At 68.2% G+C, this 108,931-nt stretch carries 117 protein-coding genes, 3 tRNA genes and 1 pseudogene (2 of these 121 cut by a window edge); 73 read left to right on the top strand and 48 right to left on the bottom strand.

The features are described 5' to 3' along the window. Both FY251_RS02830 and FY251_RS02825 read left to right on the top strand, forming a co-directional pair. On the top strand, positions 1-169 hold the 3' portion of the coding sequence (locus FY251_RS02830) for a YhbY family RNA-binding protein (protein WP_042666663.1). 80 nt of this gene lie to the left of the window's left edge; 169 of the gene's 249 nt are visible here — the last part of the coding sequence; its start codon lies off the left edge, out of view; it ends in the stop codon at positions 167-169. Beyond that, positions 166-1,074, top strand: a complete 909-nt coding sequence (locus FY251_RS02825; RefSeq protein ID WP_148413356.1) for a mechanosensitive ion channel family protein — start codon at positions 166-168, stop codon at positions 1,072-1,074. The genes FY251_RS02830 and FY251_RS02825 overlap by 4 nt, the downstream gene beginning before the upstream one ends. A gap of 91 nt (positions 1,075-1,165) precedes the next feature. Here FY251_RS02825 and FY251_RS02820 read toward each other — a convergent pair whose 3' ends face one another. Both FY251_RS02820 and FY251_RS02815 read right to left on the bottom strand, forming a co-directional pair. Next, positions 1,166-1,978 carry an HD domain-containing protein gene (locus FY251_RS02820; RefSeq protein ID WP_148413355.1) on the bottom strand — a complete coding sequence of 271 codons (813 nt, stop codon included), beginning with the start codon at positions 1,976-1,978 and terminating at the stop codon, positions 1,166-1,168. A gap of 70 nt (positions 1,979-2,048) precedes the next feature. Beyond that, positions 2,049-2,549, bottom strand: a complete 501-nt coding sequence (locus FY251_RS02815) for a redoxin domain-containing protein (protein ID WP_148413354.1) — start codon at positions 2,547-2,549, stop codon at positions 2,049-2,051. Between the two features lie 260 nt (positions 2,550-2,809). On the opposite strand from FY251_RS02815, the gene tatAt reads away from it, so the two are divergent. The 9 genes from tatAt to FY251_RS02770 all read left to right on the top strand — a co-directional run bounded on the left by tatAt (position 2,810) and on the right by FY251_RS02770 (position 12,390). Then, positions 2,810-3,085, top strand: coding sequence for a Sec-independent protein translocase protein TatAt (gene tatAt, locus FY251_RS02810; RefSeq protein ID WP_089778378.1), 276 nt, complete (start codon positions 2,810-2,812; stop codon positions 3,083-3,085). A gap of 78 nt (positions 3,086-3,163) precedes the next feature. Then, positions 3,164-3,236: transfer RNA gene (locus FY251_RS02805), tRNA-Arg, on the top strand. A 456-nt stretch (positions 3,237-3,692) separates the two neighbouring features. Further along, positions 3,693-6,947, top strand: coding sequence for a type II/IV secretion system ATPase subunit (locus FY251_RS02800; protein ID WP_148413353.1), 3,255 nt, complete (start codon positions 3,693-3,695; stop codon positions 6,945-6,947). Then, positions 6,948-8,990, top strand: a complete 2,043-nt coding sequence (locus tag FY251_RS02795; RefSeq protein ID WP_148413352.1) for a type II secretion system F family protein — start codon at positions 6,948-6,950, stop codon at positions 8,988-8,990. Continuing rightward, positions 8,987-9,481 carry a hypothetical protein gene (locus tag FY251_RS02790; RefSeq protein ID WP_148413351.1) on the top strand — a complete coding sequence of 165 codons (495 nt, stop codon included), beginning with the start codon at positions 8,987-8,989 and terminating at the stop codon, positions 9,479-9,481. Before FY251_RS02795 ends, FY251_RS02790 begins: the two co-directional genes overlap by 4 nt. Then, positions 9,475-10,110 carry a hypothetical protein gene (locus FY251_RS02785; protein ID WP_148413350.1) on the top strand — a complete coding sequence of 212 codons (636 nt, stop codon included), beginning with the start codon at positions 9,475-9,477 and terminating at the stop codon, positions 10,108-10,110. Before FY251_RS02790 ends, FY251_RS02785 begins: the two co-directional genes overlap by 7 nt. Continuing rightward, complete coding sequence (locus tag FY251_RS02780; protein ID WP_148413349.1) at positions 10,098-11,114, top strand: hypothetical protein; 1,017 nt, start codon at positions 10,098-10,100, stop codon at positions 11,112-11,114. Before FY251_RS02785 ends, FY251_RS02780 begins: the two co-directional genes overlap by 13 nt. Continuing rightward, positions 11,111-11,623: a hypothetical protein gene (locus FY251_RS02775; RefSeq protein ID WP_148413348.1), complete on the top strand. Its 513-nt coding sequence runs from the start codon at positions 11,111-11,113 to the stop codon at positions 11,621-11,623. Before FY251_RS02780 ends, FY251_RS02775 begins: the two co-directional genes overlap by 4 nt. After that, positions 11,620-12,390 carry a hypothetical protein gene (locus FY251_RS02770; RefSeq protein ID WP_148413347.1) on the top strand — a complete coding sequence of 257 codons (771 nt, stop codon included), beginning with the start codon at positions 11,620-11,622 and terminating at the stop codon, positions 12,388-12,390. Before FY251_RS02775 ends, FY251_RS02770 begins: the two co-directional genes overlap by 4 nt. A 56-nt stretch (positions 12,391-12,446) precedes the next feature. Here FY251_RS02770 and FY251_RS02765 read toward each other — a convergent pair whose 3' ends face one another. The 4 genes from FY251_RS02765 to FY251_RS02750 all read right to left on the bottom strand — a co-directional run bounded on the left by FY251_RS02765 (position 12,447) and on the right by FY251_RS02750 (position 16,722). Continuing rightward, complete coding sequence (locus FY251_RS02765) at positions 12,447-13,961, bottom strand: hypothetical protein (protein ID WP_148413346.1); 1,515 nt, start codon at positions 13,959-13,961, stop codon at positions 12,447-12,449. A gap of 539 nt (positions 13,962-14,500) precedes the next feature. Further along, positions 14,501-15,637, bottom strand: coding sequence for a phospholipase D family protein (locus FY251_RS02760; protein WP_148413345.1), 1,137 nt, complete (start codon positions 15,635-15,637; stop codon positions 14,501-14,503). Positions 15,638-15,800: 163 nt separating this feature from the next. Then, positions 15,801-15,872 (bottom strand) — tRNA-Ala (locus FY251_RS02755). Positions 15,873-15,987: 115 nt separating this feature from the next. After that, complete coding sequence (locus FY251_RS02750) at positions 15,988-16,722, bottom strand: hypothetical protein (RefSeq protein ID WP_148413344.1); 735 nt, start codon at positions 16,720-16,722, stop codon at positions 15,988-15,990. 158 nt (positions 16,723-16,880) lie between these two features. On the opposite strand from FY251_RS02750, the gene FY251_RS02745 reads away from it, so the two are divergent. Continuing rightward, positions 16,881-17,099: a hypothetical protein gene (locus tag FY251_RS02745; RefSeq protein ID WP_042666675.1), complete on the top strand. Its 219-nt coding sequence runs from the start codon at positions 16,881-16,883 to the stop codon at positions 17,097-17,099. Positions 17,100-17,251: 152 nt separating this feature from the next. Here FY251_RS02745 and FY251_RS02740 read toward each other — a convergent pair. Continuing rightward, positions 17,252-17,323: transfer RNA gene (locus tag FY251_RS02740), tRNA-Ala, on the bottom strand. A 233-nt stretch (positions 17,324-17,556) separates the two neighbouring features. Here FY251_RS02740 and FY251_RS02735 point away from each other — a divergent pair. Genes FY251_RS02735 through FY251_RS02720 form a run of 4 tightly spaced genes read left to right on the top strand, consistent with a single transcriptional unit; the run spans position 17,557 to position 20,038 of the window. Continuing rightward, positions 17,557-18,024: a 30S ribosomal protein S15 gene (locus tag FY251_RS02735; RefSeq protein WP_042666676.1), complete on the top strand. Its 468-nt coding sequence runs from the start codon at positions 17,557-17,559 to the stop codon at positions 18,022-18,024. 4 nt (positions 18,025-18,028) lie between these two features. Beyond that, complete coding sequence (locus FY251_RS02730) at positions 18,029-19,141, top strand: exonuclease (RefSeq protein ID WP_148413343.1); 1,113 nt, start codon at positions 18,029-18,031, stop codon at positions 19,139-19,141. Further along, a complete protein-coding gene (locus FY251_RS02725) occupies positions 19,138-19,380 on the top strand; it encodes a KEOPS complex subunit Pcc1 (protein ID WP_148413342.1) in 243 nt (80 codons plus the stop codon). The genes FY251_RS02730 and FY251_RS02725 overlap by 4 nt, the downstream gene beginning before the upstream one ends. Then, entirely contained in the window at positions 19,373-20,038 is a 666-nt protein-coding gene (locus FY251_RS02720; protein ID WP_089778398.1) for a 30S ribosomal protein S3ae, read from the top strand. Before FY251_RS02725 ends, FY251_RS02720 begins: the two co-directional genes overlap by 8 nt. Positions 20,039-20,158: 120 nt before the next feature. Here FY251_RS02720 and FY251_RS02715 read toward each other — a convergent pair whose 3' ends face one another. Next, complete coding sequence (locus FY251_RS02715; protein ID WP_148413341.1) at positions 20,159-20,605, bottom strand: plastocyanin/azurin family copper-binding protein; 447 nt, start codon at positions 20,603-20,605, stop codon at positions 20,159-20,161. Positions 20,606-20,770: 165 nt separating this feature from the next. Here FY251_RS02715 and FY251_RS02710 point away from each other — a divergent pair, with 165 nt between their 5' ends. Next, the gene (locus FY251_RS02710; RefSeq protein ID WP_148413340.1) at positions 20,771-21,442 is read left to right on the top strand and encodes a protein sorting system archaetidylserine synthase; all 672 of its coding nucleotides are present in this window, start codon (positions 20,771-20,773) and stop codon (positions 21,440-21,442) included. 29 nt (positions 21,443-21,471) lie between these two features. Here the strand turns inward: FY251_RS02710 and FY251_RS02705 are convergent, their stop codons facing one another. Continuing rightward, positions 21,472-21,747, bottom strand: coding sequence for a hypothetical protein (locus FY251_RS02705; protein WP_007273463.1), 276 nt, complete (start codon positions 21,745-21,747; stop codon positions 21,472-21,474). 120 nt (positions 21,748-21,867) lie between these two features. Here FY251_RS02705 and FY251_RS02700 point away from each other — a divergent pair, with 120 nt between their 5' ends. Then, positions 21,868-22,218 carry a DNA-binding protein gene (locus FY251_RS02700; protein WP_148413339.1) on the top strand — a complete coding sequence of 117 codons (351 nt, stop codon included), beginning with the start codon at positions 21,868-21,870 and terminating at the stop codon, positions 22,216-22,218. Positions 22,219-22,221: 3 nt separating this feature from the next. Here the strand turns inward: FY251_RS02700 and FY251_RS02695 are convergent, their stop codons facing one another. After that, the gene (locus tag FY251_RS02695) at positions 22,222-23,364 is read right to left on the bottom strand and encodes an acyl-CoA dehydrogenase (protein WP_148413338.1); all 1,143 of its coding nucleotides are present in this window, start codon (positions 23,362-23,364) and stop codon (positions 22,222-22,224) included. 116 nt (positions 23,365-23,480) lie between these two features. Between FY251_RS02695 and FY251_RS02690 the strand changes: the two genes are divergently transcribed. Together FY251_RS02690 and FY251_RS02685 are read left to right on the top strand one after the other, a co-directional pair. Beyond that, complete coding sequence (locus FY251_RS02690; RefSeq protein ID WP_148413337.1) at positions 23,481-24,557, top strand: phytoene/squalene synthase family protein; 1,077 nt, start codon at positions 23,481-23,483, stop codon at positions 24,555-24,557. Between the two features lie 211 nt (positions 24,558-24,768). Further along, complete coding sequence (locus FY251_RS02685) at positions 24,769-25,617, top strand: heme-copper oxidase subunit III (RefSeq protein WP_148413336.1); 849 nt, start codon at positions 24,769-24,771, stop codon at positions 25,615-25,617. A 101-nt stretch (positions 25,618-25,718) separates the two neighbouring features. Here the strand turns inward: FY251_RS02685 and FY251_RS02680 are convergent. Further along, a pseudogene (locus FY251_RS02680) lies at positions 25,719-27,369 on the bottom strand (potassium channel family protein). Between the two features lie 53 nt (positions 27,370-27,422). Between FY251_RS02680 and FY251_RS02675 the strand changes: the two are divergent. Together FY251_RS02675 and FY251_RS02670 are read left to right on the top strand one after the other, a co-directional pair. Continuing rightward, complete coding sequence (locus FY251_RS02675; protein ID WP_148413335.1) at positions 27,423-27,776, top strand: hypothetical protein; 354 nt, start codon at positions 27,423-27,425, stop codon at positions 27,774-27,776. A 164-nt stretch (positions 27,777-27,940) separates the two neighbouring features. Continuing rightward, complete coding sequence (locus FY251_RS02670; protein ID WP_255516593.1) at positions 27,941-28,819, top strand: CDP-alcohol phosphatidyltransferase family protein; 879 nt, start codon at positions 27,941-27,943, stop codon at positions 28,817-28,819. Here FY251_RS02670 and FY251_RS02665 read toward each other — a convergent pair whose 3' ends face one another. Next, positions 28,820-29,725, bottom strand: coding sequence for an SAM-dependent methyltransferase (locus tag FY251_RS02665; protein WP_148413334.1), 906 nt, complete (start codon positions 29,723-29,725; stop codon positions 28,820-28,822). Between the two features lie 161 nt (positions 29,726-29,886). Here FY251_RS02665 and FY251_RS02660 point away from each other — a divergent pair, with 161 nt between their 5' ends. Next, a complete protein-coding gene (locus tag FY251_RS02660) occupies positions 29,887-32,124 on the top strand; it encodes a hypothetical protein (RefSeq protein ID WP_148413333.1) in 2,238 nt (745 codons plus the stop codon). 287 nt (positions 32,125-32,411) lie between these two features. On the opposite strand, the gene FY251_RS02655 is transcribed toward FY251_RS02660, so the two are convergent. Further along, complete coding sequence (locus FY251_RS02655; RefSeq protein WP_004043804.1) at positions 32,412-32,717, bottom strand: hypothetical protein; 306 nt, start codon at positions 32,715-32,717, stop codon at positions 32,412-32,414. 232 nt (positions 32,718-32,949) lie between these two features. Here FY251_RS02655 and FY251_RS02650 point away from each other — a divergent pair, with 232 nt between their 5' ends. From FY251_RS02650 to FY251_RS02640, 3 genes are all read left to right on the top strand, one after another. Next, a complete protein-coding gene (locus tag FY251_RS02650; RefSeq protein WP_148413332.1) occupies positions 32,950-34,281 on the top strand; it encodes an adenylosuccinate synthase in 1,332 nt (443 codons plus the stop codon). Positions 34,282-34,389: 108 nt separating this feature from the next. Continuing rightward, complete coding sequence (locus FY251_RS02645) at positions 34,390-34,575, top strand: methytransferase partner Trm112 (RefSeq protein ID WP_013035425.1); 186 nt, start codon at positions 34,390-34,392, stop codon at positions 34,573-34,575. A 57-nt stretch (positions 34,576-34,632) separates the two neighbouring features. After that, positions 34,633-35,214 carry a hypothetical protein gene (locus FY251_RS02640; RefSeq protein WP_148413331.1) on the top strand — a complete coding sequence of 194 codons (582 nt, stop codon included), beginning with the start codon at positions 34,633-34,635 and terminating at the stop codon, positions 35,212-35,214. Between the two features lie 45 nt (positions 35,215-35,259). Here FY251_RS02640 and FY251_RS02635 read toward each other — a convergent pair whose 3' ends face one another. Together FY251_RS02635 and FY251_RS02630 are read right to left on the bottom strand one after the other, a co-directional pair. After that, positions 35,260-36,435, bottom strand: a complete 1,176-nt coding sequence (locus FY251_RS02635; protein WP_148413330.1) for a DR2241 family protein — start codon at positions 36,433-36,435, stop codon at positions 35,260-35,262. Further along, positions 36,435-37,313: a CbiX/SirB N-terminal domain-containing protein gene (locus tag FY251_RS02630; protein ID WP_148413329.1), complete on the bottom strand. Its 879-nt coding sequence runs from the start codon at positions 37,311-37,313 to the stop codon at positions 36,435-36,437. Before FY251_RS02630 ends, FY251_RS02635 begins: the two co-directional genes overlap by 1 nt. Before the next feature lie 190 nt (positions 37,314-37,503). Between FY251_RS02630 and FY251_RS02625 the strand changes: the two genes are divergently transcribed. The 3 genes from FY251_RS02625 (at position 37,504) to cysS (ending at position 41,415) form a co-directional block, all read left to right on the top strand. Next, positions 37,504-37,998 carry a hypothetical protein gene (locus FY251_RS02625; RefSeq protein WP_148413328.1) on the top strand — a complete coding sequence of 165 codons (495 nt, stop codon included), beginning with the start codon at positions 37,504-37,506 and terminating at the stop codon, positions 37,996-37,998. Between the two features lie 66 nt (positions 37,999-38,064). Further along, positions 38,065-39,816, top strand: a complete 1,752-nt coding sequence (locus FY251_RS02620) for a globin-coupled sensor protein (RefSeq protein WP_148413327.1) — start codon at positions 38,065-38,067, stop codon at positions 39,814-39,816. Positions 39,817-39,930: 114 nt separating this feature from the next. Continuing rightward, positions 39,931-41,415 (top strand): cysteine--tRNA ligase, encoded by a 1,485-nt coding sequence (cysS, locus tag FY251_RS02615; protein ID WP_148413326.1) that lies wholly within the window; start codon positions 39,931-39,933, stop codon positions 41,413-41,415. On the opposite strand, the gene FY251_RS02610 is transcribed toward cysS, so the two are convergent. Continuing rightward, entirely contained in the window at positions 41,416-41,922 is a 507-nt protein-coding gene (locus tag FY251_RS02610) for a hypothetical protein (RefSeq protein WP_255516583.1), read from the bottom strand. Positions 41,923-42,009: 87 nt separating this feature from the next. Then, positions 42,010-42,294: a DUF357 domain-containing protein gene (locus FY251_RS02605; protein WP_148413325.1), complete on the bottom strand. Its 285-nt coding sequence runs from the start codon at positions 42,292-42,294 to the stop codon at positions 42,010-42,012. Positions 42,295-42,435: 141 nt separating this feature from the next. On the opposite strand from FY251_RS02605, the gene FY251_RS02600 reads away from it, so the two are divergent. Continuing rightward, positions 42,436-43,485, top strand: coding sequence for an NAD(P)/FAD-dependent oxidoreductase (locus FY251_RS02600; RefSeq protein WP_148413324.1), 1,050 nt, complete (start codon positions 42,436-42,438; stop codon positions 43,483-43,485). A gap of 54 nt (positions 43,486-43,539) precedes the next feature. On the opposite strand, the gene FY251_RS02595 is transcribed toward FY251_RS02600, so the two are convergent. From FY251_RS02595 to FY251_RS02585, 3 genes are all read right to left on the bottom strand, one after another. Then, the gene (locus FY251_RS02595) at positions 43,540-43,725 is read right to left on the bottom strand and encodes a hypothetical protein (protein ID WP_148413323.1); all 186 of its coding nucleotides are present in this window, start codon (positions 43,723-43,725) and stop codon (positions 43,540-43,542) included. Between the two features lie 64 nt (positions 43,726-43,789). Continuing rightward, the gene (locus FY251_RS02590) at positions 43,790-44,998 is read right to left on the bottom strand and encodes a TIGR04347 family pseudo-SAM/SPASM protein (protein WP_148413322.1); all 1,209 of its coding nucleotides are present in this window, start codon (positions 44,996-44,998) and stop codon (positions 43,790-43,792) included. Beyond that, on the bottom strand, positions 44,995-45,354 hold the full coding sequence (locus FY251_RS02585; protein ID WP_187367321.1) for an Htur_1727 family rSAM-partnered candidate RiPP: 360 nt from the start codon (positions 45,352-45,354) through the stop codon (positions 44,995-44,997). Before FY251_RS02585 ends, FY251_RS02590 begins: the two co-directional genes overlap by 4 nt. 73 nt (positions 45,355-45,427) lie before the next feature. On the opposite strand from FY251_RS02585, the gene FY251_RS02580 reads away from it, so the two are divergent. Next, complete coding sequence (locus tag FY251_RS02580; RefSeq protein WP_148413321.1) at positions 45,428-45,940, top strand: halocyanin domain-containing protein; 513 nt, start codon at positions 45,428-45,430, stop codon at positions 45,938-45,940. Between the two features lie 89 nt (positions 45,941-46,029). Here the strand turns inward: FY251_RS02580 and FY251_RS23015 are convergent, their stop codons facing one another. Continuing rightward, positions 46,030-46,164 carry a hypothetical protein gene (locus tag FY251_RS23015; RefSeq protein WP_004970899.1) on the bottom strand — a complete coding sequence of 45 codons (135 nt, stop codon included), beginning with the start codon at positions 46,162-46,164 and terminating at the stop codon, positions 46,030-46,032. A gap of 94 nt (positions 46,165-46,258) precedes the next feature. After that, complete coding sequence (locus FY251_RS02575) at positions 46,259-46,900, bottom strand: helix-turn-helix domain-containing protein (RefSeq protein WP_089778444.1); 642 nt, start codon at positions 46,898-46,900, stop codon at positions 46,259-46,261. Between the two features lie 183 nt (positions 46,901-47,083). Here FY251_RS02575 and FY251_RS02570 point away from each other — a divergent pair, with 183 nt between their 5' ends. Continuing rightward, positions 47,084-47,431 (top strand): helix-turn-helix domain-containing protein, encoded by a 348-nt coding sequence (locus FY251_RS02570; protein ID WP_148413592.1) that lies wholly within the window; start codon positions 47,084-47,086, stop codon positions 47,429-47,431. Beyond that, on the top strand, positions 47,431-47,631 hold the full coding sequence (locus FY251_RS02565; RefSeq protein ID WP_148413320.1) for a hypothetical protein: 201 nt from the start codon (positions 47,431-47,433) through the stop codon (positions 47,629-47,631). The genes FY251_RS02570 and FY251_RS02565 overlap by 1 nt, the downstream gene beginning before the upstream one ends. A gap of 26 nt (positions 47,632-47,657) precedes the next feature. Here the strand turns inward: FY251_RS02565 and FY251_RS02560 are convergent, their stop codons facing one another. The 4 genes from FY251_RS02560 to btuC form a co-directional block, all read right to left on the bottom strand. Beyond that, positions 47,658-48,356, bottom strand: a complete 699-nt coding sequence (locus tag FY251_RS02560) for an RNA ligase partner protein (protein WP_148413319.1) — start codon at positions 48,354-48,356, stop codon at positions 47,658-47,660. A 69-nt stretch (positions 48,357-48,425) separates the two neighbouring features. Then, entirely contained in the window at positions 48,426-49,604 is a 1,179-nt protein-coding gene (locus FY251_RS02555) for a tubulin/FtsZ family protein (RefSeq protein ID WP_148413318.1), read from the bottom strand. Between the two features lie 83 nt (positions 49,605-49,687). Next, a complete protein-coding gene (locus FY251_RS02550; protein ID WP_148413317.1) occupies positions 49,688-51,154 on the bottom strand; it encodes a heme ABC transporter ATP-binding protein in 1,467 nt (488 codons plus the stop codon). After that, the gene (gene btuC, locus FY251_RS02545; RefSeq protein WP_148413316.1) at positions 51,151-52,245 is read right to left on the bottom strand and encodes a vitamin B12 ABC transporter permease BtuC; all 1,095 of its coding nucleotides are present in this window, start codon (positions 52,243-52,245) and stop codon (positions 51,151-51,153) included. Before btuC ends, FY251_RS02550 begins: the two co-directional genes overlap by 4 nt. Before the next feature lie 59 nt (positions 52,246-52,304). Here btuC and FY251_RS02540 point away from each other — a divergent pair, with 59 nt between their 5' ends. From FY251_RS02540 to FY251_RS02525, 4 genes are all read left to right on the top strand, one after another. Then, positions 52,305-53,468: a PGF-CTERM-anchored ABC transporter substrate-binding protein gene (locus FY251_RS02540; RefSeq protein WP_148413315.1), complete on the top strand. Its 1,164-nt coding sequence runs from the start codon at positions 52,305-52,307 to the stop codon at positions 53,466-53,468. 96 nt (positions 53,469-53,564) lie between these two features. Continuing rightward, complete coding sequence (gene srp19 / locus FY251_RS02535) at positions 53,565-53,843, top strand: signal recognition particle subunit SRP19 (protein WP_089778460.1); 279 nt, start codon at positions 53,565-53,567, stop codon at positions 53,841-53,843. Next, positions 53,843-54,067 (top strand): H/ACA ribonucleoprotein complex subunit GAR1, encoded by a 225-nt coding sequence (locus FY251_RS02530; RefSeq protein ID WP_089778462.1) that lies wholly within the window; start codon positions 53,843-53,845, stop codon positions 54,065-54,067. Before srp19 ends, FY251_RS02530 begins: the two co-directional genes overlap by 1 nt. A gap of 48 nt (positions 54,068-54,115) precedes the next feature. Further along, positions 54,116-55,135, top strand: a complete 1,020-nt coding sequence (locus tag FY251_RS02525) for a presenilin family intramembrane aspartyl protease PSH (RefSeq protein WP_148413314.1) — start codon at positions 54,116-54,118, stop codon at positions 55,133-55,135. Positions 55,136-55,162: 27 nt separating this feature from the next. Here the strand turns inward: FY251_RS02525 and FY251_RS02520 are convergent, their stop codons facing one another. Continuing rightward, on the bottom strand, positions 55,163-55,642 hold the full coding sequence (locus tag FY251_RS02520) for a PUA domain-containing protein (protein WP_148413313.1): 480 nt from the start codon (positions 55,640-55,642) through the stop codon (positions 55,163-55,165). A gap of 119 nt (positions 55,643-55,761) precedes the next feature. Between FY251_RS02520 and FY251_RS22400 the strand changes: the two genes are divergently transcribed. Next, entirely contained in the window at positions 55,762-55,929 is a 168-nt protein-coding gene (locus FY251_RS22400; protein WP_187367320.1) for a hypothetical protein, read from the top strand. Between the two features lie 95 nt (positions 55,930-56,024). Continuing rightward, a complete protein-coding gene (locus tag FY251_RS02515; protein ID WP_148413312.1) occupies positions 56,025-56,945 on the top strand; it encodes a hypothetical protein in 921 nt (306 codons plus the stop codon). A 9-nt stretch (positions 56,946-56,954) separates the two neighbouring features. Here FY251_RS02515 and FY251_RS02510 read toward each other — a convergent pair whose 3' ends face one another. Continuing rightward, positions 56,955-57,452, bottom strand: coding sequence for an NYN domain-containing protein (locus tag FY251_RS02510; protein ID WP_148413311.1), 498 nt, complete (start codon positions 57,450-57,452; stop codon positions 56,955-56,957). Positions 57,453-57,842: 390 nt separating this feature from the next. Between FY251_RS02510 and dapA the strand changes: the two genes are divergently transcribed. From dapA to psmA, 11 genes are all read left to right on the top strand, one after another. Beyond that, positions 57,843-58,760 (top strand): 4-hydroxy-tetrahydrodipicolinate synthase, encoded by a 918-nt coding sequence (dapA, locus tag FY251_RS02505; protein ID WP_148413310.1) that lies wholly within the window; start codon positions 57,843-57,845, stop codon positions 58,758-58,760. After that, positions 58,757-59,518, top strand: a complete 762-nt coding sequence (dapB, locus tag FY251_RS02500) for a 4-hydroxy-tetrahydrodipicolinate reductase (RefSeq protein ID WP_148413309.1) — start codon at positions 58,757-58,759, stop codon at positions 59,516-59,518. The genes dapA and dapB overlap by 4 nt, the downstream gene beginning before the upstream one ends. Next, positions 59,515-60,357, top strand: coding sequence for a 2,3,4,5-tetrahydropyridine-2,6-dicarboxylate N-succinyltransferase (locus FY251_RS02495; protein WP_007273425.1), 843 nt, complete (start codon positions 59,515-59,517; stop codon positions 60,355-60,357). Before dapB ends, FY251_RS02495 begins: the two co-directional genes overlap by 4 nt. Continuing rightward, positions 60,354-61,601: a diaminopimelate decarboxylase gene (lysA, locus tag FY251_RS02490; protein WP_148413308.1), complete on the top strand. Its 1,248-nt coding sequence runs from the start codon at positions 60,354-60,356 to the stop codon at positions 61,599-61,601. Before FY251_RS02495 ends, lysA begins: the two co-directional genes overlap by 4 nt. 20 nt (positions 61,602-61,621) lie before the next feature. Next, positions 61,622-62,488, top strand: coding sequence for a diaminopimelate epimerase (dapF, locus tag FY251_RS02485; protein ID WP_148413307.1), 867 nt, complete (start codon positions 61,622-61,624; stop codon positions 62,486-62,488). Further along, a complete protein-coding gene (locus FY251_RS02480; RefSeq protein ID WP_148413306.1) occupies positions 62,485-63,594 on the top strand; it encodes a M20 family metallopeptidase in 1,110 nt (369 codons plus the stop codon). Before dapF ends, FY251_RS02480 begins: the two co-directional genes overlap by 4 nt. A gap of 50 nt (positions 63,595-63,644) precedes the next feature. Further along, on the top strand, positions 63,645-64,199 hold the full coding sequence (locus tag FY251_RS02475) for a BGTF surface domain-containing protein (protein ID WP_148413305.1): 555 nt from the start codon (positions 63,645-63,647) through the stop codon (positions 64,197-64,199). A gap of 116 nt (positions 64,200-64,315) precedes the next feature. After that, entirely contained in the window at positions 64,316-65,011 is a 696-nt protein-coding gene (locus tag FY251_RS02470; RefSeq protein ID WP_148413304.1) for an RNase P subunit p30 family protein, read from the top strand. Beyond that, the gene (locus FY251_RS02465) at positions 64,995-65,621 is read left to right on the top strand and encodes a class I SAM-dependent methyltransferase (protein WP_148413303.1); all 627 of its coding nucleotides are present in this window, start codon (positions 64,995-64,997) and stop codon (positions 65,619-65,621) included. Before FY251_RS02470 ends, FY251_RS02465 begins: the two co-directional genes overlap by 17 nt. A gap of 7 nt (positions 65,622-65,628) precedes the next feature. Beyond that, on the top strand, positions 65,629-66,108 hold the full coding sequence (locus tag FY251_RS02460; protein ID WP_148413302.1) for an Rpp14/Pop5 family protein: 480 nt from the start codon (positions 65,629-65,631) through the stop codon (positions 66,106-66,108). A gap of 6 nt (positions 66,109-66,114) precedes the next feature. Continuing rightward, complete coding sequence (gene psmA, locus FY251_RS02455) at positions 66,115-66,873, top strand: archaeal proteasome endopeptidase complex subunit alpha (RefSeq protein ID WP_148413301.1); 759 nt, start codon at positions 66,115-66,117, stop codon at positions 66,871-66,873. 267 nt (positions 66,874-67,140) lie between these two features. Here the strand turns inward: psmA and FY251_RS02450 are convergent, their stop codons facing one another. The 5 genes from FY251_RS02450 to purH form a co-directional block, all read right to left on the bottom strand. Then, positions 67,141-67,494 (bottom strand): transcription factor, encoded by a 354-nt coding sequence (locus FY251_RS02450; protein WP_058567171.1) that lies wholly within the window; start codon positions 67,492-67,494, stop codon positions 67,141-67,143. 25 nt (positions 67,495-67,519) lie between these two features. Beyond that, positions 67,520-68,275, bottom strand: a complete 756-nt coding sequence (locus FY251_RS02445) for an NRDE family protein (protein ID WP_148413300.1) — start codon at positions 68,273-68,275, stop codon at positions 67,520-67,522. 66 nt (positions 68,276-68,341) lie between these two features. Next, on the bottom strand, positions 68,342-70,810 hold the full coding sequence (gene folP / locus FY251_RS02440) for a dihydropteroate synthase (protein WP_148413299.1): 2,469 nt from the start codon (positions 70,808-70,810) through the stop codon (positions 68,342-68,344). A gap of 138 nt (positions 70,811-70,948) precedes the next feature. Beyond that, complete coding sequence (locus FY251_RS02435; RefSeq protein WP_148413298.1) at positions 70,949-71,374, bottom strand: universal stress protein; 426 nt, start codon at positions 71,372-71,374, stop codon at positions 70,949-70,951. 196 nt (positions 71,375-71,570) lie between these two features. After that, positions 71,571-73,148 carry a bifunctional phosphoribosylaminoimidazolecarboxamide formyltransferase/IMP cyclohydrolase gene (gene purH, locus FY251_RS02430; RefSeq protein ID WP_148413297.1) on the bottom strand — a complete coding sequence of 526 codons (1,578 nt, stop codon included), beginning with the start codon at positions 73,146-73,148 and terminating at the stop codon, positions 71,571-71,573. A 189-nt stretch (positions 73,149-73,337) separates the two neighbouring features. Here purH and purB point away from each other — a divergent pair, with 189 nt between their 5' ends. From purB to FY251_RS02390, 8 genes are all read left to right on the top strand, one after another. Then, entirely contained in the window at positions 73,338-74,729 is a 1,392-nt protein-coding gene (gene purB, locus FY251_RS02425) for an adenylosuccinate lyase (protein ID WP_148413296.1), read from the top strand. A gap of 327 nt (positions 74,730-75,056) precedes the next feature. Further along, positions 75,057-76,130: a glucose 1-dehydrogenase gene (locus FY251_RS02420; protein WP_148413295.1), complete on the top strand. Its 1,074-nt coding sequence runs from the start codon at positions 75,057-75,059 to the stop codon at positions 76,128-76,130. Next, the gene (gene gfcR / locus FY251_RS02415; protein ID WP_148413294.1) at positions 76,127-76,759 is read left to right on the top strand and encodes a transcriptional regulator GfcR; all 633 of its coding nucleotides are present in this window, start codon (positions 76,127-76,129) and stop codon (positions 76,757-76,759) included. Before FY251_RS02420 ends, gfcR begins: the two co-directional genes overlap by 4 nt. Positions 76,760-76,839: 80 nt before the next feature. Beyond that, complete coding sequence (locus FY251_RS02410; RefSeq protein ID WP_004043857.1) at positions 76,840-77,184, top strand: glutaredoxin; 345 nt, start codon at positions 76,840-76,842, stop codon at positions 77,182-77,184. Between the two features lie 168 nt (positions 77,185-77,352). Beyond that, positions 77,353-77,919, top strand: a complete 567-nt coding sequence (locus tag FY251_RS02405) for a hypothetical protein (RefSeq protein ID WP_089778506.1) — start codon at positions 77,353-77,355, stop codon at positions 77,917-77,919. Between the two features lie 137 nt (positions 77,920-78,056). Continuing rightward, positions 78,057-79,034 (top strand): phosphoadenosine phosphosulfate reductase family protein, encoded by a 978-nt coding sequence (locus FY251_RS02400; protein ID WP_148413293.1) that lies wholly within the window; start codon positions 78,057-78,059, stop codon positions 79,032-79,034. A gap of 122 nt (positions 79,035-79,156) precedes the next feature. After that, on the top strand, positions 79,157-80,110 hold the full coding sequence (locus tag FY251_RS02395; protein WP_148413292.1) for a phosphoadenosine phosphosulfate reductase family protein: 954 nt from the start codon (positions 79,157-79,159) through the stop codon (positions 80,108-80,110). A 72-nt stretch (positions 80,111-80,182) separates the two neighbouring features. Then, entirely contained in the window at positions 80,183-80,893 is a 711-nt protein-coding gene (locus FY251_RS02390) for a diphthine--ammonia ligase (protein WP_148413291.1), read from the top strand. A gap of 42 nt (positions 80,894-80,935) precedes the next feature. On the opposite strand, the gene FY251_RS02385 is transcribed toward FY251_RS02390, so the two are convergent. After that, entirely contained in the window at positions 80,936-81,904 is a 969-nt protein-coding gene (locus FY251_RS02385; RefSeq protein WP_148413290.1) for a sugar phosphate nucleotidyltransferase, read from the bottom strand. 113 nt (positions 81,905-82,017) lie between these two features. On the opposite strand from FY251_RS02385, the gene FY251_RS02380 reads away from it, so the two are divergent. After that, the gene (locus FY251_RS02380; protein WP_148413289.1) at positions 82,018-82,317 is read left to right on the top strand and encodes a transcriptional regulator; all 300 of its coding nucleotides are present in this window, start codon (positions 82,018-82,020) and stop codon (positions 82,315-82,317) included. A 9-nt stretch (positions 82,318-82,326) separates the two neighbouring features. On the opposite strand, the gene FY251_RS02375 is transcribed toward FY251_RS02380, so the two are convergent. The 5 genes from FY251_RS02375 to FY251_RS02355 form a co-directional block, all read right to left on the bottom strand. Next, complete coding sequence (locus FY251_RS02375) at positions 82,327-83,172, bottom strand: HNH endonuclease (protein WP_148413288.1); 846 nt, start codon at positions 83,170-83,172, stop codon at positions 82,327-82,329. A gap of 70 nt (positions 83,173-83,242) precedes the next feature. Continuing rightward, on the bottom strand, positions 83,243-83,926 hold the full coding sequence (locus FY251_RS02370) for a type 1 glutamine amidotransferase domain-containing protein (protein WP_148413287.1): 684 nt from the start codon (positions 83,924-83,926) through the stop codon (positions 83,243-83,245). A gap of 102 nt (positions 83,927-84,028) precedes the next feature. Beyond that, on the bottom strand, positions 84,029-84,595 hold the full coding sequence (gene hpt, locus FY251_RS02365) for a hypoxanthine/guanine phosphoribosyltransferase (protein ID WP_008092696.1): 567 nt from the start codon (positions 84,593-84,595) through the stop codon (positions 84,029-84,031). A 167-nt stretch (positions 84,596-84,762) separates the two neighbouring features. Continuing rightward, on the bottom strand, positions 84,763-85,164 hold the full coding sequence (locus tag FY251_RS02360; protein WP_042662202.1) for a hypothetical protein: 402 nt from the start codon (positions 85,162-85,164) through the stop codon (positions 84,763-84,765). 277 nt (positions 85,165-85,441) lie between these two features. Further along, the gene (locus FY251_RS02355) at positions 85,442-85,780 is read right to left on the bottom strand and encodes a winged helix-turn-helix domain-containing protein (protein WP_148413286.1); all 339 of its coding nucleotides are present in this window, start codon (positions 85,778-85,780) and stop codon (positions 85,442-85,444) included. Between the two features lie 146 nt (positions 85,781-85,926). Between FY251_RS02355 and FY251_RS22395 the strand changes: the two genes are divergently transcribed. The 8 genes from FY251_RS22395 to mnhG all read left to right on the top strand — a co-directional run bounded on the left by FY251_RS22395 (position 85,927) and on the right by mnhG (position 92,453). Continuing rightward, positions 85,927-86,100 (top strand): hypothetical protein, encoded by a 174-nt coding sequence (locus FY251_RS22395; protein ID WP_187367342.1) that lies wholly within the window; start codon positions 85,927-85,929, stop codon positions 86,098-86,100. Positions 86,101-86,256: 156 nt separating this feature from the next. Next, on the top strand, positions 86,257-88,662 hold the full coding sequence (gene mbhE / locus FY251_RS02350) for a hydrogen gas-evolving membrane-bound hydrogenase subunit E (protein WP_148413285.1): 2,406 nt from the start codon (positions 86,257-86,259) through the stop codon (positions 88,660-88,662). Next, positions 88,659-89,132, top strand: coding sequence for an MnhB domain-containing protein (locus FY251_RS02345; RefSeq protein WP_148413284.1), 474 nt, complete (start codon positions 88,659-88,661; stop codon positions 89,130-89,132). Before mbhE ends, FY251_RS02345 begins: the two co-directional genes overlap by 4 nt. Continuing rightward, a complete protein-coding gene (locus tag FY251_RS02340; protein ID WP_004043872.1) occupies positions 89,129-89,470 on the top strand; it encodes a sodium:proton antiporter in 342 nt (113 codons plus the stop codon). Before FY251_RS02345 ends, FY251_RS02340 begins: the two co-directional genes overlap by 4 nt. Continuing rightward, positions 89,467-91,164 (top strand): complex I subunit 5 family protein, encoded by a 1,698-nt coding sequence (locus FY251_RS02335; RefSeq protein ID WP_148413283.1) that lies wholly within the window; start codon positions 89,467-89,469, stop codon positions 91,162-91,164. Before FY251_RS02340 ends, FY251_RS02335 begins: the two co-directional genes overlap by 4 nt. Next, on the top strand, positions 91,164-91,766 hold the full coding sequence (locus tag FY251_RS02330) for a Na+/H+ antiporter subunit E (RefSeq protein ID WP_148413282.1): 603 nt from the start codon (positions 91,164-91,166) through the stop codon (positions 91,764-91,766). The genes FY251_RS02335 and FY251_RS02330 overlap by 1 nt, the downstream gene beginning before the upstream one ends. Next, positions 91,759-92,052, top strand: a complete 294-nt coding sequence (locus FY251_RS02325; protein ID WP_004063987.1) for a monovalent cation/H+ antiporter complex subunit F — start codon at positions 91,759-91,761, stop codon at positions 92,050-92,052. Before FY251_RS02330 ends, FY251_RS02325 begins: the two co-directional genes overlap by 8 nt. Beyond that, complete coding sequence (gene mnhG / locus FY251_RS02320; protein WP_148413281.1) at positions 92,049-92,453, top strand: monovalent cation/H(+) antiporter subunit G; 405 nt, start codon at positions 92,049-92,051, stop codon at positions 92,451-92,453. Before FY251_RS02325 ends, mnhG begins: the two co-directional genes overlap by 4 nt. Positions 92,454-92,468: 15 nt before the next feature. Here mnhG and coaBC read toward each other — a convergent pair whose 3' ends face one another. The 3 genes from coaBC to FY251_RS02305 form a co-directional block, all read right to left on the bottom strand. Then, entirely contained in the window at positions 92,469-93,629 is a 1,161-nt protein-coding gene (gene coaBC / locus FY251_RS02315; protein WP_148413280.1) for a bifunctional phosphopantothenoylcysteine decarboxylase/phosphopantothenate--cysteine ligase CoaBC, read from the bottom strand. Positions 93,630-93,725: 96 nt separating this feature from the next. Then, positions 93,726-94,505, bottom strand: coding sequence for an FAD-binding protein (locus FY251_RS02310; protein ID WP_148413279.1), 780 nt, complete (start codon positions 94,503-94,505; stop codon positions 93,726-93,728). A gap of 93 nt (positions 94,506-94,598) precedes the next feature. After that, positions 94,599-95,585 (bottom strand): hypothetical protein, encoded by a 987-nt coding sequence (locus FY251_RS02305; RefSeq protein WP_148413278.1) that lies wholly within the window; start codon positions 95,583-95,585, stop codon positions 94,599-94,601. Positions 95,586-95,704: 119 nt separating this feature from the next. Here FY251_RS02305 and FY251_RS02300 point away from each other — a divergent pair, with 119 nt between their 5' ends. From FY251_RS02300 to FY251_RS02290, 3 genes are all read left to right on the top strand, one after another. Continuing rightward, on the top strand, positions 95,705-96,241 hold the full coding sequence (locus FY251_RS02300; protein WP_148413277.1) for a type II toxin-antitoxin system RatA family toxin: 537 nt from the start codon (positions 95,705-95,707) through the stop codon (positions 96,239-96,241). Positions 96,242-96,326: 85 nt separating this feature from the next. Continuing rightward, positions 96,327-97,664, top strand: a complete 1,338-nt coding sequence (gene trkA, locus FY251_RS02295) for a Trk system potassium transporter TrkA (protein ID WP_148413276.1) — start codon at positions 96,327-96,329, stop codon at positions 97,662-97,664. A gap of 109 nt (positions 97,665-97,773) precedes the next feature. Continuing rightward, complete coding sequence (locus FY251_RS02290) at positions 97,774-99,378, top strand: TrkH family potassium uptake protein (RefSeq protein WP_148413275.1); 1,605 nt, start codon at positions 97,774-97,776, stop codon at positions 99,376-99,378. A 33-nt stretch (positions 99,379-99,411) separates the two neighbouring features. Here the strand turns inward: FY251_RS02290 and FY251_RS02285 are convergent, their stop codons facing one another. The 4 genes from FY251_RS02285 to gatC form a co-directional block, all read right to left on the bottom strand. Next, on the bottom strand, positions 99,412-101,073 hold the full coding sequence (locus FY251_RS02285) for a TrkH family potassium uptake protein (RefSeq protein WP_148413274.1): 1,662 nt from the start codon (positions 101,071-101,073) through the stop codon (positions 99,412-99,414). Beyond that, positions 101,073-101,753 (bottom strand): TrkA family potassium uptake protein, encoded by a 681-nt coding sequence (locus FY251_RS02280; RefSeq protein ID WP_089778539.1) that lies wholly within the window; start codon positions 101,751-101,753, stop codon positions 101,073-101,075. The genes FY251_RS02285 and FY251_RS02280 overlap by 1 nt, the downstream gene beginning before the upstream one ends. A gap of 128 nt (positions 101,754-101,881) precedes the next feature. Next, entirely contained in the window at positions 101,882-103,153 is a 1,272-nt protein-coding gene (gatA, locus tag FY251_RS02275) for an Asp-tRNA(Asn)/Glu-tRNA(Gln) amidotransferase subunit GatA (RefSeq protein ID WP_148413273.1), read from the bottom strand. Then, the gene (gene gatC / locus FY251_RS02270; RefSeq protein ID WP_004064004.1) at positions 103,153-103,431 is read right to left on the bottom strand and encodes an Asp-tRNA(Asn)/Glu-tRNA(Gln) amidotransferase subunit GatC; all 279 of its coding nucleotides are present in this window, start codon (positions 103,429-103,431) and stop codon (positions 103,153-103,155) included. Before gatC ends, gatA begins: the two co-directional genes overlap by 1 nt. Before the next feature lie 261 nt (positions 103,432-103,692). Between gatC and FY251_RS02265 the strand changes: the two genes are divergently transcribed. Together FY251_RS02265 and FY251_RS02260 are read left to right on the top strand one after the other, a co-directional pair. Further along, positions 103,693-104,649 carry a transcription initiation factor IIB family protein gene (locus FY251_RS02265; protein ID WP_187367319.1) on the top strand — a complete coding sequence of 319 codons (957 nt, stop codon included), beginning with the start codon at positions 103,693-103,695 and terminating at the stop codon, positions 104,647-104,649. 121 nt (positions 104,650-104,770) lie between these two features. Then, complete coding sequence (locus tag FY251_RS02260) at positions 104,771-105,253, top strand: NUDIX hydrolase (protein WP_148413271.1); 483 nt, start codon at positions 104,771-104,773, stop codon at positions 105,251-105,253. Positions 105,254-105,274: 21 nt separating this feature from the next. Here FY251_RS02260 and FY251_RS02255 read toward each other — a convergent pair whose 3' ends face one another. Together FY251_RS02255 and FY251_RS02250 are read right to left on the bottom strand one after the other, a co-directional pair. Beyond that, positions 105,275-106,366 carry an asparagine synthase C-terminal domain-containing protein gene (locus FY251_RS02255; protein WP_148413270.1) on the bottom strand — a complete coding sequence of 364 codons (1,092 nt, stop codon included), beginning with the start codon at positions 106,364-106,366 and terminating at the stop codon, positions 105,275-105,277. Continuing rightward, entirely contained in the window at positions 106,366-107,049 is a 684-nt protein-coding gene (locus tag FY251_RS02250) for a PHP domain-containing protein (RefSeq protein ID WP_148413269.1), read from the bottom strand. Before FY251_RS02250 ends, FY251_RS02255 begins: the two co-directional genes overlap by 1 nt. A gap of 225 nt (positions 107,050-107,274) precedes the next feature. Between FY251_RS02250 and purL the strand changes: the two genes are divergently transcribed. Then, positions 107,275-108,931 carry the 5' portion of a phosphoribosylformylglycinamidine synthase subunit PurL gene (gene purL, locus FY251_RS02245; protein ID WP_148413268.1) on the top strand. It continues 452 nt past the right edge of the window, so the window shows 1,657 of its 2,109 coding nt (coding positions 1-1,657); the start codon lies at positions 107,275-107,277; its stop codon lies beyond the right edge, outside the window.

The following is a 108,931-nucleotide window of genomic DNA, read 5'->3' as shown; positions in this document are numbered from 1 at the left end:
GGTCGGCGAACTCAACGACCAGCTGGCCGACCGGAACCTCGTGAAAGCGAAGTTCCTCCGGGCCGCCCTCGGCGGCACGACGGTCGACGAGGCGGCCGCCGACCTCGCCGAGCGGGTGAACGCGGAACTGATAGAGACGAGGGGGAAGACAGCGGTTTTCCATCGATGACCGGACTCGCGCTTCCGCTCCAACTACAGGGCGACGGCGGTGCAGTCGGTCGGTTCCTCGCCCAGCAGAACGTTCCGTACCCGGAGACGCTCGGGACCCTTCTCGGGTTCGTCCTCGGCTTCGCCGTCGTCTACATCGTCGGCAAGGCCGTCGTCTCGTCGCTTCTCAACCGCGTCCTCGACCGGCGCGGCGCGGAGGAACACGCGAAAAAGCCCCTGATGAAGGTCGGGACCCTCGTCGTGGCGTTCGTCGCGCTCGGCTTCGGCTTCGGCTTCGCCGGGCTCGGCAACTTCCTGCAGTCGCTCGCGACCATCGGCGCGGCCGCGACGCTCGCAATCGGCTTCGCGATGCAGGACGTCATCGCCAACTTCGTCGCCGGCATCTTCATCTTCACCGACAAGCCGTTCCGCATCAACGACTGGATCGAGTGGGACGGCAACTCCGGTGTCGTGGAGGACATCTCCTTCCGCGTGACGCGCGTTCGAACCTTCGACAACGAACTGCTCACCGTGCCGAACTCGCAGCTCACCGACGGCGTCATCAAGAACCCCGTCGCGAAGGACAAACTCCGCCTGCAGGTGCCGTTCGGCATCAGTTACGACGACGACATCCACCAGGCGACCGACATCATCCTCGACGAGGCCGAAAAGCACGACGGCATCATGGCGACGCCCGAGCCGTCGGTCAGACTGACCGAACTCGGCGACTCCGCGGTCGTCCTGAAGTCGCGCATCTGGATTTCCGACCCCAGCCGCGCCGACTTCGTCAAGACCCGCGGCGAGTACGTCACGGCCGTCAAACAGCGGTTCGACGACGCGGGAATCGAGTTCCCCTACCCGAACCGCACGCTCAGCGGCGAACTCTCGGTCGGGGGCGTGGAGCAGCTCGCGCAGTCCAACGACTGAAGCGCAGAGCCGACCGCGGGACCGGTCCCGGACGGTTCACACACCGATTCTCCCATTTTGTCACCGACCGATAGCGCCGGGAAGACGCCGCTTAGAGTTCGATGCGCTCGACGAGCCTGTCGTCGGACTTCGTGTTGACCGCGACGATGCGGACGTGGTCTTCGAGGCCCGAGCCGTCGAGTTTCGCCTTCAGGAGGTTGTCGACCTGATAGACGCCCGCGGCGTTGACCATCTCTATTTCGACGAGGACCGCCGACTCGTCGCCGGGCTTGAGGACGACGTCCTTGATGGCGCGGCTGGAGAGCGTGTTGATGCCGCGACCGCCCTTCTCGTAGGGGATGCGCGACCGGCCGCGCTCCATGTCGAGCGCGTCGGCGACGCGGATGACGCCGGCTTCGAGCGTGAGCGGGTCCTCCTCGCGGTGGTGACAGAGGATGGCGTGGAGGACCTCCGCTTTGATGCGGACCGCGTCGGCGAGGTCGTAGAACTCGGGGAGAAAACGGTCGAGCACGTCCGCCGCCAGCGGAATCGAGTAGTAGGCGTGGTTGTCGCGGTGGACGATGTGACCGATGTCGTGAAGCTGCGCCGCGAGAGCGATGATGACCGCCTCGTCGGTCTCGTCGAGCCCCTGTTCGGCCGCACCGTTGAACTCGCAGCCGCCGGCCTTGAGCAGGTCGTACAGCCGGAGCGCGCGGTTGAGAACGATTTCGATGTGCTTCGGACCGTGGTCGTTGTAGCCCTTGCGCGTCACCGCGTTCACGTTCTGGGCTTCGAGGAGCGTCGTCACCTCCTCGTCGTCGAGGAGCGCGGGAAGCACCTCGTTGAGCTTCTCGTCGGGGAAGGCGTGGTCGGCCTCCGGGTCGTAGACGCGGCCGCCGTTCAGCGTGTCTTCGGTATCGTTCATGCCACAGATGGTCGTCGCGCGGTGAAAAAAGAACTGGGGCGCGTGCGACCGCGTCGCGCGGCGGGCCGAGTTACGCGGCCTCGCTCGGCTCTTCGAGCTTCCCGGCGGCGGCCTCGACCGCCTCGTAGTCGGGTTCGACGCCGGGGTCGTCGCTGACCCACGCGTAGGTGACCTCGCCGTCGCCGTCCACGACGAACACCGCGCGCTTCGCCACGCGGTTGACGCCGAGGCTCGCGAAGTCCATCGCCACGTCGTAGGCGTCGACGAGTTCGCGGTTCGTGTCGCTGATGAGGCCGAAGTTGAGGCCGTTCTGCTCGGCGAACTCCGTCAGCGTGAACGGCGTGTCGATGCTGATGCCGTACACCGTCGCGCCGACGTCCTCGAAGTTGGCCATCTGGTCGCGGAACGTGCACATCTCGGTGGTGCACGTGCCGGTGAAGGCCGCGGGGAAGAACGCGAGGACGAGCGGCGCGTCGTCGAGGTTCTCCGAGAGCGTGAACGACTCGATGTCGCCGTCGATGTCGGTGAGCGGTGCGGTGAAATCCGGGGCGGCGTCGCCGACTGATACCATACGGGTGCCATTCGACTCCGCCCACATTATTTCACCGTCGGCGGAAATTCAGGCGTCGCCGACGGCGGACCCGTTGGTCGCCAACGCGGCGGCCGGCCGACTGCGCTCGACACGCCGGCCACAAGCTTTTCGTAGGAGCTGTCGGCCGAGACGCGTCGATTCGGCCGATACGAGGGTTACGACGCGCCGATATTCCGTCTTTCCAGAACCCGTAGAAGGCAAAAAGCCTATAATTGCCACTAGGTAACGCAGAAATAGAGATGTTCGAGACCATCACCCCACTGTTCCCGGGACTCCCGGGCGGACCCGAGCTGCTCGTCGTGCTGCTCATCGTCGTCCTGCTGTTCGGCGCGAACAAGATTCCGAAGCTCGCACGGTCCTCCGGGCAGGCCATCGGCGAGTTCCAGCGCGGCCGCGAGGAGATCGAAGACGAACTGCAGGACGTGACGGGCGACGACGACGAAGACGACGCGACCGACGAGAGTCCGGCCGAGTCGGTTTCGACCGAATCGGTTTCGACCGAGTCGTCGAACTAATCGCAGCTCACTCTCTCTCCTCTGTCCGCCCAGTGCGAACCACGCGATTTTTGGCCGGTCCTGAGAGATAGCGCCGTGGGGCGTGTGGCCTAGCGGACAGGGCGAGAGGTTCCTAACCTCTCGATCGCGGGTTCGAATCCCGCCACGCCCGCTCTTGTGTCGAACGCAGTGAGACCAAGAGCGGCCCGTGCGGGATTCGAATCAGAGAGCGAGCGTAGCGAGCGACCGAGGTTCGAATCCCGTCGCGCCCGCTTCGCTCACTTCGGTCGCTCAGCGACCGCGACGGACATCGCAAACGCTCTGCGTTCGCTCAATCCCGCCGCGCCCTTCGTCTGCGGGTAACCCCACGAGTCACCCACAAACGAGACGACTCTGCCAACCGCTCTCAACCGCGTCGCACCGCCCGGCGAGCCACGGTGCCGACGGGTGTGGTCACTCCGTCGTGCGCTCGGCTCGTGCGGCGGTTAAGCGCTGATTTATCGGCCAGATGTGCAGCGGACGTGCGGCGCTCGACTATAAAGGCATATAAAAATGGAACTTAAACAGGCCTTAAATTGTGAGTTAATTGAGAAAAAGACTTTTCAATCGGCCCGAATACCCCGTCACAATGGCAACCGACGACGCCGACGGAGGGGATCAAAAGGCGTTAACGGGTGATGTAACGTCACCCGAGGAGAGCGACACCGCTCCGGAGCAGGCGTCGAACGCGCGCGTCGGGTCGTACACGTGGGCCGATTTTCTCGACGAGTACGGAAGCGACGACGACGTGGAAGCGCTCTACGGCAACGACCCGCGGACGAAACGCGACGCGCACGGAACCTCCCGGTGGGAAGACGACGAACGACCGGGCGCGACGCCGACCCGGACCGACTGGGACCGCGTCGACCTCGACCCCGAGGAGTACCTCGACTGTCACCCGGTCGACGTGGCGGACGTCGTCGGCGAGCGTGGCGCGCACGCGAGAGATATCTACGGGCAGTTCGAAGCCTTCTGCGACCCCGAGACCACGCCCGTCGTCAAGGACGTGTGGCTGTGGGAACACTACAAGCGCGAGTACTACTACGAGGACGACGGCTCCCGCCCGCGGGATTCGGCGGGGGAAATCGTCCCCTTCGACGGCGAGGAGGCGCTGGGCTTCGACCCCGACCACATCGAGAACGCGCTGGCGCGGGCCGGACAGCGCGGCAAGGAACTCGACGCGGTCGTCGACGAGCGCACGGTCGACGTGGACCCCGAGTTCGACGAGGACGCGTTCTTCTCCAGCGTCGACGGCACGACCACGCTTGCGAACCGCTACGACCTCGAAAAGGCCGTCCCGATGGAGAAGAAGTCGCACTTCCGCGAAGTCGAGCGCTACTGGGTGAACAAGCCCTACGCGTTCGTCATCATCTTCCACTCCGTCAAGGAAAACGAGAAGAAGTACTACGTCATCGAACCGTACCTGAACCGCATCGAAGACGACCTGACGGACTTCCTGACGAACAAGCTCCGAACCGCCATCAAGTACGGCGACGAGAGCGTCGTCGAGGGCGGCCGCGACAACCGCGGACGGGTCATCGAAGCCGAGACCTACGAACTGCTCTCCCGGTACGACCTCTACGACCCGCCGGCGTCCGCGGCCGGCGAAAGCGACGACGGTTCGGCCGCTGACGGGGCGTCGGCTGCCTCTTCGGGCCTCGCGTCTCGACTCGGGCTGGGCGGCCTCTTCGGCGGGGGAAGCGACTCGGCGGCCGCCACATCGACGACCGCCGCGCCCGCCGGGCGGTTCGGCGGACTCGGGACCCGTCTGGGGCTGGGTTCCGTCTTCGGCGGTCGGTCACGCGACGCCGACGAGGGCGAGCCGCTCGGCGGCATCGACGGCATCGCCGTCCGGCCCGAACCGGCGGTCCTCGCCGACGACCCCAACGAACTGAACGACTACCAGGTGCGGAAGCTCCAGTACTACCTCCGCCGCGACTTCATCGGCTACGAGCGCATCGACGGCATCAAACACGACATCAACGTCGAGGACATCTCCTGCGACGGCTACAACTCGCCGGTGTTCGTCTACCACTCCGACTACGAGCAGATCATCTCGAACGTCTACCACGGCGAGGGCGAACTCGACGACTTCGTCGTGAAACTCGCCCAGCGCTCCGGGAAGGGCATCTCGAAGCGCCGCCCGCAGGTCGACGCGACGCTCCCCGACGGGTCGCGCGCGCAGCTCACCCTCGGCCGCGAGGTGTCGGACCACGGGACGAACTACACCATCCGCCAGTTCAAGGACGTCCCCTTCACGCCCATCGACCTCATCAACTGGTCGACGTTCTCGCTGGAGGAGATGGCGTTCCTCTGGCTCTGCATCGAAAACGACAAGAGCCTCATCTTCGCGGGCGGCACCGCCTCGGGGAAGACCACCTCGCTCAACGCCGTCTCGCTTTTCATCCCGTCGAACACGAAAATCGTCTCCATCGAGGACACCCGCGAGGTCGAACTCCCCCAGCGCAACTGGATTGCCTCCGTCACCCGCCCGTCGTTCGCGGACGACGACAAAGGCGACGTCGACGAGTTCGACCTGCTCGAAGCCGCGCTCCGCCAGCGCCCCGACTACATCGTGATGGGCGAGATTCGCGGCGAGGAGGGGCGGACGCTGTTTCAGGTCATGTCCACCGGTCACACCACGTACACGACGTTCCACGCCGACTCGGTCGGCGAGGTGCTCAAGCGGTTTACGACCGCGCCCATCAACGTCTCGAAGACGATGTTCACCGCCCTCGACCTCGTGTCCATCCAGACCTCGACGCGGGTCGGCGGCAACAAGGTGCGCCGGAACAAGTCGCTCACCGAAATCAACCACTACGACCCGGAGAACGACGAAATCAACGTTCAGGACGTCTACCAGTGGCAGGCCGAGACCGACGAGTTCCTCCAGATGGGCTCGTCGAACACGCTCGAAGACATCAAGTTCGACCGCGGCTGGAATCACGAGACGCTCGAACTGGAGGTTTTCAAGCGGCAGGTCATTCTCGCGTACCTCATCGACCGCGGGCTCAACACCTACACGCAGGTCGCGGCGACGTTTCAGGCGTTCATCAACGACCAGGACACCATCCTCGGGCTGATGGCGACCGACGACCTCGAACGGAGCCTCGAAGACCTCCGGGAGATGGAGTCGGTACACATCAACATCGACCCCGAGAGCGAGGCGATGGTCCCCCGGCCAGACCCGCCCGAACACGTCCGAAGGCTGGCGCAGGACATCCTCCGTCGAGCCGAAGACGAGCTGTTCCCCGACTACCGGGGGCGCGACGTCGGCGAGGTCGCGGATGCGCTCAACCACATGCGCGACGAACCGGACGTGGAGGCGACGCCCGGCGAGCGGGACGAACTCGACTCGCTCGAAACGTCGAGCCGCGACCCCGAACTCGACGAGGGACGCGACCGGTCCGAACTGGACGCGGGCGACGAGACCCCCGAAATCGAGGGCGACCGCGGCCCCTCCTCGCTCGACGGCGAGGACGAGACGCCGGCGCTGGAAGCGGGGCGCGACGCGGACGACGAACCGGACGGCTTCGGAGACGACGACGGGCCGTTCGGGTTCGACGACGCCCCCTCGTTGTCCGACCCCAACGACGACGCCGACCTCGACGACTTCTTCGGCGCGTTCGGTATCGACGGGGGGTCGGGTTCGGCGTCGGGGTCGGCCGCCGACCCGGACGACGAGGCGAACCCGGGCGGTCACGGAGACCACGAAGCGGACTCAGACGCCGAGGGCGACCGCGGAGACGAGACGTGGGGCGGCTTCGAGGCGGCCGAGGCCGACGACCCGCCGGACGCCGACGACGCGGACGCGCGCGGTTCGGACTCCGGTGAGGGGGAGTAGATGAGCAACCTCGATTCGAACGGCTCGGGCGGGCTCGACCGCAGCACCGACACCCTCGGCGACGCCTTCTACCCGCTGTTTCAGTTCATCTTCGACACGGACGGCGAGTTCGTCGCCGACGTCGAAGAGAAGCTCCAGCAGGCCCGGATGCCCGACACCGTCGAACTCTATCTCTCGCGGGCGCTCGCGGTCGGCGTCCTCGTCGGCCTCGTGCTGTGGCTCGTCGGGATGGTCGTCGGCTACGGCGTCTTCGCGCTCGGACTCGTCTCGGCCGACTCACTGAGCCTCGGCATTCCGGTCGGGAGCGAGGCCACGGCGGCCACGCTCCGGTCGCTCGCGATGCCCGCGGCCGTCGTCATCTCCGGGCTCGTCTTCGGGTCCCTCGGTTTCGCCGGCGGGTTCGGGACGCTCGTCGCTATCCCGTACTCGACGGCGTCCGCCCGCAAGCGCGAGATAAACATGCTCCTGACGGACTCCGTCTCGTTCATGTACGCCCTCTCCGTAGGCGGACTGAACCAACTGGAGATACTGGAGGCGATGGCCCGCGCCGAAGACACCTACGGCGAGGTCTCCCGGGAGTTCCAGAGCATCGTTCAGGAGACGGAGTACTTCGGCACCGACTACCGCAACGCCATCCGCCAGCAGGCGATTTTGACCCCCTCCGACGAGCTCTCGCAGTTCCTGACGGACATGCTCTCTATCGTCAACTCCGGCGGCGACATGCAGGGCTTCCTCGACGACAAGAAGGACAAGCACCTCCGGACCGCGAAACAACAGCAGGAACAGACGCTTGAGACGATGGAGCTGTTCGGCGAGATGTACATGACGCTGTCGCTGTTCCCGCTGCTTCTCATCATCATCCTCGTCATCATGAGCATGCTCGGCGAGGCCCAGTCGAGTCTGCTGTACGCGACCGTCTACGGGCTCATCCCGCTGACCGGGGTCGGCTTCCTCGTGCTCGTCTCGACGGTCAAACAGGACGAAATCGGCGACGGCTTCCTCAGCCCCGACGACGAGAGCGACCGCCTGCAGGGCCAACAGCGCGAGGGCCTCGTCCACATGGGGCTCATCGAGAGCTACGTCGGCGAGTTCAGCCTCTTTTCGCGCATCAAGTCCCGCGAGGGGACGTTCAAGACGAAAGAGCTCCTGCGCCGGCCGCACCTGTTTTTCAAACAGCATCCGCTTTTCACCCTCGCGCTGACGGTGCCCGCGGCGCTCGCGCTCCTCGCCGTCGCCGTCGTCGGCGGGGCCGCTCCGACGACGTGGGACGGGATGATAGCGAACCCCGTCTGGGGGACGTTCATCTGGTTTTACGTTCCGGTCTACCTCGTCGCGGTGCCGCTGACCGTCTTCCACGAGTGGAACGTCCACTCGCGGGCGGCCATCACCGGAAAGCTCTCCGACAACCTCCGCAAGCTGTCGAGCGCGAACGACACCGGTCAGACGCTCCTCGAATCGGTCAAAACCGTCTCCGACACCTCCTCGGGGAAGCTCGCCGACGAGTTCGAGGTGATGCACGCGAAGGTCCACTACGGGATGAGCCTCAAGGAGGCGCTCGTCGAGTTCAACAACAAGTACCACATCCCGCGGCTCGCCCGGACGGTCAAGCTCATCACGAAGGCCCAGGAGGCGTCGAGCCAGATTACCGAGGTGCTGACGACTGCGGCGCAGGCCTCCGAGAACCAAGACGACATCGAGCGCGAGCGCATCTCGCGGACCCGGATGCAGGTCGCCATCATCCTCATGACGTACGTGACGCTGCTCGCGGTGATGGCCATCCTGAAGACGCAGTTCCTCGACGTGATGGCCGGGCTCTCGTCGCAGGCGTCGAGTTCGGGCGGCGCGACGACCGGGGGCCCGAGCTTCGGCGGCGGCATCGACCCCGACCTGCTGTCGCTTCTGTTCTTCCACGGCGTCACCATTCAGGCGATGCTGTCGGGATTCATCAGCGGCTACATCCGCAACGCGGACCTCCTCTCGGGGGTCAAGTTCGTCGTCATCCTCCAGACGCTCTCGCTCGCGGTGTGGATGGTGGTCGGATGACTCGGCCCCGCCGCCGCGGCGACGGTCGCCGCGAGACGGGCGGCCGGAGCGCCCGCGCCCAGACGACCATCGACTTCGCCGTCGGCGTCGGCATCTTCCTCCTCGCGGTCGCGTGGGTCGTCGGCACCATCCCGCAGATTCTCGACCCCTTCGAGGCCGAACAGGACCGCCCGCTGGTCGCCAACCGCGCCGCCGACTCGCTCACCCAGCGCCTGCTCGTCGACGATGAGAACCCCGACGTGCTCGACGCGGCCTGCACCGAGGCGTTCTTCGACGGGGACCCCCCCGGCGGCTGCGACTACGGGAGCGCCGACCCCACCGACGCGACCGGTATCGGTGCGTCCTACGGGGTCAACGTCACGCTCTCGCGGGGCGGGAGCGTCGTCGAGACGACCGGCGAGTCGGTTCCGACCACGCGGAGCGTCGTCACCGCGCGGCGGGCCGTTCTCCTCGACGGCGACCTCCACGAACTCGCGGTGAGGGTGTGGTGACCGTGTCGCGCGCGCAGGCCCACGCGCTCGAAGCGCTCGTCGCCGCGATGGTGCTCCTCGCCAGCGTCACGTTCGCGTTGCAGGTGACCGCGGTGACGCCCCTGACCGCGAGCACGTCGAGCCAGCACATCGAGAACCAGCAGGCCGCCGTCGCCGACGGCGTCCTGACGGCGGCAGCCGAGACCGGCGCGCTGAAGCGAACGGCCCTGTTCACGCACCCCGAAAACGGGAGTTTCTACGGCATCGACGCGCGCGGCTACTACGTCGACGGCGGGCCGCCGACCGCCTTCGGGGCGATGCTCGACGAGTCCTTCTTGGACCGCGGCATCGCGTTCAACGTCTACCTGCACTACCTGCGCGACCGGGAGGTCAGACGGACGACCCGCCTCGTGTACATGGGCGAGCCGAGCGACCACGCCGTCTCGCGGACCCGGCTCGTGACGCTCACGGACGACGACGCGCTGACCGAACCGGGCACCTCGCCGGGCGGCGACCCCCGCGCGGTCGAAACGCGGAAGACGCTCGGTTCGGTCGACGCCGCGGCCGACGAGGAGTACTTCGTGCAGGACGGGAGCGCGGGGCCGCTGTACGGCGTCGTCGACGTGGAGGTGGTCGTATGGCGGATGTGACCGACGCGTTCGAGCGCGCGGGCGACGCGGTTGGTGAGGCGGGAGCGCCGGGCGGGGCGAGGGTTCTCGGCGGCGACGACCGCGGCCAGCTGATGCTCGTCGCCGCGCTCGCAATCGCGGTGCTCCTCGTCGGCCTCGCGCTGACGCTCAACACCGCGATTTACACGGAGAACCTCGCCACGCGCACGACCGACACGAACCTCGACGGGGCGGTCACCCACGGCGGCGCGGTCGAGGACGGCGCGGGGGCGCTCCTCGACGAGACCAATCGCGAGGGCGGAACGTACGGCGAACTCAACGACTCGTTCGGCGAGGCGTTCGGCAACTGGAGCGACGCGGCCGCGACGCTCGCCGCGGTCAGAGGGGCCGCGACGGACGCCTCGCACGTCGACCGCGTCCGAGGCACGCGAATCTCCCAGACCGACGCGGCGCGGAACTTCACGGACAGGAACGAGACGACCGACTGGACCCTCGCGAGCGACGTCGGCGTCCGCGGCGTTCGGTTCAACGTCTCGCGCGACTCGCTCGCAACGAGTAGCGGGTCGGCGTTCGAACTCGTCGTCGACGACGGGACCGACGCCGTCGAGACCGAAATCTACCAAAATACGACGCAGGGGCGCGTCTTCGTGGCCGTCGAGGACGCCGGCGGGACCCGGACGACCTGTAGCGTCGCGGCCGATGCCGGCGACTACGTCACGGTTGACCTCGCCGACGGCCGGCTCAACGGGACCGCTTGCGACCCGCTCGACGCGGTCCACACCGACCTCGACGGCGCGGCCACCGTCTCGTACCGGAACGCGGGGGCCGCCGAGGGCTCCTACGAACTGTACGTAGACGAGACGAACGCCACGGTCTTCGACGCGACGAAGTACGCGTCCGCCGGAAGCGGGTCGTCGCCGGTCGCACAGGAGGCGCTGTACGCCGTCACCGTCTCGTACGTCTACGAGTCGGGCGAGACGTACGTCTACCGAGAGCTTCGGGTCGCGCCGGGTGAGATTGCGTGACGCCGCCGACGTCCCCGACCGACCGGGGTGGCCGCGGTCGGTGCGAGGAGCGCGCGAGCCGCTCTCGGTCCCGCTCGACCGACCGCGCCGTCTCGACGGCGCTCGGCTACGTGCTCACACTCACCATCACGGTCGTCCTCATCTCGGGGCTGTTGGTCGCCGCCGGCGGGTTCGTCTCCGACGAGCGCGAGCGGGTGACGGAGACGGAACTCGACGTGGTCGGAAACCGGCTCGCGGCCGGCATCGAGTCGGTCGACCGAGTCGGGGCCGCCCCCGGCGAGTCGCGGGTCGAGGCGACGGTTCGACTGCCGCCGAGGGTCGCCGGCACGACCTACACCATCGAGGTGCTGTCGGCGTCGAACGAACTCGTGCTCACCTCGACCGACCCCGAGGTGGCGGTCCGCGTACCGGTCAAGACCGAGACCTCGCTGGCCGCGAGCAGACTCGACGGCGGCGACGTGACCATCACCTACGACTCGGCATCGGGGACGCTGGAGGTGGTGTCATGAGCGACCGCGCCGTGAGCGACACGCTCGGGTTCGTGTTCGTCTTCGCCATCGTCCTCTCGATGGTCGGCCTCGTCACGGCCGTCGGGATGACCGGCCTCCAAGACGCCCGCGACGTCGAGCGCGTCAACAACGCCGAGCGCGCGCTGGACATCCTCGGCGACAACATGGAGGACATCGCGAACCGCGGCGCGCCGAGTCGGGCGACCGAGGTGAAACTCCAGGACGCCAGCCTGACGCTCGGTCGCCCCGTCGAGTTCGTCGTCTCCGGAGAGCGGTCGGGGGACCCGTCGGTCAACTTCACCAACACCTACGAGGTCTCTCCGGTCGTCTACGAGAGCGATTCCAGCGACGAGCGAGTCGTCTACGCGTTCGACGCGCTCTTTCGGACCCGCGGCGACAGCGGGACGTTCGTCCGCCGGCCGTCGCTGGTGCTCACCGACGAGCGGGTGTTGGTTCCGGCGTTCGTGACGCGGCCCGACGAGGAGGCGACGACCTCCGTCGGCGGGTCGGGGACGTTCCTCATCCGCGCCGACAAGGCCGCCAGCGACGTGTTGGCCGCGCGGACCGACGGGCCGTACGACGTGAACTTGACCGTTCGCTCCCCCCGTGCGGCGCTCTGGGAACGGGAGCTATCGGGCCGCCCCGACGTGACCTGCGGCGACGTGGTCGAGCCGCCGGACGCCTACCCGAGCGTCTCGTGTCACGTGAACGGGACGGCGCGCGTCCACGTCGTCTCGACGTCGGTCGACATGACGTTCGCCGACTGAGCAGAAACCGGCACCGACCGTGACCGTCGGGTCGGCGGTCGGGCGGGCGGACCCGCTCACTCGACGTCGACTTCGACCTCGTTTTCCGTGACGTGCAGGAAGGTGATGAACTGGCCGCCCTCGGCCTGGTCGTAGTCGAGTTCGCCGCGCGACCCGGACTCGTCGACGCTCTGGCTGTTGCCCGGCCCGTCCGTGACGGTCAGTTCGAACTGCGGCGCGGCCAGCGAGAAGTAGTGGTTGACGACGAACTCCATCGAGGCGGTGTCGCCTGCGGCCTTCGAGAACGTTCGGCCGCTGTCCGCGGCGTGCTCGTCGAAGGTGACGCTGTCGTAGGCCTCGCCGTCGACGATTTCGGGGGCGAACTGCCACTTGTTCTGGTTGCCGAAGCCCTTGTCCGACTGGATGTCGCCGTAGGTCATCGTCTCCGAACTCGTGAAGTCGACGGTGAGTTCGGGGTTGCTCAGCGAGCAGTCGATACTCACCGCGTCGCTCGTGTCCGGGTCGAGGTCGGTGGCCTGCCACCCGTGGTATCTGCCGTCTTCGGTCGCGTAGTACAGCGTCAGGTCGAACGTGCCGTCGTAGCTATCGCCGCTACACTTGTCGTCGGCCTGCACGTGGAGTTCGAGGTCGCGCTGGTCGCCGTCGTAGTACATCCCCCACTCCATGTTCTGGAGGTGCTGGTCGTTCGAGAGCGTGAGGGTGAACGTCGAGACGTTGTGGTTCCCGGCCATCCCGCGCACGTCGACCGAGGTGCCCTCGTTCGGCATCTGGAACTCGCCGACGAGGCCGAGCGTCTCCAGTTTCACGCTCGCGGTTCGGTTGGCGTCGTCGACCGTCACGGTGCCCTCGCTCCGCGACTCGAAGAACGACGCCCAGCCGCGGTAGTGGTCGCTGTGGACCGTCACGACGATTGTCCCGTTACTGACCGGGTTGTCGTAGCTGGCCGTCGGTAGCTCGTCGTAGTACGCCGTCTCGTTCGGATAGATGCGATGGGCGCGTTCGGTCGCCGCGACCCTCGCGGAGACGTCGCCCGACGACGACCCGTCGCCGGCGACGCGGACGACCGGAAGCGTCAGCGTCGCACCGCGGTAGTGGAACTCCGGCGGCGAGACCATCGTCGTCCCGCCGTCCTGCGTGCGCCAGACGCCGCCGCCCTCGTAGGCGATGCGGGCGTCGCCGTTGCGGTACTCGACGCTCCCGAGCGATTCGTTGTAGAGCTCTTGGTCGTCGCCGGCGTCGGTGTAGTTCTTGTGCGTGATGCTCAGCCAGCCGCTGTCGTCGTCGACGACGTAGGCACCGCCGCCGGTGCCGCTGAGGTCGACGTACTGCGTTTCGCCCTCGCCGAGCGCGGAGATGGCGACCCGCGAGTCGAAAAGCGTCATCGAGTGCTCGGCGCGCGTCAGTTGGGACGCCTGTTTCGTCTCGTCGAGGGCGACGCCGCCGAGGGCGACGACGGCGGTCGTTCCCGCGACCGTGATTGCTAACAGGAGTACCACCGCGATCGGCGAGGTCTGCGCCGTCCGGTCTCTGACGACGCGATAGACCAGTGGGACTCGGGGGCGACCGCTCATTACCTGACTGAAGGAGATGCGGGGTGAAAACCTCGCGGGGTACCTGACAGTCAGGTAAGTAGAATCGTTCGAGAGGCGTGTTCACGAATGCTATTAAGGTGGTCTTGGAGGAGGCGAGGCCGGGTTCGTTGGCGGCAGAACCCGGACGGGGAAATTAGCAAATCGGAGATCTGATCGGTGCTCTCAAACCAAAGGCAGAGTACAGACTCACTCACCGTAACTCACCGACCACATTGAGGCTTTTGAGGACTAACTACTGGAAATGGAAACTCAAAGGCTCTGAGCCGTAGTGTAACGTCCGTTCTTGCTGGCAGTAGTATCCCCACACAACCGCTGAGAGCAAACTGAGGGTGTGTTGATTCTCTTTGATAGCGGGCTGAGAATACTAGTACAAATATCCACGTCACTCCCACAAATCTCGACAACCAACTCCTCCGCAGAGGTTGGCCTGTCTCGTACAGATACTTTAGAAGAGTCACTTGACCACGTGGCATGCCAATCCGATAGAGTGCTTATTTGATCCTTTGAGTTGTGTCTGACTAACCCAATGAATCACTCTTGTTGTATGTCTCTTCCAATATCTGCTTACGATATATCTCATCGACTGCCATCCGATACACTAGCGGTTCGTGGTACTTCTGATATGGCGAACCGGACGCCCGATCTAATTCATCAGAGATTGCATTCATCCAACCACGGCGAAATGACCGGTCCAGCATTCGCTTGGGGTAGCCACTATACTCGACCCAATGTGGAGTTTTGTCTGCACTTTCTCCGGAGAGTGTCTTGAAGGCCATATACTCGTCAGCTGTCTCAATGAGTTTCTCTACGTTCTCCGTGTCATCCTCGATGATGAAACCTGCCGCGGGCTCATTCGCCGGAAACGCGCCTAACACGTATCGGTTGTTAATAGACACCGCGATGCGGTCTCCCCGGGTAATGGAAGTTACCAAGCGTGAGTCTTCGTTTTCGAGTTCCCAAGTGAAAATCACGTCGGCAAGCAGGTCGAAGAAAGATTCTGCCCACTCTTGACTCGGTGCCAACTCAAGGATATTCACCAGCGCCTCTCGTGCATCATCATCATCCGGCTCAGGCCCTACTGATTGGGACTCGTCCATTACAAAGCTGGCATTGACTCTCGGCGCGTCAGACGAGACCGAGGCTGTAGTTCTCAAGCGTGTCGTCGGCAGTGCAGATAGAGAGTGGAGATATTTTTGAAGTTCGTCAATGTTGACCGCGGAACTTTCAGACCAAAGGCGAAGAAACCAATCTTGCAACTCTTCAATCACATTCTGATCCTCAAATTGGATGCCCATCTCAGTCCGCCCAGTCACGCCTTTCTCCGTCAGATTTGCAGACCCGACGACAGCAGAGCTATCAGAGAGTATCACTTTGGCGTGAACATCCGGAAAATGGTGAATTCGCTCTTGATTCGCTTCTACGAGTTCTTGTATTTCCTGCCGGGAACTGCCTCCAAATGTCCCTACCCACGCTTCTACATCGGTGATAATTCTCCACTCGCCTGTGTCAGAAAGGATAGTTCTCAGATAGCTTGGGCTAATATACGGACACACCAACCATACGGTGTCTGAGTTGGCAGTCTCTCGAATGGCCTTGTCGAACGGAGATTCCCCTCGGTCGTAACTCCCCTTCGGATGATATATCAGTTGAGCCATACCCTGAGATTAGTTGGTAATCAGACAAAAAGCCACAGGTAGAATGACTTCGGCGTAATGTGGTCTGCACGCGCTCATAATCTCTTCCGCTAACGGTTGCGCTCGGCAATATCGACAAAGGGCCACAGTTCTCCGCCAAGTGGACACAGCGGCGTTCGGAGAATGAACTCGCCGGGATTTGAACCCGGGGCCTCTCCCATGCCAAGGGAGTGATCTACCCCTGATCTACGAGCCCTCAAACGCAATCATTCATTCCCCGGTCGAATAAATAAGGGCTTCGAATCGTTCGACGGCCGCGGGGCGGTCGCGTGGGCGTCGGTCGGCATCGGTGTCCCGATTCGGCGGTACGCTTACTCCTCGTCAGCCGCTCGGGTCGGGTCGGAGAAGACGACCAACGTCCCACCGTCGGTCGCGCGGCGTTCCACGTCGCCGGTGGCGACCAATCCGTCGACGACGCGGCGGGCGTGTGTCGGTGACCAGTCGAGTGTTTCTCCCAGCACATCTTCGAACATTCGTCCGTTATTCTTGTGGAGGAGCGAGACGACTCGCTCGGCGTCGGAGCGAGCCTCGGTCGTTGTCGCGGTCGGAGTCGTGGACGAGGACGCCGACACCGGCGACGGCGACTTGTTGCGCCCCCTGAGAACGCCTGCGACGACGAAGCCGACGGTGAACACGGCGAGGGCACCCAACAGGAGTAACGTCTGGGTGTTCGATTCCTCCCCGCCGGAATCACCGTCAGCGCCGCCTTCGCCGCCGCCGGCCGTTTCAGTCTCGGGCGGCGCGTCAGTCGCCTCCGCGGTTGGGGTCTGTTCGTCCGTCGGCGGCGCTGTCACTTGCGCCTCTGTCGTCGCGTTCGTCTCAGTACCGAACCCCTCGCCGTCCCCGACGCACCCGGCACTCCCCACGACGAGTACCGAGACGAGCGCTACGAGAATCAGTCGTCTCGCTCGGTGACCGTCCGTTCGTATCAACATAGACGTGAAGGTATGCCCACAAACACCATAACTATTGTTTGATAATAGACATGAATGGCAGACTATCTCGGAAGAGATGAGATAGTGCGTGATTGTCTCGAAAACGGCCACCACGCCGGGTACCCAAGCGGGTGTCGGCCCGTGGGACGAATGGCTAGTTCGCACCACGACGGCGAGGACGGGCAGCGAAGCGACGGAGGATGCCGCAGATTCGACGCCCTCGGCGACGAACCGACTCGTTTTTTCCGTCGCTGGCGGAACGACTCGGTATGACCGACGACGACGCTCCCGAAGTTCCGGTGGTGTGTGAGGCCTGCGACACGACCACTCGCGTTCCGCTCTCGGAGGTCGCGGACGCCATCGAGCGGCACAACGAACAGGTCCACGACGGCGAGGACGTCGCGCAGGTCGACCCCGAAATCGTCCGGCACGTGACCGACCTCGCGGCGAAGGACATGAGCGTGTTCGAAGACGAAGACGAGGCGTGAGTTCGCGCCGAAACATCGAGCCGTAGCATCGGCTCGCCATTTCTTCACTTCGTTCAGAAATGGACTCGCCGGGAGTCCCGCGAGCGCAGCGAGCGGGACGTCGGCGAGTCCACGAACGACTGAAGGGAACGAAGTGACCGAAAGGAAGTGAGTGGACTCGCCGGGATTTGAACCCGGGGCCTCTCCCATGCCAAGGGAGTGATCTACCCCTGATCTACGAGCCCGCATCCTCCGATAGCCGTCGCCCGTTTAGAAGCCCTTCGATTCCGGCCGGGTCAAGGCGGGGGCGAGTCGAAACGGTTTAACCCGGCGCGCGTGGATAACCTAATGGGAATCCAGCACGGCCGCAAATCTGACTTCGCCCGTTTGGGCTTGGGATTGCGGTAGTGCCCCGGCAGTCGGTGATACGACTGCGGGGTACTCGTTTCTGCGGTCAGTGCGGTTCCAACCCGCAACAATGGCACGAATGCACACCCGCCGCCGTGGCTCGTCCAGCTCGGACAAGCCGGTGGCAGACGAAGCACCGGAGTGGAGCGACGTCGACGCGGCTGACATCGAAGCCCGCGTCGTCGAACTTGCAGAACAGGGCAAGGACCCGAGCCAGATCGGCCTGTCCCTGCGCGACGAAGGCGTCAAGGGCGTTCCCGTCCCCGACGTCAAGCTCGCCACGGGCAAGAAGGTCACCGCCATCCTTGAGGAGAACGACGCCGCAGGCGACCTCCCCGAGGACCTCCGCAACCTCATGGAGCGCGCTATCCGCCTCCGCGAGCACATGGAGGAGAACCAGCAGGACAAGTCCAACCGTCGCGCGCTCCAGAACACGGAGTCGAAGATTCGCCGCCTCGTCTCGTACTACCGCGGCGACAAGCTCGACGACGACTTCACCTACAGCTACGACGTCGCTGTCGAACTCCTCGAAGAGTAACTGAATGTCCGTGAGCCCCGCCGAACAGACACCCGCCGCCGACGCCGCCGCGACCCTGCGCGAGGCGACGTTCGTTCGTCTCCGCGTCCACGGGAGCGGTGCCGCCGTCGCAGCCGCGGGTGTCGTCGGACGGGCGCTCAGGACACTCGACGTCCCCTTCCGCATCCGCGCGACCGACGCTCCGGACACTGTCGCAAACGACGACGTTGTGGCGGTCGTCGGGCTGTCGGACGACGGTGCGGACCTCGAACTCGACCCGACCGACGCCGTCTCGGTCGTCCGCGAACTCGGTGTCGACCCCGACCCGGCGGTCGCGCTGGCCGGCCTCCACGCCGCCGGCGAGACGCCGGACGACGACACCGAACTCGCGGCCGACGCGGGCGTCGAAGCCGGACCCGGCGTGGCCGTCCCGACGGGCGACCTCGCCGACGGGCTGGCGCATTCGACGCTCGTCCACGCGTCGTTTTCGGCCGACAGGGAGCGCGCACAGGCGACGCTCGCCGAACTGTCGCTCCCGGCCGAACTCGATGCGGACGCTCGCAGGCGCGTCGCCTCCCTCGTCGCCATCGAGGCGACGACCGGCGAGGCGACCGCTCGCGCGGCGACCGCCGTCGAGCGCGTCTTGCGCGCGGAGACGACCCCGAACGGACCGTTCGAAACCGTCGGCGGCTTCGCCGACGTGCTCGACGCGACCGTCCGGGAGTCGCCCGGGACCGCCGTCGCGCTGGCGCTCGGACACGACGTTCGAGACGCCGCGCTCGACGCGTGGCGCGACCACGCGAAGGCGACCCACGGCGCGCTCCGCGAGGCGACGACGGGGCGCTACGAGCGCCTCTACGCGCTCTCCTGTGACCTGTCGTCGCCGGGGCGACTCGCCACGGCGGCGAGGCTCGCCCGCGACTTCCGCTCGCCCGAGCCGACCGTTCTCGCGGTCGGCGTCGGTGCCGCGGCTCTCGTCTCGACCGGCCCCGCCGGACTCGACGAGGACCTCGCCGCGGCCGCGAGCGACCTGCCGGACGCCTCGGCGACCGGGTCGCCGTCGGAGGCGACGATGACGTTCGACTCCGCGGCGGAGCCGAGCGACGTCGTCGCGGCCGTCAGGGAGGTGCGCCGATGAGTCGGCGTGCGACCCTGCGGACGACCCACGACGACCCCGGCATCGTCGCCGGCGCGCTCGTCCCGGACAACACGGAGTCGATGCGCACCCGAGTCGAGGGGGACGAACTCGTCACCACAATCGAACGCGATTCGACCGGCGGCCTGCACGCCACGGTCGATGACTACGTCGTCAACGTGACGGTCGCCGAGACCGTCATCGAAGCCACACGAACGCACACAGACACTAACCATGAGTGAACGATCCGTCTCCAAGCAGAAGCGCGGAAAGCGATGGTACACCGTCATCGCTCCCGAGAATTTCGACCGTAAGGAACTCGGTTCGACCTTCGCGGACGAACCCGAGAAGATCAACGGTCGCACCGTCGAGTCCACCCTCGGCGACCTCAACGACGACCAGGGCGCGAACAACGTCAAGCTCACGTTCAAGATTACCGACGTGGGCAGCGACGCCGCCTACACCGAGTTCATCCAGCAGGAGCTCACCCGAGACTACCTCCGTAGCCTCGTCCGCCGCGGCGCGTCCAAAATCGAGGCCAACGTCACGGCCATCACCAAGGACGACTACCGCGTCCAGGTCCAGCCCGTCGCCTTTACCACGAAGAAGGCAGACCGCAGCCAGGAACACGAGATCCGTCGCATCATGACGGAGCTCACCCGCGAGGCCATCACGGGCCACACGTACGACGCGCTCACCGAGAGCGTCGTCGAGGGTCGCCTCTCGTCGGCCATCTACGGCGACGCGAAGGTCATCTACCCCCTGCGCCGCGTCGAGGTCAAGAAGTTCTCCCTCGAAGCCCACCCCGAAGAGGTCGAGGCCGAGGAGGAAGCCGCCGTCAGCGTCGACGAAGACGACGTCGCAGTCGACGTCGACGAGGACGAAGCGACCGAAGCGTAAGCCCGTCTCGCCGACGGCTCGACTTCGAAGTTCGACTTTTTCGCCGACTGCGCTCCGAGCGGGAGTGACGTCGCTCTCCGGTCAGGTGTTAAATCCCGGAGCAGACACTGCGCACCGAGCTTACTCCTCGACGACGATGGTGCCGACCATGCCGGCCTGCTCGTGGGGGATACAGAGGTACTCGTACTCGCCGGGCGCGTCGAAGGTGCGGGTGTACGTCTCGCCGCTCCCGATGAGCCCGCCGAGCGAGTTGGAGTAGGCGTCGCGGGCGGCCTGTTCGGTCTCGTAGCCGCCGCTGGCGAAGAACGCGGCTCCCTCGGGAAGGGTGCCCTCGTAGGCGGTGACGGTGTGGCCGCGGGAACTCGTGTTCCGCCAGACGACCTCGTCGCCGACCTCGACGGTCAGCGTCGGCGGGTCGAACGCGACCGCGGTCATCCCGATGTCGAAGTCGTCGCCCGACGCGGTCAAGGTCGCACAGCCCGCGAGGCCGGTCGTCGCGGCCGCGCCGGCCGCCGCGAGGAACTGACGCCGCGTCCGACCGTCGTCCGAAGACCCGTGGTCTCGCATGGTCGCCTCTCGGGACGCGACCGATAAATGTCGCATGGTTCGCCCGCCGAACCGCCGAACGGCCGGAACGCGCCGTTGACCACCGATTCGAGCGGCAGCGACGCGAAGTCGCCCGCCGACGGACGGAACGTAAGAGGGAAAGGGCAGGTGCGCAATCGCATCGGTATGAGACCCCGATTCGTCGGTCGGTTGGGCCCCGCCGACGTGGTCACCGCCGGGAACGCGGCGCTGGGCTTCGTCGCGGCGGTGTTAACCGCGGTCGACGTGCACCTCGCCGCCAAGGTCATCCTGCTCGCCGCGATGGCCGACGGTCTCGACGGCGTCGTCGCCCGACGCTACGGCGGGACCGACGCCGGGCCGTACCTCGACTCCCTCGCGGACGTGGCCTCCTTCGGCGTCGCGCCGGCCCTGCTCGTCGTCGCCGTCGTCCGCGAGATGTGGGGCTTCGACCGTGTCCGGGTCGTCGTCGGCGTCGGCGTCGCCGCGCTGTTCGTCGCGGCCGCGGTCGTCAGACTGGCGCTGTACACCGCCTACGACAGCGGGTCCGACGAGACGATCGGGGTGCCGACGACGCTCGCGGCGACGATTCTCTCCGCGGGCGTGCTCGTCGGCTTCGTCGAGCCGATGTTGCTCGTCGGCCTCTCGGCGATTATGGCCGCGCTCATGCTCTCTGACCTGTGTTACCCGGACCTCCACGCGCAGGACGCGCTCGTCATGGGCGCGGTGCAGGGCCTCGCAATCGTCTGCTCCGGGACGGTCGGGGAGGGGTTTTCGTTCGGCCTGCTGTTCTTGGCGCTCGGCTACCTGTTTCTCGGGCCGCGGTTCTACTGGGGGTGACCGGGGCGTCGGAACGGAACGTGCCTCGGTCACATCCCCATGTCCGCCGCGTCCTCCGGGACCGGCAGGTCGTGCGGCGAGACGCCGAGGAGCTCCGCGGCGTGGTCGAGCGCCATGTCGAACCCGTAGTAGCGTTCGAGTTCGTCGCCGTCGACGGTGGGGCGGACCTTCAGCATCGCGTAGCCGTCGACGTTCTGGGCGACGGCGGCGGTCCGCCCGTCGCGGTCGAATTCGAGGACGCGCTCGGAGTCGGTGACGTAGTAGCGGGCGGTGACGCCGTTCGCCTCGGCGGTTGCGTCGGTCATGCGAGCCGCTAGGGAGCACGGCCTGTCTAAACTACCGGTTCCGGCGGGCGGGAGACGGGACCGGGCGAGCGGCGGACCGCGGAACGAAAGTGACGTGTGTCCCTCCGCCGAGGAGGAGGTATGTGGTTTCAGAGCGGCCGCCGCCGGGACCTGTGTGCCGTCCTCTACGACGCGGGCGAACTCCGCGGACAGAAGCTGAAGACCCGATTGGAACGCTACTACGACCTCCGAATCGACCCCCAGTCGTTCTACGGGACGCTCGACGCGCTCGTGGAGTCGGGACACCTCGAACGCCGGACGGAAGGCATCTACGACGTGTACGCCCTCACCGACGCGGGGGCGGGCCGGGTCGAATCGTACTACGAATGGCTCGCGGCGCGGGTCGAAAGCGGCGAGCGACGGACGGCCGACGCGGACGAGGTGGGCGACGCAGCGGGCGCGGCCGACGCTGGCGGCCCGGTCGTCGACTGACGGTTACTTCTGGAGCCAGTCGCCGACGGTGTTGCGGAGAATCTCGCTCGTCCCCTCGTAGATCTCGTTGAGCTTCGCGTCGCGGTAGTAGCGCTCGGCGGCGAAGTCTTTCGTGTAGCCGTAGCCGCCGTGAATCTGGATGCCCTCGTTGGCCACCTCGCGGCTGATCTCGCTGGCGTAGAGCTTCGCCTGCGCGGCCTCTTTGACGAACGTCTCGTCGCGCATCTTCAGGTCCGCGGCCTTGTGCATGAGGAGCGTCGCGGCCTGTACTTTCGTGTCCATGTCGGCCAGTTTGTGCTTGATTGCCTGGAAGTCGCCGATGGGCTGGTCGAACTGCTCGCGCTCGCCGGCGTACTTCACGGCGTCGTCGAGGGCGGCGCGGGCGATGCCGATAGAGCGCGCCGCGATGGTGATGCGGCCGCCGTTGAGCGTCTTCAGCGCCTGCACGAAGCCGTCGCCCTCGTCGCCGAGAAGCCGGTCTTCGGGGATGCGCATCTCGTCGAAGCGGAGTTCGGCGGTCGGACAGCCCTTGTCGCCGAGTTTGTGCTCCGTGCCTTCCACGATGAAGCCGTCGTCATCGTCGGGCCGAACGACGAACGACGAGATGCCCCTGTTGCCCGCGTCGGGGTCGGTCTTGGCGAACAGGACGACCGTGTCGGCGACGGAACCGTTCGAAATCCAGAGCTTGCCGCCGTCGACGACGTACTCGTCGCCGTCTTTCTTCGCCGTCGTCTCCATGGCCGGCACGTCGCTTCCCGCGCCGGGTTCGGAGAGCGCGAACGCGCCGATGTCGGTTCCCTCGTTGAGCGGCGTCAGGTACGTCCGCTTTTGCTCCTCGTTTCCGAACTCGTAGAGCATGTTGCCGGCGAGGCTCGTGTGGGCGGCGACGATGGTGCCGAGGCCGCCGGAGCCGCGGGAAATCTCTTCGAGGCCGATGGCGTAGGAGTGGTAGTCGAGGCCGGCACCGCCGTACTCCTCGGGGAAGGGCATACCCATCAAGCCGAGTTCGCCCATCTCGCGCACGAGGTCGGCGGGGAACTCGTCGGTCTCGTCTATCTCCGCCGCGCGAGGCTTGACCTCCTCGTCGACGAACTCCGAGACCATCTCCTTGATCTGCTTTTGCTCCGCAGTGAGCGCGAAGTCCATACGTGAGTCTGTCATCGACTATGCTTATGTTTTCTCCTGCGCCGCTGACGAGCGTCTCCGGGTGCGGCCCCCACGAGACTTTTTATCCCCCCTTCCGTAATACGGGTACGCTTCGAATGTCTCGACACGCCGATGCCCGGCCACCGGCAACTGATGACGACCTCGATTGGTGTCACGATGCAGTTCAGGGGGTCTCTCGGACCTTCGCCCTCACGGTCGACGTCCTCGACGAACCGATGGCGTCGCACATCTGTATCGGATATCTCCTCTGTCGAATCGCCGACACCGTGGAGGATTCGTCTTCAATCGCGCCCGACGAGCAGGCACACCTCCTTCGACTCTACGACCGCGCGCTCGACCCCGACGACGGCACCACCGTCGACGAGTTCGTGACCGCCGTACAGCCGCACCTCCCCCCGGAGGGCGAACAGTCCGACGACTGGATGGTCGTCGCCAACACCGCTCGGGTCTTCCGGACGTTCGAGGCGCTTCCGGAGGACGTGCGGGAGGCGGTCACGCCGCCGGTCCGCGAACTCGTCTCGGGCATGGCGATGTTCGTCGAACGCTACTCCCAGACCGGCGGGCTCCGCATCCAGTCCCGCGAGGAGCTAGAGGAGTACTGCTACTACGCCGCCGGCACCGTCGGCAACCTCATCACGAACCTCGTGACCCGCGGCAACGTCGACAGCGAGCGCCGCTCGCGGCTCTACGACACCGCCGAGGAGTTCGGCCTGCTCCTCCAGCTCGTGAACATCGCGAAGGACGTTCACGACGACTACACCTCCGAGAACAACGTCTACCTCCCCGCCGACTGGCTCGACGACGCGGGCGTCCCCCAAGAGGAAGTCGTCTCGCCCGAGCACAACGACCGGACGGCCTCGGTCGTCAGGCGGACCGCCGAACACGCCAAGTCGTTCCTCGACGACGCCCAGACCTACTTGGAGACGGTGCCGCTCCGCGAGGGCAACACGCTCGCCGCGTGGGCGATTCCGTTCCTGCTCGCGGTCGGGACGCTCCGCGAACTCGTCGCCAACCCCGAACACGCGGTGACGGGCGAGGGCGTCAAAATCTCCCGCCAAGAGGTGTTCGCCGTCGTCACCGAGATGAACGGGTCCGGCTCCGAGTCGCTGGCGGAGATGCGCGAGATTATCTCGCGACAGCCGTTCCACCGGGCGACGACGAACGCCGACTGACCGACGCACCCTACCGCCGGCCGGGCCGCGGCTCCGTTTTCGCGTCTCTTCTCGCGTCGAGCGCCGCCAACGCGCCGAGCAACCGACCCTCGTGAGCGTCCCGTGTCGGAGCCGTCGCGGCCGCCGTCGGAACCGCACTCCGAGACCCATGCGGTCCCGTGACGAACGCAGTTTGGGAGGATTTTTAGTAACCCAAGCATAACGGGCGTCTATGAGTACCGAAGAAGCACACGACGACCACGGCCATCACCTGCCGGCGGTTCAGGACTGGCCGCGCGGCTTCGGCGAGGCGAGCTGGTGGCCGTTCGTCACCGCCGTCGGTGGCGCGGGCATCTACGCCGGTGCCGGGCTGTACGTCTTAGGACAGGACGGAATCGTCGGTCAGACGGCGGGTCCCGCCGTGTTCATCGGCAGTATCTTCCTCTTCCTGGCCGGGCTCTACGGCTGGTTGTACCACGCGTTCGTGAGCCACTTCTGGTCGCGCGACGCGAGCCAGAAGAGCGCATCGAAGCTCCGCTGGGGCATGATTGCGTTCCTCGGCTCCGAACTCGGGACGTTCGGCGCGCTGTTCACCTACTACTTCTTCATCCGCGCGGGGACGTGGCCGCCGCAGGAGCTACCGGAGCTAACCGGGTCGTTAGTGCTGGCCAACACCGCAATCCTCATCGTGTCCAGTTTCACGCTCCACTGGGCGCACGTCGCAATCCGCGAGGAGAACCACCGTAACTTCGTCCTCGGCCTCGCGGTCACGCTCCTGCTCGGCGTGATATTCATCGGCGGGCAGGTGTACGAGTACTACGAGTTCATCGTCCACTCGAACTTCGCCATCACCGACGGCATCTTCGGGTCGGCGTTCTACGGCCTCACCGGCCTGCACGGCCTCCACGTCAGCCTCGGCGCGGTGCTTCTCGGTATCGTCTTCGTCCGCGCGCTCCGCGGGCAGTACTCCGCCGAGCGTCACGTCTCCGTCAGCACGGCCTCGATGTACTGGCACTTCGTGGACGTCGTCTGGATCTTCCTCGTCGTCGTCCTCTACGTCGGCGCGGAAGTCGGCGCGTAACGTCACCGTCCGTCGCCGCGACGCCGCGGCACCGATTCTTTCGAACCGCTCTTTTCCGAGAGCCGCGGGCACCGACCGCCGACCACCCCCGCCGCGACCGCTCACCCGAACTGTTCGTTGAACCGGTAGATGTCCTCGTCGACGCCGGCGACGACGAGGTCGTCGTCCGCTTCGACCCGGAACGCCGGCCCGATTTCGGTGACGAGTTCGCCGCCTCGCTCGACGGCGATGACGGTGCAGTTCGTCCGAGCGCGAACGTCGGCCCCGGCGAGCGTCCGCCCCACGAGGCCGGGCGCGTGCGTCCGGACGATTTCTATCTGGGACTGCGGGGCGATGACCTCCTCGTCGAGCACCGTCGAGGCGAGCATCCGCCCGGCGACCGTCGACAGCGCGAGGACGTAGTCCGCGCCGGCGCGGTAGAGTTTGGCGATGCTCTCGGTCTCGTTGGCGCGGGCGATGACCTCCGTCTCCTCGGAGACGCGCTCGGAGACGAGGGTGGCGAAGACGGCCGTGGTGTCGCTGTCGAGCGCGAGGAGGACCCCGCGGGCCTCCGAGACGTTCGCCTCGGCGAGCGTCTGAGGGTCGGTGATGTCGCCCACGAGGTCGACGCCGGGCTTGTCCCGTTTGTCGACGACGAGGTGCGGGACGCCGGCGCTCGCCAGCGTCTCGGCCGCGGTGGAGCCGACCTCGCCGTATCCGGCGACGATGACGGTCCCGCGGCGGAAGCGCCGCGCCGACGACAGCGTCAGCGCGCGGAGCTCTTCGAGTTGCTTCTCGCGGCCGACGACGAGCAGGATGGTGTGTTCGTCGATGACGGCGTCGGGAGCGGGCGGAGAGACGAACTCGCCGGAGAACCACGCGCCGATGACGTTGACGCCGGTGACCTCCCCGATGCCGCTTTCGGCGATGGTCCGGTCCTCGACGGGACTGCCGCGCTGGACGAGCAACTCCGCGACCTCGAAGTCCTCGCCGATTTCGATGGCGTCGCCGAGTTCCGAGGAAATGGACGTGGTCGCCTTGCCCGCGAGGCTCTCGCCGAGGAGCCGGCGCGGCGAGACGACCCGGTCGGCCCCGGCGTAGCGGTGGTAGTCGGCGACCTCGGGGTCCTCGATGAGGCTGACCACGCGGGCGTCCGGCGCGGCCTGCTTCGCGGCGAGGATGACGCTCGCGTTCGTCTCGTCGTCGTCGTCGGCGACGATGGCGAGCGCCTCGGGCGCGTTCGCCGCCTCCAGCGACTCGACCTCTTCGGGGTCGCCGTGGACGACCTCGTAGCCCTCGCCGTACAGCTCCTCGGCGCGGTCGCGGTCGGCTTCGAGAATCACGTAGGGGACGTCCATCGAGTCGAGTTCGTCGACGAGGGCGTCGCCGCGCGGGGTGAACGTACAGATGACGACGTGGTCCGTGTGCGTCGACGCCGTCGGCGGCGCGGTCCGCAGGGCGTCTTCGACGAGGGGAACGAGAAACAGCGGGAGCGTGAGGAAGACGGTCGTGACGCCCGTGAGTTGCATCAGAATCGACAGCGCGAGCAACGGCGACCCAAAACCGGGTCTGTTCGCCGTAGCCCGTCGTCGTGAACGTCTCGACGACGACGTGGACCGCCTGGAGGAAGGAGATGTCCTCGCCGGCGAAGAAGCCCGCCGCCCACTGGTACGCGATGGAGAACGTGAGCATCAACAGCCCGGCACCCGCGAGATAGCGGCCGAGTCGCCGCTTCGCCTTGGACAACCCGGGGCCGTCGCCCGAAATAGACATACTCCCGCTATGGCCGCCGGTGGCTAAAAGCGTCCTGACGCGGTAGGTGCTCCATGACCCGCCGCCGAGACGCCGCGCTCGCGGGGTCGGTGCTCGTCCCCGTCGCGGCCGCGGCGGTGCTCCTGCGGCCGCCGGTGACGGCCGAGCCGGTCTTCGTCGGCGTCGTCGGGGCGCTCGCCCTCGAAATCGCGCTCTCGGTGCGGGCGTCCGCCGTCCGAAGGCTGTGGGAACGACGGGGTGTGCGAGTCGCGTCCGTCGCGCTCGCCGTCGTCGGCACCGCCCTCGGCGTCGCCGCCTTCGGGCCGGCGTCGTTGCTCGCCGCCACGGCCGGGCTCTCGACGTATCTGCTTCTCCTCGCGGTGGTCGAACTCGGGAGTCGTCTGTTCGGTTCCGAGCGCCGGTCGTGACGCTGCTCCGAACCTGTTACGCGAGCAATACTTAACCGGCGTCCGCCCTCGGATACGAGTATGTGTAGCACACCGTCCGAGCGCCGGGGCGACTGTCAGCGGCCGTGACGCCCTCGGGAGACGCCGCGGTGGCCCCTCGCACGACCCGCCGGACGCGACGCCGCGTGCTCGAAACCGGCGGCGCGGCGGCCGCGGCCACGCTCGTGTTCGGCGGACTGCTCGCCACCGAGTGGGTGTGGCTGGTCTCGCGCGCCGACCCCCCGCCCGAGACCGCCGCCGCGACGTGGGCCGCCGGGACCCTGCTCGTCGTCGTCGGACTCTGCGCGTACGCCTACGCGAACGCGGACGAGAACGTCGCACTCGGCGACGGACGCGAATCCGAGTCGGCAGAACCGGGCCGCCCGTACGACAGCCTCGGCGTCCCGACCGGCGTCACCCTCGCCCGGGGGTTTCTCGTCGCGGGCGTCGCCGGCGTCGCCGGCGTGGCGCTCCACGGGCCGCTGAGTCCGTCGTGGGCGTGGGCCGCCGCCGTCGGCTACGGCGTCGCCGCCGCGCTCGACGCGCTCGACGGGGCGCTCGCCCGCAGGCTCGACCGCGTCAGCCGACTCGGCGCGCGACTCGACACGGCGGTCGACGCCTTCGGCCTGCTCGTCGCCCCCCTCGCGGGCGTGCTCCTCGGCGAGCTCGCGTGGTGGTATCTCTCGGTCGGCGCGGCGCGGTACGTGTTTCTCCTCGGGCTCAGGCTCCGCGAGCGGGTGGGCCGGCCGACGTTCGACCTCCCGCCCCGCGCGTCGCGGCGCGTCCTCGCCGGCGTCCAGATGGCCGTCGTCCCGCTGGCGCTCGCGCCCGGCGTCTTCGACCCGTGGATGCCCCTCGTGACCGGCGTCGCGGCCGCGGCGCTCCTCGTCGGCTTCGCTCGGGACTGGGGCTACGTCTCGGGGCGATTCGGGGGTGTCGCCGACGCCGACGCCGACAGCCGGGACGGAAGCGGCGGCAACGACGGACGGGGCCGAGGTGACGGGAACGCGTCAGCGCCCGAGTAATCAGTCGAGTTCGGCCAGTACGTCGAGGTTGTGCGCGACGTACGCGAGTTCGTCGCCCGCGAGGCCGTCGTGTCGGGCGCGGAGCCATCCGTCGAGCGTCTCGCGGTCGACCGCGTCCGCCTCGCCGACGGACGCCTCGACGAAGCCGAGGATGCGGTCGAGGAAGATTCGCGCCTCCGTGTCGTGCGGCGGGTGGACGACCCAGTCGGAGCCGCCGGCCGCGACGACGGACGCGCCGAGGTCGGGGAGGACGGAAAGCAGGTCGGAGCCGGTGTCCGGGCCCGCGCGGTCGTCGCCGCGCATCGTCTCGTGGTACGCGCCGAGGACGTCGTCGTCGTGGGGGTGGCTCGGGCGGAACGCGGTTCGGCCGTCGAACGTGACGGGCGCGTAAAAGAGGCCGTCGTCGGTCAGCCGCGAGAGGAGCGCGGCGACCGCGCGGCGAAGCGGGAGCACGTCGAGGACCGCGTGGGCGACCACGAGGTCGATGGCCTTCGGGAGGACCGTCATCGCCTCGAAGATGTCGCTCGTCACGTAGGTGAGAGAGACGGAGCGGCCGTGGCGGTCGATGCGGAAGCCGTTCGACGTCGGCTCGGCGGTCCAGCCGGCGGCGCGAGCCCACTCGGCGAACGCCGCGGCCGCGTTGTCCGCCATCCCGCGCGTTCGGTCGACGAGGACGTACTTTATCTCGTCGTGCGCGTCGAAGACGCCCCACGAGAGGAGTCGCCGGCACATCGCGCCCGTTCCAGCCCCGACCGAGACGACGCGAAGCGGCTCTCCCGAACGCGACTCGGCGCGCGCCTCCAGCCGGTCTTCGAGGCTCGCCAGCGTCGGTCGGTGGAGCGCGCGGTCGTCCACGGACTCCTTCGCGCGGAGGTAGTGGACGAACCGGTCGTCGTGGCTGGTCACGACCGACCCGTCTCGGCGGACTCGTATAACCGTTCTCCCGGCCGGGGCCGACGGACGCGAGCGAATCGGTCACGACGGACACGCTGAAGTGTGAACTGAGCTAAACGTTCACTCGGTTCGCCCGGAAAGTATTTGATTCGGTTCCGGTGATGTAACGCCAAATGGATAGCGAGATTATCGACGCGGTGACCGGGTGGGACTCCGCGCCCGCCGAACGAGGCCACGGTGGCCTCCGGTCGCTCGCGGACGACGGCTTCACAGGAGCCGTCGTCGCTGGCATGACGTGGGGATTCATGCTCAACGGCCGTCTCCTCGGGGTTTTCGACGGGACGGTCGACGATTTCGAGGGTGAATCGTTCGAGGCGTATCGCGCACCGGACTCGGCGCTGCCGCTCCTGTACGCGATGCGGGAGACCGGCGGCGACGTCCGCGCGCAGTACTACACGGAGGAGACGCCGCTGCAGGACGCCGACGGAACGCTCTCGGCGGGCGGCTTCACCGGCTACGTCGAACTGTCGGAGAACGTGCTCTCGGGCGACTACTACGTCGTCTACCACGGGGGGAAGTCGATGAGCGCCGCCTTCGTCGGCAACAGCAGGCGACTCATCACCGGCGACGAGGCGTTCGAGCGCGCGAGCGACGAGGTTGGCATCTACAAGGTCTACGACGTGGACATCGACCTCGTCGACATTCCCGGGGGCGACCCCGACGAGGAGGCCGACGGGACGGCGGGAGTCGCCGCGGGCGGCGTCGCTCCGGCGGGTGACGAAGAGGTCGAGGACGACGCCGAGGGCGCAGACGACCCCGCGGCCGCCGACGAACCGGGGGCGGCCGCCGCCGCCGACGAGGCCGCGTTCGAGACCGCCGACGCTGACGGCGACACCGACGAGGACGAACCAGTCGGTGACGGGTCGGCGGACGGAGAGCCGACCCCTGCCGTCTCGGCCGACGCGGCCGCGGACGACGCCGAGCCGTCCGACTCGCCGACCCCCGACGACGGGGAGACCGAGACGACCCCCGACCCGTCTACCCCGTCGAGTGGGTCGCAGTCGCCGGCGCAAGCCGAGCCGACCACGCCGCCCGCGAAGCGGCCTGGGCCCGAGGAGTCCGAGTCGCGGCCCCCGACGGCCGAGGGCCCGGTCGTCACCGACGCCCCGAAGAAAAACGGCGAGGCGGCGGCTCCCGAGCCGCCCGCGGAGGACGGCGCGAGCGGCGACGACGTGTTCTCCGCCGAGGCGCAGTGGCGAAACGCCCGGTCGATTCCCTCGCTCGACCCCCGCGACGCCGAGGGCGAGTCCGTCGACGGCCGCCCCGGGACGCCACGGAGCCACCAGCGGAACACGAAGCAGGCGACGCATCACCGCCCGTCGCGGGGCGGCGCGGGCGGCGGCTCCCGTCCGTCACCGGAAGACCAGCCGACCCAGCAGCAGTCTCAGCCGGCCGAACAGACGCCGGAAGAGCCGGCCGTCGACCCGGCGGAAACCGAGTCGCTGAAACAGCGAGTCGAGGCGCTGGCGTCCGAGCGCGACCGGCTCGAATCCGAGCGCGACGCCCTCCGCGAGGAGCGGGACGAACACCGCTCGCGCGCCGAGGAGCTGGAAGACCGCGTCGCCGAACTCGAATCCGAGGTCGAACGGCTTCGGGGTCAGCTCGACGAAGCGGGCATCCGGTCGACCGACCGCTCGATGTCGGCCGACGAGGCGCTCCGCGGGACGAACCTGTTCGTCCGCTACGCCCGGAAGGGCGAGGCGACGCTGGAGAAGGCCCACGACGGGCAGGCCTCCCGCGAGGAGGTCGTCGAGAACCTCCGGCTGGAACACCACACCACGTTCGACACGGAGGGGCTCGGCATCGACGGCCAGCCCTACGAGGAGTTCCTCCACGAGACGCCCGAGTACGGCTTCGCCAAGTGGGTCGTCACCGACCTGCTCTACGAAATCGGCGAGACGGGCAATCGGTCGAGCCTCGCCGGCGTCTTCGACTCGATTCCGAAGGCCGACCGAATCGAACTGTACGGGAGCGTCTCGATACCCCTCGGCGACGGCGAAGCCGAGTCGCGGCAGTTCGACATCATCGTCCGCGACCAGATGGGCGAGCCGCTGTTCGTGGCGAACCTGAACGACTCGCGGGACCCGGCGACCCGGCCGATGGTCACCCAGCTCATCAAGGACTCGAAGAGCGTCGCCAACGCGAAAGAGACGCTCGGCTCGGCGTTCGTGGTCACGAAGAGCTTCTTCGAGCCGGGCGCGCTCGAAGCCGCCACCGAGGAGACCGGCGGCGGTCTCCTGAGCCGGTCGAAGCGCAAGAGCTTCGTGAAGCTCTCGCGGAAGCAGGGCTACCACCTCTGTCTGGTCGAAGCGCGGGGCGGCGAGTTCCACCTGAACGTCCCCGACCTCTGAGTCGGCGACCCCCTCGGCGTCGCTGTTCCGTTTTGCGTTCGGTCTTCTGTGACGGCCGCGCGGGGGAGCGCCGCGGCTGTCAACGTTACTGAACGATAGTGAGACGACCGCGGTGCCCGAGAGCGATTCGTGTCCGGGGGCGACCGCGGCGAGTGTCCGTGGTGTCGCGTCGGTACAGCCGGTACCGTCCGCGTCGAAGCGTCGCTAACGCGGCCGGTCCGATGTCGTGCCCGGAGAGACTCGTCGGACGAAACAGGATAGAACGACCGCGTGCGCCTGAAGTGTGGTTAGTTCTCGATTTCGGCCGCTTCCTCGATCTTCATCGATTCGAGCTTGCCGACGATTTCGTCGAGCTTGTCGTCGAGTTCGTCGACGAACTCCTGGGTGCGCTCGGTGGTGATTGCGCCCTGGCTGGAGGGTTCGATGAGGTTCTCTTCTTCGAGAACGCGGAGGGAGTAGCGGACCTTGTGGTGCGGGTAGCCCGTCTCGTTGGACATCTTCACGATGCCGATTGGCTCACTCTCGATGACCATCTTCAGGACCTGGAGATGGCGCTCCAACATATCGACTTCCTTCTCAAGTCGGTCTATCATGCCATTTGTTAACTCTTCTTGGGAGGCTTTAAGCCTTGCCCTCTGAGTCGGAGAAAAATCCGGTAACCCGACCTTACTGAGGACACTAATTAACCGTTGTGTTATCCGTCGCCACGCCAATGCGTGTTCATGGCGTATTTTTCGGTGACTGCGATTAAATTATGCACGCCTGTGCATTGCTCGTCGGCCGCGACCGTAATCTGTTTAGTCCGGCGCGGGGAACGGCCGACGTATGACTGTTACCATCGTCGGTTCGCAACTCGGCGACGAGGGCAAAGGCGCGCTCGTCGACCTGTGGGGCGGCGACGCTGACATCGTCGTCCGCTATCAGGGCGGCGACAACGCCGGCCACACCGTCGTCGAAGACGGCGAGGAGTACAAGCTTTCGCTCGTCCCGAGCGGGGCCGTCCGCGACAAGGTCGGCGTCCTCGGAAACGGCTGCGTCATCAACCCGCGGACGCTGTTCTCCGAAATCGACGACCTCCGCGAGCGCGGCCTCGACCCCGACGTGCGCCTCGCCAAGCGCGCGCACGTCATCATGCCGTACCACCGCCGCCTCGACAACATCGAAGAGGAGGCGAAGGCCGACTCGGACCTCACCGTCGGCACGACCGGCCGCGGCATCGGCCCCACCTACGAGGACAAGGCCGGCCGCCGCGGCATCCGCGTCGGCGACCTGCTCGACCCCGACGTGCTCCGCCAGCGACTGGAGTACGTCGTGCCCCAGAAGCAGGCGCTCATCGAGGACGTGTACGGCCTCGAAGCCGGCGAGGAGTGCGACGTGGAAGCGCTCGTCGAGGAGTACACCGAAATCGGCCGCCGCCTCCGCGAGGACGACATGGCCGTCAACTGCGGCGACTTCCTCGCCGAGCGCCGCGAGGCGGGCGACAACGTGATGTTCGAGGGCGCGCAGGGCACGCTCATCGACATCGACCACGGGAGCTACCCGTACGTGACCTCCTCGAACCCGACCGCGGGCGGCGCGGCCACCGGCACCGGCGTCGGCCCGACCGTCGTCGGACAGGGCGAGGTCGTCGGCATCGTCAAATCCTACCTCTCGCGCGTCGGCGAGGGCCCGATGCCGACCGAGCTGAAAGACGACGACCGCGAGGAGGAACTCGCGGACTTCATCCGCGAGAAGGGCGGCGAGTTCGGCACCGTCACCGGTCGCCCGCGCCGTATCGGCTGGCTCGATATGCCGATGCTCCGCCACGCCGCCCGCGTCAGCGGCTTCACCGGCATCGCCGTCAACCACCTCGACGTGCTCGCCGGCCTCGACGAGGTCAAGGTCGGCCACGCCTACGAACTGGCGGGCGACGAACGCCTGACGATGCCCGCGACGACCGAGCGCTGGGGCGAGTGCGAACCCGTCCTCAAGGAGTTCGACACGTGGCCGGAAGTGGACTGGGCGGCGGTCGCCGAGGAGGGCTACGACGCCATCCCGGACGCCGCACAGGACTACCTCGAATATCTCTCGGACGAACTCGACGTGCCGATTTACGCCGTCGGCGTCGGCCCCGGCCGCGAGCAGACGGTCCACATCGAGAACCCGTTCGACGACTGAGCACCGAGCGGTCGGCCGACCGGTGACGGCGCGTCTCCGTCCGCCGACCGCCGCCGCGACGGCGGCGAACCCGTACGCTTTTACTTCGCGCAATCCACCGTCACGACGATGAAAGAATCCCTGATGGACATCCTCTGTGACCCCCTCGACAAGAGCGAACTTGAGCTGGAAGTCGACGAGCGCGACGGCGACGAAATCATCGAGGGGCGGCTCATCGGCACGGTCACCGGCGAGGTGTACCCCATCGAGGACGGCATCCCGAACCTCCTGCCGCCGGACATGCGCGACGACTGAGGAACGACACCTCATCGGACCTGAACGTTTTTCTATTCTCGTCTCGACGGTGAAGCCGTGTCGAACGCGCCGCTCACCGTCACGCTGAACGACGAGCGCCCTCACGACCTCTCGGTAGCGCCGTCGTTCTCGACGAACGGGCCGTTCTCGGTCGAACTCGCGAACGAGGGGCAGGCGGTGCACGTCCACCTCCACATCGACGACGAGCTCTCGCGCACGGCGAGCCTGTCCGAAGGAAACCACTTCGTCGACGGCGGCCAGACGAAGACCGTCGAGGTGTTCGTCACCTCGCCGCCCGAGCCGGTGTCGGGGAAGCTCAAAATCGTCTCCGGCCACGGTTCGGAGACGAGATACGTCGACGTGACCGTCGAGCCCGGCTCCGGCGGCAAACCGCCGGTCGACGTGGACGAGACGCTCTCGAAGCCCAAGCAACCCGAGCCCGAACCGAGCGTCACCGAAAGCATCGCCGACGTGTTCCCGAGCGTCGACCCGCGTGCGGCCCCGGTGTTCGGCCTCGCGCTCCTCGCGCTCGTCCTCGCGGTGGCGCTCGCCTCGCTGTTCGAGAGCTTCGCCATCACTCTCGGTGCCGGCGTCGTCGTCGGCGGCGTCCTCGCGGCGCTGGTGCTGACGATGCGGTGACGGCGTCCGGAAAATCGGTCCGATTCCCGTCCCTCGCGGCGCGGCCTACTCGTCGTCGGGCGCGTCGGTCGGGACGCCGCCGAGGTTCCCCTCGTCGTCGAACAGTTTCGCGCGCAGGAACCGCGCCCGGTAGCGGTTCGCGCCCTCGTACACGTCGGCCTCGCGGATGTCGTCGGTGCGGTCGTCCGCGACGGCGTCGACGATGGCCTCGACCTGTTCTTTCTCGGACGGCGTGAGTTCGAACTCGTAGGTCTGCGTGTCCTCGCCTTCCAGCCGCGTCCACTTTCGGGACGCCGCGATGACGACGGAACACGGCTCGCGGCACGGGAACGCGCCGTCGCCGCCGTCGACGTCGAGGTCGGCGTCGTCGTCGTACTGCCACTCGCGGCGCTTGACGCACTGGCTGTCGTCACAGCAGGCCTCCGCGACCCAGTCGACGTGCTCGTGGCCGTCGCCGCGGTTCCACGTCTTCACGACGCTGTACATCCCGGTCTGGCGGCCGATGGCGTCCTCCCAGTGTGTCACGTCGAGTTCGCCCCGGCGCTCGCGGTACCAGTTCGGCACCGACGCGGGGTAGAACGTCTCGACGGTCTCCACGAGGTCGCGGCCGCCGAGGTCGGGGAACACCCAGCCGCCGGCGAGGTTGTTGCCGGACTTCAGCGGGCGGTACCGACCCTTCTCGTCGTAGGTGGCCAACTGGCGGGCCGCGAGCGGTTCGTGGTAGGCGTCGAGTTCGTCGCGGTCGGCGTCGACCTCGTCGGCGTGGCGCAGTTCGTAGGAGCGCTCGCCGTGGTCGTCGACGGTGGCCGTGACGAGCAGTTGGCCCCACTCGCGGCTGACACCGTCTCGGAGGGCGTCGTAGCGCTCGGGGACGGAAGCGGCGTCAGCGTCGGCATCGGCGTCGGCGTCGTTATCGCCGCCGTCTCCGTCTCCATCGTCGTCGCCGCCCGCATCGACCCGCGCGCCCTCGACCCAGCGGAGGAACGCCCGTCGCTGGGGGCCGGACTCGCCGAGGACCTCGGACCAGAAGTACCAGTTCGTCGCGTAGTCGTCGCAGTCGGCGAGGGCCTCGCGGAGACCGCCCTCCGTGAGCCCCGAAAGCGTCGCGTCGGGCGTTTCGAGGCGGAAGCCGGCGTCGTCGTGGACGGCGGTGAGTCCGTCGAGCGAGACGCCGTCGCCGGTCGCCGCGGCGTCGACGAGGGCGTCGAGGTGGTGTCCCATCAGTTCGCCTCCTGTGCCGTCTTTCGGGTGCGTTCGCGCACGACTTCGAGGCTGTTACCGATGTCGGCACCCGCGTCGGCGGCGCGTTCGAGCACCACGTCGGCCATGAGGCCCTCGGTCCCGACCGCGCCGGCGTACCAGATGCGGTGGCCGTCGACCTCCGCGGGCACGTCGTAGCCCGCGCGGTAGTCGTCGGTGAGGCCCATGTCCTCCGGGATGTCCTCTTGGGTGTGGAAGCCGTCGGCGATGAAAAGCGGGACGACGACCACGTCCTCGGAGTCGAAGTAGTCGGTCACGTCGTCCACCTCTGGCTCCTCGTCCATGTAGAGCGCCTGTACCTCGTCGAAGCGGTCCATCTCGCGGATGCGGTCGGCGTGGTACTCGATGGCCTTCGCGGAGTTCTCGTTGCGCTCGGTCCCGTGGCCGACGACGGCGAGGCCGAAGCCCTCGCCGACGTTCGGGTCGCCGGTGACCGTCTCGGCGCGGCGGACCAACACGTCGGTCATCGCCGCGTGCGTCCCGACCGGCCCGCAGTAGTGAATCGTCTTCTCGGGCACGTCCGTCGCGGTGAGGGTGACGTGGGACGCCGACAGGCCGTCGGAGTCCCAGTCGGCCACGTCCCACCCGTCGAGGCGGAGCTCGCGCGGGATGACCTGCTCCGTGAAGTAGCCCTCGCTGATGAAAAGCGGGACGACGTACACCTCGTCGGCCTCGACGGTTCGGAGCACCTCGCGGATCGACGGCTCTTCCTTCCAGAAGCCGGTCCGCACCTCGTCGAACGCGCCCACCTCGCGGACCGTGTCCGCGTGGTCGTAGGTGGGGGCGCTCGAATCCGGGTTCAGGTGCGACCCGTGCGCCACGATGACCAGAGCTTGCATGTCCGGGGGTTACGAGGGGAGTGTCTTATGGACTTCGCATCGGAGAAAGGAATCTTCGGGTTCGGACAACTCGCGTTCGCCACTCGTTCAGCCGACGCGTCGCGGTGCGCCGCGGTGCCGGTCCCGTCGGCGACCCCGACGGCGGCCGACGAGCGGCGGTTTTTTGCGCGCGCCCGACCACCACGGAGCCATGTCCCTCGCCGCCGACGCGCGCGACGCAGTCCGCGAACGACCGTACCTCCTCGCCGCGCTCCGCGCGGGCGTCGTCAACTACGCCGCCGCCGCGGCCGAACTCGACCTCGGCGACGACGAGGCGGTCGCGGCCGCGCTCCGCCGGTTCGCCGACGACCTCCCACCCCTCGAAGCCGACCCCCGAGACGCCGCCGTGACGATGCGAAGCGGCGTCGGCCTCGTCGGCGAAGACGTCGAGGAGGCCGACGACGACCCCGTGCTCTCGGTCGCCGGCGTCGACCTCGCGAGCGGCGGCCCGCTCACGGCTATCATCGCCGAGGGCGACGTGGACCCGACCGTCCTCGCCGCCGTTCTCTCCCGACTGGACGCCGAGTCCGTCGTCGTCGACGCCGCGGGCGTCGCGGGCGACGCGCTCGCCGTGGTCGTCCCGCGCCGACAGGGGGCCGCCGCCCTCCGCGTCGTCGAGTCTGCCGTCAGCGATTTATACGTCTGATTCGAGGCTATCAACCGTGATATCCGGCGGCCGGCGCTTATTACGTCGGAGTCGCTGAATTCGTCAATGGTTTCGCCCAGCCCACGCGACGACGACGGCAACATCTCGCTTTCATCCACGGAACTCCTCGCCGAGCTCGACCTCGACGCCGACGAGTTGGGGTGGCGGCAGTCGTTCGTCGGCTTCGACGACGAGGACGCCGCGCGCCTCGCCGACCTCCGGGGCGTCGTCGAGGCCCGCGACGAGGCGCTCGTCGACGGGTTCGTCGAGCCGATTCTCGCCAACGAGCGGACGGTGGACGTGGTCGACCGCTCGGAGAGCGACCTCGACGGGCTCCGGGCGGTCGTCTCCGGCTACTACCGCTCGTTCACCGACGGGAACTACGACCGGAACCACTACGCGGCGCGCACGCGAATCGGCCTGCTCCACGACAAACTCGACATGCCGCTGCACTACTTCGGCGGGATGTTCGCCAACGTCACCGGCATCTTCGCGGACGAACTCCGCGGGCGCGCCGTCGCCGACGCCACCGAGTCGCTGTCGGGCGAGGACGCCGACCGCGTCGAAGCCGCCGTCGACGAGGCGTTCGCGGACATGATGGCCGTCGTCCGCGGGCTCAACCTCGACCGACAGGTCGTCAACGCGACCTACCTCTACTCGTACTCGCTGGACGTCCGCGAGGAGGTCAGACGGGCCAGAGAGAGCCGCGGGGACCTCGAATCGGTCGCCTCCCAGCTCCACGAGGAGACCGCCGGGACGAGCGAGAGCATCGCCGAAATCGAGGAGCTGGCGGCTCGGCAGGCCGACATGACCGAGGAAATCGCCGCCGAGCTGTCGAACCTCAGCGCGACCGTCGAGGAGGTCGCGGCCACCGCCGACGACGTGTCCTCGCGGAGCGACGAGGCCACCACGCGGGCCGAGGAGGGCCGCGCCGAGGCCGGCGAGGCGATCGACGCGATGCGGCAGGTCGGCGACGACCGCGACGAGATAACCGTGAACGTCGAGGCGCTCGTGGCCGCCATCGACGAGATTCAGGACATCGTCGAGGTCATCGACGAGGTGGCCGACCGGACGAACCTGCTCGCGCTCAACGCCTCCATCGAGGCCGCCCGCGCCGGCGAGGCCGGTTCCGGCTTCGCCGTCGTCGCCGACGAGGTGAAGTCGCTCGCCAACGAGTCGAAGTCGCAGGCCGAGCGCATCGGCCAGATGATAGAGGACGTGACGGACCACATCGAGGACACCGCCGAGGCGCTGTCGTCGGCCGACGAGAACATCGACCACGGCATCGAGCGGGTCGAGTCGACCGTCGAGAGCCTCGACGAGATAACCGACTCGGTCGCCGACGTGACCGACGGCATCGACGAGGTGGCGCGGGCGACCGACGAGCAGGCGACGCTCACCTCCGACATCGCCACCTTCGTCGACGACGCGGCGACGCAGGTCGACGAGGTGACCGCCGAGATAGACCGCATCTCCGAGAGCGTCTCCGAGCAGGCCGACCAGGCCGCCGACCTCGACACGGCCGTCGAGGAGTTGGACCGCGAGGCCGACCTCGAATCGTTCCGCCGGCGCGCGGAGACGACGACCGACGGCGGCGTCGCCACCAGAGGCGGGCACTACGCGCTCGCGTCGGCGGCGAACGCCGACCGCGCGGTCGGGAGCGAGACAGAATCCGCGACCGCGCCAGCGACCGACAACGGCCCGACCGACGGCGACCCGACCGACCGGATTCCGGCGTTCGTCAAGCGACTGCTCTCCGAGGAGACGCTTTCGAAGATTCGCCGCGGCGAGGCCGACCGCCCGGAGTGGACGAAGTAGCGGCGGCGACGAGGTAACGCGACGACGAGCCGACGGCGGTAGCCCCGTGAGAGCGACGTGTCGCCGACCGCGGTTCCGACGGGTTGAAAGTGGTCCCGGAAGTAGCCGAGTGTGATGACCCTGTCCGTGACCAACACCCTGACGGGAGAGCGCGAGGAGTTCGAGTCGCACGGCGACGAAGTGTTGCTCTACGTCTGCGGACTGACGGTCTCGGACCACGCCCACCTCGGCCACGCCCGCCTGTGGATGCACGCCGACCTGATGCACCGCTGGCTGGACTACGAGGGCTACGACGTGCGCCACGTCGAGAACTTCACCGACGTGAACGAGAAGATCGCCGCCCGCATCGGCGAGGACGACCTCGGCGACGACGAGGCGAGCGTCGCCGAGCACTTCGTCGGCGACGTGATTCGCGACATGCGCGGGCTGAACCTGAAGCGCGCCGAGGTCTACCCGCGCGTCTCCGAGCACATCCCCGAGATTATCGACCTCATTCGGACGCTCGTCGACCGCGGCCACGCCTACGAGTCCAACGGCTCGGTCTACTTCGACGTCTCCACGTTCGACGACTACGGGAAGCTCTCGAACCAGAAGCTCGAAGAACTGGAGTCGCGGGCGACGAGAGACGAGCGCTCCGAGAAGCGCAACCCGACCGACTTCGCGCTCTGGAAGGCCGGCGCGGTCGACCCCAAGACGGCGGCCGAACACCGCGACCCCGCCCTCGAACCGCTCCACGAGCCGTGCGGCGAGACGTGGGAGTCGCCGTGGGGCGAGGGCCGACCCGGCTGGCACATCGAGTGCTCCGCGATGTCGATGACGCACCTCGGCGACACCCTCGACATCCACGTCGGCGGCCGCGACCTCGTGTTCCCGCACCACGAGAACGAAATCGCCCAGTCGGAGGCGGCGACCGGCCGGCAGTTCGCCCGCTACTGGCTCCACGTCGGCCTGCTCCAGACCGAGGGCGACAAGATGAGTTCGAGCCTGGGCAACTTCTTCACCGTCGGCGACGCCCTCGACGAGTTCGGCGCGGACGTGATTCGGACGTTCTACCTCTCGACGGCCTACGGCTCCGAACAGACGTACTCCGCCGAGACCATCGCCGAGGCCGAAGAGCGCTGGGAGCGCCTCGAACGCGCCTACGAGGCCGCCGTCGACGCCGCCGACAGCCCCGACGCCCGGACGAAAGTCGAGGCCGCGGCCCTCCGCGAGGCGGTGACCGAAACGCGCGAGAACTTCCGCGAGGCGATGAACGACGACTTCAACGTCCGCGAGGCGATGGCCGAACTGCTCGGCCTCGCCGGCGCGGTCAACCGCCACGTCGCCGACGCCGACGCGTACGACTACCGCGCGCTCCGGCGGGCAATCGAGGCGTTCGAAGACCTCGGCGGCGAGGTGTTCGGCCTCTCGTTCGGCGACGCGGGCGAGGGCGGCGACGTGTCCGTCGCGGAAGACCTCGTCCAACTCGTCTTGGACGTCCGCGAGGCCGAGCGCGAGGCCGGCAACTACGAGCGCGCCGACGACCTGCGCGACGACCTGACGGCGCTCGGCGTCGACGTCGAAGACGGCCCCGACGGCGCGACGTTCCGCTTCGAGTAGTCAGTCGAACCGAAACAGCACGACCGCGAAGTCCGCTCGCGTCGTCTCGTCACCGGCGGCGCGACTCCCACCGTCCTCCGAAATTCCGAGTTCGCGAGCCAACAGGCCGTGCGCCGCGGCGTAGCGGTCGAGTAGGTCCGCGGCGAACTCGCCCGCGACGACCTCGCCGGTCGCCTCGCGCCGCCGGCCGCGGTACCACAGGCGACACGCCGTCGGCCGGCGGAAGTTCTTCCACCAGTTGCTCTCCGCCTTTGGCGTGACGGCGACGATACCGCCGCCCGCGACGGCGTAGGCGACGGGGAACGTGTACCGTCGGCCGCTCTTGGGGCCGACGTAGGAGACGAGCGCGAACCAGCGACTGGCGAGTCGATGGAGCGGCGAGCGGAGCAGACGACGCAGAAACGGGTTGGCGAACCGCTGTTCGAGCGCTCGCTGTGCGTCCGAAACGCGAGCGGCGGCGGGAGCGATGGCGGCAGTGGCGGCGAGGGCGGCGGCGGTCAGGGACATCTCTTCGCGTGTCGTACGCGCCCGTCGAAGAAAAATCAGTCACACGGCGAACAGGTGGAGGCGGGTTCGGGGCGGGTTCGAGGCGGGTCACATCGTAAACAGGTGCGAGTCGTCGGGCACGTCGAACAGCCCCATCCTGACGCCCGCGTCGAGCCAACCGTAGCCGTACGAAAACGACGCCAGCGCGTTCACCCAGTCGTCTGCCTCCTTGAAGTGGCGGCCGTCGTCGAGGTAGGACTCGGCCATCTCCAGACAGTCGGCGGCGGCGTCGCCGAGGTGCGTCTCGTCGGGGACGGCCTGCACCGCCTCGTCGAGCGCGTCGGCGAGCATCCCTTCGTAGCGATTCGTCTTCTCCTGTAGGTCGGCGGCCATGCGGAGTGATGCGTCGGCGACGGATACCGGTCTTTCGCTCCGCGCGCCGCGAGCGCCGTGGCATGCGTTATCGTGCCGGTGGTGTAGCGCTCCTCGCAATACAGCGAAACCTTAAGACGCCGGTGTAGCGAACTATCGGCTATGACAGAGGACGCCGATTCGTTCGTGGAACACAGGAAACTCATCATCGCCGGCTCGGGCATCTCCGGGCTCTCGTCGGCCATCTACGCGGCCCGCTCCAACAACGAGCCGCTGGTGTTAGAGGGCGACGAGCCGGGCGGACAGCTCACGCTCACGACCGAGGTGGACAACTACCCCGGCTTCCCCGAGGGCATCTCCGGGCCGGAGCTCATCAACAACATGAAAGAGCAGGCCGAGCGCTTCGGCACGGAGATTCGTCACGGCATCATCGAGGACGTGGACGCCTCCGAGCGCCCCTTCACGGTCACGCTCAAGAACGGCGACGTGTACACCGCGGACGCCATCATCGCGGCGTCGGGCGCGTCGGCCCGCACCCTCGGCATCCCCGGCGAGGAGAACCTGATGGGCTACGGTCTCTCGACGTGTGCGACCTGCGACGGCGCGTTCTTCCGCGACGAGAAGATCATGGTCATCGGCGGGGGCGACGCCGCCGTCGAGGAGGCCAACTTCCTCACCAAGTTCGCCTCGACGGTGTATCTCGTCCACCGCCGCGAGGAGTTCCGCGCCGAGGACTACTGGGTCGACCGCCTGATGGAGAAAGTCGACGAGGGCGAAATCGAACTCATGCTCAACACCGAGGCGACGGAGCTTCACGGCTCGCCCGAGGAGGGCGTCGACCACGTGACGCTCGTCCGCAACCCCGAGGGCCACCCGAGCGACAAGCTCGACGACCCCGAGACCGAGGAGTTCGACTTCGACGTGGGCGCGGTGTTCTACGCCATCGGCCACACGCCGAACGCCGACTACCTCGACGGCACGGGCGTCCAGCGCGACGACGACGGCTACATCATCGCCAAGGGCGGTTCCGGCGGCGGCCAGACCGCGACCGACGTGCCCGGCATCTTCGCCGCCGGCGACGTGGTCGACTACCACTACCAGCAGGCCGCGACGGCCGGCGGCATGGGCGTGAAGGCCGCCCTCGACGCCGACGACTACCTCGAAGAGCTCGAACGCGAGGAAAAGCGGGCGGCGGCGGGCGCGGCCGAGTAAGCGGGCGTCTCCTCTCAAGCTCCGGTTTTTTCGGCCGAGTCCACGTCCGACGCGCTACGTCAAAGACCGCAACAGCCACGCGAGGACGAAGCTAATCGCCACGAAAATCAGGTAGACGCCGGGCGAAAAGCGCACGTCCACGACGCCGACCGCGTCCGCGACCGCGACGGCGAAGAGGACGAGTCCGACGCCGACGAGCCCGTTTCCGAGGATGTTCGGCACCCCTCGTTTGGTTTCCATAGCCGCGGTTGGACTCGCCGAAAAATAAGCGTACGGTGCGTTCCCAGCGGGTGAAAGGGAACCCTCAGTCGGCCGCGCCCGAAGTCGCGTCTGCACCCGCGCCGCGCTCGTCGGGCGTCAGGTAACACTGCGGGTCGGGACCGAACAGTTCGCCCGTCGCCGCGAGCGACCGAAGCCGAGAGGAGCCGCGACAGACGTCCTGATACTGGCAGGTCGCGCACTTGCCGGTGAGGTGCCGTTCGCGCTCGCGGAGCTTCGCGAGAAGCGGGTTCGACTCGTCGTCCCAGATGTCGCCGAACGGGCGGTCCCGGACGTTGCCGAGGCTGTAGCCCTGCCAGAACTGCGTGAGGTGGACGTCGCCGCGGTAGTCCACGTCAGCGACGCGCTCGCCGGTCGGGTCGCCGCCGTTGACGCGGAGATACCGGTGAATCCGGTCGGCGTGGTCGGCGTCGAGTTCGTCGCGGGCGTACTCGACCACGTAGGCGGAGTCGGCGTAGTTGCCGACCAGAAGCGTCTCTATCTCCTCGCCCTCGGCGTGGTACTCGCGGGTCATGTCGAACAGCCGGCGGACGGCGCGGCGCTGGGCCTCGTCGTCGAGGTCGGCGTCGGCGATGTCGCCGCCGCGGCCGCCGTAGTCGAGGTGGTAGAAACAGAAGCGGTCGACGCCGACGTCGTACAGCAGGTCCACCACGTCCTCCATGTCGGCGGCGTTGTGCTCGGTGATGGTGTACCGGAGGCCGGTCTTGAGGCCCACCGAGAGGCAGTTTTCGATGCCGCGGACGGCGGCGTCGAACGCGCCCTCTTTCCCGCGGAAGCGGTCGTTGCGCTCCTCCAAGCCGTCGACGGAGACGCCCGCATACGAGAGCCCGGCGTCGCGGAGCGCGCGCGCCTTCTCCTCGGTGATGAGCGTCCCGTTGGTCGAAAGCACCGCCCGGATGCCGGCGTCGGTGGCGTAGTCGACGAGTTCGACGAGGTCCTCGCGGACGAGCGGTTCGCCGCCCGAAAACAGCAGGACCGGCACGTCGTAGGCCGCGAGGTCGTCGATGAGGCCCTTCGCCTCGGCGGTCGACAGTTCGCCCTGCGCGGGGTCGAGGTCGGCCCCGGCGTAGCAGTGTTCGCAGTAGAGGTTACAGCGCCGCGTCGTGTTCCAGACCACGACCGGGCGCTGCTGTTTCTCCTCGCGTATCTGCTCGATGTCGGCGTCGGGGTCGTCGTAGCGGAGGCCGTCGCCCTCGGCCCCCTGTCCGCACAGGAGTTTGCTGATAGAGATCACTCGACGGACACCCCGTTTTCGACACCGCGGGCGTCTCCCGCGCCGTCGCCGCGCTCCGTTCCGCCGTGTTCCGTCCCGCCGTTCGACCCCTCACCCTTCGCGGCGAGGTCGTTGCCGCCGAGTCGGAGGAACTCGTCGGCCGGCGCGAGCCAGAGGTCCGCGTCGCCGTCGCCGAACAGCGTCCGCGCCTGCTCGGTGGCGAGGTCCTCGGACGGGGCGCTCACGCTCCCGACGTGGCGCATCGGCTCGGTCGGCACGTCGCGGTAGAACACTTCCCACTGGCGGCTGCCGTCGATTCGCGGTCGTCGCCTCGGGTCGTCGTCGTCCATGTCGTCGCCTTCGGGCGGGACGGCCACGCTCGTTTCGCCCGTTTTCAGCGCGTGGGAATCGAAGCTTTCGACTTGTTCGGCCACCCAGTACAGCCAGCCAATGACGCAACGGTTCTCCCGACGGTCGTTCCTCCACGCAACGGCGGCGTCGACAGGTATCGCGCTCCTGGCGGGCTGTTCGAGTTCGTCCGGCGGCGGCTCCGGCGGCGCGGGCGACGGAGACGGCGACTCGTCCGACGAAGAAGACACCCCCGAACACGAGATGCGGGACTTCGGCGGCTGGTTCGACCGGACGGGTAACTACGACGGCGTCCACGACCTGACGGGACAGGACAGCGTCACGGTCGCGGTCGGCGCGGCCGGCAACGGCGGCGGCTACGCGTTCGCGCCCGCCGCGGTGCGGGTCTCGCCGGGCACGACGGTCGTCTGGGAGTGGACCGGCAACGGCGGCACCCACAACGTCGTCAACCGCGAAGACGGCCTGTTCGAGTCTGAGCTCACCGTCTCGGAGGGTCACACCTTCGAGTACACGTTCGAGGACTCCGGCGAGTACAGATACGTCTGCGTCCCCCACGAGACGCTCGGCATGGTCGGCGTCGTCGTCGTCGAGTAAGCGTGAGCGGTCGCGGCGTCGGCACTATCCTCGCGTCGTTCCGGACGAGTGATCCCCTCAGTCCGCGGGCAGGTCGTCCGGCGGCGTCGTCACGCGGACTTCGGGGCGTCGTTCAGCGGCGCGGTACAGAGGACGCAGCCGGTCTCCCGGAGCGTCCGCATCATCGGCTCGTTGACCCGGTAGCGCTCGCCGCACTCGGGACAGGTCACGTCGAACTCGCGCATCGTTGCTCACCGGCTAGTGGTACGCCGCGGGGACCCGAGGGGGCGCACCCTGCATTCGCGGGGGACTGATACCCCGTCGACACGTCTCATCTCGTCACTCCTGCAGGATGGCACCCATGAGTTTCTTCTGGGCCATGGCGAGGTGCTCGGAGAACGTCGAGGTCGTGATGCCGAGTTCGGCCGCGACCTCGCCTTTGTTCGCGCGCCGCGGGTGGTCGAAGTAGCCCATCTCGTGGGCCGTCTCCAGCACCTCGCGCTGGCGGTCGGTGAGCTGGCCGCGCTCGACCAACACGAGGTCCCGCGACTCGTCGGTCGACGACTGGAGCAGCCGGCGCACGTCCACCGACCCCGACGACTCCCGGAGGGACGCGACCACGTCGCGGAGCGTCTCCACGTCGGGCGCGTGGAAGGTCAGAAACAGCGCGCCGTCGCGCGTCTGGACGTCCACGACCGGACAGTCGAACGCCTCGACGCGCTCGCAGGGACAGCCGATGCCGCCCTCGCGGTCGAACCGGTAGACGCTGCCGTCGCCGTACTCGAACAGCCGTTCCATCTCCTCGGGGACCCCGTCATCGTCGTCGAAGACGAACTCCTCGACGACCGACCCGCGCTCGTTGGGAGCCATGCTCCGCGAGAGCGCGTAGCCCGAGGTGTCCCCCTCGGAGACCGTCGCGACGGGACAGCCGTCCGGCCCCGTCACTTTCAACTCCGCTCTGATGCCCGCTGCGCTCGTCATAAGAGTACGGAGTCGCCCCAGCCCCTGATATAAACACCCCCGATACACCGGGCCTTTATATCGTGGTCCGTTTCCAGTCGCCGCCCGCCGTTGAGCGGACCGCGGCCGGTCTCGGAGCTATAAAGCGCCCCCCATATTCTGGGTGCCCTTCGACGGGCGACGCGGGCGAATCTACGGATGAGCATGCAGACCGGCCTCAGACGCAAGCCGACCGGACCAACGCCCGCCGAACTGGAGGCGGAACAGGTGCTGGAAGCGCTCTCGGACCACGCGTGCCGGCGAATCCTCACCACCCTTCAGGGTGCGACCGAGCCGATGACCGCACAGGACCTCTCCGAGGCGTGCGACGTGCCGCTGTCGACGACCTACCGGAAGGTCGAACAGCTCTCGGAGGCGGGCCTGCTCGAAGAGACCCTGCAACTGCGGGCGAACGGGACCCACACGCACCAGTATCGGTCGAGCGTCGAGTCGGTCACGGTGTCGCTGAACGACGACCGGGGGCTCGAAGTCGCCCTCGGAGGAGGCCGCTGATGGGGTCGGAGCCGGTGCACCCGCCGGACTCGGGGCGCGAACACCCCGAACGGCCGCGGCTCGCGTCGCGGTTGACCACCCACCCCGACGGGCGCGAGGAGTGTACGATTTACCCGGCGGACGCGACGCCCGAAGACCAACTGACGCAGTGGCTATCGGCGTTCGAGGGGAGCTTCGTCGACCTCGACTCGATGGCGTAGGTGTAGGGGCGAGAGCGACGGCGGGGTCACAGTCGGTCGGCGTCGACACCGTCGTCGCCCCTGCTCCACGGGCGCGGGCTGTCGAGCGCCATGAGGTACTCCTCTAAGAGGGTCGGGAACGCCCGGCCGCGGAGGTTCCGCAGGCCGAAGTCGGCGGCCCAACTGATGATGCCGGTGTCTTCGGTGACGACGCCGGCGTTCAGTTCGCGGGCGAGGATGAGGAGGTCGAAGTCCTCGCGGGAGTCGAGGACGCCCTGTCTGAGCGCGCCGCGGTAGTCCTCCCGGAGGTCGGAGATGACCTTGTCGACGTCCGAGAGCTTCGACCCGCCGTTGGACCGCTGTTTCGACTCCTCGGCCTTGCGGACGGCCTTCTCGGAGACGCGGAGGCCGCGGTTGACCCGGTCCGACATCTCGTCGATGAAGCGGTAGACGACCTCCGCGGGGATGTACACCTCGTAGCGGTCGGGGTGTTTCTTGACGACCCACGTGTCGAGTTTGCCGAGCACGTCCTCCGAGACGCCGCGGTCGCGGAGGATGTGTTCCAACTCCGCGGCGATAGACGGCGGCATGTAACACGAGATGTTCAGGTCCAGTCGCGCGGCGGCGATGGTGTCGAGGAGCCGTTCGATTCCCTCCTCGAACGTCTCGTCGTCGTCTCGAATCTCCTCGGAGAGAAACAGTGAGGTGTCGAGCACGAAGCGTTGTTTCAGCGGGTACTCGGCCATCGTTCGTCAGTTGGTACCGCGTCACTATGACCCTTCCCCGTGGACGAAGGAGAGAGGAACGAAAAAAGCTCAGAACAGCGGTTCGATGCGGTCGTCGCCGGTCGAGATGAGGTCGTCGAGCGACGCCGCGCTCGACTCGCGCTTGGCGAGCATGTCGCGTTGGGTCTCGATGGCGACCGCCTGCAGCTCTTTCACCCGCGGCACGTCGTAGACGCCCGACAGGAGCACGACCGCGGCGACGAAGTCCGAACCGACGGGGTAGTCGCCGCCGCGAATCTCCATCGTCCCGGTCTCGTCTTCGAGCCACGTCCGCGCGCGCTCGATGCCGCGGCGCGAGAGCACGTCCGGCGGGCCGGCGACGACGACGAGGCCGCGCTCCGCGCCGGAGATCTCGCACGGCAGCGTGAGTCGGCCGAGCGTGGCGCGGCGCACGAGGCTGGTGATTCGGTTCGTCGAGTCGCCGCCGTCAGCGGCGTCGACGGCGTCGGCCGCCCCACCGGAGAGCCGGGAGAGAAGCCCGCGCTTCGGGCGGTCGAGTTCGACGGAGGCGTAGCCGATCGTCGAGATGCCGCCGGTGGCGAGCGTGTTGATTATCTCGGAGGCGTCCACGACCGACTCCGCCACCGCGCCGGAGCCGTCGCCCTCGCCGGCGCTGAACAGCACGCCGAGGCGGCGGGCGAGTTCGGCGTTGATGCTGCCGTAGCCCGCTTCGAGCGACTCGCCGGTCTTCCGCCAGGCGTCGTTGTCGAAGACGAGGAGGTTGTCCACCTCGCGGACGAACGTCTGGAGCGACCGCGCGGCGTTGAGCGTGTAGATGCCGCCTTCGTCCCGCGCGGGGAGGATTCCGAGCCCGTAGACGGGTTCGGTGTAGATGTGTTTCAGTTCGCGCGCGACGACGGGCGCGCCGCCCGACCCGGTGCCGCCGCCGAGGCCGGCGACGACGAGAAAGGCGTCTATCTCGTGGACCGGGAGGTCGTCGACCATCGAGAGCACCTCGCCGACGTCCTCCGCGGTCACCTCCGCGCCGAGTTCGTTGTCCGCGCCGACGCCGTGGCCCTTGACGCGGGTCAGACCGATGAGCACCTGCCGCGACTCGGGGACGTTTCGGAGCCCACGGAGGTCCGAGCGAGCCGTGTTGACGGCGATTGCGTCGACGACGAACCCCGTGTTCGTCCGTCGCTCGTAGTCGACGATGGCGTCGACTACCTTGCCGCCAGCCTGTCCGATACCGATGAGTGCGAGTTTCATGACCGTGTTCCTCTCAGAAATCGTGCGACTAGACGCGCGCTCACGGCTTGAATATGCTGTGCGTAGGGCCGTGCAGCGACAGATTAACTGGAAAATAAGTCCGATGCTCGGCCGTCGGTGACGGTGCCGACATCGGTCGGTTCGGCGTCGTTCGCGCCGGAATCGCCGGCGCTCGAACCGCCCTCTCCGTCACCCGCTCCCCCGCGTTCTCCCTCGCCGCCGCCGGAGCCGTCCGCATCGTCGCCCTCGCGGAACGAGTCGCAGGCGAGTTCGCCGACGACCGACAGGAGGTCGCTCGGTTCGACGACCCGGCCGCGCGCTCGCAGGCGCTCGTAGACCGCGAAGCCGTCGTCGCCGGCGTAGTTCCGCTCCGGGAAGGGGCGTTCCTCCACGAGGACGAGTCGGTCGGCCTCGGCCGCGGCGTCGAGGTTGGCGAGGTTGCCGTCTCCGACCTCCACGTCGGCGACGACGGTCACGTCGGCGGCTTCGACCCGCGACTGGACCGCGGCCCGCGCCGCGTCATCGACGGGCGAGTACGGCGGCACGGTCACGAGGTCCGCGCCGACCCGGCGGGCCGCCTCGGCGTCGGTGTCGCCCTCGTTGAGCGCGCCGGCGGACAGCGCGTAGCCGGCCGCCGACAGCAGGTGGAGCGCCCGCGCGCCGGTGCCGCCCCCGCCGACGACGTGGACCCGCCCGTTGGCGTCGTCCGACGACGGCGGGAGGGCGGTCACGTACACCGAGCCGGTGACGGGGTGCCGCGAGACGACCGCCTCGGCGTCGAACGCCTCGCGGAGGTTCTCCTCGGAGAGCACCGCCGCGGGGTCGCCCGCCGAGAGGACGCGCCCGCCCGACAGGAGGACGAGCGCGTCGCAGTAGTGGGCCGCGAGGTTGAGGTCGTGGATGGCCGCGACCGCGGTCGTCCCGTCGGCGACGAGGTCGGAGACGAGTTCGAGCGTGCGGACCTGGTGGTTGATGTCGAGGCTGGCGGTCGGTTCGTCGAGGAGCAAGAGGGGCGTCTCCTGTGCCAGCGCGCGGGCGATGAGGACGCGCTGGCGTTCGCCGCCGCTGACCTCCGTCACCGGGCGGTCGGAAAGCGACTCGACCGAGGTGCGTCGCATGGCGGACTCGACGGCGGCCTCGTCGCGCTCGCGCCAGCCCTCGAAGCGCCCGCGGTGGGGCGTGCGGCCCATCTCGACGACGTCGCGGACGGGGAAGTCGAAGGTGACGCTCGTGGTCTGGGGGACCGTCGCCACCAGCCTGCTCGCCGCCTTCGACGACAGGGCGTGGACGTCCTCGCCGACGACGCGGACCCGCCCCTCGTCGGGCGCGAGCCCCCCGTTGAGCGTCCGGAGCAGGGTCGTCTTCCCCGCGCCGTTGGGGCCGATGAGGCCGACGAAGGTTCCCTCGCCCACGTCGACCGAGACGGCGTCGAGGATTCGCTGGCCGCCGAGAGAGACCGACACGTCGTCGAGCCGAATCGCCGGGTCGGCGTCGCCGAAGGGGTCCGAGTCCGGTGAATCCGCGTCGGCGGGGAGCGTGTGGTCGCTCACGGCGAGCGCACCTCCCGCGTGCGGAGCAGGTAGAGGAAGAAGGGCGCGCCCACGGCGGCGGTGACGACGCCGACCGGAATCTCCGCGCCGCCGGAGCGGGCGACGGTGTCGGTGGCGACGAGGAACGACGCGCCCGCCAGCGCCGACGCCGGGAGCAACACCCGGTGGTCGGGGCCGACGAGGAGCCGGAGCATGTGGGGGACGACGAGGCCGACGAAGCCGATGACGCCGGAGACCGAGACGGCCGCGGCGGTGACGACGCTCGCGGTGGCGAGAAGCAGCTGTTTCGTCCGCTCGACTTCGATGCCGAGGGCGTGGGCGTCCTCCTCGCCGAGGAGCAGGACGTTCAGGTCGCGGGCGTGAACCACGAGGAGCAAGAAGGGAAGCGGCAGGACGAGGGCGAGCATGCCGACCTCGCTCCACGTCGCGCCCGCGAGGTGTCCCATGAGCCAGAAGACGACCTGCCGGAGGCTCTCGCCGCTCTGGAGGAGGAGAAACGAGATGACCGCGCCGAGGAACGTCTGGACGGCGACGCCCGCGAGAAGCAGGGTCGCCACGGGCGTCCGGCCGTTCTCGCTGGCGATGAGGTAGACGACGAACGCGGTGACGACGGCGCTGACGAACGCCGCGCCCTCCAGACCGAACGGAACGGAAAGCGACAGCACGATGGTCGCCACCGCGCCGACGGCGGCCCCGGAGGAGACGCCGACGATGGAGGGGTCGGCCATCGGGTTGCGGAAGAAGCCCTGCATCACGGTTCCCGCGGTGGCGAGCGCGAAGCCGACGAGCGCCGCGAGGAGGATGCGCGGCAGGCGGACCGAGAGCACGATGATGCGCGCGGGTCTGGGGACGGCGAACGCGAACGGCGAGACGAACTCCAGCGTCGGCGTCGGGACCGACCCGACGACGGGGAGCGCCGTCGCGCCGCCGAGAGAGATGCCGACGGGGACGGGAATCGCATCGGCGAGGATGGCGGCGACGGTCCGCGGTGGGATGCTCACGGCCCCGATACCGGCGCTGACGACGACGACGAGAAGCAAGAGCCCGGCGAGGCCGACCGACCACGTGGTCGCCCGCGTTCGAACGCTCATTGGGCACAACCGCGCTTTCAGTAGGTAAATATTTATTGAACAGCCGCCCAGGCCACTCCGTGAACCGACAACTCGTCGTCGCCCTGCTCGCGGTCGCGACCGCGTTCGCCGGGGTTCCCGCACCGGCCGCGGCCGCGGTAGACCAGACCGCACAGCAGCAGACCGCGCAGTGTACGTTCCCGGTGACCGTCACCGACGCCACGGGGACCGAAGTCACCATCACCGACGACCCCGAGCGGGTCGTCACGACCAACCCGAGCGCCGCCCAGACCATGTGGGAACTCGGCGCGCGCGACGAGGTCGTCGGCGTCTCGCAGTACGCCACGTACCTCGACGGCGCGTCGGAGAAGGGGAACGTCTCCGGCTCCGGCGGCCTCAACGTCGAGGCGGTCGTCGGCCTCGAACCCGACCTCGTGTTGGTCCCGAACTCCTCGTACAACGCCGAACCCGACCGCATCGAACAGCTTCGCTCGGCGGACATCTCGGTCGTCGTCTTCGAGTCCGGGAAGTCGCTCGACGCCGTCGCCGACAAGGTCGAACGCGTCGGCCGCATGACCGGCAACTGCGAGGCCGGCGTCGAGCGCGCCGAGGAGATGCGCGAGTCGATGGCGCACATGGAGCAAGCCCTCGACGGCGCGGAGCGCCCGGTCGGCCTCAACTCCTTTTTCGGCTACTCCTCCGGGTCGGGCACGTTCATCTCCGACATCATGACGACCGCCGGCCTGCGCAACGGCGCGGCGGAGGCGAACCTCACCGGCTTCGCCCAGATTAACGAGGAACTCGTCGTCGAGCTGAACCCCGAGTACATCGTCGTTCCCGACCACGCGCCGGTTCCGAGCAGTCCGGCGTACAACAGCACGACGGCGGTACAGGAGGGCAACGTCATCGTCATCGAGGCGCACAAGCTCCAACAGCCCGCCCCGCGGGCAATCGAGGCGAGCGAGGCGATTCTCGAAGCGGTCCACCCCGACGCCTACGAGCGCTACCGGCAGCTCGAAACGGAGTCGGCGACGGAGTCCCCGGAATCCCCGACCGAGGACGCGACTGAGACGACCACGGCCGCGGACGCGACTGCAACCGACGCGACCGAAACCGACGCGGCCGAATCGACCGCGACGACCGGGTCGTCGGAATCCACGACAGAAAGCGACGCGCCCGGGTTCGGCGTCGTCGCCGGCCTCGCGGCTGTCGGCGCGGTGGTCCTGCTCGCGCGCCGCCGGTAACCGCGCCGAGACCCACGCCGTCTCCGTTTCTCCACCGCGTGCTCCCGGCTCCGTGAGACCACAACCGTATTACCGTCGGGTGGCGGACACACGGGTATGGTCGAGAACGTCATCTACCCCGCCTACCTCGACGCCTCTCTCTCGCGGAGCGAGGGCCGGCGGGTCGCCCAGTCCGCGGCGGTCGAAGAACCGACCGTCGACGAGATCGCGAAGGCCGTCCAGCAGGTCGGCTACGACGCCGTCATCGAACGGGACAAGCGGTACTCCCGGGAGTTCGACACCCGCGGGCGCGTCCTCGTGAACAACGCCGACGACGCCACGAAAAACGACATCGTGCAGGCGGTCGCCGCCTACGTCGGAATCCTCCGCGACTGATGCGGCGAATCGGCACGGTCTCCCGGACGGCGCAGGGGCTCGCCATCGTCCGCCTCGACGACGACGACCACCCGGACATCGGTACGATGGTCCTCGACGAATCGCTGTCGACGGTCGGCCGCGTCGTCGACGTGTTCGGCCCGGTCGACCGCCCCTACGTCGCCGTCACGGCCGACGACGGCTCGCCCGCCCGACTCGTCGGCAGCAAGCTCTACGCTCGCTGACGACGCCAGAGCGCAACCCCCATACCCCTCGGGTGGGAACGCCCCTGCATGTCACGCCGCGCCTATCGGGGGGTCGCCCTCGCCGCCCTCATCTTCCTCGTCGTGCAACTGGGGGCGCTCGCCCTCGTGCCGACGTTCTTCGAACAGGGGTACCAGACGGTCGAAGACCCCTCCGACCCGACGAACAGCCTCCTCTACATCGGCGCGATCATCGTCATGACCGCGTTCATGCTCGCGGCGTTCAAGTACGACCTCGACCAGCTCATCCGGCTCGTCATCGTCTTCACGAGCGGCCTGCTCGCGTGGTACGTCTTCGCCGCGCTCATTCCCAGCGCGCTCGTCGCCGTCGGCCTCTCGGCGGCCGTGGCGCTCGCGCTGCTCGTCTACCCCGAGTGGTACGTCATCGACGCCGCCGGGGTGCTCATGGGCGCGGGCGCGGCCGCCCTGTTCGGCATCAGCTTCGGCCTGTTACCCGCCATCGTGCTCCTCTCGGTCCTCGCGGTCTACGACGCCATCAGCGTCTACAAGACCAAGCACATGCTCGACCTCGCGGAGGGCGTGATGGACCTCCGCATCCCGGTCGTGCTCGTCATCCCGACGACGCTGTCGTACTCGCTTCTCGACAGCGACTTCGACCGCGACGCCAACGAGGTCGGCGACGGCGGGAACGCGACCGACGGCGGCGAACCGGCAGAGGTGGCCGACGCGGAGACGGCTGACACCACTGCCGACACCGACGCCGAGGACTCCGGTTCCGGCGAGCGCGACGTGTTCTTCATCGGCCTCGGCGACGCGGTCATGCCGACTGTGATGGTCGCCTCGGGCGCGTTCTTCTCCGAAGCGCCGTCGCTCGGCTTCGGCGCGCTTCCGGCGCTGAACCTCCCGGCGCTCCTCGCCATGGTCGGGACGTTCGCCGGGTTCGCCGGGCTGATGTGGGCCGTGATGAAGGGGCGGGCGCACGCCGGCCTGCCGCTTCTCAACGGCGGCGCAATCGGCGGCTACCTCGTCGGCTCGGTCGTCGCGGGCGTCCCGCTCGTCTCGGCGCTCGGACTCGCGCCGTACCTCTGAAATCGAATCGAGTTCCGCAGACCCGGGCTATTCTTCGTCCGCGCCCTCGCGGACGCGAACCGCCATCCCCGCCTCGAAGTCGAGCATCGCGTCCGCGGAGAGTTCCGCGCGCCCGACGCCCAAGAGGTCGCCGTCGGGGCCGACGACGCACACCTCGTCGCCCGAGCGAACCGCCGGGTCGGCGTCGGTGACGAACTTGGCGAAGGCGTTCTTGCCGTCGCTGACGAACGGAACCGACTCGTCGCCGACGCGGACGACGTAGGCGTCGCCGTCGAGACTGTCGTAGAGGCGGCGGCCGCCGGCGACGCCGAGGGTGAACCGGCCGTCGGTGCCGTAGGAGGTGACGCGGTCGCCCTCGACGTACACCTGTCGCGGGCGGCCGCTCCGCGAGCGCGAGAGTTCGATGTCCGCGTCGGCGGGGAACAGCGCGTCGCCCGCGCCGGCCCCGAACTGGTAGTCGGCGACGACCCGGAGGTCGTCCAAATCGGTCGCGTGGCCTTCGGTCATACCCCGCCGTTCGCCCCGGCGGCTAAAGTGGGTCGCGGTCCCGTCCGGCCGCGTGCACCGGGTTAGCACGCACGTCCGAGACGGAAAGCCCTAAGTACGGGACTGACCGCCCTCGGAGTATGTCCGTTGACGTTCGACTCGCCGCCGTGGGGACCGCGCTGCTGCTCGCGAGCAGTATGCTTCTCACGCAGACGGCGCTCGACTGGCGGCTCCCGACGGTGCTGGCCGCCATCGCGGCGGTCGGCGCGGTCGCCACCGTCGCTCGGCTGGCGACGCCGACGGCCTGAGACGTCGCTCGCGCGGGGACGGAGTCGCCGCGGCTCCGGCCCGTCGCCGGTTCGACCCACCCGTTTTACGTATTACCGCATCGACAGGTCGAGGTATGGCCGCGATAGAATCCCTCCAGACCGCCCTCCGAGGCATCCGGTCGAACCCGGTGTTGTTCCTCGGTGGCCTCGCCTTGGGCCTCATCACGCTCCCGCAACTCGCCACGCAGTTGGCGCAGATACCGTTCGTCCCGACCATCCTCGCGGCGGTGATGTTCTTCGTGACGCCGTTCGTCGCCGCCGGTATCTACGGCATGGCCGACGAGGCGGTCGACCGTCGGGGCGGAGGCTCGACCTCGCTGTCGACGCTCACGGCGGTCGGCCGCGAGAAGTACGTCCCGATGCTCCTCGCGAACATCGTCCAACTCGGCATCGTCCTCGTCTTCGGTATCGTGTTCCTCATCGTCGCGGTGGCCATGGCAGTCTCGCTCGGCCTCGGCGGCCTCGCCGCCGGCGGTGGCGACGTCTCCAACTTCGCTCTCGGCGGCGGCTTCCTCGTCGGCCTCGCCGTGCTCGCCCTGCTCGGGCTGGCGTACTTCGTCGTCATCTTCCTCGTCCAGTTCTACCCCGTCGCGGTCGTCGTCGGCGACGCGGGCGCAATCGAGTCGTTCGGCGAGAGCTACCGACTCGTCCGCAACAACGTCGTCCCCGCGCTCGGCTACTCCGTCATCCGGTTCGTCGTCGGCCTCGTCGTCAGCATCCCCGCGACGGGCTTTATCATCTTTCGGACGTTCCAGAACATCCAGCAGGTACAGGACGCGGCGAACCCGGCGGCGGCGCAGGGCGGGCTCGGCTTCTCGCCGGCGGAGATCGCCGCCGTCGCCGCCATCTCGCTGGTGACCCAGACGGTTCTCGCGACGTTCCAATACGCCTACGCGGTCGCGTTCTTCGAGGCCCACGACGCGGGGACCGACGGTCCGACCGGGACGGCCGGCCCCGACATCGACGGCGACGCGGCGATTCCGCAGTTCGAGTAGTCGGCGAGTCTACAGCAGGAACGTCTCTTTTCGCTCCGAGAGGTCGATGAACGTGTCCGCCGCCGCGACGAGTTCCTCGGCGGTGGACTCCCTGAACGCCATCACCTCGACGCGGACGCCCTCGTGGCGGAGGTGGGTACAGAGCCGCTCGAAGTCGCCGTCGCCCGAACAGAGGACGACCGTGTCGACGTGGTCGGCGAGGCTGACCGCGTCGAGCGCGATACCGAGGTCCCAGTCGGCCTTCTTCGAGCCGTCGCCGAACGTCTTGATGTCCTTGATCTTCGTCTCGAAACCGATGTCGACGAGTGCATCGAAAAAGCTCCCCTCGTCGGGCGAGTCCGCACGGATGACGTAGGCGATGGCGCGGGTGAGCGCGCGGCCCGCCGTCCCCTTCTGGAGGAGCGACGAGTAGTCGATGTTCCGCGAGTACAGGCTCTGTGCCGTGTGGTAGAGGTTCTGCGCGTCGGCGAGGATGGCGACGCGTTGGTCGGGGTGTATCTCGGTCATTCGTACGACGGTTGGGCGGCGCGGGCTAATAACCGTCCGGGGAGACGGGGGCGGGCCGGACGGGCGTCCACCTCGGCGACCGAGAACCGGACGGAAGGCGTCACGAGACACCCCGCAGACCGCCCGCTCGCTCCGGCAGGACCTGCAGACGGCGCAAGTTATATTACGTTTCCGGCACCTGCATCCGGTGTGAACGACGCGACGCGGCTCTCGCAGGTCACCACACCCTCGACAGCGTCGCGTGCCGCTTTCTTTTCGAAAAAACGTGCGTACTGAATCGCTCGTTGCGGGAGTAGCGACCCCGTCTCGGGCGGCCTTCGGCTGACGCACGTTCCGGTCACACGACCGATATCAACGCTTCCACGACCGTCACCACACCATCCAACCACAATGACATCATTCGACTTCCGCGGCGTCTATCCCGCGATGACCACGCCGTTCCACGAGGACGGCAGTATCGACTTCGAACAGTTCCAGGCCGACGTGCGACGCCTCGAAGAAGCCGGCGTCGACGGCGTCGTGCCCGTCGGCTCGACCGGCGAGTCCGCGACGCTCACCCACGACGAACACGTCGAAGTCGTCGAGGCGGCCGTCGAGGCCGTCGAGGACGTGCCCGTCGTCGCCGGCTCCGGGTCGAACTCGACCCGCGAGGCGCTCGAACTCTCCCGGCGCTCGGCCGACGCCGGAGCCGACGCGCTGCTTCTCATCTCGCCGTACTACAACAAGCCCGAGCAGGCCGGCCTCGTCGACCACTACCGGACCATCGCCGACGAAATCGACCTGCCGCAGATCGTCTACAACGTCCCCGGCCGCACCGGGAGCAACATCCTGCCCGAGACGGCCGCGACGCTCGCAGAGCACCCGAACATCACCGCCTACAAGGCCGCCAGCGGCGACCTCGGGCAGATTTCGGAGGTCGTCGAGCGGACCCGCGACGAGCAGTTCGCGGTGCTGTCGGGCGACGACGCGCTCACGCTCCCGATTCTCTCGGTCGGCGGCGTCGGTGCCATCTCGGTCACGGCGAACGTCGAACCCGCGCGCGTCGGCGCGATGGTCCATTCGGCGCTCCAAGGCGACTACGAGCGCGCCCGCGACATTCACCACGACCTCGCCCCGCTGAACCGCCACCTGTTCTCCGAGACGAACCCCATTCCGGTCAAGGAGGCCATGGAGATTCGGGGCTACGGCCCGGCGCGCCTGCGCCCGCCGCTCACCCGACTCACGGAGGAGAACACCGAAGAACTGCGTCGCCTGCTGTCCGACCTCGAAGCGGAGCAGGCGATTCCGGACGGGGGTGCCGGCGAGTGACGGTCTCCATCGGCGTCACCGGCGCGACCGGCCGCATGGGCGGGGAAGTCCTCGCCGCGGCCGCCGACCGCGACGACCTCTCGGTCGCCTTCGCGGTCAGCCGCTCGCCCGGCGAGTCGGTCGAAGGGGTCGCCGTCGAGGACGCGGCCGACTTCGCCGACCTGCTCGCCTCGCACGACCCCGACGTCGTGGTCGACTTCACCGGCCCGGCGTCCTGCATCGAGTACGCGTCGGCCTGCGCCGAGGCGGGCGTCGCCTTCGTCACCGGCACGACCGGGCTGAGCGAGGGCGGCTTCGACGCGCTCCGCGAGTCCGCATCGGAGGTCCCGGTGCTGTACGCCTCGAACTTCTCGCGCGGTATCGCGGCGCTCCGCCGGGCCGTCCGCGAGGCGGTCCCGGCCCTCGACGGCTACGACATCGAACTCACGGAGACGCACCACAACGCCAAGCGCGACGCTCCGAGCGGGACGGCGCTCACGCTCCTCGACGATATCGACGACGTGCGCGGCGAATCTCCGCGCGTCCACGGCCGTGAGGGCGAAGCGCCCCGGTCCGACGGCGAGGTCGGCGTCCACGCTCGCCGGGCGGGGGATATTGCCGGTGAGCACGAGGTATTACTGGCTGGAAATCACGAGTCTCTTTCACTGACGCACCGCGCGGGGTCGCGGGGAGTGTTCGCCGCCGGCGCGCTCGACGCCGCGGCGTGGCTCGCCGACCGCGACGCCGGGTGGTACGACTTCACCGAGGTACTCGAATGAATCTGGAATCCGACGTACGAGACCTGTGGCAGCGATACGACGACGGCGACGTCGACGCCGAATCGGCGACCGTCGACGAGCTCGACACGCTCGACGCGTTCCTCGACGCCCTCGAAGCGGGCGAGGTGCGCGCCGCCGAGAAGACCGGCTCCGACGTGACCTCGTGGGAGGCAAACGAGTGGGTCAAGCGAGGCATCCTGCTCAACTTCGGCCTGCGCGAGACGCTCGCCCGCGAGTACGGCGACGTCCGCTACCACGACGTGCTCCCCCTGCGCGACACCGAAGACCTCGGCGAGCGCGGCACGCGCAACACGCCGGACGGCACCGCCATCCGCCGCGGCGCGTACCTCGGCTCCGACTGCATCATGATGAGCCCCTCGTTCGTGAACGTCGGCGCGCACGTCGGCGACGGCACGCTCGTGGACTCCTGTGACACCGTCGGCTCCTGCGCGCAGATCGGCGCGAACGTCAAGCTCGGTGCGAACACGCTCATCGGCGGCGTGCTCGAACCCGTCGAGGACGCCCCGGTCGTCGTCGAAGACGGCGCGGCGCTCGGCGCGGGCTGTCGAGTCACCTCCGGCTTCGTCGTCGGCGAGAACTCTATCGTCGGCGAGAACACGCTTCTGACGCCCCGCATCCCCGTCTACGACCTCGTGGACGAGGAGATTTACTACGGCCACCTGCCCGCGAACCGCCGCGCGTTCACGCGGTTCGTGGAGTCGTCGCTCGGCGACCACGACCTGTTCGCCGGCGGCGCGTACAAGCCCGCGGTCGTCGCCCTCGACATCGAGGACGACACCCTCGACGCGACCCGGCGGGAGGAGGCGCTGCGCGAATGAGCGGCGGCGGGCCGGCCGTCCGGCGGCTTGCCGACTGGGACCGCGAGCGCCTGCTGTCGCTCGCCGACGAGTTCGGCTCGCCGCTGTACGTGACCGACCTCCGTCGCGTCCGCGAGAACTGCGTCCGACTCCGCGAGGCGTTCCCCGAGGCGCACGTCAGCTACGCCGTCAAGGCCCACGCCGGTCGGGCGGTGCTCGAAACCGTCCGCGAGGCCGGCGTCGACGCCGAGTGCGCCTCCGCGGGCGAAGTCGAGCGCGCACTCGACGCGGGCTTCCCCGGCGAGCGCGTCCGCTACACGGCGGTCAACCCGCCGGACGCCGACCTCGACCACGTCGTCTCGCGCTGGGAGTCGAACCCCGAGATGACCGTCACGGTCGGCGCGGCTGACACCATCGACCGCCTGCGCGACCGCGGCTTCGACGGTCGGCTCTGCCTCCGGGCGAACCCCGGCGTCGGCGCGGGCCACCACGAGAAGGTCACGACCGGCGGGCACGCGAAGTTCGGCATCCCCATCGACCGCGTGCCCGACATCGCCGCCGACGCGCGCGAGGAGTTCGACCTCGTCGGCGTCCACGCCCACGCGGGAAGCGGCATCTCCGGCGACGACCTCTCGGCGCACCGCGAGTTGGTCCGCCGGATGGGCGACCTCGCCCGCGAGGTCGGCGACCTCGAATTCGTGGACGTGGGCGGCGGCTTCGGCGTCCCCTACCGCGAGGACGAACCGCCGCTCGACCTCGAATCGGTCGCCGAGGCGACCCGCGAGGTGCTCGGCGAGGTGGACGCCCGACTCGCAATCGAACCCGGTCGCTACGTCGTCGCCGACGCGGGCGTGCTCCTCTCGGAAGTCAACACCGTGAAGGACGCCCCCGAAGCGACTGTCGTCGGCATCGACGCCGGTATGACGACGCTGCTCCGACCGGCGATGTACGACGCGTACCACGCGATTTCGAACCTCTCTCGGCCCGACGCCGACCCGGTTTCGACCATCGTCGCGGGCCCCGTCTGCGAGACGAGCGACGTGTTCGCCGACGGGCGCGACCTCCCCGAACCCGAGCGCGGCGACTGTCTCGCGCTCGGCAACGCGGGGGCGTACGGCTACGAGATGGCGAGCACCTACAACTCTCGACCGCGCCCCCCGGAAGTCGTCCTCGACGCCGACGGCCCCCGACTGGCCCGCCGGCGCGAGACCCTCGACGACGTCACCGCACTCGAACGAACCGCACCCGAGCACATCCCCAACTGACCAAGCACCCACACAGAACCATGAGCGTACTCAACACCGTTCCCTTCGAAAAGTTCCACGGCACTGGAAACGACTTCTTCGTCGTCGACGCCGACGACCCGGTCCCGGACCGCCCCGCCTTCGCGCGCACCCACTGCGACCGCGAGGCCGGAATCACCCTGAGCGAGAGCGAGCGACGCGGCGCAGACGGCGTCCTGTTTCTCGCGCTCGAATCGCGCTACGACCCGCCGCGGGTCGTCATGACGCTCGTCCAGCCCGACGGCTCGGTCGCCGCCATGTGCGGCAACGGCGCTCGCGTCGCGGCCGCGTGGGCCGCCGAGCGAACCGGCACGAACGAGGTCATGATAGACACGCCCGCCGGCACCCGCCGCGCGAGCCTCGACGGCACCGACGTGACCGTCGAGATGGGCGCACCCTCGTTTGCGCCCCGCGACGTGCCGCTCGCGGCGGACGACGAACTCGTCGAGACCGAAGTCGAGGGCCTGACCGTCACGGCCGTCAACACGGGCGTCCCCCACGCCGTCGCCTTCGTCGACGACGTGGACGACGTTGACCTCGAATCGGTCGCACCGGCGGTCCGGCACGCACCGGTGTTCCCCGAGGGCGCGAACGTCACGCTCGCCTCGCCCGACGGCGACGGCGGCTTCCGCCAGCGCACCTTCGAGCGCGGCGTCGAGGGCGAAACGCGCTCCTGCGGCACCGGCGCGGTCGCCGTCGTCGCGGCCGCGAAGCGACTCGGGCGCGTCTCCGGCGACGACCCCGTGACCGTCTCCCCGCCGGGCGGCGCGCTCTCCGTGACCGTCCCCGACGAGGGGTCGGCGCTCCTCGGCGGGCCCGCCGTCCACGAGGGCGACGGCGAAGCCGACATCGTCTTCCGCGAGCGATGAGCGGCGACGCCGACGGGTTCGACCCCGTGGCGTTCCTCGAACGGGCCGTCCCCGCCGCGTCGAACGACGACGTGGCCGAGATGCGCGACCTGCTGGTCGAGACGCTCGAAGCCGCAGGCGTCGACCCGACCGTGGACGACGCCGGCAACACCGTCGCCTCGAAGGGAGCGGCGGAGCCGGCGACGCACCTCGTCCTCAACACGCACATCGACACCGTCTCGCCGCACGTCCCGTACGAACGCGACGACGGCGTCATCCGCGGCCGCGGCTCCTGCGACGCGAAGGGGCCGCTCGCGGCCCTGCTGTCGGCCTTTTTCGCCGTCGACCCCGGCCCCGACAGCCGAGTGACGCTGGCCATCACGCCCGACGAGGAACTCCTCTCGACGGGCGCGGCCGCCCTCGACCTCGACGGCGACATGTACATCGTCGGCGAGCCGACCGGCCTCGACGTGTGTACGGCCGCGAAGGGGCGGTTCGAGGGGACGGTGTCGCTGTCGGGCGTCGCCGCGCACGCGGCCGAGCCGCAGTCGGGCGCAAACGCCGTGGACGCGCTCGCGCCGGTTCTCGACGCTCTCCGGTCGTTCGACGACGGCCGCGAGGCCCACCCCGACCTCGGGCCGGCGACGCTGACGCCGACGATGGTCGACGGCGGCGCGAACTCGAATCAGGTGCCGGCCGACTGCCGCCTCGTGGTCGACCGCCGGAGCGTCCCGCCGGAGACGGCAGACGGCTTCCGCGAGGAACTCCGGTCGACGCTCCGGGCCGCGGTGTCGGACGGCGCGTCCGACGACGTGGGCGTCGATTTCGCGCTCACGGAACGACCGACGCCGTTCCTCGAAGCGTTCGCGACCGACCCCGACCACGAACTCGTGACGACGCTCGCCGCGGCCTCCCGGGACGCCGGCGGACGGGCGGACGTCCGCCCCTTCACCGCCGCGACCGAGGCCTCCTACTTCTCTCCCGCGCCCGTCGTCGTCTTCGGACCCGGCGACCTCGCCGACGACGAGGGCGCGGTCGCGCACGCGGACCGAGAGTACGTGCGCACCGACGACGTGCGGACCGCGGCCGCCGCGCTCCGCGCCGCGGTCGCCGCGCTCGTCGCCTAAGTGTTGATTAATCAAAACGTACTTGTTGCCCGGACGATACGTTCCGGACGATGCGCCCTCCCCACCTCATCGTCGCCCTCGTCGTCGTGGTCGCGCTGCCGTTGTCCGGCGTCGCCGCGGCCGACGGCACCGCCATCGACCACGCGGGCGACGAGCTCACGCTCGACGCGGTCGACGGCGAGCACGTCCACGGGACGACCCCGTACGCCCCCGGGACGCTCATCGGCGTCCGCGTGAAGTCCGTCGGCGACACCCATCCGTTCCTCGTCTCGAAGGCCGTCCGCGTCGGCGAAAACGGCAGCTTCGACGTGACGTTCGACCTCTCGGAACTGTCGCGGCTCCGCGGCGGTCCGGTCCAGGTTTCGGTTCGCCGGGACCAACAGCCCATCTACGAGGAGAACGCCACGCTCGTGACGTACGACATGCCCGAGAGCTCGACGCTCACGCCCGACGTCGGAGACGGCGACGCGACGGCCGAAACGACGTCCTCGCCGGCCGCGACGACGACCGATCCGTCGTCAGGAATCGAAGTCCCCGGCTTCGGCGCGGGCGTCGGCGTCGCCGCGGTCCTCGTCGCGTCGCTCGTCGTCTCCCGCGGCATCTGAGCGTACGGTCCCGCGTTCGCCCGTTCACCCGTTCGCCCGTTCGCCCGCCTCGCCGCCACATCGTCACGCCGCCACGGAACGCAACGCCCTTTTCCCACCCGCACCTGAGTCGCCGTATGTACGAGGCGGTCTACGCACACCCCGACGGCGAGAGCACGGTCAGTCGCGTCGCCGTCGCCGCCGGGCGGTACGACTACGACGGCGTCGTCGTCCGCGCGCTCGACGCCCGCCCCGACTACGACCGCCTCCGCGAGGCGCTCGACGTGGACCTCGTCGACGCCGTCGAAATCGACGCCTCGAACCCGGAGCAGGCCAGCGGCGCGGTCGGCAACTACCGCCCGCAGCGCGAACTGCTCGTCCTCCGCGGCGGCACGAACGCGCTCAACCGATTCGCCGTCGAACAGCCGCGGGTGGACGTGCTCTCGCGGCCGATGGCGGGCGAGGGCAACTTCAACCACGTCCTCGCCAAGGCCGCCCGCGACAACGGCGTCCGCGTCGAATTCGACTTCGGGCCGGTGCTCCGAAGCGACGGGGGAACCCGCGTGCAGGCCATCTCGGCGCTCCGAAAACTCCGCGAACTCGTCGAGTACTACGACGCGCCCTACGTGGTCTCCGCGACCCCGTCGTCGCACCTCCAACTGCGGAGTCCCCGCGAGTTGGCGGGACTGGGCGAGGTCATCGGGTTCGACCGCGAGCAGGTGCTCGACGGCCTCCGAGAGTGGGGTCGCCTCGCGGCGCGCAACCGCGAGCGCACGTCCGAGTCGTTCATAGCCCCCGGCGTCAAACGGGGACGGTATGAAGAAGACGATTGAGGAACACGCCGCCCGCTTTTCCCACATCGCCGCGGAGTACGACGACTCCCAAGACAGCGACGAGTACCGCGCGTGCGTCTCGCTCGTCGTCCACTACGCCGACCCCTCTCCCGAGGACGTGGTGCTCGACCTCGGCACCGGCACGGGCGCTATCGCCCTCGCGCTCGCCCCCGACGCGAAGCGCGTCGTCGGCCGCGACATCAGCGAGGGGATGCTCGAACAGGCCCGAACCAAGGCCGCCGACGTCGGCATCGAGAACGTCGAGTTCGGCGAGGGCCGGTTCCGCGAACCGAACGTGGACGACGACGAGCAAATCGACATCGTGGTCACGAACTTCGCCATGCACCACCTCTCCGACGAGGAAAAGCGCGAGGCCATCGACGTCATCGCCGACCTCGAACCCCGGCGGTTCGTCCTCGGCGACGTGATGTTCTTCGGGACGCCCGACCCCGACGAGCCGTTTTACTCGCCCGAGGTGGACGACCCCGCGACCGTCGGCTTCCTCGCCGACGCGCTCACGGACGCCGGGTTCGTCCTCACGGCCGTCGAGTCCGTCCACGAACAGGTGGGCGTCCTCGTCGCCGAGCGAGCGCCGAACGCCGACGAGTGAGCGACGGATGAAACACCTGCCCAAACACCTCCGGCCGCGGCGGCGCTACCTCGCCGTCGAAATCGAGACGTGGCCCGACGCCGACCTCGCCCGCGGGCCGTTCCAGCGCGAACTCTGGTACGCCGCCCAGAACCTCTACGGCGACGCCGGGAGCGCCGACGCCGACCTGACCGTCCTCGGGTTCGACTACGCCGACGGCATCGCCGAGACCGTCGTCCGCGCTCGGCGCGGTCACGTCGAGGACGCCCGGGCCGCGCTCGCCTGTATCGACGCCGTCGGCGGCGACCCGGTCGGGGTGAGAGTGCGAGGCGTCTCGGGGACAGTGCGTGCCTGTTCGGAAAGGTATTTACACGGCCGGGCCGGAATTTCCGAGGAGAGAACCGTCGTGTTCGAGAACGACTCCCGAACCGCCGTCGTCCGCGACTCACTCTTGGACGTCGGCGGTCCGGACGGGTTCACGGGCGCGACGCAACTCGATTTCGAGTGATATTCCATGCAGGGACAAGCGCAACAGCAGGCGTACGACCGCGGGATTACGATCTTCTCGCCGGATGGTCGACTCTATCAGGTCGAATACGCTCGCGAGGCCGTCAAGCGCGGCACCGCGAGCATCGGCGTGCGAACGCCCGAGGGCGTCGTCCTCGCGGCTGACAAGCGCTCTCGCTCGCCGCTGATGGAACCGACGAGCGTCGAGAAGATTCACAAGGCGGACGACCACATCGGCATCGCGAGCGCCGGCCACGTCGCCGACGCCCGCCAGCTCATCGACTTCGCCCGCCGCCAGTCGCAGGTCAACCGCCTCCGCTACGGCGAACCCATCGGCATCGAGACGCTGACCAAGGAAGTCACCGACCACATCCAGCAGTACACGCAGGTCGGCGGCGCGCGCCCGTTCGGCGTCGCGCTCCTCATCGGCGGCGTCGAAAACGGCACGCCCCGCCTCTACGAGACGGACCCCTCGGGGACCCCCTACGAGTGGAAGGCCGTCTCCATCGGGGCCGACCGCGGCGACCACCAGGAGCACCTCGAAGAGAACTTCCGCGACGACCTGACCCTCGACGAGGGCATCGAACTCGCGCTCGAAGCCATCGCCTCGACCAGCGAGGAGGGCACCGCGCCCGACGGCGTCGACGTGGCGACCGTCTCCGCGGAGTCCGAGCGCTTCGTCGAACTGTCGAACGACGAAATCGAGGACTACCTCGAAGCCAACGACCTGCTGGCGACCGAGGACGACGAGCAGTCCGAAGAGTAAGCCGCGTCCCGCGGTTCTCGGTTCTCGGTTCCCGTTCTCGCGCATTCCGCCGCGACTCTCGCGCCGCGAGCGACCGCGTCGTCGCCCCGGATTCGACGGGCGAAAGAGTCGCGTCGCTCACGGTCGGCGAGGAGTGCGACGACTCGCGGGAACGGGACACTGCTCGGGGGAAGGCGACGAAGCCGAGACGAAACGGAAACACGGAAAAAACGGAAACAGAACCGGATAGCGGTCGTCTCTCGGGTTCTCGACCCGACCGCGGGCGGCTCAGTACTCCTCGTAGGCGAGGTTCATGAGCCACTGCGAGAAGGCGTTGCTGTTGGCGTTGATCTCCTCTTCGCCGATGAGCGGCGAGAGCATGTCGCCAGCCATCAGCATCGAGAAGTCGAGGTCGCGCGCGGCGGGTTCGAGGTAGTAGGTGGTGTGGCCGTTGTAGACGGTCTCGGTCCGCTTGATGAGACCGAGCGACTCCAGCACCTCGGCGATGCGGCTCCCCTTCCGGGAGGAGATGTCGAGTTCTTTCCAGAAGTCGCTCTGGTGGATGCCGCCCGACTCGCGGATGAGTTCCAGTCCCGCGTGCTCGTCGGAAGAAAGGTCTTGCTCGGCTTCGCTCGCGCTCATACCACCTACACGTCGTGCGAGCGGTTTAATCCTGACGTTCGACCGGTTCGAAGGCGGTCTGACACGGCGGGCCGTCGGCGAATTCGTACGCGAATCCCGCCTCGCCGAGCGTGATGACCGACGACGAGCGCGTGCCGAACCGACCCTCCGGGTCGTGGACGCAGACGCCGAAGTCGTGGTCGCCCAGCGCCGCCTTCGCCCGCTCGCGCCACGCCGTCACCGACTCGTCCGGTTCGGGCTGAAGCGCCTCCTCCAGTCGCCGGGCGTTGTCGGCCTGCGTCTCGCCCACCTCGGGCCGTCGCTCGGGGACGAACCACGACTCGGGCGTGCCGACGTTGACGACGACGCGGACGCCGGGGTCGAAGTTCCGAACCGACAGACTGCCGTCCCACTCGAAGAACAGCGCGGCGTTCTCGTCGGCGACGACGAGATTGAAGCCGTCGTAGACGTGCTCGTCGACCGCGCGCTCGACGAATCGCGCCGCGTCCTCGGCGGTCTCGCGACGAAGTGCGTCGCGGACGAGGTGGCCCCGAGAGCGCTCGCCGCCGCCGTCGACCTCGACCCAGCGGTTGGTGATGCCGACGAAGACGCCCGCGTCGTTGTAACCGACCCACGTCCCGCCCGCCTCGGCGTCCCGCGGGGCGACGATTGCGGGGCCGTCGCCGCCGTCGTCCCACCGACGGGGCGGTTCGGCGGGCCTGCCGAGGAGTTCGTCGCGGTTGGCGGCGACGACGACCGGCGCGTCTTCGAACACCTGCCACGCGAGGATGAGTGTGCACACGAGGTGGGGGTAGGCACTCGGCGCAGAAAAACATCGGTCTCACCCCGACGCCCGGCGCGTCGGGTCTCAGTCTTCGCGTTCCGCGCTGGCTTCGAACCGACTCGGGTCCCGCGAGGCGAGCGCGACGTTCACGGCCGCGACGTTCTCCGGCACGTCGTGGACGCGGACGATGTCGGCCCCGCGGTCGGCGGCGATGGCCGTGCCCGCGACGGTCGCCGCGAGGTTGTCGCCGGGCTCCTCGCCGACGAGCGAGAACATCGACTTGTGGGAGTGGCCGACGAGAATCGGACAGCCGAGCGCGGCGAACTCGTCGGTGCGCCCGAGGAGTTCGAAGTTCTCGGCCTTCGACTTCCCGAAGCCGAGGCCGGGGTCGACGATGATGTTCCGCCGCGGGATGCCCGCCTTCTCGGCGAGCAACACCAGTTCGGTCAGTTCGTCGACGACGTCCTCGACCACGTCGTCGTAGTCCACCTCGCGGGTCGGGTCGACCGGCGCGTCGATGCTGTGCATCACGATGACCGGCGCGTCGCGCTCGGCCGCGAGGAAGCGCATCTCGGGGTCTTCGAGGCCGGTCACGTCGTTAAGGATGTCCGCGCCGGCGTCGAGGGCGGCCTCCCCGACGGCGGCCTTCCGGGTGTCCACGGAGACGAGCACGTCGAGGTCGGAGATGGCCTCGATGACCGGCGCGACGCGGCGAATCTCCTCGTCGACGGGGACCTCGGCCGCGCCGGGACGAGTGCTCTCGCCGCCCACGTCGATGATATCCGCGCCGGCGTCGACCATCGCCCGCGCCTGCTCGACGGCGTCGTCGATGTCGTAGAACTCCCCGCCGTCGTGGAAGCTGTTCGGCGTCACGTTCAGGATACCCATGACGGCCGTGCCGTCGTGCCACGGGTAGTCGTCGGCATCGGCGTCGGCTACCAGGGGGTCGATCCGCTCGCGAATCTCCGCTGCGACCCCCGCGAGGGCGTACGGCCGGTCTTCGAGGGCCGCCGTCAGTCGCTCGAACTGGTCGAGCGTCCCCGTCAGGACCACGTCGACGAGTTCGCCGCCGAACTCGTGGCCCGAGACGGCGCAGTCGCCGCCGACTGACAGCGCCGCCTCGCGGAGAATCCGAGCCTGTCGGCGCTGGACGCGGGTGTGGACCGTTCGGTTGACCACCCGCTTCGCGCGGTCGCGTCGGTCGGCGGCGTCCGACACGTTCGCGCGTTCGAGGGTCCGGCGGGCGTCGTCGAGCGTCCGGTGGGCCTTCGGGACGACCGCCCGCGTCCACGTCGTGCGGGCCTCGGCGACGACGTACAGTGACCCGACGACGAGCACGCAGTCGTCGGGGTCGGCGCGGGCGCGCGCCCGGTCGAGCGCCGAGGCGACCGCGCCGCCGGTCTCGACGTCGGGACCGTCGAGTCGCTCGAAGACGGACGACAGAATCTCGGGGTCTTCGCCCCGCGAGATGTCCGCCTTGCAGGTGACGACCGACGCCACCTCCGGGAGCGCCCCGACCATCTCGCCGTGGTCCTTGTCGTGCATCGCGCCGTAGACGAGGTGGAGGTCGTCGTAGTCGAACTCGTCGAGGACGGTGGCGACCTGCGCGCAGGCGTCGGGGTTGTGCGCGCCGTCGAGGACGACCGTCGGCTCCGCGCCCATGACCTCGAAGCGACCCGGCCAGTGGGCGTTTCGGAGGCCGCGGTGAATCGCCTCCGCGCCGATGTCGGGGCGGACCTGCCGGGCGAGCGACACGGCGATACCGGCGTTTCGCGCCTGATACGCGCCCAAAAGCGGGATGCGAACGTCGAGCGTCTCGGCGTCGGTCTCGACGGTGACGGCGGCCTCCTGGTGGTTGACGCGGCCGCCGTAGGAAGCGCGGACGTCGGCACCTGCGTCGGCGTCGCCGACGGTCAGCACGTCGCCGGCCTCCTCGCGGAGGACAGACAGCGCCTCGCCGGTCGCCCCGGTCACGAGCGGCGCGTCGGCGGGCGCGACGGCGGCTTTCGTCTTCGCGATTTCCGCGACGGTGTCGCCGAGGACGGCGGTGTGTTCGAGCGAGACGTTGGTGACGGCGCTGGCGACCGGGTCGACGGCGCTCGTCGCGTCGAGTTCGCCGCCCATGCCGACTTCGAGCACCGCCACGTCGACGCCCGCGCGGTCGAAGTACCACAGCGCGAGCGCGGTCACGGTCTCGAAGAAGGTCAGCGGCTCGCCGTCGGCGGCCCGCTCGACGAGGTACGGCTTGGCTTCGGCCACGAACGTCGACAGCGCGGATTTCGGAATCTTCCGGCCGTCGACGCGGACTCGCTCCCGCACGTCGTCGAAGTGCGGCGAGGTATAAAGGCCGACGTGCGCGCCCGACTCGCGCAGCATCGCGTCGACCATCCGGGCGGTGCTTCCTTTGCCGTTCGACCCCGCGACCTGCACGAACGACACGTCTTCGTGGGGGTTGCCGAGGTGAGAGAGCAACCGCCGAATCGACTCGGTCCCCGGCTTGACCTGAAACCGCCGGAGATCGAAAAGGAAGTTCACCGCCTCGTGGTACTCCATACGCGTGAGAAACCGGACGGTGGGCTTAGGCCTAACGCTCGACGTCACTCCTGCGACACGACGGCGGTCGCCCGGCGGCCTCGACCGCCGCGGCGACGGGCCACGGCGACGCACCGCGGGCGCGCCGACGCGTCAAACTCAGTCGATGTGGACGACGAGCACGGGACGCTTCGCGTTCTCGATGACGCGCTCGGTGACGCTCCCGAGCGACGTGAGTTTGTCGCGGCCGGTCCGCCCGTGGGTCCCCATCACGACCACGTCGACGCCGTGTTCGTCGGCGTAGTCGAGGATGACGCGGTGGGGGACGCCGTCTCGAATCGCGGTCTTCGTCGGCGCTTTCCCCTCGCACCTCTCGGCGCATATCTCGACCGCCTCGACCGCGTCGTCGCGGAGCGACTGGATGACGGCGTCCTGTTGGTCGCCGCCGGCGGCGAGGTACACCCGCTGGTCGACGACCGACAGCACGTGAATCGTCGACTCCGCCCCGGCGAGTTCGAGCGCGTGCTCGATTGCCTGCATCGTCCCCTCGCTCCCGTCGGTCGGCACTAGGATGTGTTCGTACATACCTCTGTGTTCGCCTCGCCGACACTTGAAGGGACACCGTCGGTGTTAGGTCGTGGGAACGGGTCGTGGGACGTCTAGAAGTGAGACGAAGACGCTCAGTCGTGGCGGAAGCACCGTGTCCGTCACTAATCGTGACGGAAACACCGAAGCGCTCCCTCCGGTCGTGCTTCGAGCTTTAGGCTCTCTTTCGCTTCGCTCAGTCGTGCCTAAAGCACCGCTGGCCCGTGAAGACCATCGCAATCCCGCGCTCGTCGCACGCCTCGATGACCTCCTCGTCGTTCACCGACCCGCCGGGCTGGACGACCGCCTCGATGCCCGCGTCGGCCGCCTTCTCCACGCCGTCCGGGAACGGGAAGAACGCGTCGGAGGCCATGACGGCACCCTGCGCGTCCTTGCCCTCGGCGTGTTCCTCGGCTTTCATCGCGGCGAGTTCGACCGCGTCGACGCGGGAGACCTGCCCCATGCCGACGCCGACCGTCTCGGTGCCCTTGGCGAAGAGGATACCGTTGGACTTCACGTGCTTCAGGACCTTCCACGCGAACAGCATCGTCTCCAACTGCTCGTCCGTAGGTTCGGTCTCGGTGACGACTTCGAGGTCGTCCAGCGTCGGCGTCCAGAGGTCACGCTCCTGAACGAGTCGGCCGCCGACGAGCGCCTTCTCGGTGTAGGTCTCGGTCCGGTCGCCGAGTTCGCCAACATCGAGGACGCGGAGATTTTTCTTCTCCGTCAACACGTCCAGCGCGTCGTCGGTGTAGCCGGGCGCGACGACGACTTCCTTGAACGAGTCGATGATGAGTTCCGCCGTCTCGGCGTCGCACTCGCGGTTGAGCGCGACGATGCCGCCGAAGGCGCTCATCGGATCGGTAGCGAGGGCGTCGGCGTACGCCTCCGCGAGGGTGTCGGCGGTGGCGCAGCCGGCGGGGTTCGTGTGCTTGATGACCGCCGCGGCCGGCTCGTCGAACTCCTTGATGATGTTCAGCGCGCCGTCGGCGTCGTTGTAGTTGTTGTACGAAAGCCCCTTCGCGCCCTCGTTGAGCTGGGGCGCGCCGACGACCGACGCCTCGTCGCACGTCTCGTCCACGTAGACGGCGGCGTCCTGATGGGGGTTCTCGCCGTAGCGGAGCTCGTCGTAGCGGTCCTCGGAAGTGACGCGGCGCTCGGGGAGGCCGGCGTCCACGTCGCCCTCGACGGTGACCGACTCGTCCTCGACCGTCACGCGGTCCTCGGCGAACCAGCGGACCGCGCGCGGGTAGGCCTTGAACTCGGCGTCGTAGAGGACGCGCGATTTGAGGTCGTCCGCGTCGTCGTCGGTGTACACCGGGACGGCCTCCTGTGTCACGATGGGGCCGGCGTCGACCTCCTCGCTGACGACGTGGACCGTACAGCCGGTGGTCTTGACGCCGGCGTCGAGGACCTGCTCGTGGGCGTCCATGCCGGGGAACGCGGGGAGCAGCGACGGGTGGACGTTGAGCGTCGTCGGCGCGGCGTCGAGGAACGTCGAGGTGAGCACGCGCATGTAGCCGTCGAGGCAGACGAGGTCGAAGTCGTAGTCGGAAAGCGCGTCGAGGATGCGCTTTTCGTGGGACTCGCGGGATTCGTCGTCGCCGCGTTCGACGACCTCGCTGGGGATGCCGTGTTCGTCCGCCCAGTCGACGACGGGCGCGTCGGCGCGGTTCGAGACGACGACGCCGAGTTCCGCCCCGCCGGGGGCGCGGTCGGCGACGTTGCGCAGGTTTCGTCCGCGGTTGCTCGCGAGACCGGCGATGGTGACCATGTGAGAAAGGGGACTCGCGGCCCTCAAAGTGGTTGCGGTCCTCGACGGCGATATGTGCTCGATTGTGTATATGTGTGACGACACGCAGCCGCAGAGTGCGTCTGAGTAGGCATACTCGTGCGTAAGTATCGCCTCCGCGACGGCGACGAACCCCCGGCGTTTAACCTCCCCCATCGTGACGGCTCAGACATGACCGACGCCGACCGGCACGACCCGCTGTACGCGGTGTCCCCGCTCGACGGGCGATACGCCTCTCGAACCGCACCCCTCGCGCCGCACGTCAGCGAGGCCGCGCTCATGCGCGCCCGCGTGGAGGTCGAAGTAGAGTACCTCCTCGCGCTCGCCGACCTCGACGCGACGCCGCTTTCGTTCTCCGAGGCCGAGCGCGCCGACCTCCGGGCGCTCTACGAGGAGTTCGACGCCGACGACGCCGACCTCGTGAAACGGCTCGAAGTCGAGGGCGCGGAAGGCTTCTCGGCGACGAACCACGACGTGAAGGCCGTCGAGTACTTCATCCGCACCGAGACCGACGAGCCGGTCCACCCGTGGATTCACTTCGGGCTCACCTCCGAGGACGTGAACAACCTCGCCCAGCGCCTCATGGTGAAAGGCGCGGTCGAGGAGGTGCTCGTGCCCGAACTCCGCGACACGCGGGACGAACTCGTCTCGCTCGCGCGGGAGTTCCGCGACGTGCCCATGCTCGCGCGGACCCACGGCCAGCCCGCGACGCCGACGACGTTCGGCAAGGAGATGGCCGTCTACGCCGCCCGCCTCGGCCGGACGCTCGCCCGCGTCGAGGCCGCGACCGACGACCTCGCCGGCAAGCTCGCGGGCGCGTCGGGCGTCTACGCCGCCCACGTCGCCGCCTACCCCGACGTGGACTGGCGGGCGTTCTCCCGCGAGTTCGTCGGGTCGCTCGGCCTCGACCACACCGCGCTCGCCACGCAGGTCAACCCCTGCGACGACCTCGCGGCGCTGTTCGACGCCGTCCGCGGCGTCAACAACGTCCTCGTCGACCTCGACCGCGACGCGTGGCTGTACGTCTCCGACCGCTATCTGGGACAGGAGGCCGTCGAGGGCGAAACCGGCTCGTCGACGATGCCGCACAAGGTCAACCCCATCGACTTCGAGAACTCCGAGGGCAACCTCTCGAAGGCCAACGCCGACCTGACGTTCCTCGCCGACTACGTGACGACCTCGCGCCTCCAGCGGGACCTCTCCGACTCCACGGTCAAACGCAACATCGGCGCGGCGTTCGCCCACTGCCTCATCGGCTACAAGAAGACCCAGACCGGCCTCGGCAAGGTCGTCCCGAACGAGCAGGTCATGCGCGACGAACTCGACGACACGCCGGCCATCATCGGCGAGGCCGTCCAGACGATTCTCCGCCGCGAGGGCGACACGCAGGCCTACGAGCGGGTGAAGGAGCTCACCCGCGGCCGCGAGGTGACCCTCGACGACTTCCACGATCTGTTTGCGGACCTCGACGTGGACGAGGAGACCCGCGAGGAACTGCTCGCGCTCACGCCCGCGACGTACGTCGGCCTCGCGGACGAACTCGTCGACGACATCGACAACTGAGCGGTCGGCCGGGCCGCCGGGGCGTCCTTCCGCCGAATCCCGCCGAATCGACACGCTCTCTTTTCCGAGTCAGCCGAACGCGCCGCTGAGCGGAGCGACCGTCAGGAGAAAACCGAAACCGCCTCAGAGGCCGACGGGCACGGGATATCGGCCTCGGCGCGGTTCGGGCACGGGTTCGGAGAGCGCCGGCACGGGTGGGCTGGACAGGCTGGGCCGCGCGGTGCGGTGCGTCATGGGCTGGTGTGACGACGCTGGGCGCTCACCGTGGATGAATTATTTACTCATCATAGAATAAGTCTTTTGGTGGGGTGGTGCGTTGGTGGGTGTATGAAAGCAATCGCCGTCGAGCGCGGGGAAGACAAGCCGGTCGTCATCGAGAAGCCGCGACCGGACCCCGACGCCGGGGAGGCGCTCGTCCGGACGCTTCGGGTCGGCGTGGACGGGACGGACCACGAGGTCATCGCCGGCGGCCACGGCGGGTTCCCCGAGGGCGAAGACCACCTCGTGCTCGGCCACGAGGCGGTCGGCGTCGTCGTCGACCCGAACGACACCGAACTGGAGGAAGGCGACATCGTCGTGCCGACGGTCCGCCGCCCGCCGGCGTCGGGGACGAACGAGTACTTCGAGAAGGACCAACCCGACATGGCCCCCGACGGGATGTACGCCGAACGCGGCATCGTCGGCGCGCACGGCTTCATGTCCGAGTACTTCACCAGCCCCTCGAACTACCTCGTTCGCATCCCGCGCTCGCAGGCCGACCTCGGCTTCCTCATCGAACCCATCTCCATCACCGAGAAGGCGCGCGAGCACGCCTACGCGAGTCGGTCCGCGTTCGACTGGAACCCCTCGTCGGCGCTCGTCCTCGGCAACGGGAGCCTCGGCCTCCTGACGCTCGCCATGCTGCGAGCCGACGACAAGGGCTACGAGAGCCTCTACTGTCTCGGTCGGCGCGACCGTCCCGATCCGACTATCGACATCATGGAGAGACTCGGCGCGACGTACGTCGACTCCCGCGAGACGCCGGTCGAGGAGATTCCGAGCGCACACGAGGGCATGGACTTCATCTACGAGGCGACCGGCTTCCCCAAACACGCCATCCAGTCGGTGCAGGCGCTCGCGCCCAACGGCGTGGCCGCGCTCCTCGGCGTCCCGAGCGACTGGGCGTTCGAGGTCGACGCCGGGGCGTTCCACCGCGAGATGGTGCTCCACAACAAGGCGCTCGTCGGCAGCGTCAACTCCCACGTCAAGCACTTCGAGGCCGCGACCGTGACGTTCACCAAGCTCCCGCGGTGGTTCCTCCGCGAGTTGGTCACCGGCGTCTACCCGCTTTCGGAGTTCGAAGCAGCATTCGAAGACGACGACACCACTATAAAAACCGCCATCGAATTCGGTACTGTATGAAGAACGTCGACGACCTCATCGCCAGCGCGGCTGAGCTCGCGGACCGCGGCCTCTCGAAAGGGGAGATTGCCGACGAGTTGAACGTCTCCCGCGAGACCGCCAGCTGGCTTGTCGAACGAAGCGGCGCGGCGACCGAACCCGAACCAAAGGCGGAACCCGACGGCCCCGACGACATCCACGTCGACTGGAACGCCATCGGGAGCGGCGGCAAGCGCCTCACCTACGTCGGGCGCGCGCTCGCCGACCTGCTCATGGAGACGAACGGCGAGGCCGACGTGACCGTCGGCATCGAGAAGGCGGGCGTCCCCCTCGCGACCTCCGTCTCGCGCGAACTCGAAACGACGCTCGGCGCGTACTCGCCCGCGAAACACCAGTGGGACGAAGGCGACCTCGAAGACCTCGGCGGCGGCTTCTCCCGGAACTTCTCGCCCGTCGAGGGCCGCAAGTGCTTCATCGTCGACGACACGGTGACGAGCGGCACGACCCTCCGCGAGACCATCGACGCCATCCGCTCCGAGGGCGGCGAACCGCTCGCGTGCGTGGTCATCGTCGACAAGCAGGGCGTCGAAGAGATAGACGGCGTCCCCGTCCACTCGCTTATCAACGTCGTGCGCGTCGGCGAGCAGTAAGTCGGCGGCTCGGTCGGTGCGGGCGGTACCCGTTTGACCGCGACGCAACTCCTTTGTCCGCCCGGCCGTTATCTGGGTGCATGACGTTCCAACCGGAGAGTTTGGACCCGGAGGAAGTACAGACCCGCGTCGACGAGGCCGTCGCGGACAACCGCGTCGTCCTGTTCATGAAGGGCAACCGCCTGATGCCGCAGTGCGGCTACTCGGCGAAGGCGGTCGACCTCATCTCCCAGTACGTCGACGAGTTCGAGACCGTCGACGTACTGCCCGCGCTCCCGCACTACCGCGAGGCGCTCAAGGAGAAAAGCGACTGGGAGACCATCCCTCAGACGTTCGTCGACGGCGAGTTCGTCGGCGGCAGCGACATCCTCGAAGAACTCGACGAGCGCGGCGACCTCGAAGCGACCCTGACCGGCGCGAACTAACCGCCCGAAGCGACCCCGACAGACCGCCGGACTGCGGCCCGACGCCGACTTCTTATCTCTCGCCTACCGCGAAGGGGAGGCCATATAAGCCTCGAACTCGTACATGTACACAGGTATCGCCATCCGGGTGCGCCCGCACCGTGGCTCCCGTCGATACCGAAGCCAACAATGTCAGGCCGCGTATATCGACTCCATTCGACGTTGGAACTGCCACTCGAAGACGTGATGGACTACTTCGAAAACGACCCAGAGCTTCCGCCTGAGGTCGAGAACGTAGACATCACCCGCCGAAACAACACTCTCATCATCAAAGCCGTCTCCGCCGACGACAACCTCAGCAAGTACACGCCGACGGCCCAGTTGAAAGCGAGCGTGACGGAAAACCGCGTCTACGAAGAAGAGCCGCCCCGCGCCGGCGCGCCCAACTGGGGAGATGAAGAAGAAGAGGAAATTCCCTCCGAACTCGTCGAGTTCGCCTGCTTCAAAGGCGACCTCGAAACCGTGCTCCAGAACACGGCGCTCCAGTACCCGATGTTCCTCGTGCTCCGCGAGATTGCGATGCTCTCGGAGAAGGGGACGCTGACCGCCATCACCGAGGAGGGCGACGAACTGCAGGCGACGCGCATCGTCGAGGGCGAGGTGCGTGCCGCCTCAGTCGAAGTCGTCGAGAACCCGCAGCAGAACGGCTCCTCGGACAGCGGAATCAACTGGCGCGACAACAAGTTCATCTCCTAAACGCGTCGTATCTTCCCATCCCGTCACCGCCGACCCACGTGAGCCAGCGGCCCAAATCGTGTTCGGTGGTATCGCGCCCCACACGACTTCTCGGGCAAAAAGCATTTACACGTCCTAATTAGATGTAATTACACACCATGTCGGAAGCCGAAGCCTTCCCGGACTACCTCGACGTCGACTACACCGACGGTGAGGGAGAGACGCCGGAGGACTACCCGAGTATCGAGGACAAAATCGAGAAGGCCATCGAGGTCACGAAGCAGGGACTCGAACAGTACGAGAACCCCGCCGTGATGTGGACCGGTGGCAAGGACTCGACGCTCACGCTCTACTTCATCAAGGAGGTCGCAGAGCGCTACGACCTCGAAGTCCCGCCGGCGGTCTTCATCGACCACTACCAGCACTTCGACGAGATCATGGACTTCGTCGAGCACTGGGCCGACGAGTGGGACCTCGACGTCATCTGGGCGCGCAACGAGGACGTCGGCGCGTACGTCGACGAGAACGGTCTGGAACCCGGCGACGACATCCCCGTGTCCGAACTCTCCGAGCACAACCAGCACCACGTCCGTGAAATCCTCGAATACGAGGAGGACACGTTCCCCTTCCTGCTCGACACCTACGTCGGCAACCACCTGCTGAAGACCGTCGCGCTCAACGACACCCTCGAAGAACACGACATCGACGGCGTCATCTCCGGCGTCCGCTGGGACGAACAGGAGGCCCGCGCCGACGAGACGTTCTTCAGCCCCCGTCACGACCCCGACATCTACCCCCCGCACGACCGCATTCAACCCATCCTCCAGTTCGAAGAGAGCGCCGTCTGGGACGCCTTCTGGTACTTCGCGGTCCCCGACACCGTCGAGAACTACCCCGAGGACGGCTACGTCCCGACGAGCGACACCGACCTCCCCGAGGGCGTCACGCAGGAGGACGTGCCCGTCTCGCCGAAGTACTTCGCCGGCTTCCGGAGTCTCGGCAGCGAGGTCTCGACCGACAAGTCCGCCGAGGAACCGGCGTGGCTGCAGGACATGGAGAACACGACCGAGCGCGCGGGCCGCGCCCAGGACAAAGAGGACCTGATGGAGCGCCTGCGCGACCTCGGCTACATGTGACGACGGCCGACGCCTGACGCGAACGCCGCGTCGCGGCCACTTTTTCGCGGCCCCGCTTCGAGAGCGACTGCGACCGTCCCACAGCGGAAACAGCGATATTCTCTGCGAGCGATTCCTGTTGTATGGTTCACACGTTCCCCGACTACCTCGACGTCGACTACGACGACGGCCGCGAGGAGACCGCCGCGGACTACCCGACGCTGGCGGACAAACTCGGAAAGGCGGCCGCGGTGACCGCGACCGCCCTCGAACAGTACGAGCGCCCGGCCGTCATGTGGACCGGCGGGAAGGACTCCACGCTCGTCCTCTCCGTCGTCCGCGAGGTCGCCGCCGACATGGGTGTCCCCGTGCCGCCGGTCGTCTTCATCGACCACTTCGAGCACTTCGACGAGACCGAGGCGTTCGTCCGCGAGTGGGCCGACCGCTGGGGCCTCGACCTCGTCGTCGCCCGCAACGAGGAGTTCGCGCGCCTCGGCGCGTCGCCCGGCGACGAGATTCCCCTCGCGGACCTCGGCGACGGCACCCGCCGCGAACTCGCCCGCCTCGGCTACGAGGGCGAGACAGTCGTCCTCGACGCCGACTCCTTCGAGGGCAACCACCTGTTGAAGACCGTCGCGCTCAACGACGCCATCGAGAACCGCGGCTTCGACGGCGTCTTCTCCGGCGTCCGCTGGGACGAACAGGAGTCCCGCGCCGACGAGACGTTCTTCAGCCCCCGCCACGACTCCGAGAAGTACCCGCCGCACGACCGCGTCCACTCCATCCTCCAGTTCGAGGAGGCCGACGTGTGGGCGGCGTTCTGGAACTACATCGTCCCCGACTCGGTCGAGGGTTATCCCGCGGGACACGTCCCCGAAACGTCCGACGACCTCCCCGACGGCGTCGAACCCGCCGACCTCCCCGTCTCGCCGAAGTACTTCGAGGGCTACCGCTCGCTCGGCACCGAATCCGGCTCCGCGAAGTCCGACGACCGCCCCGCGTGGGTGCAGGACCTCGGCGCGAGCGCGGAACGCGAGGGGCGCGCGCAGGACAAAGAGGACCTGATGGGTCGGCTCCGCGATTTGGGATACATGTGATGCGAGCCGCGCGAAACGCGCCCGCGACGCCGACACCGTAGCGCCTATCTCCCCCAACGCGCTATCGCCTCCATGACAGCCGAGTGGGTCAGCCTCTTTTCCGGCGGAAAGGACTCCTCGTGGGCGCTCTACCGCGCGCTCGAAGAGGGGTTGAACGTCACCCGCCTCCTGACCGTCCACCCCAGCGACGACTCGTACATGTACCACGTGCCGGCGACCGACCTCGCCGCGCTCGCCGCCGAGAGCACCGGCATCGAACTCGTCGAGGTCCATCCCGGCGACCTCGAAGCGACCGACGCCGACGACTCCGGCGCGCAGGGCGACGCCGAACTCGAACCGCTCGAAGCGGCGCTGTCGGAGCTCCAGTCCGACATCGACCTCGCGGGCGTCACCGCCGGGGCCATCGAAAGCGAGTTCCAGACCGACCGGATTCAGGCGATGTGCGACCGCCTCGGAATCGACCTGTTCGCCCCGCTGTGGCAGGAAGACCCCCGCGAACTCGGCGACGCCATGCTCGCGGCGGGCTTCGAAATCACGATCATTCAGGTCGCGGCCCACGGCCTCGACGAGTCGTGGCTCGGCCGGACGCTCGACGCCGACGCGCTCGACGAACTGGCGGCGCTCAACGAGCGGTACGGCGTCCACATCCTCGGCGAGGGCGGCGAGTTCGAGACGCTCGTCACCGACGGCCCGCACATGGACCGCCCCATCGAACTGGAGTACGAGACGGAGTGGGAGGGGACCCACGGCCGGCTCCGCATCACCGACGCGTACCTCGGCTGAGAAATGAGAACCCGCGTCCGCGGCTCGAACCGCGGGTCGGCGTTACTGCTCGTTCGTCAACCGCGAGTGCGCCCCGATGAGGGCGTTCGAGAGGTCGAGGCTATCGATGTGGGTCTCCTCGTCGACGATGGAGTTCTTGAGCTCCGCGTTTCGGATGACCGCGCCGGGGAAGACCACGGAGTCCTCTAGGACGGAGTCTTCGACCACCGCGTCGGCCATGACGTGGACGTTGGTGCCGACCTCGGTGTTCGTGAGCGTCGCCGACTCGTGGATGTAGTTCTCGCCGCCGAGATACCACGCCACGGCGTCGAGGTAGCTCTGGGGCGTGCCGATGTCGAACCACGCCTCGTCGAACGTGTAGGCGAACAGGTCGCCGTTCTGCTGGAGCCACTGCATGAACCAGCCGGGCTCGTCGGGGTTGTTGTCGCCGGAGAGATACTCGTCGAACTTGGGGAGGTCGCCCGCCGGGATGGCGTAGCAGGCGATGGAGACGAGCGTGCTCTTGGGGTCTTCGGGCTTCTCCTGGAAGTTGATGACGCGGTCGCCGTCGAGTTCGACGAGGCCGTAGGCCTTCGCGAGCTCTTTGTCGCCCACGTCGTAGGCGGCGAGACACGGCGCGTTCTTCTCGTAGAAGAAGTCCACGAAGTCGCCCACGTCGAAGCTGATGAGGTTGTCGCCCGCGATGACGACGAGGTCCTCGTCGACCTCCTCGCGGTCGATGAGTTGGGCGAGCGCACCCACGACGCCGAACTTCTCGTCTTCTTCGCTCGTGTCTTCGACCGACAGCGTCGGCTTTTCGAACGGCGACTCGTCGATGTACTCCTCGAACGCGCCGGCGAAGCGCTCGTTCGTGCTCACGAACACCTCCGAGACCCGGTCGTCGGCCTCCAGGTCTTCAAAGATGGTGTCGATGACCGTCTGGTCACCGACGGGTAAGAACATCTTGGGGCGGTGTTTGGTAATCGGCCACAGACGCGTCGCGTACCCACCGGCAAGGACGACTGCCTTCATATCCTCAAATCCCGCCACGTGGACAAGGCCTTTTTGCATCCGCTCTATCTTGCTGACATTTCTCGGCGGGAGACGGCGCAAGGGATTTTCCCTTCGACTCCCAACCCAGCGATATGACAGCCCGGGAGTCCGACACGACGGCCCGCCAGCGCATCGCCGACGCCCTCCGCGACGACCCCGCGACGGCCTCCGAACTCTCGGCGAGCGTCGGCGTCTCGGTGTCGTCGGTGTACGGCCACCTCCAGCACGTCGCCCAAACGGTTCACGGTGAGGACGGCGAGCAGTTCCTCGTCGCGCCGCCGGAGTGCAACCACTGCGGCTTCACCGCCTTCGACGACCCCGTGAACTACCCCTCGCGGTGTCCGGAGTGCCGAAGCGAAAGCATCGAAGAGGCCGTGTTCAAAATCGAGTAGCGAGCGGGGTCAAAACGACGCGATGGTTCGGTTGTGGTAGTCGAGAAACGCGGAACCGAGGTCGTGGTCCTCACGGACTGAAAGCGAGGTTCCGTCTAACTCGCGTTCGTACGCATGGGAGATGGTGTTCGTCTCGGGGTCGACCGCTATCATTCCGTAGTCGAAATCCGCGTGGTGGTCGGGACAGAGGACGAGAATGTTCGCCTCGACGTCCGGGCCGTCGTGGGGTCGCCCGAGCGGTTTGAGATGATGCGCCTCGGCGTATCCGTCGTGAACACCCCGGCGACGGCGCTCTCCACAGACCTGGCACGTGTTGGAGTACCGCGCCTTCAACTCGGTTGCGAGCGCCGTGTTCCGAATGATTCGGCTCCGCGTCGTCTCGGTGCGTTCCGCGGGCGCGAGGTCCGCGGCGGCTTCCTCGTCGTCGACCCGCTCCCGCGTTTCGTGACGGCGGCGGAGCACGAACCGATAGACGTCCCTGTCGTCGCCTTCGAACGGGCCGCACGCGTACTCGACGACTTCGACCTGTCCCTGATATTCCCAGTCGGCCTCCCCCGACTCCCGATGGAAGAAGAATATCGGTAACGGGTGGCGTTTCGCCCGCGCCAGAAACTTGTTTCCGCCGGTGAGCGTCTGGTCACCGGTCCGTCCCTCTCCGATGTACGTGAACTCGCCGCCGGTCACGTCGTCACCGTACGGTCCGGTATCGCTCGAAAAGAGGCGGAGATACCGCTGGTCGTCGTCGTCGTAACAGATTTCGATGCCTCGTCCCGTCATTCCGCGGTCGAACCGCGAGTCGAGTTCTGACCCGCTCAACCGTTCGCCGGGTTCGAGTGAGAGCGCTGCGAGTTCCACAGCAGTTCCGACGACCGACCGACGAAAAAACGTTCTCCCGCGACGGGCGGTGCCGCCCGGACGGAACCGACTAGTTCGCGTCTAACTCGTCCAACAGCGTCTGGGCCGCCGCGGCCGACGAGCCGGGGCCGCGCGCGGTGATGAGGTCGCCGTCGACGGTGACGCTCGTGTCGCTGTCGAGTTCGGCGTCCCAGACGCCGCCGGCGGCCTTCACCTCGTCTTCGACCCAGTACGGGAGCTTCCGACCGTCGGGCATCATGTCGTCGTCGTCGACGATGCCCTCCTCCCACTCGTTGGGGAAGCCGGTGACCTCGCGGCCCTCGACGAGGAACGAGCCGTCGGCCTCGCGGGTGAACCCGAGGATGCCGACGGCGTGGCAGACGACGAGCGCCTTCGAGTCGTCACCGGCGACCGCCTGCAGGAGCGCCTGCCGAGCGTGTCGGTCCTGATTGACGTCCCACGCGGTCCCGTGGCCGCCGGGGAACACCACGGCGTCGTACTCGTCGGCGTCGACCCGCGCAATCGGGTCGGGATTCTGCAGTCGCTCGTCGTTCTCGTGGACCTCGACGACGCGCTCTGCGAGTTCCTCGCCGACCTCGTCGGGGTCGACAGAGCGCTCGTCGACGACCGGCGGCGCGCCGGTCGGCGTCGCAACGGTCACGTCCACGCCGGCGTCGGTCAGAGTCGTAAGCGGCTCGATGCACTCTTCGCCCCAGTAGCCGTCTTCGCTGACGATGAAAAGCGCCGATGTCATCGCTCCCGAGTACGGCCCGGCCACAAAAAGGCCCCGCGGAGGCGGAAATCCGCGGGGGAAGACGGCGCGACAGTGAGGCGTCGCGGCCGCGTCGGTGTCGGGTCAGTCGTCGCCGTGCTCGTCGACGATGACGACTTCGCCGTCTTCGACGGTCACGTTGATGAGCGTCTTGACGTGGTGGTCCGAGTCGTCGAGCTCGTTCGGGCCGGCCTTCTTGATGATTGCGACGGTGTCGACGACGTCCGCGCCGATGTGGTCGAGCGCGTCGAGGACGGCCTTCATCGTGCCGCCGGTCGAGAGCACGTCGTCGAGGACGAGGACGCGGTCGCCCTCGTTGACGTCGTTGATGAACATGTCGCCCTCGGAGTAGCCCGTCTGCTGGTGGAGCGACACCTCGCCGTCGAGGCCGTACTCGCGCTTGCGGATGACGACGAGCGGGATGTCCGTCATCAACGAGACGGCCGTCGAGATGTGGATGCCCATCGCCGCCGGCGTGACGATTTTGTCGACGTTTTCGAGGTTCGCCTTGCGGATGATCTTGATGACGATCTCGCGGAGGAGTCCCGGCTTCAGCATCGGAACGCCGTCGCTGATGGGATGAACGAAGTACTCGTAGTCTCCTTTTTCGATGATCGGCGCGTCGAGAAGGGACTGCCGCAACTGGTCCATGGCGCTCGTTTCCCCGGTTAGGCATAAAATGTGGCGGTTCGAAGGCTCTCGGACACGCCGACCCACGCCGTACGGTATCTCCTCTCGTGGAGGAGACGCCGACGAGCGCGGCCGCTCTCGGTCCGGCGCCGATTCTCGACCCGGAGCGCGACGCTCCGGAGAGGCGGTTACATCCCGCCGAGAAGCTGTGACGCGGTCTTCACGAGCGGCTCGACGCTCTCGTCGGGGTCGACGAAAAGCAGCATGCCGCGGCCGCCGCAGTAGACCTGCAACACGCCGTAGCCGTCGCGCTCCTCGAAGCGGTACTCGACGCTGTTCTGGACCGGACTCAGCCCGGAAAACAGCCCGCGTTCCATGAACTCGCGCCGAGTCTCCTCGGCGAGCGAACTCAGATGCGCCACGAGTTCCTCGCGGCTTTTGAAGTCCTCACGGACCGTCTCACCGACGTGAAACAGGTCGAACGCCGTCGCACCGTAGACGGCGACCAGCGAGACTGCCCCCTTCGCAGTCCCCCGGAGCGCGTCCATCGCGACCTCGCTGTCGGGTCCCGGTCCGTTGACGGATGCCATCCGTGACGGGTCGATTATCATTCGTTTCCCCCCCTGCCCTGACGCTGCGCGTCTCCCTGCCCGGAGCGCGCGCCTGGACGTATCATGAATCTCAGATTGTCAGTTGTTGCTATAAATGTAGAGGTGTAGTTTCGCTCGCTGAAAAACCGGCTCTCAGCCCGGACGAGGCGCCGTTTCTCATCCGATTCGGAGAGCGAGACACGACAGCGAAGCGAAGATCGCGGGGCTGCGAAGGACGTGACAAGGACGGGCGCAGACGTCGGCTGACGGTCGGCTGTCAGTCGGCTCCGGGTTCGGTTCGCTCGCTCGATACCGTGGGAGTCAAGCGGACCTCGGCCCGGAACCCCTCGACCGAGAGCGAGACGACCGTCTCGTCGAAGTCGCAGTCGTAGCGGCGGCGATGCGTGCCGTCGTCGCGGACCTCGGTCGTCGAACTGACGAGACCGCACTCGCACAGCCGGTCGAGCCGTCGGTACACGGTCGGAAGCGAGAGGTCGAGCGTCTCACCGAGCTCCTTGGCGGTGCGGGACTCGCGGCGGAGCGCCACGAGCAGTGCCCGGGACTCGGTGTCTCCGAGTATGTCCAGGAGTTCGTCGCTCGACGCACGTCCGTCCATCTCTGATGAAAGCCTCCGAACCCGCGTATAAAGTAGTTGTGCCCCCGAGGCGGTGACCGCTTTCAGGGCGGGCCAGCGGGGTGAGAGAGGGCCGAACCGGGGACTCCAGAAACTATGACAATTGTATCTCTGAGTGGACACCTCGCGTGCGGACGAAGACGGCTGACGGCGGGACCGCCCCCCTCGCGGACGACGCGGTGGAGTCGCGTGCGCTCGTCGGTGAGACGAGCGCCGCGACGCGTGAGCACAGCGCCGGTCGGGCCGCGCGGACGAATCCCGCCGGCGCGACGAATATTCTCGAAGGGCTGACTGTGCTCTAAGACGTACTATCGTCGTCCGAGAATATAAATTTCGCCCTCGTGAGAAAATCATGAAGTTGATAAATCGCCGAATAAACCGACCGACCGTCCCGTTTCGACGCCGGACAACCAACGGGTTTGACAACACCTAAGTCGGCGCTTCCCGCAATTTCCCCCGTGCAACCCACACCGGAAGTCGTCCTCGCGGTCGTCTTCTTGCCGTTTCTCGCCGCGGCGTTCACCCCGGTAGTCTACCGGCTCTTGGGAGAGCGCACGGCGTACTTCGCGGCCGCCGTCGCGCTGGTCACGCTCGGCCTCGTGACGGACCAGTATCTCGCGGGGGCGCACGGAACCGTGCCGTTCGACTGGATTCCCTCGCTCGGAATCTCGCTGGCGTTTCACGTAGACGGGTTGGCGCTTCTCATCGCCTTCCTCGCCAGCGGCGTCGGCGTGCTCATCCTCACGTACTCCGGAGGATACATGCACGGCGAACCGGGCCAGGCGAAATACTACGCGACCCTGTTGGCGTTCATGGGCTCGATGCTCGGCGTCGCCCTCGCGGGCGACCTCGTCGCCCTGTTCGTCTTCTGGGAGCTGACGAGCCTCTCGTCGTTCATCCTCATCGGCCACTACACCGGCGAGGAGGCCTCCCAGTACGCCGCCCGGAAGTCGATGCTCATCACCGTCTCCGGCGGCCTGTTCATGCTGGTCGGCTTCCTGCTTCTCGTCTGGGCGTCCGGCCAGACGGCGGCCATCGAGGGGACGACCTACAGCATCCCGCTTTTGGTCGAACACGCGGACGCGATTCGCGAGGTCCTGACGGCCTCCGGTCTGCTCGTCCCCGTGCTCGTCCTCGTCGGCCTCGGCGCGGCGACGAAGTCCGCGCAGGTCCCGTTCCACGTGTGGCTTCCCAACGCGATGGAGGCTCCGACGCCGGTCTCGGCGTTCCTCCACTCCGCGACGATGGTCAAAGCCGGCGTCTACCTCGTCGGCCGATTCCGCCCGCTTTTCCTCCCCGAGGACGCGGCGGTGCTCGGCGAGTGGACGCTCGTCTTCGCCGTGCTCGGCCTGCTGACGATGACCGTCGCGGCCATGCTCGCGGTGAGCGCGACCGACATCAAGGAGCTGCTCGCGTACTCGACGGCCTCGCACCTCGGCCTCATCATCGCCGGCTTCGGCTTCGCCAACAGCTACGGCGCTGAGGCCGGCGCGTTCCACATCCTGAACCACGCGAGCTTCAAGGCCGCGCTGTTCATGGTCGCGGGCATCATCGCCCACGAGGCCGGCACGCGGAACATCGAGCGCCTCGGCGGGCTCCGGAAACACCTGCCCGTGACGGCCGTCATCGCGGTCGTCGCGTCGCTGTCGATGGCCGGCTTCCCGCCGTTCAACGGCTTCTACTCGAAGGAGCTGCTGTTCGAATCGACGTACTACGCCGCCGAGCACATGGGCGGCGTCGCGTGGGTCTTCCCGGTCGTCGCGGTGTTCGGGAGCGTCTTCACGTTCCTCTACTCCATCAAGTTCGCCTCGCTGTTCTTCGGCGACGAACCCGACGGACTGGGCCACGTCCACCGCCCGCCGGTGGCGATGCTCGTCCCGCCGGCGATTCTCGGCGCGCTCGTCCTCGCCATCTCCGCCCAGCCGAACCTCTTCATCGAGGGGCTCGTCGGCGACGTGTACGGGAGCGTCGTCCCCGGCGAGGCGCACTCCTTTTCGGTCCACTTCCCGACCGAACTGACCCCGTACGTGATTATGAGTATCATCACCATCGTCGTCGGCGCGGCCGCCTTCCCGTTCTACGACCGCATCCACGACGCCATCAACGCGGCGCTGCGCGGCCCCGTCCGCGCGAACTGGTGGTACGACAACTTCGTCGAGGGACTGACGACGACGAGCGTCGCCGTCACGCCGAAGATTCAGACCGGCCTCCTGCGCACCTACGCGACGTGGGGCCTCTTCGGCTTCGTCGCGCTCGCGCTCGGCGGCTACGCGGTCGCCGGAGTCTCGATGCCCGCGGTCGACGGGCTCAGCGTCTCGATTCCCATCGTGCTCGTGCTCCTCGTCGCGCTCGTCGCCGCCTTTGCGGTCGACGTCGCGCCGTCGCACGTGGCGGGCGTCCTGACGCTGTCTATCGTCGGCTTCATGGTCGCAATCTTCTACATCCTCGCGGACGCGCCCGACCTCGCGTTGACCCAGCTGGTCGTCGAGACGCTCGTGTTGGTCATCTTCCTGCTCGTCTTGGACCGCCTGCCGGCGTTCTACGGCGACGCGCCGGACCGACTCGTCTCCGTCCGCGACGGCCTGCTGTCGCTCGCCGTCGGCGGGACGGTGTTCCTCACCGTCCTGCTCTCGACGGACGCGTCGCCCGATCCGCTGTTACAGGAGTTCTTCGTGAACCGCGCGGGCGTCCCGGCGGAACACGGGCCCTTTTTCGCGGACTACGGCGGCGGGTCGAACATCGTCAACGTCATCCTCGTCGACTTCCGCGGGTTCGACACCATGGGCGAGATTTCGGTCGTCGTGATGGCGTCGCTCGCCATCCTGACGCTGATTCGCATGCGGACGCGGGGTGAAGGCCAGTGAACGGCTCGTCCGGTCGGACGACCGTCATCTCGCGGACCGTCGCGCGCATCGTCGTCCCCATCATCCTGGTGACGGCTATCGCGCTGTTGTTCCGCGGGCACAACCTCCCCGGCGGCGGCTTCATCGGGGCCGTCCTCGCGGCGGCCGCGTTCGCGCTCGTCTACATCATCTTCGGGCTGGAGTTCATCCAGCGGGAGGTGCTCGCCATCAAACCCGACGGCTCGGAGCGACACCGACTCGTCGAGACCTACCGCTGGATGGCCTCGCTCGGCCTCGCAATCGCCGTGGCGTCCAGCCTCGCCCCGCTCGCGTTCGGCGCGCCGTTCCTGACGCAGGGCGTGCTCTTCGTGGAGCACCTGCCCGTCTACGGCGAACTCGAAGTCGCGAGCGCGTTCGCCTTCGACCTCGGCGTCTTCTTCGCCGTCGTCGGCGGCCTGCTCACCATCGTCGCGGAGGTCGGTAACGAATGACCCAGTTCTTCCTCGCCGCCACGCTCGGCGTCCTGTTCAGCATCGGCACGTACCTCGTGCTCCGACGCGACGTGGTTCGCGTCGTCTGGGGTATCAGCATCATCAGCCAATCGGCCAACGTCTACCTCGTCACCATGGGTGGGTTCGACGGACTCGCGCCCATCCTCTCGGGCCACGGCGCGAGCGGTCCGGCACCCTCGGACCCCATCGTGCAGGCGCTCGTCCTCACCGCCATCGTCATCGGCTTCGGGACGACGGCGCTCGCGCTCGTCCTGACCTACCGGGTGTACGAGGAACACGGCACAATCGACATGTACGAACTCGGAGGGAGCAGATGAGCGCGGTCGTCATCGCACCGCTCCTCGTGGCGCTCGTGACGGCGATTCTGACGCTGCTCACGCGCCCGAGCGACATACTCCAACGGACGGTCAGCCTGCTCGGCGGCGTCGCCTACCTCGTCGCCGTCGCCGCCCTGTTCGACGCCGTGGTCCTGCCGCTCGGCGGCGAGTCGACCACGCTCGTCTATCAGGTCTCGAACTGGGCCGCGCCGTTCGGCATCACGCTCGTCGCCGACGCCCTGTCGGTGTTCATGCTGGCGCTCACCGGCTTCGTGTCGCTCCTGGCGCTCGGGTACTCCGTCGCGTCGGTCGGCTCGTTCGGCCAGCGCCTCAGCTACCACACGCTGTTCCACTTCATGGTGGTCGGCGTCACCGGCTCGTTCCTCACCGGCGACGTGTTCAACCTGTTCGTCTGGTTCGAGGTGATGCTCATGTCGAGCTACATCCTCGTGCTGTTTTACTCCGGCCGCGAGCACACCCGCGCGGCGCTCAACTACGTCGTGCTCAACCTCATCGGGAGCGCGGTGATGCTCGTCGCCATCGGCGGTCTCTACAGCACGACCGGGACGCTCAACATGGCCGACATCGCCCGGCGACTGGCCGAACCGGCCGCCTACGACATCGAACTCCTGCCGACGCTCGGCCTGTCGGCGGTGCTGTTCTCGGTGTTCGCGCTGAAGGCCGGCCTCGCGCCCTTCCAGTTCTGGGTGCCCGCGGCCTACCGCGCCGCGCCGTCGCCGGTGACCGCGATGCTCGCCGGCGTCGTGAAGAAGGTCGGCGTCTACGCCATCGTCCGGCTCTACTTCACCGTCTTCGCCGCGGCGTCCATCGACCTCACCTTCCTCGGCATCACCGGTGACTCGTTCCTCGGCTTCTTCGGCCCGGTCATGTTCGTCATGGCCGCGGTCAGCATCGTCCTCGGCGGCATCGGCGCGGTCGGCCGCGACGACGTGGACGGCATCCTCGCGTACTCCTCTATCAGTCAGGTGGGCTTTATCGTCCTCCCGCTGGCGGTGGCCGCGACCGCGCCGTCCGAGGCGGTTCGGGCGCTCGGCGTGACCGCCGCGCTGGTCTACGCGTTCAACCACGGAATCGCCAAGAGCCTGCTGTTCCTCGCGAGCGGCACGCTCAAGGACGTCGTCGGCAGCGACCGCCTCTCCGACCTCGGCGGCCTCGCCGACAGAGCGCCCGTGCTCGCCGCCGGCTTCCTCCTCGGCGCGCTGACGCTCATCGGCGTCCCGCCGCTGTCGGGCTTCTTCGGGAAGTACCTCGTCTTCCAAGCGGCCGCGGAGGCGTTCGCCGCGGGCGCGGCCGGCGCGGGACTCGCGCTCGCCGTCGCGCTCGCCGGCGCTATCTTGACCATCGCCTACTACACCCGCGCGTGGAACGCGGTGTTCTGGGGTCGCCCGAGCGACCTCGTCGACGCCGCGCTCCCCGAGCGCTGGGCCGTCGGGGCGGGCGACGTGGCGATGACCGACGGCGGTGACGACGGCCTCGAACGGCTCGAACTCACCGCGCAGGTGACGGTCGTCGTCGCGCTCGCCGTCGCCGCCATCGGCTTCGGTATCGGCTTCGAGGCGCTGTTCGGTGCCGCGGACGCCGCGGCCCACGCCGCCCTCGACACGAACGGCTACGTCGACGCCGTCATGCACGGTCCGGGCGTCGGTCTCGAATCCGGCGGAGGTGGCCACTGATGAGCCGCCGCTGGCCGGTTTCGGGGGTCGTCATGGCCGTCCTCTGGCTGTTCGTCCGCGGCGTCGAACTGACGCCCCAGCGCCTGCTGGAGGAGTTCATCATCGGCCTCGGCGTCGGGATGGGCATCGCCTTCTTCTTCCGGCGGTTCTACGGCGACGAAGCGCCCATCGCGCGGAGCCTCCGCGTCGCGCCCTACGCGGCGCTGTACCTCGCGACGTTCCTCTGGGAACTCCTCACGGCCAACGTCGACGTGGCGGTGCGGACGCTGTCGCCGTCGATGCCCATCGACCCCGCCGTGGTCGAGGTGCCGCTCCGCGTGCGGACGCCGCTCGCCATCACGACCATCGCGAACAGTATCACCCTCACTCCGGGGACGCTGACCATGGATTACGACGACGAAACCAACTCGCTGTACGTGCACAGCATCGACGGGAGCGACCCCGGCGGCATCCTCGAACCCATCCGCCGCTGGGAGGACTACGCGCTCGTCATCTTCGACGAGGAACTGAAACCGGGCGACCCTGCGCCGCAGGCCGGGGTTCGCCCCGCGGACGGCGGCGACGCGCCCGCCGCCGCGCCGGGAGGTGAGCAACATGGCTGAGCCCGCGTACCTCGCGTGGATGGACTCGGTGCTGTTCGCCGGCCTCGCGCTCGCCGCGGGGCTGACGCTCCTCGTGAGCTACCGCGTCATCCGCGGGCCGACGGTGCCCGACCGGGTCGTCGCGCTCGACACCATCGGGACGAACGTCGTCGCCATCGCGGCGCTGTACGCCATCTGGAGCCAACAGGGCTACTTCGTCGGCGTGAGCCTCGTGCTCGCCATCATCGGCTTCATCAGCACGATTACCGTGGCTCGGTACGTCACGGAGGGGGACATCATCGAATGACCGCCGCAGAGACCGCGGCCGCCGCGACGGCCGGTCCCGTTCGCGCGGCGCTCGTCATCCTCCTGACGGTCGTGGGGAGCTTCTTCCTCCTCGTCGGGACCATCGGCCTGCTCCGGTTCCCCAACGTCTACAACCGGATGCACGCCACCTCGAAGGCGACCACGCTGGGGGCGGCCTCCATCGCGCTCGCCGCGACGGTGTACTACCTGCCCAACGGCGACGGACTGATGGCGCTCGTCACGGTGTTGTTCCTGTTCCTCACCGCGCCGACGGGCGCGCACATGATCTCGCAGGCCGCCCAGCGCATGGGCGTCCCGTTCCTCGACGGGGTCACGTGGCCCAGACAGGACGCCGCGCCGGGCGACGCCGACGGTTCGGACGCCGCGAACGGCGACGACTGACGACCCATCGCGGCCCTATTTTTCGAACTCGCCCGCCAGTTCGGCAGCCACGCGCGCGCCGAGTCCGTCTTTCGACCCGACGTACTCGCTCGTCTCGTCGGCGCGGACGACGAGCGCGCGGGTCTCGTCCGCGCCCATCACGGAGGCGTCGTTGGCGACGACGAACGCGAGGCCGACGCGGTCCATGATGCGGCGGGCCTCGCCGACCATCGCCTCGTCGTCGCCGGTCGTCTCGGCCTTGAAGCCGACGATTGGGAGGTCCGGATGTGTCTCACGGACGGCGTCGATGAGCTTCGGCGCGGGTTCGAGGTCGAGCGTGCGCGCCTCGCCGGAGCGAATCTTCTCGTCGGCCGCCTCGACGGTGAAATCGGAGATGGCGGCCGCGGAGACGAGCGCGTCGGCGTCGGCGTCGACCGCGGCCTCGACGGCGTCCAGCATCTCGGCGGCCGACTCGACGGCGAGCACGTCGGCGTAGTGGACGTCGTCGCCGTCGTGGACGAGCGTCACGTCCGCGCCGCGGATGGCGAGCGCGCGGGCGACGGCGCGGCCCGTGCGACCGGAGGCGCGGTTCGAGAGGGTGCGGATTGGGTCGATGGACTCCGTCGTCGCGCCGGCGGTGACGACGACGGATTTCCCGGCGAGGGGCTGTTCGGTCGTCGCCTTCGCTACGCCGGTGACGATGGCCTCCTCGGTGGCGAGTTTCGCCTTCCCCTCCTCGATGCGCGGGTCGACGAACTCGACGCCCCACGACCGCACCCGCTCGATGGCGTCGAGGACGCCGGGGTGGTCGTACATGGGCTCGTGCATCGCGGGCGCGACGACGACCGGGACGCCCGCGCCGAGGGCGGTGGTCGCGGTCGTCGTCACGGGGGAGTCGTCGACGGCGGCGGCTATCTTGCCGACCGTGTTGGCGGTCGCGGGCGCGACGAGGAACACGTCGGCCCAGCCGTCGCGGCCGCAGAGCTCGACGTGTTCGACGCGGCCGGTAATCTCGGTCACGACGTCGTCGTCGGTGGCGAACTCGACCGCCCACGGGTGGATGATACCGGTCGACGCGTCGGTCATCACCGCGCGGACCGACGCGCCCCGGCGGCGGAGTTCGTGCGCCAGTTCGACGACTTTCACGGCCGCGATACTTCCCGTCACCCCGAGCGCGACGTTCACACCTTCGAGCATTCACTCGTCTCTGCGCCCGCTACCCGCTAAAAGGATTCGCGTCCGCGGGCGAACGCGGGACCGGCGGACGGTCCGCCCGCGGCGTGGCTGGTTCGGTTACTCGTCGAGTCGCCCGAGTTCGTCGTCGACGAGGCTCGGGTGGGTGCGCTGGGGTTCGTCGTGCGGCTCGGCGAAGAACTCGCGCATGACCTCGCGGGACTCGCGCTCGCGGCGGTCGCGCTCGTCGGCGTCGATCTCCTCGCAGGCCGGCGGCACCTCGCGGCCGCGGTCGGTGAAGTAGCCGGTCGGCGCGACCCAGTCGTTGTAAAAGGCCGCCCCCGAGTCGTGGACCAGCGTGATGGCCGTCTCCGCGGCGTCGCCGGCGGCGACGACCGCCTGGTGGTAAATCTCGGTCAGTCGGCCCGCGGCGTAGACGCCGGGGACCGCCGTCCGTCCGAGGTCGTCCACGCCGACGTAGGTCTTCGATCCCGCGGCGCGGAGGTCGACGCCCGTGTCTTCGAGGTACGACGCGTCGGACCACGACGCGGCGACGACCCGCGACGTCTCGACGGTCTCTTCGCCGTCGTCGGTCTCGACGGTCGCGCGGAACAGCGGGTCCTCGTCGTCGCCGAGCACGTCGAGGTCGGTCACGCGGCCCGCCAGTCGGGCCGCGCCGCTGCGGTCGGCCTGTTCGGAGAGCAAGTCGGTGAACAGCCGGCTGTTGACGCCCGCCGGGAAGCCGGGGACGTTTTCGAGGTGGGCGTTCCGGCGAACGATCGGCTCGTCGTCGTTGACGACGAGGGTGTCGAGGTCGGCGCGCGCGAGGAACGTCGCGGCGGTGAGGCCGGCGACGCCGCCGCCGACGACGAGCGCGTCTCGTGGAGCGGTCTCGGTCATGTCGTGCGATAGCTCAGCGGCGAGTAAAACCGTGCGGGTGTCGCCGAAGTCTGCCGAATCTCGCGGCGTGCGGGTGCGGCGGGACGGGACGGGCTACCGCCCCAGCGACGCGCCCGTGTCGTTGAGCCAGCGGTTCTCGACCGCCTCGACGCTGACGAGGCCCGCGGAACCGGGGTCTCGCCCGCCGTCGCCTTTCGGCGACATGCGGAGCCGGAGCCGCCAGCGGCCGTCCGAGAGCGCCTCGCCGTCGAGAAATCGAACGGTTCGCTCCGGCGTCCGGCGGAGGAGAGCCACGGCGATCGGAAGCGTCGGAATCCGGCCGGTGCGCTCCGCGAGCGCGTAGTCGCCGAAAGTGAGTTCCCACGTCCGAGCGCTGTCGTCCCCGTCGGTCCGGGCGTCCGTTCGGGTGTCGGCCCGAGCGTCGGGTCCGGCGTCGACATCGCGCGCGCCGTCCGCCTCGGCGTCGGGAATCGGCCGCACTGAGTAGCCCTCGACGAAGCCGACGGCTTCGAGGTGTCGAAGCGTCGCGTCCACGGGGTTCGGCGTCGCGGTCGGAGAAAACAGGTCCGCGGCCGCCTCGACAGCCGCCCGCCGCTCGGCCGCCGAGAGGCGAACGTCCAGTTCGCTCATCAGGCTCCACACCAACGTCAGACAGAAGTCGTCGTGGTCGTCGACGACCTCGGCCAGCGTGAGGTACGTCTCCATCGCGGCGGTCTCGGCCTCTCTGTAACCGAGTTCCGACAGCGCCTCGAACAGCGCGCCAGCGGTGTCGTGGCAAAAGGCGCTGTAGCGGGCGTACTCGTCCGCCGACGCCTCGGTGGCCGCCCGCGGGAGTCCCTCGGCCACCTCGTAGACGAGCGGGTCGTCGTACGGGATGTTCGGGTCGTATCGCCGGAGCGCCGCCCGGTAGTCCCGCGTCAGTTCCGCGGCCTCCCCGGCGGCGCGCCGGTCCGGAAACCGCCGGCCCGTTGCGGCCGCAGGCTCAGACCCCGTGCGGCCGCACACGACTGCGTAGTCGCCGTCGGGACGCGCCAGAGACCGAATCTCGGCTCTGATGTCCCGAAGCGTCCCCCCCACCATTCGGCTCTATGTCGGCCCACCGACCGATTATAGGTTGCGATTGCGATGCCCATTCGGCTCCGCTGACGGGGTCGACGCCGCCCACAAGGCTTTGGTCCCGCCGACCCCATTCGACGCCCGTGGACGAGATAGCCGTCAGCACCGTCGTCTACCTGCCGCCCGAGGAGATATACGAGTTCCTCGTGGACTTCCCGCGGTACGCCGACTACTCGAAGCACCTGCGTGACGTGCGGCAGTCGGGCGACGGGTCGCCGGGGACGCGGTACGCCCTGTACTTTTCGTGGTGGAAGCTCACCTACACCGCCGAGTCGAAGGTGACGGACGTCACCCCGCCGACGCGAATCGACTGGACCATCACCAAGGACGTACACGCCGTCGGCCGCTGGCGAGTCGAGGAGCTCGACGACCTGCCGGCCGAGGCCCCGTCGGACGCCGACGCCGCCTGCCGCGTCTTCTTCGAGGTCGAGTACGACCCCGACAGCGTCTCCGCGGGCGATATCGACCTCCCGCGGTTCGTCTCGCTCGGGTGGGTCATCGACAGGCTCCGACCGGTGCTCCAGAAGGAGGCGGAGCGAATCGTCGAGCGCATCGTCGCCGACATCGAGGGGCGACCGCGGCGCGTGGAACTAACGGTACACTCGAAACCGGGGCCGTGAGCGACGGTGTGCCGGGGATTCGAGAAGGGAAATGCACATACGCGCCCGCTGACCAACACAGGGGTATGACAGGGGCTGGTCTCTGGTGCGCGTGATAATCATCGGTGCCGGGCAGGTCGGGTCGTCCATCGCGGCCGACCTCGACGAGACCCACGAGGTCGTCGTCATCGACTGCGACCCCGAGCGCGTCGACGAACTGAACTACTCGCTCGACGTGCTCGCGCTCCACGGCGACGGCACGTCCGTGGACACGCTCGAAGAGGCCGACGTGGAGCGCGCCGACATGGTCATCGCCTCGACCGACGACGACGAGACGAACATCGTCGCCTGCGCGACCGCCAAGGCCATCTCGGACGCCTTCACCATCGCCCGCGTCAAGAACACGGAGTACCTCCGGACGTGGCAGCGCTCCGAGAAGGCGTTCGGCATCGACTTCATGGTCTGTACGAACCTGCTCGCCGCGGAGTCCATCGTCCGCGTCGTCGGCCTCCCCGCCGCCCGCGACGTCGACCCCTTCGCGGGCGGGCAGGTCCAGATGGCGGAGTTCGAAGTCGACGAGGAGAGCCCCGTCGCCAACCAGACCGTGAGCGAGGCCGACCGCTTCGACTCGCTGACGTTCGCGGCCATCCTCCGCGACGGCGAGGTGACGATTCCCCGCGGCGACTCCGTCATCGGGCCGGGCGACCGCGTCGTCGTCATCGGCAGCCCCAAGAGCGTCCAGGGGTTCGCAAGCTCCGTCTCGCCGGACGAACCGCCGGGCACCGCGGAGGAGGTCGTCATCGTCGGCGGCAGCGAAATCGGCTACCACGTCGCCCGCCTGCTCGAAGAGCGCGGCTTCAAGCCCAGACTCATCGAGCACGACGCGGAGCGCGCCCGCGACCTCGCGGAGATGCTCCCCGGAACCATCGTCATGGAGAGCGACGCGACCGACGTGGACTTCCTCGAACGCGAGTACATCGGCGACGCCGACCTGCTCGTGGCGGCGCTCGACTCCGACGAGAAGAACCTGCTCGTGTCGCTTCTCGCCGCCCGACTCGGCGTCGAACGCACCGTCGCCGTCATCGACACGACGCCGTACGTGGAGCTGTTCGAGGCCGTCGGCGTCGACGTGGGCGTCAGCCCCCGCGAGGTCGTCGCAGAAGAGATAACCCGCTTTACCCGCGAGGGCGGCGCGGAGAACGTCGCGCTCATCGAATCGAACAAGGCCGAGGTGCTGGAAATCGAAGTCGACGCCGAGAGCGTCCTCGCGGGCAAGCCGATTCGCGAGTCGGTCGCCACGCTCCCCGAGGGCGTCGTCATCGGCGCGATAACCCGCCGCCGGGAGTTCATCACCCCCCGCGGCGACACCGTCATCGAACCCGGCGACCACGTCGTCGTCTTCGTCGATAGCTGCGTCATCGACGACGTGGCCCCGAATCTGTGAGTCGGCCCGTCGCCGGACGGTCGTCCTAACGGCCCCGCCGCGGTACGACGCCGCATCCGGCGCGAACCCGAACACGGAAGAACCCGGCGCTCGGTACGTTAGTCCACGGATGAAATTGCGGGTCGATTACAGAGCCAGCCTGCGTCTCGTGGGGACCGTCCTGAAGTATCTCGCGGTCCCTCTTTGTTTCCCGCTCGTGGTCGCGCTGTACTACGGCGAGTCGGTGCTCCCGTTCGTCGTCACGATGGCCGTCACGGTCCTCGTCGGCACGGGGCTCGAACGGCTCGCCGACGAGCCGGACATCGGTGCCCGCGAGGGGTTCCTGATGGTCGCGGTGACGTGGTTGGCGGTCACGATAGTCGGCGCGATACCGTTTCTCATCGAGGCCCACGGCATCCCCCTCCTCGCGTCGCCCGTCCACCCGGAGTCGACCCTCGGTAACCCGGCGAACGCGCTGTTCGAGACGATGAGCGGCTTCACAACGACCGGAGCGACGGTGCTCGGCGACATCTCGTTCGACTCGCACACCCGCGGCATCATGATGTGGCGACAGCTCACCCAGTGGCTCGGCGGGATGGGTATCGTCGTCCTCGCGGTCGCCATCCTCCCAGAACTCTCCGTCGGGGGCGCACAGTTGATGGACGCCGAAGCGCCCGGCCCCGGCATCGAGAAGCTCACCCCGCGCATCGCCGAGACGGCCCGCGCGCTCTGGGGCGCGTACCTCGGTCTCACCGTCCTCGAAATCGTCCTCCTCTACGGACTCAACGTCACCGGTCACGCCCCGAACATGGGCGTGTACAACGCCATCGCCCACGGGCTGACGACGATGCCGACCGGCGGGTTCTCGCCGGAGGCCCGCAGCATCGAGGCGTTTTCGGCGGCCGCGCAGTGGGTCATCGTCCCCTTCATGGTCGCCGCCGGGACCAACTTCGCGCTGTTTTGGCACGTCCTCACGGGCGACCCGAAGCGGCTGTTCCGCGACACCGAGTTCAAGTCCTACCTCGGCGTCATCGGCGTCATCTCTGCCATCCTCGCGGGGGTTCTGTTCCTCGGCGACGGGCTCACGTCCGTCGCGCCCGCGGGCGAGACCTACGACCAACTCTACCTCGAAGGCATCCGCACGGCCATCATCGGCAACGTCGAGCCCGCGGTCCGGCAGTCGGTGTTTCAGGTCGTCTCCATCGTCACGACGACGGGCTACGCCAGCATCGACTTCAACGCGTGGAGCGCGCCGACGCAGTACGGCCTGCTGTTCGCGATGTTCATCGGCGGCTCCGGCGGGTCGACCGGCGGCGCGGTCAAAATCGTCCGCTGGTACGTCATCGTGAAGTCGCTCCGCCGGGAGCTGTTCACGACGGCCCACCCCGAGGCGGTCCGCCCCGTCAGGCTCGCGGGCCGCGCGGTCGACGAGCGCGCCATCCGCGGTATCTACGCCTTCACGCTCCTGTATCTCGTGCTGTTTTTCGTCTCGACCGGCCTGCTCCACCTCGACGCCGCGCGCATCGGCTTCGACGTGAGCATCCTCGAAACCATGAGCGCCGTCGCCGCGACCCTCGGCAACGTCGGGCCGGGCTTCGGCGTCGCCGGACCGATGGGGAGCTATCTCGATTTCTCCAACGGCTCGAAGCTGTACATGGTGCTTCTCATGTGGGTGGGCCGGCTGGAGATACTGCCCGTGTTAGTCATCTTCACGCCGGAGTACTGGCGGCGGTAGCACCGGGGACGAAAAATCGGGCCTCGGGGTTCCTCAGGGGTTCAGTCCGTAGATGGCCGACCGGGTGAACACCAACACCGGGATGATTTCGAGGCGACCGACCCACATGTTAAAGAGGAACATCGCCTCGGCCCACGGGTTCATCCACGGGCCGGTGATGCCCGTCGAGATGCCGACGTTCCCCTGTGCGGACGCGACTTCGAACAGCGCGTCGGCGTAGGTGAACTCCGGCCCGGCGAGGTTCGCGAGGAGGACGCTCGACCCGACGAGGAGGAGCACCCAGAGCATCGAGACGATGGCCGCCTCGGAGAACTCGCGATCCATCTCGGTCCGCGAGAGGCGGCGGCCGTTCATCTCGATGTTGACGACCGCGCTCTCGGGGAGGAACACGCGGGAGAACTGCCAGCGGATACCGCGAGAGATGGTGTAGCCGCGGATGATTTTGATGCCGCCGACGGTCGACCCGGCGGCCCCGCCGAGGGTCATCGCCCCCGACAGGAGCACCTTCCCGCCGTCGGACCACTCGCCGAGCGGCGCGGCCTGAAAGCCGGTGCAGGTGAGCGCGCTCACCCAGTGGAACGCGGCGTCGCGGACGGCGTCCGACTCCGGCCCGCCGACGACGCCGGCGAGTCCGAAGTAGTCGGCGGTCTCGACGAACGCCGAGCCCGCGGTCGTCGGGAGGCTGACGAGGTTCTGGACGGCGAGCGCGACCCCGCCGACGGCGAAGAGGACGAGGAGCCAGCGCGTCTGGAGGTCGCCCCAGAGGCGGTCGATATCGCGGTTTTTCAGGACGGCGTAGTGGACGGGGAAGGCGATTGCGCCCAGCGCCATGACGGGGAGCAACACCGTCTCGATGAGCGGCGAGTCGTACGTGCCGATAGAGCCGTCGGTGACGGCGAACCCGCCGGTCGAAAGCCCCGTCATCGCGTGGTTGAGCGCCTGCCACGCGACCTCCCACAGCGGGAGCGTCGCCCCGTAGTCGCTGGCGCGGATGGCGACGAAGAGGACGGCCACCGACAGGAGCGTGTAGCCGACGAAAATCTTCCAGACCGTGCGGACCGTCGAGACGACGCTCGGGTGAATCTTCTCCTCTCTGGCCTCGCCGCGGTACAGGGCGTAGCTCCCGCTGCCGGGCCGCGAGAGGATGGAGACGGTGAGGACGATGACGCCCACGCCGCCGACCCACTGGATGAGCGAGCGCCACCACTGAATCGTCCGCGGGAGCGACGGCTCGTGGACGCCCATCGTCAGCCCGCTTCCGGTCCAGCCGCTCATGCTCTCGAAGAGGGCGTGCAGCGGGTCGCGGAAGTAGACGAGGCTCGACTGGGCGTAGTCGACGCCGGCGGGGACGAGCGCCGTGAAGACGCTCTGCGGGGCGAACTGCGCCGTGAGGAAGAAGGGAAGCGACCCGAACGCGGCGGTGGCGAACCAGCCCGCGGCGGCGATTATCATCCCGTGTTTCATGCGGGGGTTGGGCGCGCCCTCGAAGGCCTTCCGCGCGCCCAGTCCGACGAACGCCGTCGCGCCCCCGGCGGCGAGGAACGCGAGCGCGGCGTACCACTCGCGGAAGCCGACCGCGACGAGGACCGTGGCGGTCATCAGGGCGGCCTCCATGACGAGAAGCGACCCCACGTCGCGGCCGATGACCGCGAGGTCGGCGGGCCACCCCGAGACGGTTCGTCCGCGGCGGGGCATCAGTGGTCCTCGTAGTGGCCGAACACGTCAGTCACCTCGGGCGTCGCACCCTTCGCGGAGTAGACCGTCAGGAGGTCGCCGGACCCGATAGTGGTGTTCCCGCGGGGCGTCACGGGGTCGTCGTCGCCCTCGCGCTCGACGGCGACGATGAGGGTGTCCCCGTCGAGGAGGTTCTCCTGTGCGGCCTCCTGAATCGTCATCCCCGTGATGGGCGCGCCCTCGTCGACGCGGATTTCGAACACCTCGGCGTGCTCGCCGATGCGCATGTAGTCGACGATGGAGGGGCGTTTGACCGCCCGGTAGAGGTACTCCGCGATGAGTCGCTGGGGGTTCTCCATCGTGTTGACGCCGATTTGACGGTAGAGGTTCATGTGCTCGGGGTTGTGGACGACCGAGACGATGTCGGGGATATCGAGCTCCTTCGCCAACAGACAGACCATGATGTTGGTCGCGTCCTTGTCGGTCGTCGTGATGATGGCGTCGGCGCGGTCCGCGCCGGCCTCGTCGAGCGTCTGTTTGACCGTGGCGTCGTCGTTGAGGACGAGGCAGTCGAACGTCGCGGCGGCCGCCTCGGCTTTCGCCCCGTCGCGCTCGACGACGACGACCTCGTTTCCGCCCTCGGTGGCGATTTCGATGAGCGGCGTGCCGATGTTTCCCGCGCCGACGACGATGATGTACATGACGTTCCGGCGTGCGCGTCGGGTCGTGGAAAAACTATCGGCATGGCGTTCCGTCGCCCGAAAACGGACCACAGCAGAGATAGCCTGCTGCTTCGGAACCAAGCGCCCGAGAACCCCCCGCGACCGACTCAGTTCTCGACCGCGGACGCGGCGCGGACGATGGTCTCCTCGCCGAACTTGGGGCCGATGAGTTGGAGGCCGACCGGGAGACCCTCGGTCTCGCCCGCCGGGACCGAGATGGCGGGGAGATTCGCGAGGTTCACCGGCACGGTGTTGGCGTCGGCGAGGTACATCTGCAGCGGGTCGTCGAGGCTCTCGCCGAGTTCGAACGGCGGGACGGGCATCGTCGGCGACGCGACCACATCGACGTCCTCGAACGCCTCGTCGAAGTCCTGTTTGACCCACGCGCGGGCGTCCTGCGCCTTCGCGTAGTACTTGTCGTGGTAGCCGGCGGAGAGGGCGTACGTGCCGAGGAGGATGCGGCGTTTGACCTCGGAGCCGAAGCCTTCCTCGCGGGCGCGGGCGAACGTCTCGTTCCAGTTCCCGTCGTAACCGCCGGATTTGCCGTAGCGAACGCCGTCGAAGCGAGCGAGGTTCGACGACGCCTCGGACATGGCGATGACGTAGTAGGCGGCGACGGCCTTCTCGACGGACGGCATGCTGATCTCGCGGTACTCCGCGCCCTGCGCTTCGAGTTCGTCGAGCGCGGCCCAGAACGCCGCCTCGACGCCGTCGTCCGCGCCCTCGACGAACTCGGTCGGGACGCCGATGGTGAGCCCTTCGACGTCGCCGTCGGCGGCCGCGGCGTAGTTCGAGTCCGCGCCGGCGTCGCGGGTCGTGCCGTCGCGGTCGTCGGGGCCGGCGATGACGTCGAGGAGCGCGGCGGCGTCCTCGACGGTCGGCGCGATTGGGCCGATCTGTTCGAGGGAGTTCGCGTAGGCGACGAGGCCGTACCGCGAGACGAGGCCGTAGGTCGGCTTGATGCCGACGACGCCGCAGAACGCGGCGGGACAGCGGATGGAGCCGCCGGTGTCGGTGCCGAGCGCGAGGTCGGCCTCGCCGGCGGCGACGGCCGCCGCGGAACCGCCGGAGGAGCCGCCGGGGACGCGGGACTCGTCGACGGGGTTCTTCGTCGGGCCGAACGCCGAGGTCTCGGTCGTCGTCCCCATGCCGAACTCGTCCATGTTGGCCTTGCCGGCGATGGTCGCGCCGGCGTCCTTCAGGAGTTCGACGACGGTCGCGTCGTACGGCGGGACGTAGTCTTCGAGCATCGCGGAGCCGCAGGTCGTCCGCAGCCCCTCCGTGGAGATGTTGTCCTTGACGGCGACCGTCTTGCCCGAAAGCGGGCCGTCGTCGGAGCCGTCGAGCGTCTCTTTCGTGATGAAGGCGTTCAGCGACATTACGACACCCGCGGGCCCTTGAAGAAGCCGTCTTCGGTCTCTGCGGCGTTCGACAGCGCCTCCTCCTGGGTGAGGCCGTCGCGGACCTCGTCGGGGCGCATCACGTTCACCAGTTCGTCCTCGCGGTCGACTTCGGGGACCTCGTCGAGGGCGTCGAAGTAGCCGAGGATGTCCGCGAACTGCGCCGCGAACTCCTCGACTTCGTCCTCGTCGAGGTCGACCCGCGCCAACTCGGCGACGTGTCGGACCTCGTCGGCGTCGACGGGCGTATCGCTCATGTATCGGAGGAGTGGGAGACCGGGAGTAAGAGTTTCGGTGTGGGTCGTTTCGTCCGGTCCCCGGGCGAGCCCGCCCGGCCGAGACCGCCGGCGAGACGGCCGGGACCGGCCGTGCGAACCCGCGTCATTCCGTCCTCCCGTCGCCGTCAGATATAAGTAACGAGGGTCAATACGAATAGACGGAGAACGACCGTTCCCAGTTGCTTCTCTCGCACACAAATGACAGAAAGTGTCCGACGTTTCACGACCGGTAACGCGCGCGTGCGCAAAGAGAATACTGAAGATACCGAGCAGACCGACACCGAGCGGGAGCAGACGCCCTCGTGTCCCGAGTGCGGCTCGGAGAGCCTCGTCTCCGACACCGAACACGGCGAGACGGTCTGCGACGACTGCGGCCTCGTCGTGGAGGAAAACGAGATCGACCACGGCCCCGAGTGGCGCGCGTTCAACTCCTCGGAGAAAGACCAGAAGTCCCGCGTCGGCGCGCCCACGACGAACATGATGCACGACAAGGGGCTGTCGACCAACATCGGCTGGCAGAACAAAGACGCCTACGGGCGCTCGCTGTCGTCCCGCCAGCGCGAGAAGATGCAGCGGCTTCGGACGTGGAACGAGCGGTTCCGCACCCGCGACTCGAAAGAGCGCAACCTCAAGCAGGCGCTCGGCGAAATCGACCGCATGGCCTCGGCGCTCGGCCTCCCGGACAACGTCCGCGAGACCGCCTCGGTCATCTATCGCCGCGCGCTCGACGACGACCTCCTTCCGGGTCGTTCTATCGAGGGCGTCGCCACCTCGGCGCTGTACGCCGCCGCCCGGATGGCCGGCACCCCACGCTCGCTCGACGAAATCACGAGCGTCTCGCGCGTCGAGAAGGACGAAATCGCCCGCACCTACCGCTACGTCGTCCGCGAGCTCTCGCTGGAGATTAAGCCCGCCGACCCCGAGCAGTACGTCCCGCGGTTCGCCAGCGAACTCGGTCTCTCCGACGAGTCCGAGCGGCGCGCCCGACAGCTCTTGAAGAACGCCAAAGAACAGGGCGTCCACTCCGGCAAGTCGCCGGTCGGCCTCGCCGCCGCCGCCGTCTACGCGGCCTCGCTTCTCACTAACGAGAAGGTGACCCAAAACGAGGTCTCCGAGGTCGCCAACATCTCCGAGGTCACCATCCGCAACCGCTACCACGAACTGCTCGAAGCCGAAGAGCAGGTCCAACTGCCCTAACTCGGCCGGTCCGTTCGTTTCGCGCCGTCGCGTCTCGACTCGTTTCATCTCGTTCCGTCCCGTTCTGTCCCGCACCGTCTCGTTCCGCAACAGCCATGGCGCTCGCTCCGGAGCCACAGCCATGGAGACGACGCGACATTTCACCGCGACGGTGTACATCGTCAACGACGGCGCCGTGGCGCTCCACCGACACGAGCGCCTCGGCATCCGCATTCCGCCGGGCGGCCACGTCGACCGCGACGAACTCCCCCACGAGGCCGGCCTGCGCGAGGTCCGCGAGGAGACGGGCCTCGACCCGGAACTCGTCGATGACACGGCATCCGTCCCCGCACCCGCCGGCCGGGCGCTCCCCCAGCCCCGCCGGCAGATGCTCTACGACATCAACATTCACGGCGACGGCTCGGTCGGCCACCAGCACATCGACCACGTCTTCTACGCCCGCGTGGACTCCCGCGACATCGACCCCGCGCCGGGCGAGGCGGGGACCGAAGCGTGGGACTGGTACGGCCCCGAAGACCTCCGCGAGAGCGACCTCGACCCTGACACGGTACAGTTCGCGCTGGAGGCCATCGCGGTCGTCGGCGACGACGAACGGGAAAACTAGCGAAACCCGACCGGAACCGACCTACTCAACGAGCGATTCGACGTACCGCTGAACGTGGTTCTCCATCCGACGTTTGAACCCCGCCTGTCGGGCGAGTCTGTCGAGTTCGCGCGAGGCGTAGGTCCCGTACTGGACCGCCTTCTTGTCCGCTTCCGCGACCGACTCGGGGAGCACCTCGCTCGCCGCTTCTCTGAGCGCAACCTTCCGCCGGTCGCCGTCCACGAGTAACGCGCCGGGAAGCGGGAGCGCCGCCGAGACCACGCGGTCGTGGAGGAGCGGCGCGACGGGTTCGACGCCGGCCGCGCGGAGCACGAGCAGGTCGCGTTCGAGCTGGTCGGGGAGCGTGAGAACCATCTCGCGGGCGGCCCCGCGGACCGTCTCGGCCTCGACGCGCGGGTCGTCGGCCGCTTTCTGGACTTTCGCGTAGCCGCCGAACAGTTCGTCCGCGCCCTGCCCGACCGCGAGGCGGTCGTAGCCGTCCGCGGCGACCCGCTCGGCGAGCAGGTAGAGGGGCAGGACGATTTGCACGTCCATCGGGTTCGTCCGGCCGAGCGCGGCGACGATTTCGGGGACGGCGCGTTCGAGCGCCTCGTGGGTGAGTTCGACCACGGTCAGGTCGCGGTCCATCGCGGCGGCGGCCTCGCGGGCGGCGGCGACGTCGTGGGAGCCCTCGAAGCCGGCGACGTAACAGGGGGCGTCGGGAACGCCGACCGCGACGACCGCGGAGTCGACGCCGCCCGAGAAGGCTACGGCGAGGCCGTCGTCGTCGACCGACCGGACCGACTCGAAGACCGCGTCGCGGACGCGGTCGAGCGCGGCGTCGCGGTCGGTCGCGGCCGGCGGGTCGGGAAGCGACCAGATCGGTTCGTCGTCGCCGGCGTCCCCGCCGGTCGTCTCGCGGGCGCGCCCCGCGGGGACGGCGACCGGATCGTCGAGGTCGCGGTGGTCGTACGACCACGTCTCGGGGTCCCCGCACTCGGAGAAAATCGGTTGGCGACCGAGCACGTCGCGGACGAGTCGGCCGTCGAGTTCGCCGGCGAAGCCCGCGGTTCCGGGGAGCGGGTCGCGGTCGGCGAGGGCGCGCCGGACGAGGTCGGGAGATGCGCCGCGCATCAAAACAGGTCCGTCAGGGCGTGTTTCAGGCGTCGGGTCGCGCCGCCGGCGGCCTGCCGGAACGAGATGCGCCACGGCGTCTTGCTGCCGACGACGCTGGTTCGCCCGTCGGCGACGGCCGAGAGGATGGCGTCGGCGCTTCGGGTGTCGGTGCCGACCTCGGTGACCGCCTGTCCGACCATCTCCGCGATGTGGGCGTCGCTGCCGGCGGTCATCGGGAGGTTCCGGCGCTTGGCGAACCGCTCGGCGCGCTGGTTGGCGATGCCGGTGAGGAGCCGCGAGTTGTAGATTTCGATGGCGTCGGCGCTGGCGAGTTGCGCGCTGGAGATGTGCGGCGCGACGCCGTGACGCGACTTCTGGAACGGGTGCGGGATGACGGCGATGCCGCCGGCGTCGTGGATGCGGTCGAGCGTCTCGTCGTACGACAGCCCCGCGGGAATCAGTTCCTCGACGCCCAAGGCGAGGACGTGGCCCGCGGCGCAGGTGACCTCCATCCCGGGGATGCCGACCAGCCCGTAGTCGCCCGCGCGCTCCGCGGCTTCGAGGCTGGCGTCTATCTCGTCGTGGTCGGTCACGGCGAGGGCGTCCAAGCCGACCGCGACCGCCTGTTCGAGGAGGTACTCGATTGGGTCCCGCCCGTCGTAGGACAGAGACGAATGCGAGTGCAACTCGACCGATAACACACCGTCTCCTAACGATGGAGGCTAAAAAAGCGCCCCGGTCCCGGTGTGATTGGCGTGTGGACCTCACACACGGTGGCCGGCGGCCCGGCGAATCGGAGCGCCTCGCCGCCGCCGTACACGCCCGCGTGAGTCGGATGGCGGCGGCGACCGCGACCGCGACCATATTTTGCGCACGTTCGTGCACATAGAAAGGGTTTACAATGTGCGTTCTGACCATACCAGTGAATGACGCTTTCCGACGCGGACCGCGACCTCGTCGTCGCCGAGCTCGGTCGAGACCCGACGCCGGCCGAGGAGATACTCTTCGAAAACCTCTGGAGCGAACACTGCGCCTACCGGTCGTCTCGCCCGCTGCTGTCGGCGTTCGACTCGGAGGGCGACCAGGTCGTCATCGGCCCCGGTGACGACGCGGCGGTCGTCGCTCTGGACGACGACACCTACATCACGCTCGGTATCGAGAGCCACAACCACCCCTCCTACGTCGACCCCTACGACGGCGCGGCCACGGGCGTCGGCGGCATCGTCCGCGACACCCTCTCGATGGGCGCGTACCCCATCGCGCTCGCCGACTGCCTCTACTTCGGCGACTTCGACCGCGAGCACTCGCGGTACCTCCTCGACGGCGTCGTCGAGGGCATCGCCGACTACGGCAACGCCATCGGCGTCCCCACCGTGACCGGCTCGACCTCGTTCCACGAGAACTACGAGGGCAACCCGCTCGTCAACGTCGCCTGCGTCGGCCTGCTTTCGGCCGACCGCCTCGTCACGGCCGAGGCGCAGGAGGCGGGCAACAAACTCGTCCTCGTCGGCAGTTCGACCGGCCGCGACGGCCTCGGCGGCGCGTCGTTCGCCAGCGAGGACCTCGCGGAGGACGCCGAGACCGAAGACCGGCCCGCGGTGCAGGTCGGCGACCCCTACACGGAGAAACTGCTCATCGAGTGCAACGAGGCGCTCATCGACGAGGACCTCGTCGAGTCCGCCCGCGACCTCGGGGCCGCCGGCCTCGGCGGCGCGTCCTCCGAACTCGTCGCCAAGGGCGGCTTCGGCGCGGAGATCGACCTCGAAAAGGTCCACCAGCGCGAGCCGAACATGAACGCCTTCGAGATTCTCCTCTCGGAGTCCCAAGAGCGCATGTGCTACGAGGTGACCCCCGGGAACGTCGAGCGCGTGCGGGAACTCGCCGCGCGCTTCGACCTCGGGAGCGCCGTCATCGGCGAGGTCGCCGAGGGCAACTACGTCTGCACCTTCGACGGCGAACCCGTCGTCGACGTACCCCCGGAGTTCCTCGCGGAGGGCGCGCCGATGAACGACCTCGACGCGGTCGAACCCGAGTCCGCGGAGCGCGACCTCCCCGCGTTCGACCTCGCCGAGGCGTTCGAGGCGGTCGTTTCCGACCCCAACACGGCGTCGAAGCGCTGGGTCTACCGCCAGTACGACCACGAGGTCGGCCTGCGGACCGCCCGCCGTCCCGGCGACGACGCGGCGCTCCTCGACGTGCCCGAGGCCGACACGAAACTCGCGTTCACCGGCGGCGCGGACCCCAACTGGACGACCGCCGCGCCCTACGACGGCGCGCGCGCGGTCGCCTTCGAGAACGCGACAAACCTCGCCGCGAAGGGCGCGTCGCCCCTCGCGACCGTCGACTGTCTCAACGGCGGCAACCCCGAGAAGCCCGACGTGTACGGCGGCTTCAAGGGCATCGTCGACGGCCTCGCCGACATGTGCCGGGCGCTTTCGGTCCCGGTCGTCGGCGGCAACGTCTCGCTGTACAACGACTCCGTCTCCGGCCCGATTCCGCCGACGCCGACGCTGGCGATGGTCGGCAAGGCCGACGGCTCCTCGCCCGGCCTCTCGCTTTCGGGCGAGGGCGACCTGTTCCTCG

It is taken from the genome of Haloferax sp. KTX1 (assembly GCF_902410085.1).
GTDB classification, from domain to species: domain Archaea; phylum Halobacteriota; class Halobacteria; order Halobacteriales; family Haloferacaceae; genus Haloferax; species Haloferax massiliensis.
The sequence above is the reverse complement of the archived record's forward strand: the minus strand, read 5'-3'. Positions and strand labels throughout refer to the sequence as shown.

What these genes read in the sequence shown, in the direction of transcription:
- FY251_RS02825 (WP_148413356.1), top strand. Translation starts at nt 166, where the DNA reads ATGACCGGACTCGCGCTTCCGCTCCAACTACAGGGCGACGGCGGTGCA.
- FY251_RS02820 (WP_148413355.1), bottom strand. Translation starts at nt 1,978, where the DNA reads ATGAACGATACCGAAGACACGCTGAACGGCGGCCGCGTCTACGACCCG.
- FY251_RS02815 (WP_148413354.1), bottom strand. Translation starts at nt 2,549, where the DNA reads ATGGTATCAGTCGGCGACGCCGCCCCGGATTTCACCGCACCGCTCACC.
- tatAt (WP_089778378.1), top strand. Translation starts at nt 2,810, where the DNA reads ATGTTCGAGACCATCACCCCACTGTTCCCGGGACTCCCGGGCGGACCC.
- FY251_RS02800 (WP_148413353.1), top strand. Translation starts at nt 3,693, where the DNA reads ATGGCAACCGACGACGCCGACGGAGGGGATCAAAAGGCGTTAACGGGT.
- FY251_RS02795 (WP_148413352.1), top strand. Translation starts at nt 6,948, where the DNA reads ATGAGCAACCTCGATTCGAACGGCTCGGGCGGGCTCGACCGCAGCACC.
- FY251_RS02790 (WP_148413351.1), top strand. Translation starts at nt 8,987, where the DNA reads ATGACTCGGCCCCGCCGCCGCGGCGACGGTCGCCGCGAGACGGGCGGC.
- FY251_RS02780 (WP_148413349.1), top strand. Translation starts at nt 10,098, where the DNA reads ATGGCGGATGTGACCGACGCGTTCGAGCGCGCGGGCGACGCGGTTGGT.
- FY251_RS02770 (WP_148413347.1), top strand. Translation starts at nt 11,620, where the DNA reads ATGAGCGACCGCGCCGTGAGCGACACGCTCGGGTTCGTGTTCGTCTTC.
- FY251_RS02765 (WP_148413346.1), bottom strand. Translation starts at nt 13,961, where the DNA reads ATGAGCGGTCGCCCCCGAGTCCCACTGGTCTATCGCGTCGTCAGAGAC.
- FY251_RS02760 (WP_148413345.1), bottom strand. Translation starts at nt 15,637, where the DNA reads ATGGCTCAACTGATATATCATCCGAAGGGGAGTTACGACCGAGGGGAA.
- FY251_RS02745 (WP_042666675.1), top strand. Translation starts at nt 16,881, where the DNA reads ATGACCGACGACGACGCTCCCGAAGTTCCGGTGGTGTGTGAGGCCTGC.
- FY251_RS02735 (WP_042666676.1), top strand. Translation starts at nt 17,557, where the DNA reads ATGGCACGAATGCACACCCGCCGCCGTGGCTCGTCCAGCTCGGACAAG.
- FY251_RS02730 (WP_148413343.1), top strand. Translation starts at nt 18,029, where the DNA reads ATGTCCGTGAGCCCCGCCGAACAGACACCCGCCGCCGACGCCGCCGCG.
- FY251_RS02725 (WP_148413342.1), top strand. Translation starts at nt 19,138, where the DNA reads ATGAGTCGGCGTGCGACCCTGCGGACGACCCACGACGACCCCGGCATC.
- FY251_RS02720 (WP_089778398.1), top strand. Translation starts at nt 19,373, where the DNA reads ATGAGTGAACGATCCGTCTCCAAGCAGAAGCGCGGAAAGCGATGGTAC.
- FY251_RS02715 (WP_148413341.1), bottom strand. Translation starts at nt 20,605, where the DNA reads ATGCGAGACCACGGGTCTTCGGACGACGGTCGGACGCGGCGTCAGTTC.
- FY251_RS02710 (WP_148413340.1), top strand. Translation starts at nt 20,771, where the DNA reads ATGAGACCCCGATTCGTCGGTCGGTTGGGCCCCGCCGACGTGGTCACC.
- FY251_RS02705 (WP_007273463.1), bottom strand. Translation starts at nt 21,747, where the DNA reads ATGACCGACGCAACCGCCGAGGCGAACGGCGTCACCGCCCGCTACTAC.
- FY251_RS02700 (WP_148413339.1), top strand. Translation starts at nt 21,868, where the DNA reads ATGTGGTTTCAGAGCGGCCGCCGCCGGGACCTGTGTGCCGTCCTCTAC.
- FY251_RS02695 (WP_148413338.1), bottom strand. Translation starts at nt 23,364, where the DNA reads ATGGACTTCGCGCTCACTGCGGAGCAAAAGCAGATCAAGGAGATGGTC.
- FY251_RS02690 (WP_148413337.1), top strand. Translation starts at nt 23,481, where the DNA reads ATGTCTCGACACGCCGATGCCCGGCCACCGGCAACTGATGACGACCTC.
- FY251_RS02685 (WP_148413336.1), top strand. Translation starts at nt 24,769, where the DNA reads ATGAGTACCGAAGAAGCACACGACGACCACGGCCATCACCTGCCGGCG.
- FY251_RS02675 (WP_148413335.1), top strand. Translation starts at nt 27,423, where the DNA reads ATGACCCGCCGCCGAGACGCCGCGCTCGCGGGGTCGGTGCTCGTCCCC.
- FY251_RS02660 (WP_148413333.1), top strand. Translation starts at nt 29,887, where the DNA reads ATGGATAGCGAGATTATCGACGCGGTGACCGGGTGGGACTCCGCGCCC.
- FY251_RS02655 (WP_004043804.1), bottom strand. Translation starts at nt 32,717, where the DNA reads ATGATAGACCGACTTGAGAAGGAAGTCGATATGTTGGAGCGCCATCTC.
- FY251_RS02650 (WP_148413332.1), top strand. Translation starts at nt 32,950, where the DNA reads ATGACTGTTACCATCGTCGGTTCGCAACTCGGCGACGAGGGCAAAGGC.
- FY251_RS02645 (WP_013035425.1), top strand. Translation starts at nt 34,390, where the DNA reads ATGAAAGAATCCCTGATGGACATCCTCTGTGACCCCCTCGACAAGAGC.
- FY251_RS02635 (WP_148413330.1), bottom strand. Translation starts at nt 36,435, where the DNA reads ATGGGACACCACCTCGACGCCCTCGTCGACGCCGCGGCGACCGGCGAC.
- FY251_RS02630 (WP_148413329.1), bottom strand. Translation starts at nt 37,313, where the DNA reads ATGCAAGCTCTGGTCATCGTGGCGCACGGGTCGCACCTGAACCCGGAT.
- FY251_RS02625 (WP_148413328.1), top strand. Translation starts at nt 37,504, where the DNA reads ATGTCCCTCGCCGCCGACGCGCGCGACGCAGTCCGCGAACGACCGTAC.
- FY251_RS02620 (WP_148413327.1), top strand. Translation starts at nt 38,065, where the DNA reads ATGGTTTCGCCCAGCCCACGCGACGACGACGGCAACATCTCGCTTTCA.
- cysS (WP_148413326.1), top strand. Translation starts at nt 39,931, where the DNA reads ATGACCCTGTCCGTGACCAACACCCTGACGGGAGAGCGCGAGGAGTTC.
- FY251_RS02610 (WP_255516583.1), bottom strand. Translation starts at nt 41,922, where the DNA reads ATGTCCCTGACCGCCGCCGCCCTCGCCGCCACTGCCGCCATCGCTCCC.
- FY251_RS02605 (WP_148413325.1), bottom strand. Translation starts at nt 42,294, where the DNA reads ATGGCCGCCGACCTACAGGAGAAGACGAATCGCTACGAAGGGATGCTC.
- FY251_RS02600 (WP_148413324.1), top strand. Translation starts at nt 42,436, where the DNA reads ATGACAGAGGACGCCGATTCGTTCGTGGAACACAGGAAACTCATCATC.
- FY251_RS02595 (WP_148413323.1), bottom strand. Translation starts at nt 43,725, where the DNA reads ATGGAAACCAAACGAGGGGTGCCGAACATCCTCGGAAACGGGCTCGTC.
- FY251_RS02580 (WP_148413321.1), top strand. Translation starts at nt 45,428, where the DNA reads ATGACGCAACGGTTCTCCCGACGGTCGTTCCTCCACGCAACGGCGGCG.
- FY251_RS23015 (WP_004970899.1), bottom strand. Translation starts at nt 46,164, where the DNA reads ATGCGCGAGTTCGACGTGACCTGTCCCGAGTGCGGCGAGCGCTACCGG.
- FY251_RS02575 (WP_089778444.1), bottom strand. Translation starts at nt 46,900, where the DNA reads ATGACGAGCGCAGCGGGCATCAGAGCGGAGTTGAAAGTGACGGGGCCG.
- FY251_RS02570 (WP_148413592.1), top strand. Translation starts at nt 47,084, where the DNA reads ATGCAGACCGGCCTCAGACGCAAGCCGACCGGACCAACGCCCGCCGAA.
- FY251_RS02565 (WP_148413320.1), top strand. Translation starts at nt 47,431, where the DNA reads ATGGGGTCGGAGCCGGTGCACCCGCCGGACTCGGGGCGCGAACACCCC.
- FY251_RS02560 (WP_148413319.1), bottom strand. Translation starts at nt 48,356, where the DNA reads ATGGCCGAGTACCCGCTGAAACAACGCTTCGTGCTCGACACCTCACTG.
- FY251_RS02555 (WP_148413318.1), bottom strand. Translation starts at nt 49,604, where the DNA reads ATGAAACTCGCACTCATCGGTATCGGACAGGCTGGCGGCAAGGTAGTC.
- btuC (WP_148413316.1), bottom strand. Translation starts at nt 52,245, where the DNA reads ATGAGCGTTCGAACGCGGGCGACCACGTGGTCGGTCGGCCTCGCCGGG.
- srp19 (WP_089778460.1), top strand. Translation starts at nt 53,565, where the DNA reads ATGGTCGAGAACGTCATCTACCCCGCCTACCTCGACGCCTCTCTCTCG.
- FY251_RS02530 (WP_089778462.1), top strand. Translation starts at nt 53,843, where the DNA reads ATGCGGCGAATCGGCACGGTCTCCCGGACGGCGCAGGGGCTCGCCATC.
- FY251_RS02525 (WP_148413314.1), top strand. Translation starts at nt 54,116, where the DNA reads ATGTCACGCCGCGCCTATCGGGGGGTCGCCCTCGCCGCCCTCATCTTC.
- FY251_RS02520 (WP_148413313.1), bottom strand. Translation starts at nt 55,642, where the DNA reads ATGACCGAAGGCCACGCGACCGATTTGGACGACCTCCGGGTCGTCGCC.
- FY251_RS22400 (WP_187367320.1), top strand. Translation starts at nt 55,762, where the DNA reads ATGTCCGTTGACGTTCGACTCGCCGCCGTGGGGACCGCGCTGCTGCTC.
- FY251_RS02515 (WP_148413312.1), top strand. Translation starts at nt 56,025, where the DNA reads ATGGCCGCGATAGAATCCCTCCAGACCGCCCTCCGAGGCATCCGGTCG.
- FY251_RS02510 (WP_148413311.1), bottom strand. Translation starts at nt 57,452, where the DNA reads ATGACCGAGATACACCCCGACCAACGCGTCGCCATCCTCGCCGACGCG.
- dapA (WP_148413310.1), top strand. Translation starts at nt 57,843, where the DNA reads ATGACATCATTCGACTTCCGCGGCGTCTATCCCGCGATGACCACGCCG.
- FY251_RS02495 (WP_007273425.1), top strand. Translation starts at nt 59,515, where the DNA reads ATGAATCTGGAATCCGACGTACGAGACCTGTGGCAGCGATACGACGAC.
- lysA (WP_148413308.1), top strand. Translation starts at nt 60,354, where the DNA reads ATGAGCGGCGGCGGGCCGGCCGTCCGGCGGCTTGCCGACTGGGACCGC.
- dapF (WP_148413307.1), top strand. Translation starts at nt 61,622, where the DNA reads ATGAGCGTACTCAACACCGTTCCCTTCGAAAAGTTCCACGGCACTGGA.
- FY251_RS02480 (WP_148413306.1), top strand. Translation starts at nt 62,485, where the DNA reads ATGAGCGGCGACGCCGACGGGTTCGACCCCGTGGCGTTCCTCGAACGG.
- FY251_RS02475 (WP_148413305.1), top strand. Translation starts at nt 63,645, where the DNA reads ATGCGCCCTCCCCACCTCATCGTCGCCCTCGTCGTCGTGGTCGCGCTG.
- FY251_RS02470 (WP_148413304.1), top strand. Translation starts at nt 64,316, where the DNA reads ATGTACGAGGCGGTCTACGCACACCCCGACGGCGAGAGCACGGTCAGT.
- FY251_RS02465 (WP_148413303.1), top strand. Translation starts at nt 64,995, where the DNA reads ATGAAGAAGACGATTGAGGAACACGCCGCCCGCTTTTCCCACATCGCC.
- FY251_RS02460 (WP_148413302.1), top strand. Translation starts at nt 65,629, where the DNA reads ATGAAACACCTGCCCAAACACCTCCGGCCGCGGCGGCGCTACCTCGCC.
- psmA (WP_148413301.1), top strand. Translation starts at nt 66,115, where the DNA reads ATGCAGGGACAAGCGCAACAGCAGGCGTACGACCGCGGGATTACGATC.
- FY251_RS02450 (WP_058567171.1), bottom strand. Translation starts at nt 67,494, where the DNA reads ATGAGCGCGAGCGAAGCCGAGCAAGACCTTTCTTCCGACGAGCACGCG.
- folP (WP_148413299.1), bottom strand. Translation starts at nt 70,810, where the DNA reads ATGGAGTACCACGAGGCGGTGAACTTCCTTTTCGATCTCCGGCGGTTT.
- FY251_RS02435 (WP_148413298.1), bottom strand. Translation starts at nt 71,374, where the DNA reads ATGTACGAACACATCCTAGTGCCGACCGACGGGAGCGAGGGGACGATG.
- purH (WP_148413297.1), bottom strand. Translation starts at nt 73,148, where the DNA reads ATGGTCACCATCGCCGGTCTCGCGAGCAACCGCGGACGAAACCTGCGC.
- purB (WP_148413296.1), top strand. Translation starts at nt 73,338, where the DNA reads ATGACCGACGCCGACCGGCACGACCCGCTGTACGCGGTGTCCCCGCTC.
- FY251_RS02420 (WP_148413295.1), top strand. Translation starts at nt 75,057, where the DNA reads ATGAAAGCAATCGCCGTCGAGCGCGGGGAAGACAAGCCGGTCGTCATC.
- gfcR (WP_148413294.1), top strand. Translation starts at nt 76,127, where the DNA reads ATGAAGAACGTCGACGACCTCATCGCCAGCGCGGCTGAGCTCGCGGAC.
- FY251_RS02410 (WP_004043857.1), top strand. Translation starts at nt 76,840, where the DNA reads ATGACGTTCCAACCGGAGAGTTTGGACCCGGAGGAAGTACAGACCCGC.
- FY251_RS02405 (WP_089778506.1), top strand. Translation starts at nt 77,353, where the DNA reads ATGTCAGGCCGCGTATATCGACTCCATTCGACGTTGGAACTGCCACTC.
- FY251_RS02400 (WP_148413293.1), top strand. Translation starts at nt 78,057, where the DNA reads ATGTCGGAAGCCGAAGCCTTCCCGGACTACCTCGACGTCGACTACACC.
- FY251_RS02395 (WP_148413292.1), top strand. Translation starts at nt 79,157, where the DNA reads ATGGTTCACACGTTCCCCGACTACCTCGACGTCGACTACGACGACGGC.
- FY251_RS02390 (WP_148413291.1), top strand. Translation starts at nt 80,183, where the DNA reads ATGACAGCCGAGTGGGTCAGCCTCTTTTCCGGCGGAAAGGACTCCTCG.
- FY251_RS02385 (WP_148413290.1), bottom strand. Translation starts at nt 81,904, where the DNA reads ATGAAGGCAGTCGTCCTTGCCGGTGGGTACGCGACGCGTCTGTGGCCG.
- FY251_RS02380 (WP_148413289.1), top strand. Translation starts at nt 82,018, where the DNA reads ATGACAGCCCGGGAGTCCGACACGACGGCCCGCCAGCGCATCGCCGAC.
- FY251_RS02370 (WP_148413287.1), bottom strand. Translation starts at nt 83,926, where the DNA reads ATGACATCGGCGCTTTTCATCGTCAGCGAAGACGGCTACTGGGGCGAA.
- hpt (WP_008092696.1), bottom strand. Translation starts at nt 84,595, where the DNA reads ATGGACCAGTTGCGGCAGTCCCTTCTCGACGCGCCGATCATCGAAAAA.
- FY251_RS02360 (WP_042662202.1), bottom strand. Translation starts at nt 85,164, where the DNA reads ATGGCATCCGTCAACGGACCGGGACCCGACAGCGAGGTCGCGATGGAC.
- FY251_RS02355 (WP_148413286.1), bottom strand. Translation starts at nt 85,780, where the DNA reads ATGGACGGACGTGCGTCGAGCGACGAACTCCTGGACATACTCGGAGAC.
- FY251_RS02340 (WP_004043872.1), top strand. Translation starts at nt 89,129, where the DNA reads ATGACCCAGTTCTTCCTCGCCGCCACGCTCGGCGTCCTGTTCAGCATC.
- FY251_RS02335 (WP_148413283.1), top strand. Translation starts at nt 89,467, where the DNA reads ATGAGCGCGGTCGTCATCGCACCGCTCCTCGTGGCGCTCGTGACGGCG.
- FY251_RS02330 (WP_148413282.1), top strand. Translation starts at nt 91,164, where the DNA reads ATGAGCCGCCGCTGGCCGGTTTCGGGGGTCGTCATGGCCGTCCTCTGG.
- FY251_RS02325 (WP_004063987.1), top strand. Translation starts at nt 91,759, where the DNA reads ATGGCTGAGCCCGCGTACCTCGCGTGGATGGACTCGGTGCTGTTCGCC.
- mnhG (WP_148413281.1), top strand. Translation starts at nt 92,049, where the DNA reads ATGACCGCCGCAGAGACCGCGGCCGCCGCGACGGCCGGTCCCGTTCGC.
- coaBC (WP_148413280.1), bottom strand. Translation starts at nt 93,629, where the DNA reads ATGCTCGAAGGTGTGAACGTCGCGCTCGGGGTGACGGGAAGTATCGCG.
- FY251_RS02310 (WP_148413279.1), bottom strand. Translation starts at nt 94,505, where the DNA reads ATGACCGAGACCGCTCCACGAGACGCGCTCGTCGTCGGCGGCGGCGTC.
- FY251_RS02305 (WP_148413278.1), bottom strand. Translation starts at nt 95,585, where the DNA reads ATGGTGGGGGGGACGCTTCGGGACATCAGAGCCGAGATTCGGTCTCTG.
- FY251_RS02290 (WP_148413275.1), top strand. Translation starts at nt 97,774, where the DNA reads ATGAAATTGCGGGTCGATTACAGAGCCAGCCTGCGTCTCGTGGGGACC.
- FY251_RS02285 (WP_148413274.1), bottom strand. Translation starts at nt 101,073, where the DNA reads ATGCCCCGCCGCGGACGAACCGTCTCGGGGTGGCCCGCCGACCTCGCG.
- FY251_RS02280 (WP_089778539.1), bottom strand. Translation starts at nt 101,753, where the DNA reads ATGTACATCATCGTCGTCGGCGCGGGAAACATCGGCACGCCGCTCATC.
- gatA (WP_148413273.1), bottom strand. Translation starts at nt 103,153, where the DNA reads ATGTCGCTGAACGCCTTCATCACGAAAGAGACGCTCGACGGCTCCGAC.
- gatC (WP_004064004.1), bottom strand. Translation starts at nt 103,431, where the DNA reads ATGAGCGATACGCCCGTCGACGCCGACGAGGTCCGACACGTCGCCGAG.
- FY251_RS02260 (WP_148413271.1), top strand. Translation starts at nt 104,771, where the DNA reads ATGGAGACGACGCGACATTTCACCGCGACGGTGTACATCGTCAACGAC.
- FY251_RS02255 (WP_148413270.1), bottom strand. Translation starts at nt 106,366, where the DNA reads ATGCGCGGCGCATCTCCCGACCTCGTCCGGCGCGCCCTCGCCGACCGC.